Raw genomic sequence first — 97,659 nt, 5'->3', positions numbered from 1 at the left:
GGGGGGGGGGGGGGGGGGGGGGGGGGGGGGGGGGGGGGGGGGGGGGGGGGGGGGGGGGGGGGGGGGGGGGGGGGGGGGGGGGGGGGGGGGGGGGCCCCCCCACCGCCCCGGAACGGGATCGGGAACCGTACGTACACCGTCGGGGGCGACCTGCTCGACGTCCACGGCAACACGATCCACGGAGACTTCACCGGCATCCGCAAGACGGCGGGGGCGGGTGAGCCGGAGTGAGCGACCAGGACGACGGCGAGTCCCGGAACGAACCCCAGGACGCCGGCCGCGCCGCCGACGACCGGGCGGGCGGGCACGAACGGGGCTCCGACCGGGGCGCGGACCGGGGCGGGGGCAGGAGCGGCGACCGGGGAGCCGGCCGAGGGGCGGACCGGGGGGCCGGCCGGGGGGACCGGGACGGCGACCGGGCCGAACGGGGGGACGGGACCGGGGACCAGCCGCGCGAGCCCAGCGTCTTCGCGTCCGCCGACCGGGGTCCCCTCGGCGGCGAGAGCGGCACCGGCGGCGCCGCCACCGCACGCCGGGCCGTCCGCACCCTGACGGGCGGCCCCGGCGACCGGCACACCACCATCCACGGCGACGGCACCGTCTACGAGGGCCCCCAGGTCCTCGCCCTGTACGGCCCCGACCACGCGCCGCACTTCGTCCAGGGGCCCGTCCCGCCCGAGACGCTCGCCCACCTCGGCCGGGTGTACTGCGAGACCACCGGCTACCAGCGGATGAAGGACCGGCTCCGCGACCACCGGGTCCTCGTCCTGTGCGGCGAACCCGGCAGCGGCCGCCAGGCCACCGCACTCGCCCTCCTCGACGAACTCACCCACGGGAAGGTCTTCCGCCTCGACCCGCGCCACGGCGTCGACGAGATCACGGAAGAGGCCGTCGAGGACGGCGGCGGGCACCTCCTGGAGCTGCTCACCGAGGACCTCGGGACCGAGAGCGAGCACCGGCCCTCCCGCTCCGGCCCCGGCGACCGGACGGCCGGCGCGCCCCGGCCCGCCACCCGCCTCTCCGAACTGCACCTGGACCGCTTCGGCGACCTGCTGCGCGGCCGGAACGCGTACGGCGTCGTCCTCGTCGAGAACGGCGAGCTCGCCGACCGGCTCCTGCGCGGCCGCTACGGGGTCTACTGCGCCCCGCCGCCCGCCGACGAGGTCCTCCACCGCCACCTGCGGCTCCAACTGAACGGCGAGGCCCTCGACACCGCGCGCGCCCTCGCCCGGCGCCCCGACGTGGTCGACGCCCTCGGCCTGGAGGCGCTGCGGCCGCGCGAGGCCGCCCGGCTCGCCGACCACCTCGGCCGCCACTGGCGCGGCGAGCTCGACGACGATCAACTCCTCGCCGACTGCGCCACGTTCGTGACCGCGCAGGCCCGGGAGTGGTTCGCGGGCGCCGACCGGCCCGGCACCCTCCCCGAGGCCCTGCCGACCCTGAACGCCGGAGCCTTCCGCATCGCCGTCGCCGTCTTCGACGGCTCCGCCTACAGCCTTGCCGCCGAGGCCGCCGAGCTCCTCGCCTGGGAACTCGCCGTCACCCTCGACCCCGAACACGCCCCGGGCCGCAGGCTGTTCGGGACACACGCCGAACACCGGCCGGTGCTCGCCCGGGCGGTCCTCGAAGACGGCGAACTGGACCTGGGCCCGGCCAAGGTGCCGGTGCGGGCCGTCCGCTTCCAGGGCGGCGGGCTCGCGGGCGCCGTCCTCGGCGAGGTCTGGCACGGCTACCACAACGTCCGCGGCCCGGTGGCCCGCTGGCTGCGCTCGCTCTGCGACGACCCGCGGTCCGAGGTGTGGGTGCGGGCCTCCATCGCCGCGGGCGTGCTGTGTTCCTGGGACTGGATCCACGGCTTCCGCGAGCTGATCGCACCCCTTGCCGCGACGGACGAACCCGTCGCCCGCATGGCCGCCGCGACCGCCCTCGCCGAGTCCGCCCGCGACCCGCGCGTCCGCCCGGCCGTCGCCGACGTACTCAAGGAATGGGCGGCGTCCGACGAGGACACGCTCGTCGGGACCGCCCTGCTCGCCCACGGCTACGTCCTGGCCGCCGGGGACGTGCCCGGCTCGCTCGACGCCCTCGCCCGGGTCGTCAGGGCCCGCGAGGCGGGCGACACCGACGTCCTCGTGCACGCCGCCTTCAGCGCCGCCCGGCTGCTCGCCTCCGGCGAACCCGAACCCGTACTGCTGCGGCTGCGCCAGTGGCTCGACGACGGCCGGCTCGGCCTCGCCAACCTGGTCCTCCTCACCGTCATCCGCACGCTGAGCACCCGGACCACGCACCTGTGGGGCCTGCGGGACGTGCCCGAGCTCGACCCGCACGCGGCGCGGCCGCTGCTCGTCGCGCTCCTCGCCACCCGGCCCGGCCTCGCGCCCGACCTGGCGCGGCTGCTGCGGCACACCCTCGCCACGGCGCGCTCCGGCGAGGCGGCCCTCGAAGCGTTCGGCGGCCTGCTCCGGCGGGCCGCGAAGGACCCGGAGGCGCTCCGGCACGTCTGCGGCTTCCTCCCGCTCCTCGCGGTGGAACGCCGCGACCGCGACCGCCTCCGGGGACTGCTGAACGAACTCGTCAGGGACCGCGACCGGCCCCTGGACCGACGAGCGGCGCGGCGGATGTGGGACGCCGTCACGGAAGGAGCCAATCGATGACCGGGCCCGAGCAGAACGGGAACGCACGGCCGGACGACCGGGCGCGCCGGGACGAGCGGGACCCCGGCGGACACGGCCCGGACGGCCGGGGGCCGGACCGCCAGGGCCCCGACGGGCGGGCGCGGCAGCGGTACGACGGCGCCGCCGCACAGGACGGGGGGCAGGCCCGGCCCCAGGGCCGCGACCGGGAACCGTGGAACGCGGACGCGTCCGGACGGCCGCGCGGCCCGCTGCTGCGGGAGTACGCGCCCCCGTACCGCCGCCGCAGCGGCCGGATCGCCGCCGTGCTGCTCTACCGCAACGGCGGCCACCGCGTGGTCTGGCCGGACCGCAAGGAGGACGTCAACAAGCCCCTGATCGGCTCCCCGTACACCGTCTTCGAAGTGCAACTCGGGCGGAACCTCACGGAGTTCAGACTCCAGCTGCCCGCCTCGGGCGACGGCGTGTTCTTCGAGGCCGTCGCCCGCATCCAGTGGATGGTGACCGACCCGCACCTCGTCGTCCGGGAACAGGTCGAGGACGTCGCCGAACTGCTCCACGACGAACTGCTCGACGGGCTGCGCCGGCTGTCCCGGAGGTTCCGGATCACCGACGCGCAGCGCGCCGACGAGGCGGTGCGCGAGGCGCTGAGCACCGGCCGTCTCAGCTTCGGCAGGGACATCGGACTGCGGACCAGGGTCCACGTCTTCATCGACCTGGAGGAGTCGGTCAAGGCCGAGGTCCAGCGGCGGGACCGGATCGACATCACCATGGAGGCCGACGCGCGCGAGGCCGAGGCGGTGCGCCGCAAGGACGCTGCCGAGCGGGTGCTCATCGCCGACCGCGCCCGCGAGATCGAGGCCCTCTTCCGGCGCGGCGACCTGGCCCAGATCGCCCACCACATGGCGGTCCACCCCGACAAGCAGTGGGAGATCCGCAACCAGCTCCAGCAGGAGCGCCGCCAGGGCCAGGAGGACTACCTCGCCGTCTTCACCCAGCTCCTGGACACCGGGGTCCTCGAACGCCACGACATCGGCGAGCAGATGTACCAGGTGCTGATGTACCTGCGCTCCCAGACCGGCACCATCGTCGGCGGCATCACGGACCGCGTCCTCAACCCCTCCGGCACCGCAGGTCCGCGTTCCCCGCGCGCCATCGAGGAAGGGCACCCCGAACCCGGCCGCCCGGACTGGGACGACGACGCCCCGGGCGGGACGGGGCACCGCGAACGGCGGGACGCCCCTCCCGCGCCCCGGGTCTACGAGCCGACCCGCGTCGAGTCCGGCTCGGACCGGGAGCGCGACCGGCGCGACCGGAGGGGCGAGCGGGGGGAACCGGGCGAGTCGGGCGAGCGGGGTGAGTCGGGCGAGCCGGGTGAGCGGGAATGGAACCGCGGCCACGACCGGTACGAGCGCTACGACCGGTACGACCGCGACGACCCGTACGACCGCGAGCGCCCCGACCGGGAACGGGGCACCTCCCGGCCCACCCGCCCCACCCGGCCCAGCGCCGACTTCGACGACTGGGACGACGCGTGACGACCCCGTCCGGCGCCCCGGACCATACGCCGGTGTCGGACCATACGCCGGTGTCCGACGACATGCCGGTGCCGGACCGCGCGCTGGTGTCCGACGACATGCCGGTGCCGGACCACACGCCGGTGCCGCCCGGCGCCCGGGACCGTACCCCGACCACCCCTCCCGGACCCGCACCCGCACCCGCGCCCGCACCAGGACCCGCGCCCGGACCCGGACCCGAGACCGCCCCCACCCCGCCCGAAGAGCTCCGCTTCATGGCCGAGCGGCTGCTCGCCACCGTCCGTGAGGACATCGGACGGGCCGACACGAAGGCCGCGATCCTGCTCTCCGGGGCGCTCGCCTTCCTCGCGGTGGTGTTCTCGGGGGACCGGGGACCGCTGCCCGAGACCGGTGCGGGACTCGCGTTCCTGCTGGTGGCGGGGGTGCTGTGGACGGCGGGGGTGGTGATGCTCGTCTCGGTGGTGCTGCCCCGGACCCGGATCGGGGCGGACCGCACGCTGCTGCGCGAGCTGACGGCCGGCCCGTCGGAGCCGGTGCTGCGGGAGCGGCTCACCGCGTCGGGGGCGGACGCGACCGGCTGGCTCCTCGAACAGGCCAGCGTGCACGGGCTCGTGCTCGCGGCGAAGTACCGGTGGCTGCGCCTGGGCGTGTGCGCGCTCGCGCTCGGCGCCCTCCTGGCCCTCTTCAGCGAACTGTGGTGAGACAGAAGATGCAGTGGACCAACAAGGGGAGCGCCCTGCTCCTCGCCGGGGCGCTCCTCGCGCTCTCCCCGTTCACGGCGGTCCCCGCCTCGGGAACCGGCGCGGCCCCCGGCGCCCTCCGGGCGGCGCGGTCGGCCGCCGGGCCCTCCGACGGCCCCGAGCCGATCGACTTCGCCGTCGTCGTGGACCAGTCGGCGAGCCTGGCGGACAAGGACCTGGCCAGGGAGACCGAGGCGGCCGCGCTGTTGAGCCAGGGCGAGATATCGGAGCGCTCCCGGGCCGCGGTGATCGGCTTCGCCAGTTCGGAGAAGGCCGGCCAGTCGCCCGTCAGCGAGGTGTGCCCGCTCATCGTCGCCGATGCCGCCGGCCGCGAGCGGCTCAGCGACTGCGTGCAGCGACTGGGCCGCCGCGACGACAAGCGGATGGGCCCGGGCACCGACTTCCCGGCGGCGATCCGCCAGGCCGTCACCCGTCTGACGCAGGGCGGCGACGGGGCGGCCGGGGCGAAGACTCCGGCCGTCCCCAAGGTCGTGTTCCTGCTGACCGACGGCAAGCTGGACGTCGCGGACAGCCCCGAGTACGGCACCGACCGCGACAGCCGCCAGGCCAACGGGCAGCGGAGGCTCACCGAGGAGCTCGCCCGGGCGCGGGCCGCCGGCGTGCAGATCTGGCCGCTCGGCTTCGGCAGCGCCATCGACCGGGCCGCGCTCACCGCGATGGCCGACGGCGGCTACCGGGGAGCCTGCTCCGACGTCCCCGGCTCCGCCCCGCGCATGCGGGTCGTCGGCACGTCCGCCGAGATCGACACGGCGCTCCAGGAGACCTTCGCCGCCGCCCGCTGCGCCCGGATCGCGCACGGGACCGCCGGGAAGCCGCCCGCCGACCTGACCGTCACCATCCCGCCGATCGCGACCGACGGCTCCCTCACGGTCTCCAAGCACGACCCGAAGGTGCGGGTGACGTACTTCGACCCGGCGGGCCGCAAGGTGCCCGCCCGGGGCGAGTTCGACGGTTCGCTGTTCGAGGTCAGCGGGCAGGACGGCCCGGTCGAGGCGCTGCGCGTGAAGAACCCGCTGCCCGGCCGCTGGCGCGTGCACATCGAGGCGCCGGAGGGCCACCGCGACCGCGAGGTCGCCGTCCGCGCCATCTGGCAGGGTCGCCTCCGCTCCGACGTCACCCTCGACCCGGCCTCGCCCCGGGCCGGCGAGGAGATCACCGTGCAGGCCCGGATGCAGACCAGGCGCGGGGTCGTCATCTCCGACCCCCGGCAGCTGGCGGGGGTCGCCGTCACCGCCGAGATGAGCGGCGCGGGCTTCCCGCCCGTCACGTTCCGGCTCGCCGACGACGGCCGGGCGCCCGACCGCAAGGCCGGCGACGTCCGCTTCACCGGCCGCCTCACCGTCCCCGCCGGCGCGACCGGCGACCTGAAGTTCGTCACCCGCATGGCCGCCCCCGGCATCACCTCCGACCTGCGCCCGCTGTACGCCCGGGTCGCCGAGGGGCCGCGGCCCGTGATCGCGGGGCTCGCCGTCGATCAGGCCACCGTGTACCCCGGGGGCACCGTCCGCGGCACCCTCGACATCACCAACGAGGACTCCGCCCCGCACACCCTGCGCCTCGCCCTGAAGGACGTGACGCCCGGAGCCGAGCTCACCCTCGCCCCGACGACCGTCACGGCGCCGCCCGGCGGGAGCACCAGGGTCCCCTTCACGGTCGCCCTCGGCGGCTCCACGCCCCTCGGCGAACTGGGCGGTCAGGTCACGGTCGTGGACACCGACGGCGACGTCGCCCTCGACTCCGACTACCTGGACGCCCGGGTCGTGGCGCCGCCCACCTGGTGGGACCGCTGGTGGAAGGAGGCGGCCGGCGGCGCCGGCGTGCTGCTGCTGCTCGCCGCCTTCGCGGCCGTCCGGCTCGCCGCCCGGCGCCGCCGCCGCGACCTCACCGGTCTCACCCTCGAACTCGGCCGCGAGGGGAGGAACCTCTACTCGCTGCCGATCCGGCGCGGCCAGAGCCCCGGCGGCGTGTTCGCCTTCACCGTCGACGAGCCGTACGGAGCCCCGCCCACCCTCCGCCGGATCCGCGGCGGCACCGCCTCCGCCTCCCACGTCCTGCGCCGCACCGGCGGCGGCGAACTGCTCCTCCGCCCCCGCGGCGGCCCGCAGGTCCCCGTCAGGACGGGCGAGCCGATCTCCCTCGGCGACCACGAACTCGTCGTCCGCGGCGGCCGCGTGGAACCGCAGCGGACCCGTGACCTCCCGTGGTCCCGCCGCTCCGGGCGCCCCCGCGGGTCCGGCACGGGAGCGGGACCCGGCGGCACGGGACGGCGCAGGGGTACGGAGGCGGGCACGGGACCCGGCACCGGCGGCGGCACGGGAGCGGGCACCGGCTTCGACGCCGGCACGGGATCCGGCGAGGCCGCACCCGGCGCGGGCGCGTACGACGAGAACTTCTGAACGGGTCACCGAGGAGACGACATGAAGATCTACCAGCCCATGCTCTTCGTGGGACTCGGCGGCACCGGCGGACGCATCGGCAGCGAACTCGAACGCAGTCTGCGCCGGGAGCTGTGCGGGCCCGACGGCACCGACCTGGTCGACGGCGGCCGACGGCTGCCCTTCCAGCTGCCCGACTGCCTCCAGTTCGTCTACGCCGACTTCAGCGAGGGCGAGCTGCTGAGCCAGCCGCAGTTCCGGGCCAAGGGCGCCGAGGGCGCCGCCTTCGCCCGTACCTCCCGGATGGTGCGCGACCTGCTGCCCACCGACTTCGACTCCTCGCCCGAGGTGACCCGCATGCTGCGGGTCTCCGTCCACGAGGAGACCCGGCTGTGGCTGCCGCCGCAGGCCCGCCAGCCGCGGGTCGCCCCCCTGAACAGCGGCGCCGGGCAGCTGCCCACCGTCGGCCGCGCCGCGTTCTTCGCGACCGTCCGCTCCGGCCTCGAACCCGTCCTGCGGCAGCTCCGCGAGGCCATCGGGGCCATCGGGCAGGCCGCCGGCGACCTCAAGCGGGTCGGCGGCGGCCGCATCCGCGGCTGCGACGTCTTCGTCGCCTTCTCCGTCGCCGGCGGCACGGGCGCCGGCATCTTCTACGACTTCATCCACCTCATCGGGCACGAGTTCCGCAACGCCAAGGTGCCCGGCGTGAAGATCTACCCGCTCGTCGTCATGCCCTCCGCCTTCCCGCCCGAGGCGGGCGGCGGACGCGAGGCCGAACTCAACGCCGCCCGCGCCCTCGTGGACCTGTCGCGGCTCGTCGACGACCAGAACGTGCCCGACGCCCTCGACACCGTCGGCGACGTCGAGGAACACGGCCGGCTCAGCGTCACCTACCCCGGCGACGGGCTCGTCGCGCTGCGCCCCGCCACCATGCAGACCGCCTTCCTCTTCTCCAAGCCGGCCGTCATCGGCAGCGAGGACCTGCGCCGCTCCATCACCGCCATGGTGATGTCGCTGATCGGCACCGAACTCGGCGAGGACAGCGGCGGGGTGAACCGCGCCGAGGACGACTACCAGTCCTTCGCCGCCAGCTTCATCAACAAGAGCGTGGAACGCGCCACCCCCGCCCGTACCGGCATCGGCTACCGGGGCATGTCCACCAGCCTCGCCGCCTCCCTCACCGTCCCCGTCGACGACCTCGCCGAGATCGTCGCCGCCCGGCTCCTCGCCCAGGCCGTCCGCGGCATGTCCGAGCGCGCCCGGCGCCCCGCCCGGGAAGGACAGGACCACGTCCGCGACCTGTTCACCCGCTCCGGCGTCGGCCGGCTCTGGAGCCGCGAGGCACCCGACGTACCCCTGCCCGAGCAACTCCCCAGGGGCAGCAGGGACATCACCCAGGAACTGCGCCAGCGCCTGCAGGACATGGAGGAGTCCCTGCACCGCCTCGACATCCACCTCTCCCGCGAGATCCCGCGCCTCACCGAGGACTTCAGGCCCGGCACGGGCGCCCGCGAACTCCTCGGCACCATCGGCCCGTTCCAGCTCGAAACCGTCCTCGCCGGCCTGCCGGGCCACCCCGACCGGGTCGCCAGGGAAGGCTTCACCGGCATGCTCGACAACCGGCGCAACGAACCCGAACGGCCCCCGCACGTCCAGACGTCGGCCCCCGCCATCCCCCGGATCAGGGGCAGCGTCGGCGGGGTCGTTCCGGCCCGGTGGGCCGACCCCGACGTGCAGGACGCCCTCGCCGCGCAGGAGGCCTGGTACCAGTGGCGGGCCCGGGTCCTCTGGCACCGCGGCTGGCAGGCCGGGGAGGCCCAGTGGCGGCCGTCCCTCAACCGCGTCACCAGCGAGGTCGCCGAACTCGCCAAGGTGCTCCGCGCCCACGAACAGGACGAGCGCAAGGTCTTCGCCGACCGCCGCCGCGAGCTCTACCGCGACGACCGCGCCGGCATCGCCTACCTGCTGCCCCCGCAGAACACCCTGCGCGCCTTCTACGACGACGTCGTCGACCGGCTCGCCCAGAGCGAGGGCCTGCCCGAGACCACCGACGCCGCGACCCTCCTCGACCGGCTCGTCGGACCCGACGACTGGCGGCGCGCCCTGGACGCGGTCCGCCGCTCCTCGGGGGCGGCCGTCAAGGAGATCAAGCAGGTCGTCGAGCGGCGGGTCAAGCGCCTCTTCGGCGAGGCCAACGAGGACGTGTTCGCCCGCCCCCTGCTGCCCTCCATGGAGCTCCTGCTGCGGGCCGCCTCGGGCGACGAGACCGCCGAGGCGAAGGTCGACCCCCGCTGGCTCGACCAGTTCCGCTCCCGGCTCGCCGGACTGCTCCCCGTGGGGTTCATCCCGGACGGCAGCGGCCCGCTCAAGATCCTCATCGTGCATCCCGCCAGCGAGTCCGACGGCCGCGCCGCCGGCTTCCTCTCCCAGGAACTCAACCTCCCCTCACGGGTGTTCCCGGAGTGCCGGGCCGTCGACACCGACTCCATCACCGTCGTCCTCTTCCGCAGCGGCATGAACCTCACCGACATCTCCGAGGTCCGCAGCGTCCTCAGCCTCTGGTCCGAGGCCCGCGACTCGGGTGGCGAGGGCGACTTCCTGCACTGGCGCCAGCGCCTCGGCTACCAGGACGACTGGCTCGTCTCCACCGAGCAGGACCGCCAGCGCATCCTGCACCGCCTGCTCTGCGCGATGTGGAACGACCACATCGCCGCCGAGGGCCCGGCCGCCTCCCCCCACCTCGTCCGCATCCGGCTCCAGGAAGGCGAGTCCGCGACCATGTCGCTCCGCCTGGAGGGATTCGACGGCTCGCTCTCCAGCTGGGCGGGACTGCTCCGCGCGTACGAACGCTGGGCGCTGCTCGACGAGGGCCAGATCATCGAGCAGTTCTGCGAACGCCTCATGCGCACCCTGCCCAAGGGCCTCGCCCAGGTCCCCGCGCCCCCGTCGGCGCTCTTCACCCGATTCGTGGAGGACATCGCCCCGCGCCAGCTCGCCCTCATCGACCGACTCGCCGCCGAGTACGGCGAGTCGGACACCGAGTGGCTCGCCCCCCTGCGCCACTTCTGGGAGGTCACCTACCCCGGCGCCCTCGACATGCGCTTCCCCAGCGCCTCCCGCCCCACCCGCTCCAACCTCCGCACCCTGTACGAACGCCACGCACCGCGCCAGGGCCGCCGCCCGGCACCCCGGCGCGGTCCGGTCCCGCCCCCGGGCCGCGGCCGCCCCGAAGGCCGCGTCCCCCGGGACCGGTACGAGCCCCGACCGGGCGCCGGACACCAGAACGGACACCAGGAAGGACACCGGAACGGGGTCCAGAACGGGTTCCAGAACGGGGGCCGGTACGAGGACGAGGACGGGCACGGGAACGCGAACGCGAACGGGCACGCGTACGGGTACGGGAACGGCGGGTCCGTCTACGAAGGCGACTGGGAACTGGAGCCCGAGCCGGACTTCGGGCCGCTGTACGACGACGTCGACGCGGGCCTCGACGACGGCCCGGACGACGGCTCGGACGACGATCTCGACGACGAGGGCGGCTTCGGCGACCGCTACGAGGGCGGCTACGGGGACGGCCTCGACGACGGCTTCGACGACGGCTATGGGGACGGCTACGGGGACCAGCCGCGCCGCCGCGACCGGGCCGGTGAGGCGGAGTGAGCTCCCGTGTACTCACAGAACGGCCGATGCCCGGCCACGCCGTCTGCCTCGACCTGCGCACGGCGGAGGCGTACGACGCCGACGCCGCCGTGCGCGCGGCCCTGGACGCGCCCCAGCCGGGCGGTGAGCGCCGCTTCCTCGTCGTCGACGCGGCCGACCGGCTCGTGGCCCACCAGCTGCTGTACGAGCGCCTCTTCTCCTACGGGCCCGCCCACATCGTCTGTCTCGCCGTCGGCGCGCGGGGGGAGCGGAACCTCAGCCGCTCCCTCACGCTGCGCCCGCCGCAGGCCGGGGTCCTGTGGGTGTTCGACGGCGCCGAGGACGGTGTCCCGGGCGAGGCCGTGCTGCGGCCGCTGGTCGAGGTCCTGTCCACGCCCGAGGTGTTCGACGCGGTGCTCCGCGCGCTCGGCGAGGTGGTGCACGGCGTCGCCGTGCCCGCCGTCCGCGTCCTGGAGCACGACCTCACCGACGAGGCGCGGGCACGCGCCTGGCGGCAGGCGGTGGAGGGGCTGACCGGCCCGGACGTCCCGGCCGGGGGCGTCTCGGCCGACCAGGTGCCAGGGGCGCTCGCGCTGCTCCTCGACGAGGGCGTGCCGCGCTCGCTCTCCGGCCACCCCTGGCTCCCGCCCCAGGGCAGGGCGGGCGCGCGGCTCGCCGCCTGCGAGGAGGCGCTGGGCGACGCCGTCGACGGCTACGAGCGCGTACGGGGCGCGGCCGGGCTCCTCACCCGGGTGGGCCGGACCGTGGACCTGCCGGGTGACGTCGAGAAGGTGACGGAGGAGCTGACCCGGTTCCGTACCGCCGTCGCGGACGCGTTCGGCGCCGCGGGCGGCACCCGGCTCACCGCCGAGCACCGGGGCCTGCTCAGGGACCGCGGCATCGAACTCCCCGAGATGCCGCGGGAGATCTCGCGGACCGGCATCGTGCCCGCGCTGCGCGACCACACCCACGACCTGATCGGCAAGGGCCTGCCGCTGCGGTCCGTCGCGGCCCGGCTCTCCGCGCTCTCCGCGCGCACCGCCCCGGTGGGCAGCGCCGCCCGGCTCGCCCGCCTCGACGCGATCTGCGGTCCCGAGCGGCTGCGGCGGCTCGGCGGCCGCCACCCCTTCACCGGCGGCGGCTCCCGCCCGGCGGCCTTCGCCGTGACGGGACTCCTCGCCCTGCTCGCCGGGGTCTGGCCCGTCCTCGGCTGGGCGCTCGGCCCGGCCGTCGCCGTCCTCGCCGCCGGGCTCGCCCGCCTTTCGCTGCGGCACCGGCCGAACCGCTCGCCCGACGGCCGGATCGACGGCGGCGGCGCCACGGGCGCGGCGCCCCGCCTCGCCGGCGGGCTCGTCGGCGGCGTCGCCGGGGCGGTCCTCGGCCAGCTCGTCGGCCCGCCGGCCTGGGCGGGCGCCGTCGCGTTCACCGTGTCCGCGGCGGCGGTCGGCCTCCTCGCCCTGCGCGACTGGACCCGGGCCGTGGACGACTGGTGGGCGCGCGCCGACCCCGAGGAGGCCGGCCGGATCCTCCGGGAGATCCAGGCCCTGGTCGTGACGACCGCCGTGCACGACTGGCTCTTCGCCGAGGTGCGCCACCACTGCTCGGCCGGCGCGGGCGCCGTGGCCCACCTGCTCCGCGCCCTCGCGGCGACCGCCGACGCGCACGGCCGGCCGTACGCGCCCGAGCGGACCACCGGCAGGTCGCCGAGGCCGGCGACCGCACCGCCCCCGGCCCCGGCCGGCGGCGCGGCCTCCTGGAGCTGGGAGGACTGGGGCGACGGCGACGAGGCCGACGCCTGGTCCGACCTGGACGGCGAGCCCCCGACCGCGGCCCCGTACCGGTCTCCGTCGCCCGGCGACCCGTTCGACCTGCCTGATCCGCGCGATCCGGCCGATCCGTTCGGCCTGCCTGATCCGCGCGATCCGGCCGATCCGTTCGGCCTGCCTGATCCGCGCGATCCGGCTGATCCGTTCGGCCCGGCTGACCCGTTCGATCCCGCTGATCCGCGCGATCCGGCCGACCCGTTCGAGCCGGCCGGCCCGCACGACCGGACCGGCTCGGTCGACGGGTCCGGCGGATTCGAGACGTCCGGCTCCGAGGACCCCTACGGCTCATCCGACCGCTTCGACCCGGCGGACCGCTTCGACTCTTCCGGCCCCTACCGCCCATCCGACCCGTACCGCCCATCCGACCCGTACGGCTCGTCCTCCTCTTACGGCCGCCCGCACGGCAAGGTCTCCGGAGTCCCCGGCGGCGGGCCCCCGCCCCCCTTCCCGTCCGTGTCCGTGCCCGGGTCCGGGCCCGTGCCCGGCTGGTTGGAGCGGCGGTACGGGGACGGGGGCCCCGCACTCGTGGACACGCTCGTCGGCGACCTCGTCGGCGGCGCGGTGCTGATCCTCGACCGGTGCTGGGCGGGCATCGAGCGCGACCCCGGCGCGACCGCGACGGCGGTGTACGAGCAGCGGTTGGGGGAGCTGCTCGACGAGACGCGGCTGCGTCTGGAGCGCGATGTGGCGGCCTCGCCGCCGCCCGTCGACGACGGGCTGCGGGACCGCGAGGCACTCACCGCGCTCGCCGCGTTCACCGACCGTTCGGACCGGCCCGACGCCGCCCGGCTCACCGGGGTGGCCCCGGACGCGGTCGCCCGGCTGCTCCTGGCCGAGGACGACCCGGGCCGCACGGTCGCGCTGTGCGGCCCCGAGCACCTGCGGCTGCTCTCCCACGACCCGCTCGCGGCCCGGCAGGTGCGGTTCGTGCCCGAGGCGATGCGCCGCGGCGCGGCGGGCGACGACGTCTGGCGCGGCACCGCGGAGGACGTCGTGTGGACCGGGGCGGGGCGGCACGCCGGCATCCTCCGCCTCGTACCGCTGCGCGCGGACGTCGTGAACACCGTCCGCGCCGAGGAGGCGGGAGAACCGTGACCGACCCGAACCAACCGAGCCGACCGAACCAAGTGAACCAACCGAACCGCCAGGCCGACCCGTACCCCCCGATCGACCCCGACCACCCGGACCACCTCAGCGAACCCACCCCGCCGCCCCACCCCTACTACCAGGAGCTGGAGTTCCGCACGCACGAGGAGGTGCCGGTCCGCTTCGCCGTGCGGTACGGGGAGGACCACAGGCAGCCCGGCCGACCCGGTGTCGTCGCGCGCCGTGCGGTGCTCGGCGCGGGGTGGCCGGTCCTCCAGTACCGACTGACGGCGTCCGCGCACGGCGACCCGCACGCGTACGGGCTCCTCGAACGGGAGGTGTCGGCCGCCATCGCACTCGAACGGCGTTACGGGCAGCTGAAGTTCGGCGCGGTGTTCGCCAGGATCGTCGGGTTCGACCTGACGGCCGCCGAACCCTTCGTGCTGTACCGGCCGCCCGCCGGTCGGCCGCTCACCGAGTGGGCGGGGCGCCTCGGTGCCGACGACCAGGAACGGATCACCGGTCAACTCTCGATGGCCGTACGGCTCATGGCCGAGATCGACCTCGTGCACCGGGCCGTCGCGCCCGACACCGTGCGGTGGGACGGCGCACGCGTACGGCTCTGCGAACCGTACGCGGCACTGCGCGCGGGCGAGGCGCGCGAACCCTTCGGCGCCGCGCCCTGGGCCTCGCCCGAACAGCGCGCCGGAGCCGGGGCCGTCGACCCGCGCGACGACCTGTGGTCCGTCGCCGCACTCGCCTACTACCTGCTCTCCGGCCGCCCCGACCGGGGCGAGGGACCCCCGGCCGACCTCGCCGACTACCGCCGCCTCGCCGCCCTCGGCCAGAGCGGCCTCTACTCCCCGCGCGCCGCGGAACGGCCCCACCCCGCCGAACTCATGCGCCTCCTGCACGTGCCCGACCCGCTCGCGACCGGCGTCGGTGCGGCCGACCCGCTCTCCCGGTGGCGCACCGAGTACGACCTCCAACTCGCCCGCAAACGCGCCCTGCGCGACGGGACCGGCCCGGGCGCGGAGGAGCGCCGCGCGGCGGACCCCGCGGACGTGGACCGGGACAGCCCCGCGCCGCGCGCGCCGCGCACCTTCCTCGGCCGGATCTTCGGCGGCGGGGACGAGCCGCCCCGCGCCGCCGCCCCGTCGCTGCCGCCCGACGCCGTACCGGACCCGCCGTCGCGGAGCCGGATGTGCCCGCACTGCCTGCTGCCCGTCGCCTACGACGAACGGCTGCTCGTCACCATCGACGCCAAGGGCAACCGGATCCCCCTCGACCTCAGCGGCGAACGCCGCCCCGGCCACGTCGCCGACGCCCTGCGCAAGGCCTACCACCTGTGCCCGCACACGGCCGACGGCGACGAGGAGCACGAACTCCCCGTCCCCTACCTCACCACCGGCGAACCGCTGTCCGTCGCCCTCGTCGGCAGCTCCTCCGTCGGCAAGACCCACCTCCTCGCCGCGATGCTCGGCGAGGTCGAGCTCGGCGGCCTCGAACCGTACGGACTGAAATGCCGGCCCCTCAACCCCGAGGCGCACCGCGCCTATCTGCGCGAACGGGTGCAGAGCCTCAAGGAGGGGCGGCAGCTGGGCCGTACCGGACAGCAGACCTTCGCGCGGTTCGCCGACGGGCTGCTCGTCTCGGCCGGCGGGGCGACCCCCCGGCCCGTCGTCTTCTTCGACCTCGCGGGCGAGGACCTCGCGCAGGACGGCGAGGTCGGCCGCTTCCTGATGGGCGTCGACGCCTTCGTGTTCGTCCTCGACCCGCTCCGGGCACTCCGGCTGCCCTCCCTCGACCCGGTCCGCGAACAGAGCGGGCTGCGGCGCCGCGACCTCGGCGACGAGGCCTTCACCACCGTCCTCAACCGCATCCCGCGGCAGCGCGGCGGACTCGTCGCCGCACCGGCCGCGCTCGCCGTCAACAAGAGCGACCTGGTGCGCTTCGAACCGTCCGTCGACCGCTGGCTCGGCCGCGCCCTGCCCGGCCGCCACGACCCGGCGGCGCTCCGGGACGAGAGCCGGGACGCGTACGCCTTCCTCGCCCACCACGCCGGCGCCGCCTGGCTCAAGCCCTTCGACGACTGCGCGGACTGCACCCTGCACTTCGTCGCCGCGACCGGCGGACAGGCGCGCGGCGACCGATTTCCGCACGGGGCCCGGCCGCGCCGCGTCCTCGCACCACTGCTGTCGCTCTTCGCCATGTGCGGGCTGCTGCCCGGGGCGGAGTCCGGAGAGGGGATCGCCCGATGACACGGCCGGAGAACGAGGTCGACCAGATCGTCTTCCGCTGGGACAGCGAGAACCCGTCCGGCAGCACCGGCTTCGGACCGGTCGCCTGGTCGGGCCCCCGCGAGGAGGCGGAGAACCTCTTCCGCATCTCCGGGCCCGTCCTGCGGGCCAGTGGGGACGAGACCCGGCCCGCGCTGATCCGCCTCCAGCAGAACGCCGGCGTCATGCTGATCCGGCGCACCCCCTTCACCGACGCCGGCGGCGGCACCTCCGTCCTCTGCCACGCCCTCGTCGGCTCACCCGACCTCCTCGAACCCTCCACCTGCCTCGGGCTCCACGCCTGGGACTGGGAGGGCGCCGACGCCGTGAACGCCGCCGAGGCACGCGGCCGGCTGCCCGTGGTCCCCGAAGCGGCCCTCGTCCCGACCGCCGTCGGCCAGGGGCAGTGGGAGCTCGACCGGTCCCTCGCCGACGTCTCCCGTGAACTGGTCGGCACCGTCGCGGAGTTGCTGCGCCACCCCGACGAGCGGTTCACCGTCCTCGACGAGCGGGGCGACACCGCCCTCGGCGTCCTCTGGGGACTGCACAGCATGTTCGGCGCGGCCACCAACCGCCGGTGGACCTTCGCCACCCACGACACCGCCGAGGTCACCGCGCTCCGCTTCGTCTTCGTCGGCCGCTGGTCCGGCGCGGCGAGCCGCAACACCGAACGCCGCCGCGTCGACCCGCTCGACCGCTACGGAGACCGAGCGGAGGCGGTCGCGACCGGCCTCGTCCGCCACCACCTCCGCGGCGTCGTCGAGGGCGAAGGCCGCGAGTACGCCGTCGGCGGCGCCCTCCACGTCGCCGCCTCCGCCCGCCGCGCCTCCCTCCTCGACATCGCCGCCCGCGCCCTCGACACCCTCGACCGCCGCACCGCCGCCCCACCACCCCGGAAACCCACCCCCACGCCCCGTAAACCCTCACCCCCATCCGCCGCCCCTCCCACCCCGACCCCGCGCCCGACCCCCGGCGACCCCCGCACCCCCACCCCTCAGCCACCACACCCGCCCTCCCGCGACCCGCACGCTCCGCCCTCCCGCGACCTGCACTCGCCGTCCACCCGGGACCCGCACGCTCCGCCCTCCCGGGACCCGCACGCTCCGTCCACCCGGGATCCGCACCCGCCGGCCTTCGAGGCTCCGCCCTCCACTGCGCCCCCGCACCCGCGCCCGGCCCCGGGGGACCCCTACCTTCCGTCCAGCCGGGACCCGCGCACTCCGCCCTCCCGGGACCCGCATCCGCCTGCTTCTCGGGACCCGCACGTTCCGTCCTCCCGGGACTCGTACGCGCCGTCGTCCCGGGACTCGCACCCGCCTGCCTCTCGGGACCCGCACGCTCCGTCCTCCCTGGACCCGCACCCGCAGACCTCCCGCGACCCCTACCCCTCGCCCGCCCGGGACCCGTATCCCCCGACGCCGCGCGACCCCCGCGAGCCCGATCACCCCGAGATGCCGAACCGGCCGCCGGAACCTGCCCCGGGGGCCCCGTCCACCCCGACCGCCCCGACCACAACCTCCACCCCGACCGCCCCTTCCGCCCCTTCCACCTCCTCCGCCCCCGCGGGGCGTGACAGCTCTCCCGACCACGCGCCGCACGCCGACGCCGGTGACTGCGCCCGCCTCGTCCGGCCGCTCGTGACGGCGGAGTGGAGCGGGCCGGGGAAGGGGCGCGGACGGGCGTGGGGGCGGGGGAGGGGGAAGGAAAGGGAGGCGGAGACGGGGCTGGTGCACAAGCTGCCGACGGCGCGGGGGCCGGAGGAGGCGCGGGGGATGGTGGCGCGGGGCGGCAGCCGGGAGCTGCTCGACGTGCTGCGGCGCCCGCTGGACTACGCCGTGCTCACCGAGTTGCTGGGGGAGATCGCCCGGCGGCTGCCGTCCTGGGAGCACCCCTTGCGCCGCGAGCTGTGCGAGGTGGTGCTCGACCGGGAGCTGTGGGCCGTGGCGCGGCCCGGTGTGCGGCACCCCTCGGACCCGTCGGAGGAGCAGCGCGCGGCGAACGCGGCCGAGCTGTACCGCTGGGCGGTCCGGCCCGTGCTCGCCGGCGGGGACGCCCGGATCGCCACGGTCGCCGAGCTGCTGTCGCGCCTGCGGACGGACCCGGAACCGGCCGCCCGCCAGGCGTTCTGGCTGATCGTCGACGGAGACCGGCCCGGCCTGCCGGACGCGGTCTGGCTGACGCTCCTGAAGGAGGCGTACGGCATGCCCCGCACCCCGCCGAGGCCCGCATCACCGGTGTCCCCGGCCGCCGGTCACCCGGACGATCCCGGCAACGGCTACACCCGCCGCTTCCTGACCCGTGCCGGCGTGCTGCTCGGCGGCCTGGTGGTGGCGATCGCCCTGATCGGCCTGTGGGGCCTGCTGACCTGACCCCGTCCTCGCCCACCCCGGTGACGCGCCCCGGCCCGGCCTGCCGCGAAAGGCAGGCCGTGGCCGCCGGGCTCCGTCAGGATGGGCGCATGGGATTCCATGTCGATTCCGAGACCGGGCGGCTGCGCCGCGTCATCCTCCATCGGCCCGATCTGGAGCTGAAGCGGCTCACCCCGTCCAACAAGGACGCCCTCCTCTTCGACGACGTGCTCTGGGTGCGGCGGGCCCGGCAGGAGCACGACGGCTTCGCGGACGTGCTGCGCGACCGCGGGGTGGTGGTGCACCTCTTCGGGGAGCTGCTGAGCGAGGCCCTGGAGGTGCCGGCCGCCCGCGCCCTGGTCCTCGACCGGGTCTTCGACGAGAAGGAGTACGGGCCGCTGGCCGCCGATCACCTGCGGTCCGCGTTCGACTCGCTGGACGCGGTCGCGCTCGGCGAGGCGCTCGTCGGCGGGATGACGAAGCGGGAGTTCCTGGCGGCGCACCGGGAGCCGACGTCGGTCCGCTTCCACGCCCTCGACCTGGACGACTTCCTGCTCGGTCCGCTGCCGAACCACCTCTTCACCCGGGACACCTCGGCGTGGATCTACGACGGCGTGTCCATCAACGCGATGCGATGGCCGGCCCGGCAGCGCGAGACGGTGCACTTCGAGGCGATCTACAAGCACCATCCGCTCTTCACCGGCGCGGAGGCGGGTGCCTTCCACCACTGGTCGGAGGGGCAGTCCGACTACCCGTCGACGATCGAGGGCGGGGACGTCCTCGTCATCGGCAACGGCGCCGTCCTGATCGGGATGAGCGAGCGCACCACGCCGCAGGCGGTGGAGATGCTGGCCAGGGGGATGTTCGCGGCCGGTTCGGCGCGCACGATCGTCGCGCTCGACATGCCGAAGCGGCGGGCGTTCATGCACCTGGACACGGTGATGACGATGGTCGACCAGGACACGTTCACCCAGTACGCGGGGCTCGGCATGCTCCGCTCGTACACGATCGAGCCGGGCGACGAGGGCCGGTCCCTGCGGGTGACGGACCACCCGCCGGAGCAGATGCACAGCGCCATCGCGGCGGCCCTCGGGCTCCAGGACATCCGGGTCCTCACGGCGACCCAGGACGTCCACGCGGCCGAGCGCGAGCAGTGGGACGACGGGTGCAACGTGCTGGCGGTGGAGCCGGGCGTGGTCGTCGCGTACGAGCGGAACGTCACGACCAACACGCACCTGCGCAAGCAGGGGATCGAGGTCATCGAGATCCCCGGCAGCGAGCTGGGGCGGGGGAGGGGCGGCCCGCGCTGCATGAGCTGTCCGGTGGAGCGGGACGCCGCCTGAGCGCCGGGGAGGGGAGGCCGGGGAAGAGCCCATGGAGGGGAGCGGGGAGCTGGGCGAGAGGGGCCCGGGGAGGGGAGGCCCGGGGGCTGGGCGGGAGGAGCCCGCGGAGGGGGCTGTATATAAATGCCGAAGCTCGTATAGACTTCCAGAGTCCCCGTCCGTCGTCCCTCCGGCGACCCCCGACCCGTACCCCCAGGAGCGCGTCCCATGGCCACAGACCTCATCGGCCGCCACTTCCTCAAGGAGCTGGACTTCACCGCCGAGGAGTTCCGCGCCCTGATCGCGCTCTCCGCCGAGCTCAAGGCCGCCAAGAAGGCGGGCGCCGAGGTCCAGCGGCTGCGCGGCAGGAACATCGCGCTGATCTTCGAGAAGACCTCGACGCGCACCCGCTGCGCCTTCGAGGTCGCCGCCGCCGACCAGGGCGCCTCCACCACCTACCTGGACCCGTCGGGCTCCCAGATCGGCCACAAGGAGTCGGTCAGGGACACCGCGCGGGTCCTCGGCCGGATGTTCGACGGCATCGAGTACCGGGGTGACAGCCAGGTCGCCGTCGAGGAGCTCGCGGCCTACGCGGGCGTCCCCGTCTTCAACGGCCTCACCGACGACTGGCACCCCACCCAGATGCTCGCCGACGTGCTCACCATGACCGAGCACACGGACAAGCCGCTGGACGGGATCGCCTTCGCCTACCTCGGCGACGCACGCTTCAACATGGGCAACTCCTACCTGGTCACCGGCGCCCTGCTCGGCATGGACGTCCGCATCGTCGCCCCCGAGGCGTACTGGCCCGCCGCGGAGATCGTCGCCGCCGCCCGCGGGCTCGCCGAGACCAGCGGTGCCACGATCACCCTCACCGAGGACGTGGCGGAGGGTGTCCGCGGCGCCGACTTCGTCGCCACCGACGTCTGGGTCTCCATGGGCGAGCCCAAGGAGGTCTGGGACGAGCGGATCGCCGCCCTCGCCCCGTACGCCGTCACCATGGACGTGCTGCGCGCCACCGGGAACCCGGACGTCAAGTTCCTGCACTGCCTGCCCGCCTTCCACGACCTGGGCACGGCCGTCGGCCGGGACATCCACGCCCGGCACGGCCTGACCGAGCTGGAGGTCTCCGACGAGGTCTTCGAGTCGGCGCACTCGGTCGTCTTCGACGAGGCCGAGAACCGGATGCACACGATCAAGGCGGTCCTCGTCGCGACCCTGGCCGGCCCTGCCGCCTAGGGCCTGTCGTCGCATTCCCGTCCGCCCCGCGACGCCCCGACCGCCTGACGCGCGCGGTCCCCGCTCCTACGGCTCCCGGGGCCGGCCCTGCGCCGGTATCCCCGGGAGCGTGAACCAGACCGCCTTGCCCTGGGCGGTGGGCCGGTGGCCGCAGTCGCTGCTGAGCGCCCGGATCAGGAGGAGGCCGCGGCCGTGCTCCTGCCAGGGGTCGACCTCCGCGTCCGGGGCGGGGCAGCCGAGCCGGCCGGGCCGGACGGGTTCGGAGTCGTGGACCTCGATCTGGCAGCCGCCGGGCGCCGCGAGCAGTTCCACGACCAGTTCGATGGGGCCCCGCCCGGCGGTGTGCTCGACCGCGTTGGCGACGAGTTCGGCGGTGAGCAGCTCGGCCGTGTCGCTGTCGGGGCGGTCGGCGCCGTCTGGTTCGAGGCCGAGGTCGTCGAGCGTGGCGCGGATCAGGGCACGGGCGATCGGCACGGCGGCGGTCGTGTGCGGCAGCCGGATGCGCCAGAAGGCGGCGGGCCAGGCCGGGGCCGGTCCGGCGGGGTCGGGGTCGGCGGGGTCAGGGTCGGAGGGGCCGGGATCGGCGGGTCCGGCGGCTTCGGGCATGGGCGGGCTCCCTTCACCGAGAGGGCGAGTGGCCGAGCGGGGGTGGAGTTGTCCCTGGACGTACTGTTTTCAACCTTACGAGGCGCAAAATCCGCTTCCCAGGGCACCCCTGCCTCACTGTCGGGGACTTCGGTCACGGCGCCCCGGGGACCTTGTGAGGGCGGTGCCCACACCTCCTTTATCGCGTACTCGTGACGATAGTCACAGTAGGGTGATACCCTCCGAACGGAGGAAGGAGGCCGTTCCGTATGAGCCCCTTTACCGGCTCCGCGCCCCGCACGCCCCGCTGGCAGCACCTGCGCCTGGAGATCGACCGAGGCGTCGCCACCGTCACCCTCGCCCGCCCGGCCAAACTCAACGCCCTCACCTTCGGGGCCTACGCCGACCTGCGCGACCTCCTCGCCGAGCTCTCCCGCGAGCGGACCGTCCGCGCCCTCGTCCTCGGCGGCGAGGGGCGCGGCTTCTGCTCGGGCGGCGACGTCGACGAGATCATCGGCGCCACGCTCTCCCTCGACACCGCCGGACTCCTCGACTTCAACCGGATGACCGGGCAGGTCGTCCGGGCGCTCCGCGAGTGCCCCTTCCCGGTCGTCGCCGCCCTGCACGGCGTCGCCGCCGGCGCCGGCGCCGTCCTCGCCCTCGCCGCCGACTTCCGGATCGCCGACCCGACCACCCGCTTCGCCTTCCTCTTCACCCGGGTCGGCCTCTCCGGCGGGGACATGGGCGCGGCCTACCTGCTGCCCCGGGTCGTCGGCCTCGGCCACGCCACCCGGCTCCTCATGCTCGGCGAACCCGTGCACGCCGCCGAGGCCGAGCGCATCGGCCTGCTCAGCGAGCTGACCGAGGAGGGCGGCGCCGACGACCGCGCCGCCGCCCTCGCCCGCCGCCTCGCCGACGGCCCCGCGCTCGCCCTCGCCCAGACCAAGGCCCTCCTCACCGCCGAACTCGACATGCCGCTCGCCGCCTCCGTCGAACTGGACGCGGCCACCCAGGCCCTCCTCATGCACGGCGAGGACTACGCCGAGTTCCACGCCGCCTTCACCGCCAAGCGCCCCCCGAAATGGCAGGGCCGCTAGCGATGCGCCCCGCGCCCGGCACCGCCCCGACCCCCGCCCGTATCGCCGTCATCGGGGGCGGCCCCGGCGGGCTCTACGCCGCCGCCCTCCTCAAGCGGCTCGACCCGGCCCGCGAGGTCACCGTCTGGGAGCGGAACGACCCCTCGGACACCTTCGGCTTCGGCGTCGTCCTGTCCGACGAGACCCTCGGCGGCATCAGGGACGCGGACCCGGCCGTGTACGAGGCGCTGGGCCGGGAACTGGTCCGCTGGGACGACATCGACGTCGTCCACCGGGGCCACCGCACCACCTCCACCGGTCACGGCTTCGCCGCCCTCGGCCGCCGCAGGCTCCTGGAGCTGCTGCACGCCCGCTGCGCCGAGCTCGGCGTACGGCTCCGGTTCCGCACCGAGGCGCCGCCCGCCGCCGAGCTCGCCGCGACCCACGACCTGGTCGTCGCCGCCGACGGAGTCCACAGCCGCACCCGGGAGGCGCACGCCGCGCACTTCCGGCCGGGGATCACCACCCACCTCTGCCGCTACATCTGGCTCGCCGCCGACTTCCCCTTCGACGCCTTCCGCTTCGAGATCGCCGAGACCGAGCACGGCGTGATGCAACTCCACGCCTACCCCTACTCCACCGACTCGTCCACCGTCATCGTCGAGATGCGCGAGGAGGTCTGGCGGGCCGCCGGCTTCGACGAACTCGACGAGGCCGAATCCACCGCCCGCTGCGCCAAGATCTTCGCCGAGGCGCTCGGCGGCCGCGAACTGCGCGCGAACAACTCCGCCTGGACCGCCTTCCGCACCGTCGTCAACGCGCGCTGGTCGTACGGCAACACCGTGCTCATCGGCGACGCCGCCCACACCGCGCACTTCTCCATCGGATCCGGCACCAAACTGGCCGTCGAGGACGCCCTCGCCCTCGCCACGGCCATCGGCGAACACCCCGACCTCACCGAGGCGCTGCGGGCCTACGAGACCGTCCGCCGCCCCGTCGTCGAGTCCACCCAGCGCGCGGCGGCCGCCAGCCTCCGCTGGTTCGAGGAACTCGCCGACCACGTCGACCGGCCGACCCGCCGCTTCGCCTTCGACCTGCTCACCCGCAGCCGCCGCGTCACCCACGCCAACCTGCGGCTGCGCGACCCGGCCTTCACCGACACGGTCGAACGCGACTTCGGCTGCCCACCCGGCACACCGCCCATGTTCACCCCCTTCCGCCTGCGCGGACTCACCCTCCGCAACCGGATCGTCGTCTCGCCCATGGACCTGTACGTCGCCGAGGACGGCGTCCCCGGCGACTTCCACCTCGTCCACCTGGGCGCCAGGGCCCTCGGCGGCGCCGGACTCGTCATGACCGAGATGGTGTGCGTGAGCCCCGAAGGCCGCATCACCCCCGGCTGCTCCGGCCTCTGGACCGACGGACAGGCCGACGCCTGGAGCCGGATCACCGCCTTCGCGCACGCCCAGGCGCCCGGCACGGCGATCGGCGTCCAGCTCGGCCACTCCGGCCGCAAGGGCTCCACCCGCCGCATGTGGGAGGGCATCGACCAGCCGCTCCCCGACGGCAACTGGCCGCTCGTCGCCGCCTCCCCGCTCCCGTACCGGCCCGGCGTCAACCAGACGCCCCGCGCCCTCGACCGAGCCGGACTCGCCGCCGTACGCGAGGAGTTCGCCGCGGCGGCCCGCCGCGCCGCCCGCTGCGACTTCGACCTGCTCGAACTGCACTGCGCCCACGGCTACCTGCTCTCCGGCTTCCTCTCCCCGCTCACCAACCACCGGACCGACGCCTACGGCGGATCGCTCGATGCCCGGCTGCGCTTCCCGCTCGAAGTCTTCGACGCCGTACGGGAGACGTGGCCCGACGACCGCCCCATGACCGTCCGCGTCTCGGCCACCGACTGGGCCGAAGGCGGCACCACCGCCGAGGACGCCGTCGCGATCGCCCGCGCCTTCGCCGCCCACGGCGCCGACGCCATCGACGTCTCCACCGGTCAGGTCGTCCCCGACGAGGCCCCCGCCTACGGCCGCTCGTACCAGACCCCGTACGCCGACCTCATCCGCGCCGCCGTCGGCATCCCCGTCGTCGCCGTCGGCGCCATCTCGTCCTGGGACGACGTCAACTCCCTCCTCCTGGCAGGCCGCGCCGACCTCTGCGCCCTCGCCCGCCCCCACCTCTACGACCCGCACTGGACCCTCCACGCGGCCGCCGAGCAGGGCTACGAGGGCCCGGCCGCACCCTGGCCCGCCCCGTACCGCGCCGGCAGCCGCCGACCCCCCACGGGCCGCCGCGAGTAGCACCGGCGGCCGGTTCGCCTGGACGCCCGCGTATGCCGGTGCGACGCGAGAGCATGGCGCGGGCGCCACCGGACCTCTTGAATGAGGGCATGACAGAAAACAGGGGCGGGAAGGGTGCCGGGGCGGTCCTCGGCACGGCGACGGCGGCGACGGGACTCCTCGCGGGAGTGTGGTTCGCGTACGTCTGCTCGGTGATGCCGGCGCTGGCGCGGAGCGACGACAAGGTCTACGTCGAGGTGATGCGGAACATCAACGACGTCATCCAGAACCCGTTGTTCTTCACCCCGTTCTTCGGGGCCGTGATCCTCGCCGCGGTCGCCGCCTGGCAGCACCGCGCCGGCCGCGCCCGCGTCTGGACGCTCGCCGCCCTCGTCCTCGCCGTCGTCGTCTTCCTCGTCACCTCCGCCGCGAACGTCCCCCTCAACGACGCCCTCGCGGCCGCCCACGACCCCACCGCCGCCCGCGACGCCTTCGAAGGCCCCTGGGTGGCCTGGAACATCGTCCGCTTCGTCCTGACGACGGCCGGCTTCGCCTGCCTGCTCAAGGCCCTGGCCGTACGGAACCGGGTCTAGCGTCCCTCAGGGCTCAGGGCTCAGGGCTCAGGGCTCAGGGCGCCACCACGGGGCGGACGAACTCCGCGCCCCGGTCGCGCAGCAGCTCGTGCAGGGCGGCGAAGACCTCGGCCGAACGGCGGCCGGGCCAGTCGTCGGGCAGCAGCTCGGCCGGGAGGACCGGGTCGGCGTACGGCAGGCGGCGCCAGGAGTCCAGGGCGAGGAGGTAGGCCCGGTAGGCCTCCTCGGCGTCGCCCGGCTCCGTCCGCCAGGCCCGCAGCACCGGCTCGTGGGCGGCGAGGAACTCCTCGTGGAGGCCCGCGATGGCCGGCAGGTCCCACCAGCGGGCCACCGCCTCCGCCGTCGCCGCGTACCCGAGGTGGTCGCCGCGGAACAGGTCCACGTAGGGGGAGAGCTCGAGCCTCTCCAGGGCATTGCGGGTCTCGTCGTACAGCCGCGCGGGCGCGATCCAGACGCCCGGCGCGGCCGAGCCGAAGCCCAGCCGGGCGAGCCGGGAGCGCAGCAGGTGCCGCTTGTGCCGCTCGGCCTCGGGCACCGAGAAGACGGCCAGGACCCAGCCCTCGGACAGCTTCGGCTCCGTACGGGCGTAGATCCGGCGGTCGCCGTCGTCCAGGAGCCGCCGGGCGTCCTCCGACAGCGCGTACCCCGCCGCCCCGTCCGCCGTCCGGCCCGGCAGCAGCAGCCCGCGCCGTTTCAGCCGCGACACCGAGGAACGCACCGAGGGCGCGTCCACCCCGACCGCCGCGAGCAGCCGGATGAGCCCGGCCACCGGCATCGGCGAGCCGTCGGGCCCACGGCCGTACGCGCCGTAGAGGGAGACGATCAGGGAACGGGGGGTGTGCTGCTCGGCCACGTGATCACTCTAGGGGGTGTACCGCCGATCGGGCCGGGCTCGTGGCGCCCGGCACCCCTCACACCCCCCTCGCACGCCCTCACCCCCCCCGCACGGCCTCACGCCCCCCTCGCACGGCCTCACGCCTCCTCGCGCAGCCGGTAGCGCTGGAGCTTGCCCGTCGCCGTGCGGGGCAGCGCGTCGAGGAAGACGATCTCCCGGGGCGACTTGTACGGGGCGAGGCGGGCGCGGACGAAGGCCCGCAGGGCGGCGGCGGTGCCCGCGTCGCGCGGCACCCCGGCCCGTACCACCGTGTACGCCACGACGACCTGGCCGCGCAGGTCGTCCGGGCGGCCCACCACCGCCGTCTCCACCACGTCGGGGTGGTCGAGGAGGACCTCCTCGACCTGCGGCCCGGCGATGTTGTAGCCGGCCGAGATGATCATGTCGTCGGCGCGCGAGACGTAGCGGAAGTAGCCGTCGGGTTCGCGGACGTACGTGTCCCCCGTGACGTTCCAGCCGTCCCGTACGTACTCGCTCTGCCGCGCGTCGGCCAGATAGCGGCAGCCCACCGGGCCGCGCACCGCGAGCAGCCCCTCCGTGCCGTCCGGGACGCACCGGCCCTCCCGGTCCACGACCCTGGCCTGCCAGCCGGGCACCGGGCGGCCGGTGGTGCCGGGGCGGATGTCGCCGTCGGCGGCGGCGATGAAGATGTGCAGCAGCTCGGTCGCGCCGATGCCGTTGATCAGGCGCAGGCCCGTGCGTGCGTACCAGGACCGCCAGGTCGCCTCCGGCAGGTTCTCGCCCGCCGAGACGCAGCGGCGCAGCGAGCTCACGTCCGGGGCGGTGCCGTCGGACAGCTCGTCGAGCATCACCCGGTAGGCCGTCGGCGCGGTGAACAGCACCGAGACGCGGTGCCGTTCGATCGCGGCCATCAGCTGCTTGGGGCCGGCCTGGGGGAGCAGGACCGCGCTCGCCCCGGCGCGCAGCGGGAAGACCACGAGCCCGCCGAGGCCGAAGGTGAAGGCGAGCGGCGGCGAGCCGGCGAACACGTCGTCGGGCAGCGGGCGCAGGACGCGCGCGGAGAAGGTGTCGGCGACGGCGAGGACGTCCCGGTGGAAGTGGACGCAGCCCTTGGGCCGTCCGGTGGTGCCGGAGGTGAACGCGATGAGGGCGACGTCGTCGGCGGCCGTGGCCACCGCCTCGTACGGGCCGGAGCGGCGGGCCGCGAGGGCCAGCAGGTCGTCCGGGCCGTCGCCGCCGAACGGGGTGACGCGGAGGCCGGGGATCCGGGCCCGGAGGAGGTCGTCGAGGACGTGGGCGTCGCAGAGCGCGTGGGTGCAGCGGGCCGCGTCCGCCATCACGGCCAGTTCGGGCGCCCGCTGCTGGGCCAAGACGGTGACGGCGACCCCGCCGGCCTTCATCACGGCGAGCCAGCAGGCGGCCAGCCAGGGGGTCGTGGGGCCGCGCAGCAGGACCCGGTTGCCGGGTCTGACCCGCAGGTCGGAGGTGAGGACGTGGGCGATCCGGTCGACCCGGTCCCGCAGCTCCCCGTAGCTCCAGACGCCGCCCTCGCCGTCGTGGAAGGCGGGCCGGTCCGCGCCGAACCGTTCCACCGTGCGGTCGAGGAGCTCGGCCCCGCAGTTGAGCCGGTCGGGGTACGCGAGCTCCGGGAGGTCGAAGAGGAGGCGCGGCCAGCGGTCAGGCGGCGGCAGCCGGTCCCGGGCGAAGGTGTCGAGGTGGGCCGAGGGTGTCAGCTCCATGAGTCCGTCCCCCTGTCGTGGTGGGGTCGCTCAACGCCACACGAGCGTATCGTGTTGGTGACGACAGTCAACGGTCCGCGACAAGGAAGCCGTACGGCACAGGGACGAAGGCGCCCGAGGGCGTCAGAGAGGGCCCACATGCCCGCATTCTCGCTCGATCCGGAACAGACCACCTGGTGTGCGGAGCTCCGCGCCCTCGCCGCCGAACGCCTGAAGCCCCTCGCCGAGAAGGGCGAACCCGGCCGGGTCAACCGCCCCCTCGTCGCCGCCCTCGGCGACCTCGGCCTCCTCGCCCGCCTCTTCGACGCGGGCGCCCTCGAACTCTGCCTCCTGCGCGAATCCCTCGCCCGCACCTGCACCGAGGCCGAGACCGCCCTCGCCCTCCAGGGCCTCGGCAGCCACCCCGTCGCCGCCTTCGGCACGCCCGCCCAGCGCGCCCGCTGGCTCCCCGAGGCCACCTCGGGACGCGCCGTCGCCGCCTTCGCCCTCTCCGAGCCCGGCGCCGGCTCCGACGCCGCCGCCCTCGCCCTCGACGCCGTACCCGACGGACACGGCGGCTGGCACCTGCACGGCGAGAAACGATGGATCTCCAACGCCCCCGAGGCCGACTTCGCCACCGTCTTCGCCCGCACCACCCCCGGCGCCGGCGCCCGGGGCGTCACCGCCTTCCTCGTCCCCGCCGACCGCCCCGGACTCGGCGGCGAACCCCTCGACATGCTCGCCCCGCACGCCCTCGGCACCCTCACCTTCGACGGCGTCCCCGTCGGCCCCGACGACCTCCTCGGCGCACCGGACCAGGGCTTCCGGGTCGCCATGAACACCCTCAACCTCTTCCGGCCCAGCGTCGGCGCCTTCGCCGTCGGCATGGCCCAGGCCGCCCTCGACGCCGCCCTCGCCCACACCGCCGCCCGCCCCGCCTTCGGCGGCGTCCTCGCCGACCTCCAGGCCGTCTCGCACCGCATCGCCGACATGGCCACCCGCACCGAGGCCGCCCGCCTCCTCGTCTACGCCGCCGCCACCGCCTACGACACCGGCGACCCCGACGTGCCCCGCCGCTCCGCCATGGCCAAGCTCCTCGCCACCGAGACCGCCCAGTACGTCGTCGACTCCGCCGTCCAACTGCACGGCGCCGCCGCCCTCCAGCGCGGCCACCTCCTCGAACACCTCTACCGCGAGGTCCGCGCCCCCCGCATCTACGAAGGCGCCACCGAGGTCCAGCGCACGATCATCGCCAAGGAGCTGTACGCGTCCCGCCGGGAGGACCATGGGGACGGGGCACCCGGCGCCGCACCGCGCCGCGCCGCCGCTCCCCGCACCGAGGAGGTCACGTCCGCATGAGCCTGCACCGGCACAACCCCGCCGAACTCGCCCCGCCCGCCGGCTTCACCCACGCCGTCACCGCCACCGGCACCCGATTCGTCTTCCTCGCCGGGCAGACGGCCCTCGACACCGAGGGCAAGGTCGTGGGGGAGACGCTCCCCGAGCAGTTCACCACCGCCCTCGGCAACCTCCTCACCGCCCTGCGCCACGCCGGCGGCACCCCCGCCGACCTCGCCCGCGTCACCGTCTACACCACCGACGTCGACGACTACCGCGCCCACGCCCACGAACTCGGCCGCGTCTGGCGCAGATTGGCGGGCCGCGACTACCCCGCGATGGCGGTCATCGGAGTCGTACGCCTCTGGGACGAGCAGGCGCGCGTCGAACTCGACGGCTTCGCGGTCCTGGACGAGCCCGCCCACGCTTGATCAACTGGTGACCCGTACGGGCCGGGCTTAGTGTCGAAAGGTGGACTGACCGGCCCACGGCTCACTCACCAGGCGAGGCCCGAGGCGCCCAATGAGTACACCAAAGCCGACGACACCAGCGCAGACCGCCACCCCGCGCAAGGGCGGTGACGGCAAGGGCATCGCCCTGTTCGTGATCGCGTCCTGCCAGCTGATGGTGGTCCTCGACATCACGATCGTGAACATCGCGCTCCCGCACATCCAGAGCGCCCTGGACTTCTCCACGACCAGCCTGTCCTGGGTCGTCAACGCCTACACCCTCACCTTCGGCGGCCTGCTGCTCCTCGGCGGGCGCGCCGGCGACATCCTGGGCCGGCGACGCGTCTTCATCTTCGGCGTGCTGCTCTTCGGACTCGCCTCCCTCTTCTGCGGACTGGCCCAGAGCGAATGGCAACTCCTCGCGGCCCGTGCCCTCCAGGGCGTCGGCGGCGCGATAGCCTCGCCGACCTCCCTCTCCCTCATCACCACGACGTTCGACGAAGGCCCGGAGCGCAACCGGGCCTTCGGCGTCTTCGCCGGCGTCTCGGCCGGCGGCGGCGCCATCGGCCTGGTCGCCGGAGGCATGCTCGTCCAATGGCTCGACTGGCGCTGGATCTTCTTCGTCAACGTCCCGATCGCCCTGGTCATCGCGATCCTCACGCCCCGCCACGTCAAGGAGTCCGAGCGCCACCCCGGCCACTTCGACCTCGCCGGCGCGCTCACCTCGACGCTCGGCATGGTGGCGCTGGTGTACGGCTTCATCCGCGCCGCGCAGGAAGGCTGGAGCGACCCCTACACGATCGGCTCGTTCGTCGCCGCGGTCGTCCTCCTGGCCACCTTCATCCTGATCGAGCGCCGCTCCCAGCAGCCCATCACACCGCTGCACATGTTCGCCGACCGCAACCGCTCGGGCACCTACGTCATCATGCTGTGCCTGGCGGCCGCCATCTTCGGCATGTTCTTCTTCCTCACCCTGTTCGTCCAACAGGTGCTGGGCTTCAGCCCCCTGACGACGGGTCTGGCCTTCCTCCCGGTCAGCGCCATCATCGGCGTCGGCGCCGGCCTCACGTCCAACCTCCTGCCCCGGTTCGGCCCCAAGCCCTTCATGGTGACCGGCTCCATCCTCGCCGCGGCCGGCCTCTCCTGGCTCACGCTCACCGACGTGAACTCCACCTACCTGGGCAGCATCCTCGGCCCCATCCTCGTCTTCGGCCTCGGCATGGGCCTCATGTTCGTCTCCCTGACCATCATGGCCCTCTCCAACGTCGAACCCCAGGAATCCGGCGCCGCCTCCGGCCTCCTCAACGCCATGCAGCAGGTGGGCGGTTCCCTCGGCCTCTCCATCCTGGTCACCGTCTTCGGCACCGCCAGCCGCAACGAGGCCGACAAACAGGTCCCCGTCTTCCTCTCCCAAGCCGGCCCCCTCGAAAAGGCCCAGTTCGCCAAGACCGGCCAACTCCCGCCCCCCTACGCCGACCAGGTCCTCACCTCCGGCGTCTCCGCCGGCTTCGTCACCGCCGCCGTCTTCGCCGTCATCGGCGCCCTCGTCGCCCTCTTCGTCATCCAGGTCCGCCAGTCGGACATCGACCGCCTCAAGGGCGGCATGGGCCCACCCACCGCCTGAACGCAACCGGCCCCGCCGACCCCCGTGCACACGGGGTCGGCGGGGCCGTCGCATTTCCATGCCGGTATGGCCGTCATCCGGCATCGGCGTTCGGAAAGCTCTGTCGGGGACTCCCGCGCCGATTCCGGAGTGAGAGCACGGGGTGCGTGTCGGTGCCGCCTTCCGGGATGCCGACAACCTCGATCGTCACTCCCCGGGCCGCCAAGACCTTCGCGGTCTGCGCGATGGTGATCTGGGAGAAGCCGAAGATCGACTCCGGGGTCAGGCTGTCACGGTTCTTGAGCAGCATGGCAAGGATGATCCGCTTGGGCGTGAAGTCCGCGGGAAGCGCAAGCTTGCCCTTGCTGAGGCGGGCGACCTTCGCGGTGAACTGCGCACGGGCCTGGGCGGACTCCTGAAGGAGCTCTACCGCCACCCTGGCCTGACTGAACAGGTGACTCAACGGACCGGAACCGCCTGCGCGCTTGACCAGCACCAGCGTCCCGTCGGGCATGAGCAGGTCGCAGATCTCGATCTGGTCGGTGCTCCGGAGGGGATTGGTGATGTTCTTGGTGTCCAGGCAGAGCCAGCCCGGCCGTTCGTCTGCCACTCTGTTGTTGTAGGCGTTCTCGGACTCTCCGCTGTCCCAGGCCGGCATTGCGACGGAGGGCACACGAGGCAGAAGTGCCGCGACGGTGGCCCGGCTCTCTTCCACATAGGTCGATCCGACCTCGTACCACTCACCTTCCAGCAGGAAGAAGCGTCGGGGACCAAGGGAGACTTCTGCCTCCAGCCATGACAGTGCGTCAGTGACGGCGAGAGCGTCGACGGCCTTCGCGCGTCGGTCCCGGGCAAGGGTGACGGTTCCCTCGCGAAGTACTGCGAGGCGCCGGCCGGGCGGTGCCAGTCGGGCACGACCGAGGGCGTAGTTGAGGTCGAAGCTGTTGCTTCGCCGGGGATCTGTGCTGTTGATCCGGATGAGGTACGTGGTGGCTTCAGCGTATGCCTCATGGTGACCGGAGGGGACGGAGACGGTGATTCGTTCGTCGGCGGGGAAGCCGAGACGTTCGTCCAGTGCCCGATCGAGGGCCTCGGTAGTGGCGGAGTCGTCCACCGGCACGATGCGATCGACGAATTCCAGCTCTTGGTGAGGTACGTCCTCGCTGCAGATGGCGGCGACGGCCCGCAGATCGGAGATCAGCTCGCCGGGTTCGATACCCAAGGCGATCTTCAGTCCGCATCCACCCTGGGCGCTGACTGCCTTCCCCCTTGAGTAGCGCGAGCGAGTGAGCGGCACGCCATCGAGGTATCCGCCCAGGCTTCGCACGATGCGCGAGTGGTCGCGAATGCCGAGGAGAGGGACCGGCGCGCCACCGGGAACCAGGGAGATGTCCGTCCGCGCCTGCCCGAGCGTCTTCGAGACTGCGCCGCGCACCATGGCGGGATCCATCTGCCGGATGACGAAGGAGAGACCGAAGCGCTTGTCCTTGAGGTGATCGGGAACCAGCCTGTACCCCTGGTCGCAGCCGATGCCGTACACCGTGCCGTCGACGGCGAGGAGGAGTACCGCGGCGGTCCGGCGGACGCTCTGGGTGACCTCGATTCCGGTGGTGCGCGCCATGGGTGCACACCACGATGCTTCGGCGCTCTCCATCCCGCAGGTGATGTACACGGCGGGAACACCGATCAGCTCGGGGAAGTGGACGTCGGCTCCGCGCCTGTCGAGCGACGTCGCGTCGAAGACGTCCAGCATGGCCTCCAGCGTCGGAGTGACGCTGCTCAGCCGGTAGATGGTGCGCACTTCGGTGCTCGTGGTCATGGCGGGCTTCCTTGAGGCAAGGGAGAGGAGGGCGCAGCGGGCACGGACATGCCCTCGCAGCGTGATCGAACACCGCAGCCTGTACACGGTAAGGTTGTCAGGGTTGCGTGTACGATGTCAACGGATTAAGACTCTGGAGTGCTTGAGGCTTCGCGTGTACGCTGTGGCTATGACAGAGAATGCCGCTACATCGGTCGGCGCCCTGGTCACCGGAGCCGAGATCGCTCGGTTGGCCGGTGTCACCCGGGCGGCTGTCTCCAACTGGCGACGGCGCTACGAAGATTTCCCTGCACCGGCGGGAGGCGCTGCGAACAGTCCGCTCTTTGCACTCGCCGAGGTCCAGGCCTGGCTGGACAAGCAGCGCAAGGGTCAGGAGATCTCGCCTGAAGTCGAGCTGTGGCAAGCCCTTCGAGCCGTCTACGGAGAGCAGATGGTTGCGGGCCTGGCTGAGGTGGCCGCGGCCCTGGTCGGGGCGCCCTCGCCCGGCTTGCCTGACGAGGTGGTGGCCCACGTGCGGCGGCTCGTCGGGAGCGAGGCGCCTGTCGACCTTGTCAACGGACTGACTGAACGGTTCATGGACTCGGCGCGGCGGGCTGGATCGGATCAGGTGACCCCTGAACGTATCGTGCGTGCCGTACGCCACTTCGCCCCCGAACTGCTTCCGGATGCCACGGTCTTCGACCCCGCCTGTGGGACCGGAGTGCTGCTTCTTTCTGTTGCTTCGGGAGCGGACACTCGCTGTTGTGGCCAGGAAGTGGATGCCGACAGCGCTCGTTTCGCACAGCTCCGCGCCGAGGTCCTGGGGCGCGCACAGGTCTCCATCACGGCAGGCGATTCCCTGCGCGCGGACGCGTGGCCGGACCTCAGGGCTGATCTCGTCGTCTGTGATCCGCCGGCCGGTGTCACCGAATGGGGCAGGGAGGAGCTGTTGCTCGACTCCCGCTGGGAACTGGGTACACCGTCCAAGGCGGAAGGGGAGCTCGCGTGGCTCCAGCACGCCTACGCACACACCGGACCGGGTGGCCATGTCCTCATGGTCATGCCTGCCTCGGTCGCCTATCGCAAGGCAGGGCGTCGCATCCGCTCGGAGCTCGTACGCCGCGGAATCCTGCGTCAGGTGGTGGCCCTGCCGCCGGGAGCGGCCACCTCGCACTCCCTGCCTGTGCACGTATGGTGCCTCCAACGCCCTGAAGGCTCCGCGAAGGCGGAGACGAACCACACCGTGCGCATGGTCGACCTGACCGGCAACAGCCCTGACGGCGTCCTGGATCCGCGTCCCGATCAGGTCGCCGACGTACCGGTGATCGAACTTCTCGACGACACTGTCGATGTCACCCCGGGTACGCACCTGCGTTCCCGGCATCGCGACTATCCGGGCGAGTACGCCACCCTGCGCAAGCAAGTGGAGAAACGAATCCGCCGCCTTGCCGCGCTCCTGCCCGAGCTGGCCGAGGGCGATGGACCGGGCTCGCTGGACGCGGTGACCACGAGCGTCACGGACCTCGCTCGGGCCGGATTGGTCGGCTATGTGGAGTCGGAGCCCGTCTCGGCCAGCGATCAGCTCGACACGGACTACCTGCAGGGATTCCTGCGGAGCTCCGCGAACGTACGCAGGGCCACGAGCACCAGTGGGACCTACCGTCTCGACACGCGCGGCGCACGCATCCCCCGCATGGGTATCGACGACCAGCGTCGCTACGGCAGCGCCTTCCGAGCCCTGTCCACCTTCGAGCAGGACATGCGTGAGATCGGTGAACTGAGCAGACAGCTCGCCGAGCTCGCCCGGGACGGTTTGGCTACGGGAGCACTGGCACCCGAGGAATGAGGGGGGTGCGGAGCCGGGTGACGCCCGCACCAATCCGCACCGGGCCAGTCAGTCGGAGCGGGCCGACAGGGGCAGGAACGGGCTCGGGACGGAGCTCCATGTGACGGCCAGTGCTTCGCGGGCGCGCGTGCAGGCGACGAAGAGCAGGCAGCGTTCGCGGAGCAGGTCGGACTCGTGCTGCAGCGGATCCGATTCCCGCGCCGTGATCTCACGCGCGAACGGGACAGTTCCCTCACTGACCCCGAGGACGGAGACCGCTCGGAACTCGAGTCCCTTCATCGCGTGCATGGTCGCCAGCCGCACACCCTCCGTCCCGTGCGGGACCTGACCCTTGACCCGCACGGCCGGGATGCCGGCGGCCTTCAGCTTTTCCTCGGCCGTGTCCAGGGAGAGGTTGAATCGCGCGCAGACGCCGATCTCGTGTGGCGCGAGCCCTTCGGCGACCCATGATCGGACTCGGTCCACCAGGGCCTCGGTCTCCTCCGACCGCGTCGCGTATCCCTGCAGCCGGGGCCGGCTGCCGTGGAGAAGGGAGCGGTATCCCGTCAGCGAGTCCGTCCCCTCGCCCTCCAGGGCGTCGACGGTCACGGGGGCGAGCAGCCCTGCCGACCAGGTGAGGATCTCTTCGGTGGAGCGGTAGTTGACGCGCAACCGGAAGCTCCGTCCGGCTGTGGGGATGCCCAACGAGCCGAGCGACACCCGGGAGTCGTAGATTCGCTGATGCGGATCACCGGTGACGAAGAGGTCGTCGGGGCCAGGGCGTACGGCGGCGCGCAGCACCCGCCATTGCGCAGGGTGCAGGTCCTGCGCCTCGTCGACCACGACGTGCGCGTACGGCGCCGACTCGTCCGTGAGAATCTCCGCGGCTCGGGCGCAGACCCGCAGATGGGTGGTTTCGCCCCGGTCGCGCAGAAGGCGCTGGAAGTGTTCGACGCCGTTCCACACCTCGCGGCGGCGCGTGGGTCCGAGGCCGGTGCCTCGGCCGCGGCGGCTCGCGCCGAGGTACGCGTCGAGATCACGCAGATTCTGGCCGAGGACGACGTGACGGTACTCCTGTGCCAGGAACTGCGCCGAGAACGGCAGGTCGAGCTGCTTGACCGTCTTCTCCCACAGCTGTCGCTGTTCCCGGTCTCCTATCGGTCGGGGCGAAGCCGCCGACTTCGACCGTACGACTCCGTTGGCGAAGGCGTCGACCGTCGTCACGTCCACGCGTGCGAGCGCCTTCCCGTCCTCGTCGAGGAGCAGACCGAGCATGTCGCGCAGTCCGGCGGCGAGTGCGTTCGTGTAGGTGGTGAGCAGGATACGGCCGTCAGCGGACCTGGCGAGAAGGTGCCTCACCCGGTGCAGGGCGGCCACCGTCTTGCCCGTTCCGGGGCCGCCGGTGACCTGGACGGGCCCCCCGTAGGAAGCACGGTAGGCGACGCGCCGCTGGGAGGGATGGAGGAAGACCCTCCAGGCCTCGAACGGCTTCTCCAGGGCTTCCTCCAGCTCTTGAGGCCCCGTGACCAGCCGGATGCGTGCGGTGGTGTTGGCGATCACCGTGGCCAGGTCCTCGACCGGCTCGGTCGGTGCGTCCGCGGGCCGCCGGACGGCCACGACGTCCCGGTACACCTCCTCGGGGCTGAAGCCCTCGGCGAGGTACTGGAGAACCTCCAGCTGGTCCTCCGGCAGGAGCGTGGCGAAGGCATCCAGCTGCTGCTTGTCCGCCAGCGAGCGGGCGGCGCGCAGCACCTGGTCGTCGATGCCCAGCTCGCGGAGGGTTCCGTCGGACACCTTGGCGAACAACAACTGCGGAGCCTGGCGCGCCGCCGTCTCGTAGAGCGGCGTCAGCTCGTCCAGGGCCACGGCGTCGCGGACCTCCAGTGCCCGCGTTGCGGAGTTCGCGCTGTACAGACGCTTCGCCGCCCAGGTGTAGGCGTCGTCGTGCGGAAGTACCTTGACCAGGAGGAACACATCGCTGCCGTCATCGGGAGCGAGCACGACGCCCCGCCAGAAGTCGGTGATGCGAATGGTCCGCATCCGAGTGTCGCGGGCCTTCTCCACGGACTCCAGGTGCAGTCCCTTGTCCGCGTTGAGTCCTGCCACGCTCAGGGCCTGGAACTTCCCCATGGCCTTGCGCACTCCGGCGCGAACCGGCTTCTCCAAGGTCTCGTAACCGTCCCAGAAGCTCTGGGCGAAGGCGAGCCGGGGCATGAGGTCCTCCCATGTCTGAGGGGCGATGGTTCATGATCAAGGATGCGGCAGGGGTCCGGCCAACTGCCGGGCGATCCCCTCGAGGGCCGAGAGAAGCCCCTCGGGCGGGCGCGAGAGGTCGAGACTGTGCTGGAAGAGCCGGATGCCCGCTCCGTGCACCTCGTGGATGCGCACGGGCTCCCGGCCGGCCGCGTACACCAGATGTGCCTCGTCCAGGCCGAGGACGGTGGCGTACGCGAGCGCCTGGTAGAGGTCGGCGTTGAGGAGACCGTCGGCCTTCTCGACCTTGTACTTGGCGTCGACGACGGCGACCGGCGTGCGGCCGTCGCCGCTACGCACGACGAGATCGGGGCGCATCCCCACGCGCCCGGCGGTGTCGAGGTGGTGGGGGTCCTGCAGACGTGCCGTCAGGCCGTGCTCCCGTAGGGCCTCGCGCAGTCCGACGGTGACGAAGTCCTCGAACAGCTTGTTCATGTCGAGCAGAAAGCCGTCCACAGCGAGCGGAACCGTTCCGGCCGGCCGGTGCTCCGGAGAGCCGCCGCGCAGGACGGCCTCGGCCAGCCGGAGCGCCGGCTGGTAGCGGGAGTTGAGACGGGACGGCTGCCAGCGGGGCAGCGCGTGGCCCCGCACCAGGGGCAGCACGTCGGCGAGGCGGACGCGCTGCCGGGCCAGTCGCCGTCGGACGGGCGCGGCCACCCCGGGCAGACGGAGCAGCCGTTCGACGGCGGTGCACAGGATGCGGTTCTCGGCGGTGTCGGCCGTGTAGGCGTCGTAGCTGATCTCGACCGGCGGCGTCCTGCCGAAATGTCTGCGGACCTGATCGGCCTCGCGTATCCGACCGCGCACGAACAGCGCGGACTCCTCCACGGTGCTGTACCCCCGGAGGACACCCTGCCGCAGGGCCGCGTCGATCTGTCGCTCGACGGCGTGCGCGAGCGCGGGGACGAGGCCGTCGTACCCCCCGGTGTCGACGGTGCCCTCCCGGCTGTCCCGCCACGCCCTGGCCGGATCGAGGCTGAAGCCGAGCAGGAAGAACAGTCGGCTCACGGACGTCTTGGGCGTGATCCGCAGGACGGGACCGCCCGGGATCCGTACCGCACCGACGCTGCTCCCCGCACGCAGGAGCCAGTGGCCGACGCGGCCGGGGTCGGGAGTGGCGCTCCGCAGGATGCCGGCGGCGGCGAGCGCCCGGCCGGTCTCGGTGTCGAGGGGTACGGAGACGGCGGGGCCGTGCTCCCGCAGCGACACCTCCTCGCTGCCCGGCGGCGACACCTCCTCTTCGTTCACGGGAGGTGCTTCCTCAGCACGTCGAGACCGTAGCGGCCGGCGACGTCGATCCCTTCGCCGTAGTGGTGCTCTTCGAGCAGCGGCAGGATCTTCGTCCGCCACGTCCGGTCGAGTCCGCCTTCGCGGTACACCCCCGGCTTCATCAGGTATGAAGGGCCGATGGCGAAGTCCCGGTCGTCGATGAGCGCGTTGAGGGCGTCGAGGAGACGGGCGGGTTCACCGTCCTTGCCCTCGCGTTCGAGCCAGCGCTCGAGGAGGCCGGCGGTCGGCTCGGTGCGGGGGGACAGTTCCACGAATGCGAAGCGTCGCCGCATGGCCGCGTCCACCAGAGCGATGGACCGATCGGCGGTGTTCATGGTGCCGATGATGAAGAGGTTGGGCGGCAGGCCGAAGTCGTCTCCCGAGTAGGTGAGACGGACGGACCGCTTGCGGTACTCGAGTAGGAAGTAGAGCTCGCCGAAGACCTTCGCGAGGTTGGCGCGGTTCATCTCGTCGATGATCAGGAAGTGGGGGATGTGCCGGTTGCCCTCGCGGGAGGCGAGGTCGGCGAGCTCCCGGAGCGGCCCGGCCGTCAGCCGGAAGGCCACCTCTCGTGTCTCGGCATCCTCCACGGGCCGGAATCCCTCGAAGAAGTCCTCGTAGGCGTACGACGGGTGGAACTGCACGATCTTGACCTGCTCGGGGCCGCCGCCGAAGTACTCCGCCAGCTGCATGGCCAGATAGGTCTTGCCAGTCCCCGGCGGGCCGTAGAAGACCAACTGCCGTTCGTCCGTGAGGAGTTCCCGTACCTCGTCCAGCCAGGCCCGGTCGCGGACGAGGAGCTTGGCCGCCAGGTCGTCCGTGGCCTCCGGCAGGACCACCTCCCGCTGCGCCGGCCCTTCGGCGGTGGGCGACTGGATGGAGGCGCCGCCCTCGTCGGGCCCGACAGGCCCGATCAGTCCGTCCAGCGACTCCAGCACACCGGTCAGGTCGACGACGTCGTGCTGCACGGACAGCTTCTGCTGCACCTCCTCGGGAAGCTCCTCGTACGGAAGGCTCCCGGGCAGCCAGGACACGGCACGCCGCAAATTCGACAACCCGCCCTGGGACGCAGTCTGGACGGCTTCTCCCGCGATTCGCCCGGTGTGTAGCCGCCCGTTACTTATGGTCGCGACCGTGTCTCCCACCCGCATCTGGGTGAGGAAGGCGTGGAGTTCGTCAACGAGGCCGCGCTTCTGGTTGTACGAGGCCGCTCCCTCATACCCGTCCTCCACGAAGCGGCGCAACGCGCTCTTGGTCGGGTCGCTTTCCTCCAGCGGCGGCAGATGGGCCCCGGCGAGCGAGACGAGTCCTTCCTTCAACCACAGCTGCCGTACCAGGTTGTGCCCGGAGACGTTGGAACCGCGCACCAGCCAGGCCTTCCGGGGCGCTCGCCAGCCGGTGGAGAGGTAGTCGGCGAGCGGGTGGCCCTCCGTGGTCCGCCAGGATTCGGGGCCGGACGCGTCGTAGCCGTAGACCAACGCGGCTGCCGCGGAGGAGGAGTTGCAGACGATGTCCCGGGTCGCCACCCAGTGGGGTTGCGCGCCAGCCGAGTCGGTGAGCGCGCCGGCCGCACGGAGCTCCGCACGCGAACGGCGCGCATGGTCGCCGAGCCCGGGCCACTCTTGGGCGATGACAGGCGAGCCCTCGTGCAGAAGGAACTTGTGTGTCCCGTTGCCGCCGAACTCGGTGAGGAGATGTCCGTGTGCCGCTCCGCCGCCCTTGGGGAGCTTGATGTGGAACTCGGGCGTGCCGGGGAGGCGTTCGGGCTGCGACATGGACGACCTTCCGGGGCGGGCCTGTGTGATCACGCCCAGCCTACTTGTTGACAATGTCAATGGACCCCTACTGGCGAGTACACAAATCTAGAGATTGCGTTGGCGGTGTAAACGGATCTGGCTTAGGGTGATTATGTCGCCGGTACTTCCGTGAGGCACCGGCACATGGTCTCTGGGGTGGAGGCGAGATGTCTGGGGAATCGAAGATGTCCGAGGTCGAGCGGCGCACGATCGAGGTGGAACTGCCTGCCATGATCGAGCGGCTGAGGCGCCGTGCATCGCGAGGTGGGGTGGTCGGCCGGCGGGCCTTCGAGAAGGAGGCCGCAGGCCTCGGGCTCACCACCGACGAGCAGCGGCGAAGGCTTCGCGCGGGACTCGTGGCCGTCGGCCTCCATGTGAAGCTCCAGGCGCGGGCGACGGGCGGGCCGGAGCCCGCCTCCGGGCCGCCACTCGCTGCCGCCGGTCCCGAACCGCTCGCCTCTGAGGCTGCCTGGCGTCTGACTCAGGCGCGGAAGATGCTGAGGCGCTACGCCGACGCCGACGGCCGTGTCAGCAAACTCGCCCACGACGGAGTGGTACGGCTCCAAGGCCTTGGCCCCGCCGAAGCGCGGGAGCTGAGCGCACATTTCCCGATCAACAGGCCTCGGCCGGCCGGCGCAGCGACAGCCTGGCCGGAACCGGCAGCCGAGGTCAGGGCGAAGCGTGCTGGCCCCGGTATGTCCGCCGGGGACTCCTCGGTGTCGGAAGCCGTCCGTGCGGCCAGGGCGGTGCTGGAGGAGGACCGGTGGCGACGCGGCCGGGGTATGAGAGTGCTCAACGCGCAGGAGGAGGTGGGCCTCGCTGCCCTGCTCCGTGGGGGTGTCGGCAACCTTGCCCGGGACGTCCCGGAGGAGGAGATCGCTGCCCTGTCGCGTGGCAGCGAGCGACGACGTGCTCACGAATGCCTGGTCCTGCACAATCTGCGGCTCGCAGGGAAGATCGCGCAGGGCTATCAGGGGCGTGGGCTGGACATCGACGATCTGGTCCAGTGCGGAACCCTTGGCCTGATGCACGCGGTTGGTAAGTTCGATGCCAGCAAGGGCTACAAGTTCTCGACCTACGCGACGTGGTGGATCAAGCAGTCCATCGGTCGCGCCATAGCCGACGAAGGCAGCCTCATCAGGTTGCCCGTGCATGTGCACGAGAAGGTGAGCAAGGTCGCCAAGGCTGAGCGCAACCTCCTCAGCGAGGGGCAGCCCAGAACCGTGGAGAACGTCGCCTTCGCGACGGGCCTCACCTTCGAGGAGGTGGAGCGGTTGCGGAGGATCAGTCGGCCCACCGACTCGCTGGACCGGATCATCGGCGATGACACCGCCCTGGCCGACCTGGTCATCGGGCCGAGCAGGCTCCCCAGCCCTTGCACGGTGCTCCTGCGCAAGGAGTTCTTTGAAACGGTCGAGGCGGTGCTGGACTGCTTCACCGAGCGCGAGTTCCACATCCTCGCTCGACGGGCGGGGCTTGACGGTGGCGACCCCGCCACCCTGGAGGAACTCGGCGCGGTCTTCAAGGTGACGCGTGAGCGCATCCGGCAGATCGAGGCAAAGGCCAAGCCCGTTTTCAAGAAGCGGCTGATCCAGAGCGGCGTCGTCTCTCCCCGTTTCTGAAGCCGCGCCGTCTCCCACCGCACTGCGCATCCCGCACCCAGATCCAAAGGAACCCGCCCATGGACCCGCGCCAAGAGCTGGTCGACTACCTCACCCGCCAGCTCGTCGGACCTGCCGGCGGAGAGGACGAGGTGCTCGACGCTCCGCCCGACCGGCAGTACCTCATGGGGACGCTCTATCCGCAGCAGGCCGACCTCCAGCGGCAGCTCGCCCACGCCGCCGACGACCCCGAGGCGCCGGGGGTCGAGCAGAGCGCCCCGGACGCCGACCCGGCCACCGATCCCGTCCCCGAGACCAACAGCTGGCTGCCGGCGTCCCTCGGGCTCAGCTTCTACACGGCCGTCGCGCAGATCGAGGTGACCTGTGAGGCCGCCCGCTACGAGACGCAGCGGAACGACCCCGGGCGCGGACGCCGCTGGCAGCGGATGCCCATCCCGTCCGAGACGCACACCATCGGCCCCGACCGGGAGGCCGTGACCGTCCTCGACGGCCGTGCGGAGCTCCGCCTGCGCCGGCGCTCGTACGGTGACGGCACGCTCGTCACCGTGGCCCTGGTGAACAAGGCGCGCCACGACGGCTCCGACGGCAAGACGCCCAGCTGGGACGACATGCTCTTCCAGTGCAGTCTCGCGGTCCGCCCCGTGGACGGGCCCGTGCTGCCCTACCCCAGCGTCCGGCTGGCCAGCCGTGACCCCGAGGAGCGCGAACTTCGCCTGCAGTACCGGGACGTGGTCACCCATGCCGTCGGTCACGGCTGCGCCGTCCGGGAGGAGGCCGTGGACCGCGAGGGCGTCGACCGCCTGGTCTGCGAGGCTCTGCCGCACGCCGAAGTGCCCGCCGTCCGGGCAGGGGGTCCGCTCGACGCGCCGGTCCTCACGATCTCCCACCTTGCGGATCCCACCGTGAGCGCGGACCAACTGCGGGAGGAACTCGCCGAGTTCGCCGCCGCCTACCACGCCTGGTACGTGGGCCAGCGCTCCGTCAAGGTGCCGGCCTGGGGGCAGGAGGCCGCGGAGCGGGTCCTCGGTCGGGTGCGCCAAGCCGTCACTCGGATCGAAGCGGGAGTACGCACCCTGTGCGACCCGGCCAGGCCCGAACTCCTCGACGCCTTCCGCATCGCCCAGCGTGCCATGCTGCTGCAGATGCGGCACTCCGCCCCCGACCAGGCGGGACAGCGGCGCCCCCGGTCCGAGTCCGTCGCCGTCGACCCGCCCGTCGACGCCACGGCGGCCTGGCGGCCGTTCCAGCTCGCTTTCTTCCTCCTCGCGCTCGACGGTGTCGCCGATCCGGGCCACCGGGACCGAGAGACCACGGACCTGATCTGGTTCCCGACCGGCGGTGGCAAGACGGAGGCGTACCTGCTCCTGGCCGCGTTCACCGTCGCGCTGCGCCGGATCCGGGCCGAGGGCGGCGGAACCACCGTGCTCAGCCGCTACACCCTCAGCCTGCTGACCACCCAGCAGTTCCAGCGGGCCGCGACCACGGTCTGCGCCCTCGAGTACCTCCGGCGCCGCGAACCGGGACTCGGGCTCGGCGACGAACCGATCACCGTCGGCCTGTGGGTGGGCGACACCACCACCCCCAACAGCTTCCAGAAGGCCAAGGACTGCTTCGACGAGCAGCGCGTGGCCAGTCACCCCGAGGACGTGTTCATCCTCGATCGCTGCCCCTGGTGCGGCACGCGCATCCTGCCGCCGAACCGCTCCACCGTTCGCTCCGACTACGGGATCAAGGCCGAAACGGACGCCTTCGCTTTCAACTGCACCCGGGACGAGTGCGCCTTCCACGACGCCTTGCCCGTCGCCGTGGTCGACCAGCACCTGTACGAGCAGCCGCCCACCTTCGTCCTCGGCACGGTCGACAAGTTCGCCCGGCTCGCCTGGGAGCCGCTCTCCGGCCGGCTCTTCGGGGCGGGCACCGGGAACCCGCCCCCGTCGCTGATCATCCAGGACGAGCTGCACCTGCTCACCGGGCCGCTCGGCACCACCGTGGGTCTGTACGAGGCGGCCGTACTCGAACTGTGCACCGGCCCCGACGGCCGCCCGCCCAAGATCGTCGCCGCGACGGCCACCATCCGGCGCTCGGCCGAACAGGTCCGCGCTCTCCACCACCAGGACGTCCAGCTGTTCCCGCCGCCCGGACTCGACGCCGACGACAGCTTCTTCGCCGTCCCCGACGCCGGCCGCCCCGGCCGGCTCTACCTCGGCGTGATGGCGCAGGGCCACACCGCGGGCCGTGGCGCCGTCGCCACCACGGCCGCCATGCTGCAGGGCGTCCACCAGCTCCCCGAGGAGCACCGCGACGACTACTGGACGCTCGTCGCGTACCACCACAGCCTGCGCGAACTCGGCCGGACCGTCACCGCGGCGGGCGACGACATCCCCGCCCAGCTCCGGGGACTCGACGAGGGCATGGGCACCCGCTCGCTCGGCGGCGGCGACGTGCAGCAGCTGGACAGCACGGTGGCGCGCGCCGATCAGCCGATCCTCCTCGACCGCCTGGAGAAGCCCTGGACGGACCCCCAGGCCGTCTCCTTCCTGCCCTGCACCAACATGCTCTCCGTCGGCGTCGACGTGAAGCGGCTCGCCTATCTGCTCATGCAGGGCCAGCCCAAGACCACCGCCGAGTACATCCAGGCCACCAGTCGCGTCGGCCGTCACCACGTGCCCGGCCTGGTCGTCACCTACTTCAACGCCACCCGTCCGCGCGACCGCTCCCACTACGAGACCTTCAACGACTACCACCGGGCCCTGTACCGGTACGTCGAGCCCGCCAGCGTCACCCCCTGGTCCGTCCCGGCCCGACGCCGGGCCCTGCACGCCACGCTCGTCATCCTGGTCCGCCACCGCCTCGGCCTGGCGGCCGAGAACCGGGCCGGACGGATCACCGGCCACCGGGCGGAGGCGGGCCGGATCGCCGACGCGCTCGCGGAGCGGGCGGCGATCGCCGAGAGCGGTGCCACCGGACGCGACGGCGACAAGGTCCGCGCCGAGGTCCGCGCCGAACTCGGCTACCTCCTGGACGACTGGTACGAACAGGCCACCAGGGCCGAGGCGGAGGGCAAGGACCTCTACTACCGCAGCCAGGGCAAGGGCCAGCACAACCTGCTCAAGGCCTTCGAGCAGCGTTACGGCCTGTGGGAGACCCTCAACTCGATGCGCAGCGTCGACCGGGAGTGCCAGATCACCGTGACAGGAGCGGGAAAGTGAAGCGTAAACTCCGGGTCCGCCAGGCGCAGACCGTGCTGCCGTTCGGCGTCGGGGCCGTACTCGATGTCCAGGGCGAGTCCTTCGTGGCCGCCGGAATCGGCAACTGGCCGCATAACAAGACCCCCGTGGCTTCGGAGCGGCTCGCCGAACGCCTCGGAGTCACCGGGTTCTTCGCGGCCCCCCACACCCTCAACGACCGGTACGACGACCACGACCGCCCCGGCGTCCCCTACGTCCGCTTCCCCGGCTGGCTGTTCTGCGGCGCCTGCCGGACCATGGTGCGCTTCCTGCGCGAGCAGGAGAAGCCCGGTGAACCGCCGGTCTGCGCCTCGTGTGCCGCCGCGCCCCGCCTCACCCCGATGCGCTTCGTCCGCATCTGCCCGGACGGGCACCTCGACGACATCGACTGGTGGTACTGGGCACATTCCCGTCTCACTCCCGAACAGCGGGCCGCCTGCTCTGAGGAGAAGCGGGCATGGCAGGCCCGCCGTCTCAGCTTCCGCGTCGCCGACCGGGCCTCCGGCCTCGAAGCGCTCTCGGTCCGCTGCGGAGCGATCGGAGAGGCCGGCAGGACATGCGGCGCGGAGCGCGACCTCCTCGACGTCCTCGGCCCGCAGGCGGGCCGCTGCTCCGGCCGTAACCCCTGGCAGCGCTGGGACGAACGGGCCACGTGCGGCCAGCAGGTCCACAACGTGCAGCGCACCGCCGGCAATGTCTACTACCCGATCGTCTACTCGGCGCTCGACATCCCGCAGACCGCCGAGGCCCCGCGTGCGGAGCGGGACGCGGCGGAGTCCGTCCTGGCGCATCCGTACTGGACGAATCTGCTCGGCGCCCTCGGCACGTCCCGAGCCGACCTCTTCCGCGGTCTCATCAAGGAGGACACTCAGGCCCCCGACAGCCTCATCGACCAGCTCGTCGGGGAGGCCACAGGCACGTCCACGGCATCGCCCGCCGCACGCCCGAACGCGGGAAAGCTCGATCTGAGCCGCGACGAGTGGTACGCCTTCGACGCCGAGCACCTCCCGGAAGCCACCCCGGAGTTCGCGGTCCGCCGGGGCGGCCTCGGCCTTGACGGAGAGACCGAGGAGCCGTGGGCCTCCCTCGATGCCCACATCGGCGGAGTGGTCCTCGTCGACAGGCTCCGCGAGGTACGGGCACTCACCGGATTCCGCCGCCAGTCGGTGAGCGGCACCCTCGTCCCCGCCGACACCAGCGCCCGGCTGCGCTGGCTGCCGGCCACCGAGGTCTACGGCGAGGGCATCGTCGTCACCCTCGACGAGCAGCGCCTGACTGCCTGGGAGAACGACCCGCGCGTCCAGACCCACGTTCACGGGGTCCGCGCGGACCTCGACGCGTCGTTCCGCGACGAACAGCTCGCCGAGACCGTCGGCGCGGAACTCTCCCCTCGCTTCCTCCTCCTGCACACCCTCGCGCATCTGCTCATCCGCCAGCTCTCCTTCGACTCCGGCTACACCACCGCGAGCCTCCGTGAGCGCGTCTACGGCCGCCCCGAGTACGACCAGCGCGGGCTGCTGATCTACACCGCGGCCGGCGACGCCGAAGGCACCCTGGGCGGACTGGTTCGGCAGGGCGAGAAGCCGCACTTCTCGGAGACGCTCATCCGGATGCTGGAGGCGGCGGCTTGGTGCTCCGCCGACCCGCTGTGCGCCGAGCACACGGGCCAGGGCTTCGGAAACCTCAACCGGGCCGCCTGCCACGCCTGCACCTTGCTGCCGGAGACGAGCTGCCAGACTGGCAACACCCTCCTCGACCGTGCCCTGATCGTCGGCTCGGCACGTGTCCCCGGCTACTTCGCCGACGTCCTTACAGCGAGCCGGGAGTACGCGGCCGCCACGGCAGTGGGAGGACGCCCGTGAACTCCGCGAACGCCCCCGTCCTTCACCCCGGTCTCAGCCAGGCCCAGCGTGACTGCCTGGACACCCTTCCGCTGACGGGTCACCACGTGGTGAGCGGACCGCCCGGGAGCGGCAAGAGCCTTCTTGCCGCGCACCGCACGGTCCACCTCGCCCTCACCGGTCGCCCGACACTCCTGCTGTCCTATTCCAACCTTCTGCGCCAGCTCCTGGACGGCACGCTCCAGGGCCTCACGGTCCGCGGCGCCCCTGCGGTCGCCTCCACCGTCCACAGCTGGGTCCACAGCCATTTCGGACGCGACGCCCGGAGCACTGACGACGGCTGGTTCGACTGGCCGGTCCTCATCAACCGGGCAGCCGCCTCGTATGGCAACGACGATCCGGCCACACCGCATCTCGTCGTCGACGAGGGGCAGGATCTGCCGCCCGGCTTCTACCAGCTGGCCCGCCTCCTCGGCACCACGGTCACCGTCTTCGCCGACGAGTGCCAGCGCCTCACCGAGACGAACTCCACGCTCACCGAAATCACCACCGCCCTCGGACGGTCCGCGCGGCACATCGAGATCGCCGGCAACCACCGCAACACCCGCGAGATCGCCGCGCTGGCCGAGCACTTCCGGACAGGAGGCCCCCGCCCCGAGACACCGGGGCGCGGCGGACGGCTTCCGCTCGTCCGCCACTACACCGGCCAGGCCGAACTCGTCGACCACATCGTCACCCTGGCCGCCCAGCGGCCGCGCCACCGCATCGGCGTCATCATCGGCTCCTCACGCACCACCGCCGACCTCATGCCGCGACTGGAGCGGGCCGGTTTCGCCCAGGAGCCGCAGATGTACAGCTCGGCGGCGACTTCTGGACGCTACCGGGACCTGGACCTGGCCCGCCCAGGAGTCGTCCTCCTCCACCGGGCCAGCGTCAAGGGTCAGGACTTCGACACCGTCGTCATCGCCGACGCCGAGACCGACGCGGCCTGCGACCCGACGGCGGCGGACCTCCGCATGGCTTACTACGTGATGATCACCCGTGCGCGGGAGGAGCTGGTCCTGGGTTGGCGGGGCAGCCGGCAGCCCCGCCATCTGGAAGGGCTGCACGGGCTGGTCAGGACGACCTGAGGACCTGCTGCCGCCTTCCTCTCACCGTCGGGAGGGCAGGATGATCTCCGAGTTCGCGAGAGCGTCGCGTGTCGCGGACTGTTCGCGGCCCTGCTTGCCGAGTCGTCCGAGGCGGACGAGCTGGGTGTCCCGGGCGTTCCGGTCGTCTCGGGTCACGGCGCCGTGCAGGGCGTCCCGGGCGGCGATGACCTCGGTGTGCAGAGTCGCCGGGTAGGCGCCCTGTTCGGCGAGGCGGATGGTGTAGAGCGCGGTGCGGATCGCCGGGTCGACGCCGGTCGAGAGGTCCTCCACCCGTTCTGCGGCCGCCCGCATCGCGGCGGTGTCCATGGCATCGCGCGCGTCCTTGACGGCCTCGGCCGCGTTCCGCAGGTCCGTCAGGAGCGTCGAAGGCAGCAGCCCACGTCCGCCGTGGGCGAAGATACCCGCCGTGGCCTGGGCGATCCGGGCCCGCGTGCACAGGTCCAGGGTGGCGCGGGCGGATTCGAGGAATCCGTCGAGGGAGCGGCTCATGGGCTCCCCGCGGCCGAGGGCCGCGAGGTCGTCCGCGATCTCGGTGAGGGCGTCGAGCTCGGCGTGGGTGAGCTCCCGCTTCCACTCCTTCAGAAACGTCGCGTACTCGGCCCTGAGGGCGCTGGCCTTCCGGCCGGCGGAGGAGGAGACCTGGTTGCGCCGGAGCCCGGCGCCGTGCTCGTCGCCGGAGCCGATGCGGTACCGCAGAGCGATGGTCCGGTCGCCGTCGAGCTTCACGTGGAGGGTGAGCGGCAGATCGCCTCCGAGCCCGTCGGGCTGTTCGTGGAGGTAGCCGCCGCAGAACTCGTTGCGTCGAGCCGAGCGCAGGTGTGGCCCCTCCCAGACGCTGAACTGCACGGACGCGCCGTTGTCGCCGCGGATCGCGAGGTGGTCCACCCGGTGCCATTCGGTCGGGTAGGGGGTGCCGGCGGGGAAGACGACCTCCACGGTGCCGTCCTCCAGCTCGACGCCGATGTGCTGGGCCGTCACCTGTTGGGGGGCTGCCGTGCCGAAGTCGCCGCCGCAGAACGAACAGGCTTGGAGACCGGCGGCGTTGACCATGGAGCAGCCGGGGCACTTCAGGCCGCCGGTGTCCAGGGGCGCGTCGCAGTCGCCGCACACGGTCGTGCCGGCGGGGTTGTCGTCCCGGCCGCATGCCGGGCACTCGGCGAGGACGGCGGTCGGAGCGGCGGCGCGCAGCCCGGACAGGCTCGTGGCACACACGGGGCAGGTGGCGGTGAGCTCGGGGGCGGGGACGTGGCAGCCGGGGCAGTCGACCGTGGCCGTGCCGAGCAGTGGGGTGGCGCAGGCCGGACAGGCGTCGCGGTCGACGGGGATCTTCTCGGTGGTGCAGGTCTCGGACGGGCAGTCGAGCGTGTCGAGGAGACCGGCATCGACGGCGGCACCGTGGGCGACGGCCGTCATGGGGTCCACCGCGTCGGACACCGTGTCCTCGCCGAAGAGGTCTTGGAGGGCGCGCCGGACGGCCGGGACCAGGGTGGAGCCGCCGACCAGCAGGACCCGCTGGATGTCCTCCGGCGTCGCGCTGTACTCCGTCAGCACCGTGTCGACCGTCTCCCGCATCCTGGCCAGGTGGTCGGCGAGGAGCTCCTCGAAGTCGGCGCGTCGCGCCGCTCCGGACCAGGAGCCACCCTGCCGTCCGAGCGGGGCGAGGACCACCTCGGAGGTGTCCTGGGTGGACAGTTCGATCTTCGCCCGCTCGGCGGCGGCCCGGATGCGGGAGGCATCGCCGTTCCCGTCGTGGTCGCGCTCGCCGAGCCGCTCCCGCAGGTGTCCGTCGAGCAGCGCGTCGAAGTCGGCACCGCCGAGGAGGTTGTCCCCGCCCAGCGCGGCCACCGAGAAGTGGCCGGGGCCGAGGGTCAGGAGCGACACGTCGAAGGTGCCGCCGCCCAGGTCGAAGACGAGCACGGTGGCGTAGTCCTTGAGACCGTCCTCGCCCGGCCGGACCCCGAAGGCGTGCGCGGCGGCGGTCGGTTCCTGCACGATCCGCGCCACGTGGAACCCGGCGAGCCGCCCCGCCTCGCGCACCGCCGCGAACTGCGGCTCGGCGAAGTACGCGGGTACGGTGATCACCGCGCGGCGGAACGGCACTCCCGCCGCGTCCTCGGCGTCCTTCCTGAGCCGGCGGAGCAGGACGGCGGAGACCTGCAAGGGGGAGAGCCAGTGCGCGCCGAGCCGGATCTCCACCGAGCCGTCGGGGCTCTCCCGGACGGGCGGGGCGTCGTCGGGCCGGGTCTGCAGGGCCCGCTGGACGAGCTCGTCGTCCCAGCGCCGTCCGATCAGCCGCTTCACCTCGGTGATCACGGAACCGGGTTCGCCGTCCCGCCAGTTGAGGGCCTCCTGCCCGACGAGCAGGGCGCCGAGGGGGTCGACCCCGACGGCCGATGGGGTCGCCTGGCCGCCGTCCCGGTTGCGCAGGACGACGGGGACGCCGTCGCGCATCCAGGCCGTGACGGAGTTGGTGGTGCCGAGATCGATGCCGAGAGTCCGGTGCATGAAGGAGTGCTTCCTGATCGTCGTGGTACGGGGGAGGCGGGGCGTGGGGTCAGGCGCGGCGGGACCGGTGCCCCCGCCCGGCCGATCGCTTGCGGAGCAGCCGCCGCTGGGAGCGGGTGGTGCGCCGCGGCTGAGCCCGTACGGGTTCGGATACGGGGTCGGGTTCCCGGACGGGATCGGGTACGGGCTCCGGCGCGGGCCCCGGCACCGTGACGACCACGTGGGCGTGCCGCAGGGCGGTGGAGCCCCGCCGGAAGCCGGTGACCTTCTCCCGCAGCACGGTGCCGTCCGGCAGGCTCGGGTGCGGCTCCGTGCCGACGACACGCATCTCCGCCGGGTCGACGGCCCTGCCCACGACGTCCATCGGACTGACGTCGTGCCGCTCGAACTCGACGCGCAGCATCAGGTGCGCCGCCTCGATCTGCTCGCCCAGCGCGAGCGATGCCGAGGCCGTCTCGTGGGCGGACCGCGCCTCGTGGAGGACACCGGCCCGTCGGCGGGTGTCGGCGAGCACGTCGTCAAGCGACAGCAGCGAGCCCAGCAGGGCATGCAGCCGGGCCTCGGCCTCCTCGCGCTTCTCGGACAGGGCGGCGACCCTGCGCCGCAGCTTGTCGAGCTCGGACGGCGGGCCGCCGGCGTCGGCGGTGAACGGGCCAGGACCGGTCAAGGGCGTTCCTCGGTGTCGGGGCGGGGCAGGGGCGGGGTGAGCATCTCGGCGACGAGGGCGGCGACGGGGGTGTGGGAGCTCTGGTCGGCCCGGTGGACGAGCGCCTGCCTGGCTGAGTCCTTCCGAGCGCGAGCTGCGTTCAGTTCCCGGGCCGCCTGCATTCGGAGCTTCACGGGCCGGGTGCCGAGCGGGGTGTCGGGCAGGAGCTCGTGGAGGGTGGGACCGAACCAGGGGAGCGGGGGCGGTTCGGCGTCGGAGGGCTGCGGGGAGGGAGTGCCGGTGCTCAAAAGAGGGAGTCCTGTCCGGAGTCGGTGCGGCCGGGATCGTGAAGACCAGGGCCGAGGAGAGGGACCAGCGACGGCAGTCCGAGGCTGACCGCTTCCGCGCATGCGAAGTCGTGCAGAGCCCCACCTGGGTCGCCCGCCTGCTCGCGTGCCCGGGCGCGGCTCACGAAGGCGTCCTCCACGATCCCGTCGAAGCGCGCGCTGGCCCCGATCCGCATCAGACCCCGGCGAAACAGTTCGATGACGTCGGACGGGGACGCGGAGGCCTCCAGGAGCTCGGCGAGCTGGAGGAGAGCCATGTCGAGTTCCGCTTCGACACGGCTCTGGGTGCGGCCCGGGACCGTCGTGGCGATCGTCGCGGCCTTGTGCAGAAGTTCGACGCGGCGCTCCAAGCCGGCGCGGGTGCCCTCGATACCGGTGCTCCCGGCCGCCGTGACCAGGAGATCGACGAGTGTCAGGCTGACCCGGGTCGGGCCGGTCGGCACCCCCGGACGGTCGTACTGGAGCATCCGATGGACGGCGTTCCGTGCCGCGTCCGTACGTCCTTGGACGGCGACGGCCACCGCCCGCTTCGTGTAGTGGCCGACCAGCCACTGCCGGGCCGCGGCGCAGGCGGGATCGCGGGCGAGCAGGCCCTGCACCTCGCCGACCAGGATCCTGTCTCCCGTGTACGTCCCCGTGAGCGCCCTCTCCAGATCCGCCCGCAGATGATCGTCGAGCTCCGCCCGGGCGGCCGGGTCCCCGGGCGTCACGGCCCGGGCGCGTGCGAAGCGCTTCCGGCTCTCCCTGGGGTCGGTGTGGGCGACCGCCCTGCCCCGCCGTACCAGTTCAGCGGTCAGCTCGGCGGCCAGTTCGGCGTCGTGGGGCAGGAGCACGCGGGCCTGCTCGAGTCCGTCGATCCGGACGACGGGGGAGTTGTCGCGCCCGGTCCAGCTCCGCCCGACGTTCCGCCACGCGCGGCCGACGGCTTCCTTCTCGTCGGCGTCGAGGGTGTGCCCGAGGCGTACCGACGTACCGAAGTCGGCGAGTGCCTCGCTCCACTGGCCGCCTTGCGCCCGGTCCCGCCCCCGGCCCGCGAGGGCTCGGGCCAGCGGGGCGGCGCAGGCACGGTGCTCGGATGCATCGGCGGACCAGGTGTCGGGATCGGGGTGGCGGACGGTGTAGGCGGCGAGGAGCTTGTCGCGCTGCCCGTGGTGGACGAGGTGCCAGGCGGCGTCGACGAGAGGGATCAGGGAGTGCGGTCCGGCGTCCGCGGGAATGTCGGAGAGGAAGACGGCGCGGAACTCCCACTCGGCCTCCCAGGCCGTGTGCCAGGCGGAGAGGGCGTCCCGCCCGGCCCGGGCGTCCAGGGCGTGCAGCAGGTCGGCGACGCGCCCGCGCAGCTGACCGAGGGCCTGCTCCCAGAGTGCGTCGGGCATGGGCGCGCCCCGCCGCTCGGTGAGCAACGCGCGGAAGTCGCCCAGGTCCTCCTCGTCCAGGAGATACGCCCACAGCGCGATCGCGACCGCCGCGGTGCCGGCGTCGGTGTGCCGGCCTTCACGAGCCAGCTCGCGGAGGGCGCTGACGGCGAGGGCGTGGAGGACGCCGGTCTCCACGAGGTCCAGGTCTTCGGTGTCGGGGCAGCGGCGGACCGCCTCCGGCCAGTTCCCCGCCCGCGCGGCGAGCGCGCCGAGGAGAGCGTCGTACCGCAGGGCGGCCGGGTCGGTGCCGGGAGCTCCGAACTCGCTCCGGAGCCGCTGCAGAAGCGGTCGCACGATGTCGAACTCGGCGTGTAGGAAGGCCTGTACGGCTGCTTCCAGCAGAGACTCCACCGTGATGTCCCGGCCAGGTCCACCGGCCTCGTCCACCTGCACGCGCGTCGCCCCCTTGCTCCCCCATGCAACGGGAACCACGGTAAGGAGACGTGTTGGCAACGTCAACGCGCTCCCTTTGAGGCGGTCAATCTTGGCGTGATTTCGCCTTGGAGGGGCTTTGGCGGGCGCGATGGCCGGCCGGGGCTGACGCCGTCAGGACGACTCGGACGGTCTTGCCGCTGGGCGGGTAGCAGACCGTCTCCCAGTGGTCGGCGAGCGCGGAGACGAGCGCGAGGCCGTAACCGCCGGTGGGGAGTTCCCCGGTCGAGCCGTCCCCCCGGGGAAGTCGGGGAAGTCGGGGGAACCGGGGAAGCCGCTCCCCGCGGGCATCGATCACCTCCGCGCGCAGCAGGTCGGCCACCGGGTCGAAGTGAAGCGTGAGCCGGAAGTCCCGACCGGGCACGTGCCCGTGCACGACAGCGTTGGCTGCCAGCTCCGCGACCACCAGCTCGGCACGCTCCGTGAGGTCCTGCGGCGCACCCCAGGACTGCAGCGCGGAGGCGGTGAGCAGTCGGGCGAGCCGGGCGCCACGGCGGGTGGACGACAGGAGCTGGGTCAAGCTGCATGCAGGTGGGTCGAGTTGGGAAACGAGTTGGTTCATGGCGCCAGAGTGGCGGCCGGGTGTGACCGGAGGCGAGCGCCAAACCCCGTACGCGGAGTCAGCGTACGGGCACGTGCGGTAGACGGTACGTGGGGCGGGCCGTCACGCTGAGTCGTGACGGCGAGCGGCGCGCGAGCCGTCATGGACGCGGCACGGAGGAGAGGGGCGGCGGATGAGCATCGCCGAAGAGGAGCCGACGGCGGAGGCCGCCGAGACCCGGACGTCACCGGCGGGGGAGTGGGAGCGGGAACCCCACCCGTCGGACAGTCTGCGCACGTTCGGTGCCGTCGTCCAGGCCTTACGCGAACACGCGGGCCTGAGCCGGGCGGAGTTCGCCGCCCTCGTCCGGTACTCCAAGCACACCGTGGAGTCGGTGGAACTGGGCCGCCGTATGCCGGACGAGGTGTTCGTCGAGCGCGCCGAGGAAGCCCTCGGCAACACGGGCGCTCTGAGGAGGGCCGCCCGCTTCCTCAGTCGGGGTGAGGTCGGCCTGGCGGCGTGGTTCCGACGTTGGGCCCGCCTGGAGCGGGAGGCGGTGAGCTTGTGTACGTACGAGTGCCGGCTGGTGCCGGGGCTGTTGCAGTCGGAGGCGTATGCGCGGGCGGTGTTCGACAACAGCATCCCGCTGCTGACCGACGAGCAGACCGAGGACCAGCTCACGGCGCGGATGGAGCGGCAGCGGATGGTGCGGGAACGGCCGACGGTGCCGTTCAGCTTCATCGTGGAGGAGCACGTGTTCCGGCGCAGGCTGGGTGGGGCGGAGGTGCACGCGAGCATGCTGGACCACGTCCTGGAGCTCACAGCTCCGCGCAACGTGACACTCCAGGTGGTGCCGATGGAGTTGGAGTTCCACGGGTGCCTGGACGGGCCGGTGCGAATCCTGGAGACCAAGGAGGGGCGTCGCATCGGCTACTCCGAGGGACAGCAGAACGGGCGGCTGATCTCCGACACGAAAGAGACGAGTCTGCTCTGCCGTCGCTATGAAACACTGCGCTCGCAGGCCCTGAATCCCAAGGAATCCCGGGACCTGCTGGAGCGACTGCGAGGAGAGCTATGAACAGCGATACGACGGAACTCGCCTGGTTCAAGTCCAGCTACAGCGGCACCCAGGGTGACGACTGCGTGGAGATTGCGGTCGCCGAAGACGCTGTTCACGTACGGGACTCCAAGGACCTGGCCCGCCCGGCCTTCGCTGTGGGGCGCGCGGAGTGGGCGCCCTTCGTGCGGTTCGTGTCGGGTAACTGAACGACCGGTGTGCCGCTGCGACAGCGGCACACCGTCTCTTGCTCAGGTGAGAGTGTTGCGCAGGTGCGGGCCCAGGTAGCCGACGTAGACCTTGCCGGACCGGGGGCCGTCCTCGTAGAAGTGGAGGCGCGGGGCGATCGTGTTGCCTCCGCCGATCTTCAAGTGGGCCTGCATGTAGACCACGCCGTCCGAATCGACCGTCCTCGGGACGGGAAGCATGCGTTCGCCGCTCAGCTTCGGCTTCTTGGTGACGGTGTCGGACTCGCGCATGGCCACCTTGGCGGCGGGGAAGGGGAAGTCGCCGGACGCCTCGGACTTGCACCAGTTCAGGAAGTCGCCAGAGGTTTTGCCGTTCGCTGATGCCTCAGCGAAATGGTTGAGGGCCAGGAGGCCGTCCCAGGCGACGTTCAGCCAGTTGTCGACCGACTGGCTGTCGAGCTTCTGGGTGGTCTTGGCGTTGCCCGTGAAGGAGAGGAAGGGAAGCTCGTCCAGCCGGTCGAGCAGGTCGGCGAAGGTCTCCGGGTAGGTGATGGTCGGGTTGTCGGCCGCACTGTAGGCCGTGGTGAAGTCGCCCGTGGCTTCGAGACGTTCCCTCAGGAAGCGGATGAGGCGCTGGGACTCCTGGAACTTGTCGTACAGCTCCTCGTTCTCGCCCCGAAGCTCGTCGCTTCCCCGTTCCGTCTTGGCGAGTTCCGCGTACAGGTCGTTGATCTCGTTGACACGCACCGCCTCCGCCTGTTCCGCCTCGTTCAGCAGTGAGGTCAGGGCGGCGTTGTCGTCCCGGAGTTGGGCGACGTTCGCGCCGTCCGAGCTCGGCCGAGGCCGCGTCCGCTGCTGCGGAACGTTCAGCAGAGCGGCGGGCAGCGCGTGACGGGAGGCGAGCCGCTGAGGAAGCGCGGCGAGTGTCTTCGCGGCGCGACGCACATCGGCCTCGATGGTCCGGCGGGACATCACGGGGTGCCGCTGCGCGTCCGGCTTCCACGCGGGATCGAGACCGGGCACGTACGTGCGGACACCGCCGCCGAACACGGGGTGGTACTCCAGTGCGATGTTGAACTTGGCCTGCGCGGCCGGCATGAGGACGTACAGCACGGCCAGCCCGTGTAGGTTCCGGAACAGTGGTTCCACGACCGTACGCGACCAGTCGTCGGGGTTCTTCCCGTACGGGACGGTGGCGATGACCACGGGCATTCTGCGGTTGACGTCGCACAGTTCTTCGAGCAAGTCGTCGACGTCCCCGTCGTCCTCGACGAAGGACGGCGCGGTGGTGACGTCGGCCTGACCGTCCCGCGCCTCCAGCGCGTCGAGGAGGGACCGGGCGATGCCCGGCGTGTTGGCGGGGGTGGGGAACTCGCTCGCGTTGGCCGGCTGGTGCTCGACGTCGACCTGCACCCAGGTGCGACCCTTGTCCTCGGGAAGCCCGGAGCGCACGACCAGCGTCGACTGCCAGGTGCCCGAGGTGGCGGAGGGCGTCTCGCGCATGCGCCAACGGCTGTGCGCGCCGTTCATACCGGACTCGGAGTCGCGGTCGAGGGTCGCGTGGTCGGCGATCTCGGTCCGCCCCTCGTCAAGCCCGGAGGTGTCGTACCTCTTGAACTTGAGCCACTCGATCAACTCCCGCTCGGCTATGGCACAGGTGTCCACGTAGTCCGAGTCGGTCGACACCACCATGCGATACCCGCGTGGTTCCATCGGCGGTCTCCTCTCGTAAGGCTGTGAGACGTGAGGTGCGTTTCATGACTCCTCGGCAGGGCCGTAGCCGAGTGAGGCACGGTTGAGGAACCGGCGGCCGAGATCGGGCGCCGGTTGCGGTGTGGCCTTCTTGGGCGTTGCCTTCAGGGCCGGCTTCTTCTGCGCGGACTTGTTGGCAGCAGACCTCACGGCTGCCTTCTTCTGAACGGCCTGCTTGGCGGCCGGCGTGTCGCGCGCCGCGAACTTCTTCCGCAACAGCGACAGCTGGTCGCGCTCCTGGAGGGCCTGGTCAGCGGGCAGTGCGTTGACCAGCGCCCGGGCCTGGCTGAGCCCGTAGCGCGCCTGGGCCCAGCGCTTGGCGTTGATCGCCGTACGCACGACCCCGAGGCACTGCTGCAACTTCTTGACCTTCGCCGCCTGCTTCCGGGGCATCGGGGCCTCCGCCCCACTGCCCCGGCGCTGCTTCGCGGCACGCAGCCTCCAGTCCGTGCCTGCCGTCAGGACGACGGCCGAGCGCGGATTGCTGGACTGGCTTCGACGTACCACGCGATCAGGCCGTGTGGCGGGGGCCGTGGCCGGGGGGCGGGGTGAGGGTGGACCGGTAGTCGGTCAGGCCGTCGGCCGCCATCCGGTCGTACTCGGCGAGGATGAGGTTCTTGGTGCGGTACTCGCTGTGGGCCTTGATGTCGTTGTCGCGGACGCCGTTGAAGCTATCCAGGATGTAGGCAGTGTCCTCGCGTGTGATGCCGTAAAAGTGGAAGAAGAACGCATCCAGCTCGGCACGGATCACGGCACGACGGTCGGCGTCCCAAAGGAAGGGAGTGCCAGTATCGCTGAGGTCGCGAGCGAAGGGGGTCATATCGCTTGCGGTGTAGGTGAGTTCGAGGATACGAGCTTGGATGAACTTTGCGTGAGGTGCGAGCTGGTCGGGGGCCGGGACCGGTACCTGCTGGACGTAGCCGTAGGTGAGGTGCGTTCCGCCGATCTTCTGGCGGACGGAGTAGTCGCAGACCATGGAAGACCAGACAGCGGAAAGCAGTGGGGCATGGTCTGGTGAGGCGAGGAGGGCCAAGGGGTAGGGGTGGCCGAAGCCGTGGGCCGGAGCGATTGCAGTGATCAGCGTACGTTCATCGCTCGCCCGGCAGATGTCACGCCAGCCGAAGACCCACTCCCGGTCCCAGCCCTTGGCAGCCAGGCGGCTGTGGACACCCGGCACCATGACGGGCTTGCCGTTCTTGTCGACTTCGTCAGTCGGAATGTCCTGCTCCGGCACCCAGTAGCGAGGCAACGCTATGGCGGAGGCGTCCTGGTGCTGTTCCACGGTGAAGCGTGGGAGGGTGCGCTCATTGAGCTGCTTGTCTGTGGCGTTCTCGTACGTGGAGAAGCGGTGGTCGTAGTGGTGCAGCATCTTCGCTTCGTACAGCGGGAGTAGACGTTCCTCGCCACGGGTGAGCACGTTGCCGTCGAGGACCCATTCGGTCTTAAGGAGATCCTCGAAAGTCTCGTTGTTCTGGGCGGCGGGACGGAACAGGTGAGAGTCGTTCGACATGTGGAACATGGTCATGAACGAGATGCCCCAAGGGTTCCCTCCTACCTCCTTCGTCTCGTCGATGAGGACGGGTACGCGGCGGTATATGCCAAGGGTGATGTCCGCATCGCGCCGGGTGGAGAAGATAGGGCACGTACCCGTGTTCGGGTTGACGCGAAGGATGTCGCGCGCAGTCAGAGTGAACGAGCGGTCGGCGATCTGGGCAACTTGCCGGACCCTGGCGACCATGGAGATAGGCGCTTCAGGGTTGCCCTCGCCACACATCGTGAGGATAACGAAGCGCACGTAGTCCTTAACTGCCGCGAAGAGCTTGTCCTCGTTCCCGAACTCGAACAAGCTGGCCAGGGCCCCTCGCTCGACCAGGTCCTTGAAGAAGAACTGCGTTGTCGCGTCCGTAGCGATCCCCGTCGGCACGATTACGCCCGTCCGCCCTCGCGGCCCTGTCAAGGTCCGGTCCGTCTCCGTGAACACGGCGTACGTGTTGATGTCACCGCGCCCCGTCAGCGGGAACCGATCGCTGGTGCGCAGGAAGTGGCTCTCGCCCTCCGCGCGCCGCTTGGCCGCTTCGAACTCGGCGTACAGCCGCTCCCCGTCGCGGTCATCGCGCAGCTCAGCAATGAGCCGCTTCCGCGCCGCCGCGTTCTTGGCCTCGGCGATGCGCGGGTCCCGCTGAGCGAAGAACTCCTGCTCTTGCAGCTTCACGCGCTCCCATGGCGGATTTCCCACCACCGCGTCGAACCCGCCGGCCCACCCCGTCCCCGCCTGCACACCCGCCCCCGACTCCGGGACGGCGAACACCTCCGGGAACTCCAGGTGCCAGTGGAAGAACCGGTACTGGTCCCGCAGCTCCAGAATCTGCTGATGCGTGGGGTCCGGCACCGACGCCTGGTCCCGCCCCCGCAGTGCCCGGAACACCTGGTCCGTCGGCGCCTCCGGCGCCCCCGTGTGCTTGGGCCACACGAACGCGGCGCACCACGCATCCGCAGCATGCAGGTCCTGCACATACGCCGACGACTCCACGTACACCCGGTAGGCGGACTCTTGGGCGTGCACCTCCTCCAGCGAATCCGCAGGCGCAGCAGTGATGCGGGCAAGCTCGACGGCGTACCGCTCGTTCCCTGGCAGCGGCTCCGCGTCGAACAGCAGCTCGTCTTGGCCGCCGCGCTGGGCCTTGTTGCGCTTCACGAGCGAGGACGCGTGCTTCCGGTCGTCGCCCTCGATCGGCTTGAAAGCTTCGTCAGGGATACCCTCCCCCAAAAGCTTCGGCGTCGCGCCGATCAGGCCATTCCCCCACTTCACATGCGCGTCGAGGAAGCTCAGCGCCTTGCCCGGCTCCATGGCCTCCAGCCACAGCGACACCTTCGCCAGCTCCACGGCCATCAGGTTGAGGTCGACGCCGTAGATGCAGCGCGCGGTGACCTCGCGCAGCGCGTGGCGCATGGCGCCGTCCGTCGGCTCCGGGTTGTGCTCACGCACGGAGGCGACCCGCTTGGCGATACGCCGTGCCGACGCGACAAGGAAATGACCTGACCCACAAGCAGGGTCGCAGACCGTCAGGGACAGCAGCTCGTCGACGATGTCGTCGGCCGGGTCGGGGTGGCCGGCAGCAGTGGCGCGCTGCTCACCCCGCTTCACGGCATCGTCTATCACCGGGTCCAACGTCGTGTCGAGAAGGCACTCGATCAGCGACGACGGGGTGTAATAACTGCCCGTCGTCTTACGACTGTTGCCCGCCACCTCCACCAGCTCGAAGCTTCGATCCGTCGCGGAGTGCTTCGGCTCCAACTCAAGCAGGGACTCGTACACCGAGCCCAGCTCCTCGGCATCCAGGTGCCGGTAGTCAACGGGGCGCCACCGCCGCGCACCCGGGTCGCGGACCTGGGCGAGGTGGCGTACGGCGGAGAGCAGCGACTCGTTGGACAGCTTCAGGCCGTCGAGCGGGCGGTCCGTGTCGGAGGGGGAGAACAGGCCGCCGAGGCCCGGCAGCGCCAGCTCGGGGCGGCCGCCCTCCGTACCGAGGGCTTCGAGGACGATGCGCAGGGCCTCGTACTGGTCGCCGTGGGCCGTGCCCTGGCGGCGGCGGGCGCGTTCGCGCAGCCGGGCGGAGGAGAAGTACCGCTCGTACGCCTCCCGGCCCCGCTCGCCAGCATCCGGGTCAAGGAGCGCGCCCCGGTCTTCGGCGACGAAGACGAACAACAAGCGGTAGACCAGCCGCAGCAAAGCATCCCGGAGGGCCTTCGGGTCGGTGTCCTCCCGCAGCGCGGCGTTGTCCGGGTGGCGCAGGAAGCCGGTGCCGAGGACGGTCAGGGCGTTCTGCACGCCCAGGCGCAGCTGGTCCAGGGCGCGGGTGCCGGAGGTGACGGCTTCGGCGCGCCACTTCTCCAGCCAGCAGCCAGACGCCGACGTACCCGCCGTGACGGTGAACCGGGAAGCGTGGAGGAGGCTGTACAGCAGCACGAACTCGCTGAACAGTTCGCCGTCAAAAAGGGCTTCCAGGTCGAAGTCGACATAGGCCGCCGTGGAGAAGGACGACGAGTCGCGCAGCAGCCGCAGCCGGCGGCCGTTGGTGACGATCGCCCACAGGTGGGCCTCGGTGCGGTTCAGGCAGTCCTGGACCATCGACTGGGGCGGGACCTGGCCGGGCGCCGGGCGCTTGTCCAGCTCCTGGTTCCAGGGGACCTGGTGGATGAGGGCCGGGCCGTGGCGGTGGGAGACCGGGAAGCGCTTCTCCGGGTCGGAGTCCGCCGGGATGCCCGCCGCGCCGACCTCCGTCAGCGCGCCGAAGTCCAGCTTGCGGAAGAGCTGCGCGAGCCAGTCCGTGCCGGCACGACCCGTCGGGTCGGTGGCGGGCGCGCCGGTCGCCGGGTCCGAGGGCAGCGCGGCGCGCAGGTCGCGCCAGAGGGGCTTGAGGTACTCCCAGGCGCGCTCGGCCTCATTGCGTACCGGCGCCGAGGTCGGCAGGCCGTAGTCGGCGGGCTTGGTGCCCGGGAGGTTCCGCGCCTCGGCGATGCGGAGCAGCATGTCGGAGGGGAGCAGGCCGCCGACCGGGGTGACGGCGGTGAAGGCCAGGGCGGTGCGGGTGGCGGCGGACATCAGGCTTCGGCTCCGGACACGGTAGAGGCGGACGCGACGGGGGGCAGGTACAGGTACACGCCGAGCACGTCGGCGGGGTCCTGCGGGACGACCTTCAGACCGCGGACGATCTCCTCGTTGGCTTTGCGGACCCGGCGGTGCGAGGCGTCGAGCTCGGCGGCCAGACGAGTGCCGTACTCCGTGAGGTGCGCGGCCAGGTCCGGCAGGCCGGCGAGGTCCTTGGAGATGTGGTTGCGGGCGGCCTGCTCGTGTGTACTGGCCGTCGCCCGGGCGGCGAGGAGCGCGGCTGCCGCGTCGTCGTCCAGCCAGCGGGCGCGCGCCGGCACGCCCTCGTACGCGAGGAGCCGCGCGTCCTCGGCGACCAGCTGCCGCTCGCCCGTGCGGGACGGCAGAGTCAGGTGGAAGCGGTAACGGACCAGGAGGAGCGTGGTGCGGACCGACACCGCGTCCGTGGTGACCACGCCGCAGCGGCGGGCCGGGCGGGGGCCGGGGGTGTTCGCATCGAGGGCCGAGTCCAGGACGTACGCGGCGACGGCGCCGATCGCCGGGTCCGTACGGACCAGGGCGGCCTCGCCGCGGGCGATCGCCGGAGTCGTACGGAACGGGATCTCCCGGTCCTCCTCGACGATCCGCCCGCCGAGCGTGGCGGCCAGCGCGTCCCGCAGACCGGCCGGAGTGCCGCCTGTCTGGGCGGTGAAGTCGCCGGAGCCGTCGCGTGGGTCGCGGACCAGCGCGTCCAGGTCGCCCAATGCTTCTAGGGCGAAGCCGCGGACCTCATCGGCACCGCCGAGCGCGGCCCGTACGGCGGCGACCTCGCGGGCCACTTCCTCCGGGTGGATCGCGCGCTGGGCGTACTTGGACCGGGACGTCTTCTCCCGCTCGGCCGCCGAGTTCCACTCGCGTTCGATCCGGTCGAACGAGTCCTGATGGCCGTCCAGGTCGAACAGGCTCTCCTGGCTGCCCTGCCGGCCGTGCAGCAGCAGCCACTCCACCACCGCGTCGGTGACGCCGGAGGCGGTCTCGTCGGGGACGGAGACGGAGATTCCCAGGTCCTTCAGGATCTGCCGGTGCTTCTTGAACAGCACCTCCAGGACCTTGCCGTCGATGCCGTTGTCGTCACCGAACATCGTGATGACGCGGACCTGGTCGCGCTTCTGCCCGTACCGGTCGACACGGCCCTCCCGCTGGTCGTGGCGGGTCGGGTTCCATGCCAGGTCGTAGTGGACGACAGCGTCGAAGTAGTGCTGGAGGTTCACGCCCTCGGAGAGGCAGTCGGTGGCGATCAGGACCCGGCGGACGGCCGGGTCGGCGGCGTCCTCGGCGGACCCGGTGGCGAGCTGCTCGATCCGCTCCAGACGCTGCTGCGGGGAAAGGGTGCCGGTCACCGCGGCGATGCGCGTCTTCTTGCCGAGCTTCCCCTCCAGCTGCGTGGCAAGGTACTCGGCGGTGGGGATGTAGCGGCAGAAGACGATCGGGTGGTAGCCGTCGGCGATCAGGCCCTTCAGGTGCCGGATGAGCGCCTTCAGCTTCGCGTCCTCGGCAGGTCCGACCAACTCGGCGGCGCGACCGGACAGTTCGAGGAGGCGAGCACCCGCCTCCTCCGACTCGGCGGCGCCCGGGGCGACGTCCATCCCCTCCAGGCGGTCGTTCTCGGCGGAGTCGGAGGACACCGGGGCGCCCAGGAGGTCCGCCTCCTGGGCGGTGCGGGCGGCCGCGGACTCGGAGCGGGTCTTCAGGGTCTGTGCGGCTGCCGCCGGCGAGGACACCATCGAACGCAGCAGAGCGATCACCGACCACCAGGCGATTCGCGCCTCCCGCTTGCCCTGCTCTCCGGCCGCCGTCACCCGGTCCCGGGCGTAGGCGATGGCGTCGTCGAGGAGCGCCCGGTAGGCGGGCGTCAGCTTGTACGGCTCGTCCTTCGTCCAGCGGTCGGACGGGAAGGCGGTCCGCTCTGCCAGGGAGTCGTCGGCGAGACCGTCCTCCTTGGTGAGGTACTCACGGACGTCGGCGCGCTTGCGGGCCACGAAGTGCTCGGCGAGCCTCGCCCGCCCCGCCGGGGATTCCAGGTCGAGCGTGGCCAGTTCGGGCCGTACCAGGCCGAGCAGGTTGCGGAACGCGGACTCCTTGCCGGAGTGAGGGGTCGCCGTGAGCAGCAGCAGGTGCCGGTCCTCCTTGGCCGACACCCGGCGCAGCAGCTCGTATCGGAGCTGGCTGGCCGCCGTCGACGTACCGCCGTTCGTGGTGTCGTCGGCGGCCACGCAGGAGTGGGCCTCGTCGACGATCACCAGGTCGGGGCAGTGCTTGACGAAGTCCTCACGGTGCCGGGTCGACTTGATGAAGTCCGTCGAGATGATCGTGTACGGGTGCTTGTCGAACAGCGACTGGCCCAGTTCCAGGCCGCGTTCGAGGCGCGACACCGTGGACGCAAGGACCAGCTCGGCGTCGATGCCGAACTTCTCCCGCAGCTCCGCCTGCCACTGCTCGGCAAGAGCCGGGGCACACAACACCGCGAGGCGGGTCGCCTCGCCCTGCGCGAGCAGCTCCTTCGCGATCAGCCCCGCCTCGACCGTCTTGCCGATGCCGACGTCGTCCGAGATCAGCAGCCGCACCGTGCGCTGCCGCAGCGCCATGAGGAGCGGGACCAGCTGGTAGGCGCGGGGCTCCACGGCGATCGACGCGAGCGAGCGGAACGGGCCGGCGCCCGAACGGAACCCGATGCGCAGGGCCGTCCGCAGCAGCCCGGCGGCCCGCTGGTCGCCCAGGTCGGTCGCGCTCGGCGCCGCGAACTCCGCCGGCCGCACCTCCTCGAAGGCGGGGAACACGGCCGCGACGTCGTCCTCGCTCCCGCCGAGGGGGCGCAGCACCAGCATGTCGGGGGCGCTCTCCGGCAGTACCACCCATTCCCGGCCACGGGCGGCGACCAGGGAGCCGGCGGTGTAGGTGAGGCTCATGAGTTGTCCCAGTTCCTAGAAGTCGAGCGAGGAGAAGAGGAGGCGGGGGAGGTCAACGCAGATGGAAATAGGCGGCGTTGTGCCCGGTGATGGCGTCCCAGTCCGCGTCCGCGGGGAAGCGCAGGACGTCCCAGCCTGCATCCTCCAGGCGGTAGCCGGCCTCGATGTCGCGCGTCGAGTCGGCCGTGCGTCCGGGGCCGTCGACGAACACGGCGAGGCTGGCGCCGTCCAGACGGAAGACGAGGTCCGGGCGCGCCGCCGCCTCAGGGACGAGGACGTCGACCTCGTCCGGCAGCCGGTAGCCCTTCGCCCGGAGCCAGCCGAGCAGGTCGCCCTGCTTGACCAGCGCCCCCAGATCCATCTCCAGAGGTGTCGGGGCGGGGGACGGATCGGGCTCGCGGACCGGCTCCGCCGACGGGGCCAGCCTGCGGAACTGCTCGCTGCGGGACTCGCCCCGGTCCTCCCGCTCGGTACGGGCACCGGCGAGCCGCAGGAGCAGCGGCCGGGCGCTGTGCCGGCTCAGCCGGCGGTGGTGCGTCTGGTTTCCGTAGCTCAGCAGACAGACGTAGCAACCGCGGGCGCACTCCTCGTCGGCCGAAGGCCCGCCCAGGTCCTCGCCGGTCTCCGGGTCGAAGTGGCAGATCTCCAGGGCGGTCCTGGCCGCCTCGGCGAGGGCGTCCTTGTCGTGCTGGATGCGCCGCAGCACACCCGCGCCGCCCTCGGCCGCCTCCATGAAGAGGATGCGCCGCCGCGGACCGTCGTCCGGCGGCAGCAGCTCCGCCGTCAGCTCGGAGTCCTCCAGCTCGAACGCCGCCTCGATGCCCCGCTCGAGGGCGTACAGGAACGACAGGGCGATCGGCTCGGGCTGCGGCTCGTCCAGAGTGACCACGAGGATGTTACGGCGGTCCTCCACGTAGGGGAGGACACGCTTCTTCCGGCGCTTCTCGTTGCCGTCCTCGTCGACCACCGGCATGCCGGTGCCCTCGATGGCGTCCGCGGCGGCCCGGTCGTTGAGCCAGCGTCCGTCGCCCAGATCGAGCCAGTAGCCGTCCGGCTCGCCCTCCTTGTCGCGGACCCGGCCCAGGTTGGTGATGCGGACCGTCGCCGAATCGCCGTAGTCCACGTCGAGGACGGGCGTGCCCTCGGTGTCGATGACGTGCGAGGTGAGACGCCCCTTGCGGGCGCCGTGGTCCTGGAAGGCGTACGAGGTCTCCAGCCGGAAACCGGCCCTGCGGCGCTCCTCCTCGTCGGAGGAGATCCGCTCGCGCGGCGTCGTGTACACCGTGTGCAGATGCAGCAGCCCGGTGCGCTTGCCCCGCAGCGACTCGCCGCACATGCCGCAGACGTCCGCACCGACCTTGACGGCGTAGTGGTAGCCGCAGCCGTCGCAGCGCCGTGCCTCCGCCGTCGCCAGATCGCCCGAGGCGTCCGGCGGCAGCTGGACACGGGTGACCTGGTAGCGGGCGCCCTCGTGGTAGATCAGCGCGCCCGGGCCGAACTCGCGGATCGCGAGGAAGCGGGGACGCTGCAGATAGTCGCCGTCGGCGTTGCGGCGGTTGCCGGAGCGGGGGATGTACGCGGCCAGCGGCAGCCGCGGGAAGCTGTAGCCGGGCAGGAATCCCTCGGACGCCAGGTACCGGTACGGGTTGAAGTCGCTCATCACCGACTTGCTGTCGGACGACCGGTTCAGCAGCAGGTTCGTCTGCGTCTCGGCCTCGCGGCGGCGGGTGCGTGCCCGGCTCTGCTCGCCCGGCGAGAGCGTGTGGTCGACGACCCGCTTGTTCTGCTCGTACTGGTCGATGACGGCCGCCCGGAACAGCTGGCGCCACCGGTCGAAAGCGTCGTCGAACCGCTGCGGGGCCCGCTCGATACGGTCCTCGACCCACTCGTCGTACCACCAGGTGGTGGCCGCCAGGTCCGCGGACAGCGGCGCGAGGACGGTACGGGCGGCGGCGACCGCGCGCCGGCGCGCCCCCTCGTCCAGGGACAGGTCGCGGATCCGGTCGACGAGCGGCAGCGACATCTGCGGATCGGGCCGGTCGTCGCCGTCGGGATCGTAGGCGACGTCGACGACGTCCGGGATCGCGGTGCCCAGCTTCATCGCGGTCTCCGCCAGCCAGATGCCCTGGAGGTGGGAGCGGACCAGGTCCTCGTTGGCGAGGTCCAGTCGCGGCGGCGCCACCTGCCCGGCCACCATGTCCTGCGAGCGGCGGAAGTAATACTGGTCGTGGCTGTTGCCCGTGGCGCAATACGTGGCCACGAGGGCGGGCTGACCGGAACGGCCGGCCCGGCCCGAACGCTGCGCGTAGTTCGCCGGCGTCGGCGGCACGTTGCGCATCAGAACGGCGTTGAGCGAGGAGATGTCCACGCCCAGCTCCATCGTCGGAGAGCAGTACAGCAAAGGAAGTTCGGCGGTGCGGAACTGCTGCTCGCGCTCCAGACGGTCCTCCGGCGGGACCTGAGCCGTGTGCTCCCGGGCGTACAGGCCGGCCAGCTCGGCCGCCGCCGTCCGGTACAGGTCACGGAAGAACGGGTTGACCCGGGGGCCCTCGCCCTGGCTGTACGTGCGGGCCAGCGGGTCAACCGCGCCACGCTCGCCACCCCCGGCGTGCCACACGAGCGCGGCCGCGGACACGCGGTAGCCGGTCCGCTTCTGCCCCACCGGGCGACGGAAGGCCGGCCCGGAACGCTCGGGCGTCGCGTCCACCTCACGGACGAGCTCTGCTTGGAGCAGCACCTTCAGCAGATCCTCGATGACGACCTGGACGTCGTCGAGAGGGAGGTCGCGCAGCTCGGGCATGTTCCGCCGGAGGTACTTGCCGAACTTGCCGCGGGCGGACAGGAACAGCGCGGAGCGCTCCATGCCCGGCTTCGAGCCGTACGGGTAGGCGGTGCCGACGGTGGGCCGGTCGCTCTCGCTCAGCACCCACGCACCGGTCAGACGCTCCTCGCTCGCCCCCAGCAGCGCGTCGAAGTCGTCGCGGAAGTACTGCACGTCGATGGCGAGGGCCCGCCGCATGTGGTCGAGCAGTGTCCGGGCGACCTCCTCGCGCAGCGCGGGGTCGGCGTCGCGCAGTACGGCGTGCACGGACTCCCAGCGTTCCGGCTGGTCGGCGACCCAGGCCAGGTCCTCGTAGTCGATGCGGAGCAGCCCCGTCTGCTCGAGGTTCGGCATCGTGATGCGCCAGCCGCGCTCCAGGTCGCGGTAGAGCCGGTATCCCACGACGTCGCGGAACGCCTTCGTCGCCCGGCGCTCCAGCGACGGCGGCAGCGACGCGGACCCTGTGTACTCGTGCGGAGAGAGGCCCATCACGGAGGTCACCGCCTCGGCGAGGTCGTCGTGGTGCAGCCCTTCCTCACCCGCCCGCACCGCGGCCTGGTAGAGGGCGCCCCGCAACTGGGTCACTTGCGCGAAGTCGTTGAAGTGCCCGGCCTGCAGAGAGGCGTCCTGCCGGTTGTCGACGAAGGTGAGGAGCTTGCGCGCCTCCTTGCCCAGACTGTTCTCGGGCACGGCCCGCAGGGACTTCACGATCGACGCGGAGATCAGGGAGGTGGCCGAGGACCGCCCCTCCTGGTCCAGCGTGGCCAGCTTGGCGAAGTCCCGGCCGCGGGTCTGCTCGTACGAGACCTGGCAGTGCACGCAGAACAGGAAAGGAGCCGGAACGAACGCCGCTACCAGCCCGTCCCCCGACTCGTTCCCGAGCGGGTCCACGACGACGCGCTTGGGCACCCGGGGACGGTAGGACTTCTTGACGACGGTCACGCCCTGCGCGTCGGACTCCAGCCACGACTCCGGCAGCCGCCGGTCGTCCACCGCCGTCTGCGGGTCCACCGGCCACTCGTAGTCCTGGCCGGGCATGCCGACGTAGAGGTAGCCCTCGCCGGCTCGGCCACCCGAGGCGGACGTGTCCCGGCGCGGCTCGTACCGGAACGAACCGTTCTCCTCGGTACGCCACACGGTCAGGTACTCCTGCCCGCACTCGCGGCAGAACGACAGGGGGAACAGCGGCATCCCACCGCTGTTCGGCTGTTCCAGCTGGTACGTGCGGGTGAGCGGCCGACTGAGCGGATCCTGCAGCGTCGTGTAGACGGTGTCGCCCTTGGAGAGGAACTGGTGCAGCCGGAAAGCGAACAAAGGCCGCTCCGTCACCGGGTGCTTCGCCCGCGCACCGGCCTCCAGCGTGGTGCGGATCGCCTCGGCTACCTGCTCCTCGGGTACCTCGGACTCCGCGTGCAGTTCGGCTGCCGCGGTCTCCACCGTCTCCGGGGCGCAGCGGCGCAGCCGCCCCGTGCCCTCCTCACGCTCCAGACCGAACCGCGACTCCAGCCAGCGGGCCAGCGAGTCCTTCGTCAGCGCCTCGTACGAGAGCGGCGCCGCCGGCACACGCAGCCGTTCGGCGGGCACGGCCGCCGGCGGCTCCTCGGTCGCCCGGATGAGGGTCTCGCCGATGACGCGCTTCGGCAGCACCGTCGTACCGAACAGCCGGCCGGCGACCTTGGCGACCTCGCGCCGCTGCTCCTCCCAGGAGCCCTCGGTGGACATGGTCGCGGAGGTGCCGATGCACTGCAGGGTGGCGGAGGCACGGCAGGCCTCGCGGACCCGGCGGATCAGGAACGCCACGTCGGCGCCCTGCCGTCCCCGGTAGGTGTGCAGCTCGTCGAAGACGAGGAACTGCAGCCCCTCGGCGTTGCGGATCAGGCTCGCCCGGTCGTCCGGCCGGGTCAGCATCAGCTCCAGCATCACGTAGTTCGTCAGCAGGATGTCCGGCGGGTCCTTGCGCAGGGCCTTCCGCTGCTCGTCGGACTCCTGGCCGGTGTAGCGGGCGAAGGTGACCGGCTCGTGCCCCGCCCCGAAGCCGTGGCGCAGGTACTTCTCCAACTCCATGAGCTGGGAGTTGGCCAGGGCGTTCATCGGGTACACGACGATCGCGCGCACCCGGCGCTCGGCTTGCGGGCCCGCCGCCTCGCGCTCTTTCAGGACGCGGTCCACGATCGGCACGATGTACGACAGGGACTTGCCGGAGCCGGTACCCGTGGTCAGCACGTAGGAGTCGCCGGCCTGGGCGGCCTCGATCGCCTGTCGCTGGTGCAGGTGGAAGGTGAGCGGCCGTCCGTCGGGACGCCGCGCGCCCTCCTTCTTGCCCGCCTGGAAGATCTCCGCGCACTTGGGGTGCAGCACACCGTCCCGGACGAGATCGGTGACCTGGCCGCCGTCCGCGAAGAACGGGTTCAGCGACAGCCACGGGTCGGGCCACTGCGACTTCGCCGCCAGATCGTCCTTGACGAATCCCTCGACGCGCGGGTCCCGTATCACCGTCGCGCTCTTGGTGAAGTTCTCGTACTCGCTGATCAGGTCGGCATGGATACCGAAGACGTCCATCGTCTCGGGCAGCCGCGGCGCCTTGCGGGGCACGGGCACGGGCGCGGCGGCGGCACGCCGGGGAAGCAGCGCGCGCAGCCGCTCGACGGGGTCCATCGCCTGCCAGTGCGGGGCCAGCAACGCTGCGGTGTCGTCCGGCGCGAGCGCGAGCGGGACCAGCACGTCATGGACCAGGGCGGCGTTCTCGGGCCGCAGCTCGGCGTCCTTCTCAAGGAGGCGGTTCACCAGGCGGACCAACTCGGCGGGCAGGTCCGGGCGCACCAGGGTCAGCCGCGGGGGCTGCTGATGAGTGTGCTGTTCGCAGAGTTCGTAGGGGGTTCTGGCGGAGAACGGCGGCTGCCCGATCAGCAGTTCGTACAGGATGCAGCCCAGCGCGTAGAGATCGGCGAGGCCGGAGACCCGCTCGGCCCGGAACTGCTCGGGCGCCATGTACCGGGCGGTTCCCACGCTGACACCGGTGCTGGTCAGCCGCGTCTGATCCGGATCGTCGACGATCGAGCCCATGCCGAAGTCGAGCACTTTGACGGTTCCGTCGCCCGTCAGCATCACATTGGCCGGCTTCAGGTCGCGGTGGACCACACCAGCCGTGTGTGCGGCGCCGAGACCGGAGGCGATCTGCGCTCCGATGGCGGCTGCCCAGGAGACCGGAAGCTGGGGCTCCTCGTCGATGAGATCGGCGAGAGGGTGGCCGTCGAGCAGCTCCATGGCCAGATAGGGCAGTCCGTCACCTCGGCCGGTGAGGTCCACCCCGCCATCGATGAGCAGGGTGAGGTTCGGGTGGCCCTGGGAGAGCATGCGCATGATCCGCACCTCACGGCGGAAGCGGCCGACCTCCTCGCTGGTGCCCGACGTGTCGACGGCGATCCCGGTCCGGCCACGCAGGATGGTCTTGACCGCGACCTCCCTGTACGGGGAGTCCGGTGCGGCCTGGAGGTCCTCGGCGCGGTGGACCTCGCCCATGTTGCCGCGCCCGACGGAACCCGTGATCCGGAATCGTCCGTCGATCATCTCCAGGCTCACTCGCCACTCCCCGTTTCACCCGATCGCGCGCAAGGCAGGTCAACCCCGGGCCAACCCGCTGGGAGCGTATATCTTCACCTGCCGACGCCGACGACGTCAATCTGTTGACGCCGTCAACGGGTAGTACCCATAGTCATAGTGGAATGCACGAGGTTCGTGCCGTTCTTGTCGGACGCCGGCCGTAGGCTGTCGTCGGGAAGCAGGGGGAGACGATGACTGACGACCGCAAGGCACTCGTTCCGGTGTGGACGCTGGCGACCGCTGACGTCCGAGTGTCAGGGCTGACAGCGGGCGAGTCGATGACGGCTGAGCGCCTGGCCGAACTGCGCGGAGTACTGGCCGTCATGGCCGACGAGCCGATCGTCACGCTCGAGGTGCATCCGCTGCCGGACAGGATCGACCGCGGCCGTGGCATCCCGCTCGACGCCGCGAGTCCCCTGGCCCAGCACCTGTCACAGTTCGTCACGCAATCGGCGCGAAGTTCCCTCACGGTGGCCAGGGCGACTGCTTCCGGCGAGAGCTTGTATCGCATGGTGGTCCCGGCGAAGGTCGCCGCCCAGTTCGGGCAGGGCCTCGTTCGCCCGATGGTGCCGAAGGGGGCAGCCGGTGGCATCCACGGTGCGCTCGTGAACTCGACGGGCAGGATCGCCGCCCAAGCGAAGTTCGTGCCAGTCGGAGGAGCGGCAGCAGCGGGCACGGCTGGCGGGGCCGGTGCCACCGTGGGTGTCGCAGCCGCCGGTGGTACGGCACTCACCGTGGCCGCTCCGCTCGTGCTCATGGCCGTGGCGGTGGGGGTGAGCGCGCACGCCGACCGCAAGCGCCAGCAGGCCATCGAACACATTACGGAACTGCTGGAGCAACTTCAGGAGGACAAGCTCGACGACGAGCACAGCGCACTCGACGCCTGCCGCAATGCCATCGACAAAGCCACCGCCATTCTGCTCGACCAGGGCAGGCTCGGCGTCTCGCTGGGACTCGACTCGGCAGTGCATGCCATCGACACGGCGCTGAGCAAAGCCGGCCGCCGCCTTGCCCGCTGGCAGAGCGCACTCGACGGACTGCCCGAGGGCGAGGCTGTCGAACTCGACACGTTGACCAAGTCGTTCCCCGGCGTCGACGACCATGGTGGCACGTTCCGTACCCACCTCGAACTCGCAGCCCTGGCCATCGCGCTGATGCGGCGGGTGATCGTCCTCCAGGCCGTCGAGCACGCCCAGAGCGAGCCCGGCAATCCGTTCGAGCACTTCACCCGCGCACTCAAGCGCGATCAGCAGCGCCTCGACGAAATGGAGTTGGGTATCGGCCGTGTCCTCGTACGCCTGTCGGCGCTGGAGCTGGCACGCCCGAACGGTTTGCGCCCCGTCTTCACGACCGGCGAAGTCGACCGCCTGATGCGCGCGGCATTCCGGATTCACCAGCTGGGCGGCGGGGTCATGGTCGACAGCCGCACGACAGACGTGGCGATCGAGATCGCCCGGGACAAGGACGGCTCGGTGGTCGTGTTCCCCGCGCTGCCCGCGTCGGCGTAGACGCGCTCGCACTCGCTCGGTTGCAACAAAGAGACCGCTGCACGAAGAGACCAACGCCCTGCCACCCTGAGTGAAGGGTGACAGGGCGTTGGTCTCTAGATGTCCCGGAAGATCTCGATCTGGGCGCCGATCGAGTTGAGGCGCTCCGCCAGGTCCTCGTAACCCCGGTTGATGACGTACACGTTCCGGAGGACCGACGTGCCCTCCGCGGCCATCATCGCGAGGAGGACGACCACGGCCGGGCGGAGGGCCGGGGGGCACATCATTTCGGCGGCGCGCCAGCGGGTGGGGCCTTCGACGAGGACGCGGTGGGGGTCGAGGAGTTGGAGGCGGCCGCCGAGGCGGTTGAGGTCGGTGAGGTAGATGGCGCGGTTGTCGTAGACCCAGTCGTGGATGAGGGTCTTGCCCTGGGCCGTGGCGGCGATGGCCGCGAAGAAGGGGACGTTGTCGATGTTGAGGCCCGGGAAGGGCATGGGGTGGATCTTGTCGATCGGCGCCTCCAGTTTGGAGGGGCGGACCGTGAGGTCGACGAGGCGGGTGCGGCCGTTGTCCGCCGCGTACTCCGGCGAGCGGTCGTGGTCGAGGCCCATCTCCTCCAGGACGGCGAGCTCGATCTCCATGAACTCGATGGGGACCCGGCGGATGGTCAGCTCCGACTCCGTCACCACGGCCGCGGCGACCAGGCTCATCGCCTCGACCGGGTCCTCGGAGGGGGAGTAGTCGACGTCGACGTCGATCTGGGGGATGCCGTGGACGGTCAGGGTGGTGGTGCCGATGCCGTCGACCCGGACGCCGAGGGCCTCCAGGAAGAAGCAGAGGTCCTGGACCATGTAGTTGGAGGAGGCGTTGCGGATGACGGTGACGCCGTCGTGTCGGGCGGCCGCGAGCAGCGCGTTCTCGGTGACCGTGTCGCCGCGCTCGGTCAGGACGATCGGGCGGTCGGGGGAGACGGACCGCTCGACCTGCGCGTGGTACAGGTTGTCGGTCGCGGTGACTTCCAGGCCGAAGCGGCGCAGGGCGATCATGTGCGGTTCGATCGTGCGCGTACCGAGGTCGCAGCCGCCGGCGTACGGCAGATTGAAGCGGTCCATGCGGTGCAGCAGCGGGCCGAGGAACATGATGATCGAGCGGGTGCGGATCGCGGCCTCGGCGTCGATGGACTCCATGTCCAGTTCGGCGGGCGGCACGATCTCCAGGTCGACGCCGTCGTTGATCCAGCGGGTGCGGACGCCGATGGAGTTGAGGACCTCCAGGAGTCGGAAGACCTCCTCGATGCGGGCGACGCGGCGCAGGACCGTGCGGCCCTTGTTGAGGAGCGAGGCGCAGAGCAGCGCGACACAGGCGTTCTTGCTCGTCTTGACGTCGATGGCGCCGGAGAGCCGGCGCCGGCCGACGACGCGGAGGTGCATGGGGCCCGCGTAGCCCAGGGACACGATCTCGCTGTCGAGGGCCTCGCCGATCCGGGCGATCATCTCAAGGCTGATGTTCTGGTTGCCGCGCTCGATCCGGTTGACGGCGCTCTGGCTTGTGGCCAGCGCTTCGGCGAGCTGCGTCTGCGTCCAGCCGCGGTGCTGCCGGGCGTCACGGATGAGCTTGCCGATGCGTACGAGGTAGTCGTCTGCCATGGCGTCACGCTATCTCAGATATGAGATGCACCCCGTCATCGGGGTGGGCCGTCAGGGTGAATTGCCGTGAGCGGTGGGGTGGCGCGGTTCGTACAGGGGGAGTTCGGTGCCGCTCGGCAGCCGGATGGCGGCGAGCAGTCCCCAGCCCTCGTCGCTGACGGCCCGTGAGATCTCCACGCCCTTTTCATCCAGGGCCGTCAGGGTTTGGGTCAAGTTGTCACACATGAGGTACATCTCGTGCCTCGGCTCGCCCGTCGTCGGGTGCGCCGCGACCTCGGCCGGCGGCAGCTTGAAGATGAGCCAGCCGCCTCCCGCGTCCACGTGCTCGAAGCCGAGTACGTCCCTGAGGAACGCGCGGTCCGCCTCGGCGTCCCGGCTGTAGAGGATCACGTGTGCGCCACTGAACATGCTCCGATCGTCGGCCGCCCGGTCCGGTCCGGCAATCGGGCCGCGGCCGTACGGGGTGGCCCGGATGCCGGACCCCGGCAGCGCGGGGCGGCGGCCCGGCCATCGGACCGCGGCCGTCCGGGGAGGCCCGGCGGGAAGTCCGGACCGGATCCGGGGCATGCCAGGCATGACCGCGCGGCGGTGATGTACTAGAGTTATCTCGACATCGAGATATCTGCCGAGGCGCACCGCTGCCACGACCCCGGTAAGGGTTACCTAACTTAGCCTTACCTTAGCGGATCGACGACGTGTACGTGGCGGCAGGATGTGGTGGAACGCGCACACATATGAAGGAGACTGTCGTGTCGGCGAACAGCTTCGACGCCCGCAGCACGCTGCGCGTGGGCGACGAGTCGTACGAGATCTTCAAGCTGGACAAGGTCGAGGGCTCCGCGCGCCTCCCTTACAGCCTGAAGGTCCTCCTGGAGAACCTGCTCCGCACCGAGGACGGCGCGAACATCACCGCCGATCACATCCGGGCCCTCGGCAACTGGGACTCCCAGGCCCAGCCGAGCCAGGAGATCCAGTTCACGCCGGCGCGCGTGATCATGCAGGACTTCACCGGTGTCCCCTGTGTCGTCGACCTCGCCACCATGCGCGAGGCCGTGGCGGCGCTCGGCGGCGACCCGGCGAAGATCAACCCGCTCTCCCCGGCCGAGATGGTCATCGACCACTCCGTCATCGCCGACAAGTTCGGCACCAACGACGCCTTCGCGCAGAACGTCGAGCTGGAGTACGGCCGCAACAAGGAGCGCTACCAGTTCCTGCGCTGGGGCCAGACCGCGTTCGACGACTTCAAGGTCGTCCCGCCGGGCACCGGCATCGTCCACCAGGTGAACATCGAGCACCTGGCCCGTACGGTCATGGTCCGCAACGGCCAGGCGTACCCCGACACCCTCGTCGGCACCGACTCGCACACCACCATGGTCAACGGCCTGGGCGTGCTGGGCTGGGGCGTCGGCGGCATCGAGGCCGAGGCCGCGATGCTCGGCCAGCCGGTCTCCATGCTCATCCCGCGCGTCGTCGGCTTCAAGCTGACCGGCGAGCTCCCGGCCGGCACCACCGCCACCGACCTGGTCCTCACGATCACCGAGATGCTGCGCAAGCACGGCGTCGTCGGCAAGTTCGTCGAGTTCTACGGCGAGGGCGTCGCCGCCACCTCGCTGGCCAACCGCGCCACCATCGGCAACATGTCGCCGGAGTTCGGTTCCACCGCCGCGGTCTTCCCGATCGACGGCGAGACCCTGAACTACCTCAAGCTCACCGGCCGCTCCGCGCAGCAGGTCGCGCTCGTCGAGGCGTACGCCAAGGAGCAGGGCCTCTGGCTCGACCCGGCCGCCGAGCCCGACTTCTCCGAGAAGCTGGAGCTCGACCTCTCCACGGTCGTCCCGTCCATCGCCGGCCCGAAGCGCCCGCAGGACCGCATCGTCCTCGCGAACGCCGCCGCGCAGTTCGCCCAGGACGTCCGCAACTACGTCGACGACACGGACGAGGCGGGCAAGGAGTCCTTCCCGGCCTCCGACGCCCCGGCGAACCACCCGAACGGCGCCCCGTCGAAGCCGGTCACCGTCACGGCCCCCGACGGCTCGACCTACGAGATCGACCACGGCGCCGTCACCGTCGCCGCGATCACCTCCTGCACCAACACGTCGAACCCGTACGTGATGGTCGCAGCCGCGCTCGTCGCGAAGAAGGCCACCGAGAAGGGCCTGACCCGCAAGCCGTGGGTCAAGACCACCCTCGCCCCGGGCTCGAAGGTCGTCACCGACTACTTCGACAAGGCGGGCCTCACCCCGTACCTCGACAAGGTCGGCTTCAACCTCGTCGGCTACGGCTGCACCACCTGCATCGGCAACTCCGGCCCGCTGCCGGAGGAGGTCTCCAAGGCCGTCAACGAGCACGACCTGGCCGTGACCTCGGTGCTCTCGGGCAACCGCAACTTCGAGGGTCGCATCAACCCCGACGTCAAGATGAACTACCTGGCCTCCCCGCCGCTGGTCGTCGCGTACGCCATCGCGGGCTCCATGAAGGTGGACATCACCAAGGACGCCCTCGGCGTCGACCAGGACGGCAAGCCCGTCTACCTGGCCGACATCTGGCCGACGGAGGCCGAGGTCAACGACGTCGTCGCCAACGCCATCGGCGAGGACATGTTCAACAAGTCCTACCAGGACGTCTTCGCGGGCGACGCCCAGTGGCAGGCGCTGGAGATCCCGACCGGCAACACCTTCGAGTGGGACACCGAGTCCACCTACGTGCGGAAGCCCCCGTACTTCGAGGGCATGACGATGGAGACCACCCCGGTCACCGACATCGTCGGCGCCCGCGTCCTGGCCAAGCTGGGCGACTCGGTCACCACCGACCACATCTCCCCGGCCGGTGCCATCAAGGCCGACACCCCGGCCGGCAAGTACCTCACCGAGCACGGTGTGGAGCGTCGTGACTTCAACTCCTACGGCTCGCGCCGAGGCAACCACGAGGTCATGATCCGCGGCACGTTCGCCAACATCCGCCTGCGCAACCAGATCGCGCCGGGCACCGAGGGCGGCTTCACCCGCGACTTCACCCAGGCCGACGCGCCGGTGTCGTTCATCTACGACGCCTCGCAGAACTACCAGGCCGCCGGCACCCCGCTGGTCATCCTGGGCGGCAAGGAGTACGGCTCCGGTTCGTCCCGCGACTGGGCCGCCAAGGGCACCGCGCTCCTCGGCGTCAAGGCCGTCATCACCGAGTCGTACGAGCGCATCCACCGCTCGAACCTCATCGGCATGGGCGTCCTGCCGCTCCAGTTCCCGGCCGGCCAGTCGGCCGACTCGCTCGGCCTGACCGGTGAGGAGACCTTCTCCATCGCCGGCGTCACCGAGCTGAACGAGGGCACCACCCCCAGCACGGTCAAGGTCACCACCGACACCGGTGTCGAGTTCGACGCGGTCGTCCGCATCGACACCCCCGGCGAGGCGGACTACTACCGCAACGGCGGCATCATGCAGTACGTGCTCCGCAACCTCATTCGTGGATAAGCACCGTCGCGGCTGACCCCACGGCCTCAGGCAGCACGAAGCGGGCCCCGCTCCTCGGAAGAGGAGCGGGGCCCGTTCGGCTTTCCGCTGACCGCGCCGCTAGGGCGCGTGGCGTCAGGAGAAGAGCAGGCGGTACGTGTTGAAGCCGGTGCCGATCTTCGTACGCGGCTTGAACGCCGGGTAGGAGACGCCCGAGCCCGGGTACAGGTACAGCGCGCCCTGCGAGTCACGGGCGACCACGTCGGGGATGCCGTCGAAGTTGACGTCACCGGGGGAGACGAAGGTGTTCAGGCCGTTCCAGCCGTTGCCGGCCTTGACGCGGGGGCCGAGCGGCTTGCGGTAGTCGCCCGTGCCCGGGTACAGCCAGAGGTAGCCGGAGGAGTCGCGGGCGATGACGTCGTCCTTGCCGTCGCCGTTCATGTCGCCCTTGCCGGTGATCTGGTTGAAGATGTTCCAACCGGTACCGATCTGCACACGCGGGGCGAGCTTGCCGTTGCCGTACCCGAGGTACAGGAACAGCTTGCCCGAGCTGTCGCGCGCCAGCAGGTCCGGAGCAGCGGCGCCACCCAGGTTGCCGGTCGAGACGACCTTGTTGAAGACGCCCCAGCCGGAGCCGAGGGAGACGCCGTCCTGGCCCCACGCGGTGTAGGACAGACGGCCGCCGGTGACGTCCCAGGCGCCGTCGGTCTCGCCGTCGCCGTTCTGGTCGGCCATGGTGAGCTGGTTGGTGTACTGCCAGCCGCTGCCGACGTACTGTCGGCCGCTGAAACCACCGGTGCCGTTCGGCAGGTACGCGTACATGAAGCCGTTGCCGTCCACACCGCGCAGCTCGCCGTCGGCGACGGTGGAGGCGGAGGAAGCGGCGAGGGTGCCCGCCTTCGGCGCCGCCTTCTGGACGGCCGAGGCCGAACGGGCGGGCTGGGGGGCGTCGGCCGCGACGGCGGCCGTGGTGGTGCCGACGAGGGCCGCGGTTATCGCCGCGACCGTGACACGGGACAGGACGCCCGTGCGGTTCAGGCCAGAAGACTTGGCCACGTAGTACTCCAGTTCCGAGTGGAATAAGGCAGGTCCGGCGCGCGTGTGCCCGAAGGGCGTAGGCGGCGGAACCTCTATGATCCAGGATCCTTCTCACGAGATCTTCACCGGGCAACCGGTTTGTGACACGACTGTTTCGATCCAAGACCCTATGTCCGGATTGTCGGTTAGTGTCCCACCGCTATCCGGGCCGGCCTCACCGGTGACGGCGCGAGGAGGCTTCAGTACGGGCAACTCCGGCGCGGTGTCAAGGGTGTTGGTTGACGAATGGTTGGACGAAACGCCGCAGATCCGGGGTGCTTATCCCGCAGGTCTCAACTCGGGAAAGATGGCCGTGAAAACCTGCTTTCGATCTTGCTCCGGTGAAGGGAAGTGGACTATACCTGTCGGCGTCCCGCCAGTCGTTTCCATCGGACGACGGCCCGACGCCTGCACGACCCGGCTGCAAATGACCGCGGTGGCGGGGCCCTTCGCCTGTGGCGAGCGAGTAGTACGGGCGACCGGTACACCGCCTGAGTCCTGAATGAAGGCGAGGACTTGAGCATGGGATCCACCCCCGCACAGACCAATGAGGGCGGCCTCGGCCGTCGCGATCTGATCAAGCGTTCCGCCGCTATCGGTCTGATCTCGGTGCCGACGATGAGCTTCCTGTCCGCCTGTGCGAGCAGTGACAGCGGTGGCAACGGGAAGGTCGAGAAGGGCACGAAGTCCGAAAAGAACCCGCTCGGGGTGAACGAGGGGGCCCCGCTCGATTTCGTCCTCTTCGACGGTGGATTCGGACAGGAGTACGCCAAGGACGCGGTCAAGATCTACGAGACCAATTTCCCCAAGGCGAAGGTCAAGTTCACCCCCACCCAGAAGATCACCACCACGCTCCAGCCCCGCTTCAACGGCGGCAACCCGCCGGACCTCATCGACAACTCCGGCGCCGAGCAGATGGACATGGGTGTCCTGGTCGGCCAGAAGCAGCTCGCGGACCTCACCCCGCTGCTCGACGCGCCCTCCATCGACGACCCGAGCAAGACGGTCCGCGACACCCTGCGCCCGGGCATCGTCGAGATGGGCCAGTTCGACGGCGAGCCGTGCTGGATCCTGAACTACGCCTACACGGTCTACGGCGTCTGGTACTCGCAGAAGCTCCTCGACTCGCTCGACGCGAAGTACCCCGAGACCTGGGACGAGATGCTGGCCGTCTGCGAGAAGGCCAAGAAGAAGGGCATCGCGGGCTGGACGTACGCCGGCAAGCACCCGTACTACGTCCCCTTCTCGCTGTACCCGATGATCGCCAAGGTCGGCGGCCGCGAGGTCCTGGACGCCATCGACAACCTGGAGCCGAAGGCCTGGGAGCACCCCGCGGTCAAGGCGTGTTTCGAGGCGTACTACGAGCTCGTGAAGAAGGGGTACATCCTCAAGGGCACCCCCGGCCTGGACCACATCCAGTCGCAGACCGCCTGGACCGAGGGCAAGGCGCTGTTCATCCCCAACGGCTCCTGGGTCGAGAACGAGGCCGCGAAGACCATGCCGGCCGACTTCGGCCTGGCCGTCTCGGCCCCGACCGGCATCGACTCCTCGGACAAGATGCCGTTCGGCACCATCTGGGCCGCCGGCGGCGAGCCCTTCGTCGTCCCGGCCAAGGCGGCGAACGCCGAGGGCGGCATGGAGCAGCTGCGCATCATGCTCAGCGAGGCCTCGTCCAAGAACTTCACCCAGTCGGTGAAGTCCCTGACCGCCCTCAACGGCGGCACCGACGGCATCGAGCTCTCCCCGGGTCTGAAGTCCGGCGTCGCCGCCCTGGAGAAGGCCGGCCAGAACGTCGTCAACCCGCGCCTCCAGGACTGGTACGTCGCCCTCCAGAAGGAGAAGATCGGTGTCGCCGGCATCGGCGAGATGATGGCCGGCCGCGCGACGCCGGCCGAGACGATCAAGAAGATCCAGAAGTACGCCGACGAGGCGGCCCAGGACTCGTCGATCAAGCACTACAAGCACCAGTGAGCAGTGCCGGGGCCCCTTCCCGCCGACCGGGAGCGGGCCCCGGCCCCCTCGCGCGCAGCACCAGCGGCGCGCCTCCGCGGGAAGATCGGGGTCGGTAGGAATGCAACACGGCAAGTACCGTTTCATCGTGGGGTTCCTGGCGGCCCCCCTCGCGCTCTACGTGCTCTTCGTCATCTGGCCGTTCATCCAGTCCATCTACTACTCCTTCACGGACTGGACCGGACTGAGTCCCGAATTCGGGATGGTCGGATTCGACAACTACAGCAGAATGCTGGACGACGAGATCTTCTGGAAATCGCTCCAGCACAGTCTGACCTTCGCGGTGGTGCTGCCGCTGGTGACCGTCGGTCTCGCGCTGTTCTTCGCCTTCATGCTCAATGTCGGCGGTCGGCGCCGCAGGGGGGCGGCCATCGCGGGCGTGCGTGGTTCGTCCTTCTACAAAATCGTGTACTTCTTCCCGCAGGTGCTGTCGATCGCGATCGTGGCGCTGCTCTTCCAGTTCGCGTACAACCCGAATAGCGGAGCGATCAATTCCGTACTGAAGGGGGTCGGACTCGGAAGCGTCCAGCCGGACTGGCTCGGCGATCCGGATCTCGCCCTCATCTGCGTCATGGTGGTTCTCGTCTGGTCCACCGTCGGATTCTTCGTCGTCCTCTTCTCGGCCGGCATGGCGTCCATTCCGAGGGATTTCTACGAGGCCGCGCTGCTCGACGGGGCGAACCGCTTCACCACGTTCTTCAAGATCACCCTGCCGCTGCTCTGGGACACCGTGCAGTCCGGCTGGATCTACATGGGCATCCTCGCGCTGGGCGCGGAGTCCTTCGCCGTCGTCCAGATCATGACCGTCGGCCCCAACGGCGGCGGGCCCGACTACTCCACCATCGTCATGCCGCTGTACGTGTACCAGAAGGCATTCCGGGACGGTCAGGCCGCCTACGCAACGACCATCGGTGTCGCGCTCCTCCTCGTCACGCTCGCCTTCGCGGCCGTCGTGATGAAGCTGGGCCGGCGCGAGCGGCTGGAGTTCTGATGAAGACGACCGACACTGCCTCCGCCGGCGTCGAGGACCCGTCCGGCTCCCCGGCCGGCCCGGGCCTGACGCTCGGCAAGACCTCGGCCCCGGCCTCCGCCGAGCGCTCCGGGGGAGCCAAGGCTTCGAAGGGCGACGGCGCGACCCTCAACGTCTTCTCGCACGGGATGCTGATCGTCTGGGCGATCATGGTCGTCATGCCGCTGCTGTGGGCGGTCATGACCTCCTTCAAGACCGACCGGGCGATCTTCACCTCGCCGTGGTCGCTCCCGGACAAGCTGCACTTCGAGAACTGGTCGCGCGCCTGGACCGAGGCGCACATGGGCGACTACTTCCTGAACACCGTCCTGGTGGTCGCCGGATCGCTGGTCGGCACGCTCCTGCTCGGCTCGATGGCGGCCTACGTGCTGGCCCGCTTCGACTTCCCGGGCAACCGCTTCATCTACTTCCTCTTCATCGGCGGGATGAGCTTCCCGATCATCCTCGCCCTGGTGCCGCTGTTCTACGTGATGCAGAACATGGCCCTGCTGAACACGCTGCACGGCCTGATCCTCGTCTACATCGCGTACTCGCTGCCGTTCACCGTCTTCTTCCTCACCGCCTTCTTCCGCACGCTGCCGACCTCGGTCGCGGAAGCGGCCTTCGTGGACGGCGCCTCGCACACCCGGACCTTCTTCCAGGTGATGCTGCCGATGGCCAAGCCCGGCCTCATCAGCGTCGGCATCTTCAACTTCCTCGGCCAGTGGAACCAGTACCTGCTGCCGACCGTGCTCAACACCGAGCCGGAGAAGAAGGTGCTCTCCCAGGGCCTCGTCCAGCTGGCCGTCAGCCAGGGCTACAAGGGCGACTGGTCAGGGCTCTTCGCCGGCCTGGTGATGGCGATGCTCCCCGTCCTCGCGGCCTACATCGTCTTCCAGCGGCAGGTGGTGGCCGGTCTGACGGCCGGCGCCGTGAAGTAAGTCGTGAAGTAACCCGTATCGCGGTCCCCAGGGCCCCCGGCGCACCCCGCGCCGGGGGCCCTTCGCGTCGTGTGACCCGTACCGTCGGCAACTCAAGGTCTTGACGGGGAGCAAGCCGAAAGCGTCCCCTTAGAGTTCACATGTTGGAGAAAACGGTGGGAGTGAGTGAGTCGATGGAGACTCCGGGGTCGCAGACGTCTCTGCACAGGGCCAATCTCGAACGGGTCGTCCGGGCGGTGCGCATGGCCGGCTCGCTCACCCAGGCGGAGATCGCCAGGGCGACGGGCCTCTCGGCCGCCACGGTCTCCAACATCGTGCGGGAGCTGAAGGACGGCGGGACCGTCGAGGTCACGCCCACCTCCGCGGGGGGCCGCCGGGCCCGCAGCGTCTCGCTCTCCGGTGACGCCGGCATCGTCATCGGCGTCGACTTCGGCCACACCCACCTCCGGGTCGCGGTGGGCAACCTCGCCCACCAGGTCCTCGCCGAGGAGTCCGAGCCGCTCGACGTCGACGCCTCCGCCGCCGAGGGCTTCGACCGGGCGGAACAGCTGGTCAACCGGCTGATCCAGGCCACCGGCATCGGCCGGGACAAGGTCATCGGCGTGGGTCTCGGCGTGCCGGGCCCCATCGACGTGTCCTCCGGGACCCTCGGCTCGACGTCGATCCTGCCGGGGTGGAGCGGCATCAATCCGGCCGAGGAGCTGTCCGGCCGGCTCGGCGTGCCCGTGCACGTCGACAACGACGCCAACCTCGGCGCGCTGGGCGAGCTGGTCTGGGGGAGCGGCCGGGGCGTCAAGGACCTGGCGTACATCAAGGTGGCCAGCGGCGTCGGCGCCGGCCTGGTGATCGACGGCCGGGTCTACCGGGGTCCGGGCGGCACCGCGGGCGAGATCGGGCACATCACGCTGGACGAGTCGGGGCCGGTCTGCCGCTGCGGCAACCGGGGCTGCCTGGAGACCTTCACGGCCGCCCGCTACGTCCTGCCGCTGCTCCAGCCGAGCCACGGCCCCGATCTGACCATGGAGCGGGTGGTCCAGCTGGCCCGGGAGGGCGACCCCGGCTGCCGCCGCGTGATCGCCGACGTCGGCCGGCACATCGGCAGCGGCATCGCCAACCTCTGCAATCTCCTGAACCCGAGCCGCGTGGTGCTCGGCGGCGACCTCGCGGAGGCCGGTGAGCTGGTCCTGGCGCCCATCAGGGACTCCGTCTCGCGGTACGCGATCCCCAGTGCCGCCCGTCAGCTCTCGCTGGCCCAGGGGGCCTTGGGCGGCCGCGCCGAAGTGCTCGGCGCGCTGGCCCTCGTCCTGAGCGAGATGGGTGATTCGTCCCTGTTGGAGAGTGCGCTGCCCACGGCCGCTCCGGTCTCCCGGCTTGCCTTCACTTAGATAACGAACACCACCGTTGTCATCTCGTTAAGAATTTACTTCTTGACGACAACGTTGCGGCCGAGTTGACTTCGGGACACCTCGGCCGCAACGTCGCGGCCTCGTCAGGGAGGCAACCTCACATGAACGCAGTGACGCGTCGTGCCGTCATAGCAACGGCCGCGGTCTCGATGGCTCTCACGCTCGGCGCCTGTGGCAAGGCCGGCGGCGACGACAGCGGGGACAAGGGCAGCTCGACCAAGATCGGTCTGCTCCTCCCCGAGAACAAGACCTCGCGCTACGAGGCGCTGGACAAGCCGCAGTTCGAGAAGGCCGTCAAGGCCGCCTGCGGCGACTGCGAGATCGTGTACAACAACGCGGTCTCCGACGTCGTGAAGCAGAAGCAGCAGTTCGACCAGCTGATCGCCGACGGCGTCAAGGTCATCGCCCTCGACCCGGTGGACGCCGAGAAGGCCGCGGGCTGGGTCAAGGACGCGAAGGCCAAGGGCGTCAAGGTCGTCGCGTACGACCGTGCCGTCGCGGGCGCCGACGCCTACGTCAGCCACGACAACAACAAGGTCGGCGAGCTCCAGGGCCAGGCCCTGCTGACCGCCCTCGGCGCCAAGGCGGCCTCCGCCAACGTCGTGATGATCAACGGCGACGAGAAGGACCCGAACGCCGGTCTCTTCAAGAAGGGCGCCCACACCGCGCTCGACGGCAAGGTCGGCAAGATCGCCTACGAGGCCTCCGGCGAGTGGGACCCGAAGATCGCCGGCGAGAAGATGGCCGCCGCCATCTCCTCGGTCGGCAAGGACAAGATCGGCGCGGTCTACTCCGCCAACGACGGCATGGCCGGCGGCATCATCACCTCCCTCGAGAACGCCGGCATCAAGGGCATCCCGGTGGGTGGCCAGGACGCCGAGGTCGCGGGCATCCAGCGCATCATCGCCGGTACGCAGACCTTCACCATCTACAAGTCGCCGCTCCAGCTGGCCCCCGAGGCCGCCAAGTTCGCGGTGAACCTGCTCCAGGGCAAGGACCTCGGTGCCCAGGGCGCCACCGACGGCGTGCCGTCGACGCTCTTCGCCCCGGTCGTGGTCGACAAGACCAACATCCAGTCCACGGTGGTCCAGGACGGCATCTACAAGGCCGCCGACCTCTGCACGGCGGACCTCGCCGCCAAGTGCACCGAGCTGGGCATCAAGTAGTCCCTGCCCCACCCCGCCGGGCCCCCGAAGGTCCGGCCCCCGGATCCCGCCGACGGGCGCGCGGAGAGCGCTCTCGGGAGCGAGTCGCCACCGGCCGCGTGCACAGGGTGAACACCCCGTGATCACCCGGCGTACGGCCGGCCGGCGCCGCTCGGCGAACGGATCCGTCCCCCAAGCCCGTCCGGTCCCCGGCCGACCCAGACCCCGCTGTCGGTCCGGGGGCCGGACGAGCCCAGCCCCCCTCGAAACTTCGGCGCTGCACCGGCGGCGCGACATGCCGCCGCCCGCGGGCGGCGAAGGAGTTGGTTCACGTGTCCCAGACGCCCGTGCTGGCGTTGCGCGGGATCTTCAAGCGGTTCGGAGCGGTTCAGGTCCTCTCCGGTGTCGATCTCGAAGTCCACGCAGGAGAGGTCGTCGCGCTCGTCGGCGACAACGGAGCGGGAAAGTCCACGCTGGTCAAGACCATCGCGGGCGTGCACCCCATCGACGAGGGCGTCATCGAGTGGGAGGGCGAGCAGGTCGAGATCCAGCGGCCGCACGACTCCCAGAACCTCGGTGTCGCGACCGTCTACCAGGACCTCGCGCTCTGCGACAACCTCGACGTCGTCGCCAACCTGTTCCTCGGCCGCGAGATCAAGAAGGGCGGCGTCCTCGACGAGGTCGCCATGGAGAAGCGGGCCAAGGACCTCCTCTCCACGCTCTCCATCCGCATCCCCAGCGTCCGCATCCCCGTCGCCGCCCTCTCCGGCGGCCAGCGGCAGGTCGTCGCCATCGCCCGCGCCCTGGTCGGCAACCCCAAGATCGTGATCCTGGACGAGCCGACCGCCGCCCTCGGCGTCGAGCAGACCGCCCAGGTCCTCGACCTGGTCGAGCGGCTGCGCGAGCAGGGCCTCGGCGTCATCCTCATCAGCCACAACATGGCCGACGTCAAGGCCGTCGCCGACACCGTCGCGGTGCTCCGCCTGGGCCGCAACAACGGCACCTTCCCGGTCGCCACCACCACGCACGAAGAGATCATCGCCGCGATCACCGGTGCCACGGACAACGCCGTGACCCGCCGTCAGGCCCGCAACGCGGAGGCAGCGAAGTGAGCAACCCCCCTTCCACCGCGAGCGACCAGGCCGCCGTGCCCGACCCCCGCACCGGCGACGAGGCCCCGGCCGCCGCCGCGATCCCCGCCGTCGACCCCCGCCTCCTCGTCCGCGAGCAGGGCTTCAAGGGATACGTCGACGAGTTCAAGCGCAAGATCCGCTCCGGCGAGATCGGCTCGCTGCCGGTCGTCATCGGCCTGATCGTCATCGGCGTCGTCTTCCAGGCGCTCACCGGCAACTTCATCACCTCGTACAACCTCGACCAGATCACGCTGTACGCGGTCGGCCCCGGCATCATGGCCGTCGGCATCGTCTTCGTCCTGCTGCTCGGCGAGATCGACCTCGCCGTCGGCTCCGTGGCGGGTCTGGCCGGCTCGGTCTGGGGCGTCCTCGGCACGGACATGCCGGACGGCCTCGCGATCCTCCTCGGCATCCTCTCCGGCACCCTCCTCGGCGCCTTCCACGGCCTGGTCTTCGCCAAGATCGGCGTGCCCGCCTTCGTGGTCACCCTCGCCGGCTTCCTCGGCTGGGCCGGTCTGCAGACCTGGGTGATGGGCGACAAGTCCACCATCCCGACGCCGATCGGCAGCTTCGTCGGCGACCTCACCAAGTACTACTTCGCCGACGTCGCCGCCGCCTACGGCCTCGCCGTGGTCGTCGTCGCCGCCTTCTACCTGGCCCAGCTGCGCGACTCCCGCCGCCGCAAGGCCGCCGAGCTGCCGCACCGCCCGCAGAGCGAGATCGTCCTGCGCACCGCCGTCCTCGCGGTCCTGGTCCTCGTCGCCGCCTACGGCTTCAACCAGGAGCAGGGCCTCCCGCTCTCCCTGGTGATCTTCCTGCTGATCCTGCTCGTCACCGACTTCGTGCTCCGCCGCACCACCTACGGCCGCCAGGTCTTCGCGGTCGGCGGCGGCATCGAGGCCGCGCGCCGCGCCGGCATCAACGTGTCGTGGATCCGCATCTCGGTGTTCATGATCTCCGGCACCATGGGCGCCATCGGCGGTCTGTTCCTCGCCTCCGCGACCGGCGGCGCCGACCGCTCCCTCGGCGGCGGCAACCAGCTCATGATGTGCATCGCCGCCGCCGTCATCGGCGGTACGTCCCTGTTCGGCGGACGCGGCAAGGTCTGGTCGGCGCTCCTGGGCATCCTGGTCATCCAGTCGATCGTCCAGGGCCTCAACCAGATGAACCTGTCCTCGAACGCGATCCAGTACATGATCACCGGCGCGGTCCTGCTCATCGCCGTCATCATCGACTCGGTCTCCCGCAAGACGCAGAAGACGGCGGGACGCGCCTAGGGACCCCGTCCCGCGCGCGTAACGCTCGCCACACCGCCCGGCGCCGCGAAACCGGCGCCGGGCACTGCTGCGTCCGGAGCAGTGCCCGGACGCGCACGGAGCCGTACAGATCAGCGGGATGTCGGCCGTGAGGGTGACGCCTGACCCCCCGGCCCGATGCCCACGATCCAAGACGGAACATTAGACTCGACAAATCGGCAAGCTCGACCAGCTCAAACGCAAGGAGGCACGGGTGGCTCTGCTGACCCGTATCAGGGGACCGCGAGATCTGGACCGGCTCTCCCCGGAACAGCTGGACCAGCTGGCCGACGAGATCAGGACGTTCCTCGTGGACGCCGTCTCCAAGACCGGCGGGCACCTCGGCCCCAACCTCGGCGTGGTCGAGCTGACCATCGCCCTGCACCGGGTGTTCGACTCCCCGAAGGACCGGGTCCTCTGGGACACCGGCCACCAGAGCTACGTCCACAAGCTCCTCACCGGACGCCAGGACTTCTCGAAGCTCAAGATGAAGGGCGGCCTCTCCGGCTACCCGTCGCAGGCAGAGTCCGACCACGACGTGATCGAGAACTCGCACGCCTCGACCGTCCTCGGCTGGGCCGACGGCCTCGCCAAGGCGAACGAGGTCCTGAAGAAGGACGACCACGTCGTCGCCGTCATCGGCGACGGCGCGCTCACCGGCGGCATGGCCTGGGAGGCGCTGAACAACATCGCCGCCGCCAAGGACCGCCCGCTCGTCATCGTCGTCAACGACAACGAGCGCTCCTACGCGCCCACCATCGGGGGCCTCGCCAACCACCTGGCCACCCTGCGCACCACCGACGGCTACGAGCGCTTCCTCGCCCGCGGCAAGGACATCCTGGAGCGCACCCCGGTCGTCGGGAAGCCGCTCTACGAGACCCTGCACGGCGCCAAGAAGGGCCTCAAGGACTTCATCGCCCCGCAGGGCATGTTCGAAGACCTCGGCCTCAAGTACGTCGGCCCCATCGACGGCCACGACATCGAGGCCCTGGAGTCCGCCCTCACGCGCGCCAAGCGCTTCGGCGGCCCGGTCATCGTCCACTGCCTCACCGAGAAGGGCCGCGGCTACCAGCCCGCCCTCCAGGACGAGGCCGACCGCTTCCACGCCGTCGGCAAGATCCACCCCGACACCGGCCTGCCCATCGCCTCCTCCGGCGCCGACTGGACCTCGGTCTTCGGCGAGGAGATGGTGCAGCTCGGCAAGGAGCGCGCGGACATCGTCGCCATCACCGCGGCCATGCTCCAGCCCGTCGGCCTCGACAAGTTCGCCAAGGCCTTCCCCGAGCGGGTCTTCGACGTCGGCATCGCCGAGCAGCACGCGGCCGTCTCCGCGGCGGGCCTGGCCACCGGCGGCCTCCACCCGGTCTTCGCGGTCTACGCGACCTTCCTCAACCGCGCGTTCGACCAGGTCCTGATGGACGTGGCCCTGCACAAGTGCGGCGTCACCTTCGTCCTGGACCGGGCCGGCGTCACCGGCACCGACGGCGCCTCCCACAACGGCATGTGGGACATGTCGATCCTCCAGGTCGTGCCCGGCCTGCGGCTCGCCGCGCCGCGCGACGCCGACCAGGTCCGCGCCCAGCTGCGCGAGGCCGTCGAGGTCACCGACGCCCCCACCGTGGTCCGCTTCTCCAAGGGCGCGGTCGGCCCGGCGGTCCCCGCCCTGCGCCGCGTCGGCGGCATGGACGTGCTCCGCGAGCCCGGCAGCGACAGGCCGGACGTCCTCCTGGTCTCCGTGGGCGCCCTGGCCCCCATGTGCCTGGAGATCGCCGACCTCCTCGACCGGCACGGCATCTCCACCACGGTGGTCGACCCCCGCTGGGTCAAGCCCGTCGACGAGGCCCTCGCCCCGCTCGCCGAGCAGCACCGCGTGGTCGTCACCGTCGAGGACAACAGCCGCGTCGGCGGCGTCGGCTCGGCCGTCGCCCAGGCGTTGCGCGACGCCGGCGTCGACGTACCGCTGCGTGACTTCGGCATCCCGCCGCGCTTCCTCGACCACGCCTCCCGCGGCGAGGTCATGGCCGAGATCGGGCTGACCGCCCCGGACATCGCCCGCCAGGTCACCGGTCTGGTCTCCCGGCTCGACGGACGGTTCGAGAGCAGCGCGCAGGCCGTGGAGCCCGCCCGCGACTGACGTCCGCCGTCACCCCGCGTCACCCTTGGGCCGGTCGGATCACTCTTCGGAGTGCCGACCGGCCCTTTCGCGTGCATTCTGACCACAGGGCGGGCAGCCCCATGGCAGGAGGTACGACGGTGAGTACGGACCAGCAGCCACGCGCGAACAGCGGCGTGTTCCGGACCAAGTCGGTCGAGCAGTCCATCCGCGACACGGAGGAGCCGGAGCACGCGCTCCGGAAATCCCTGTCCGCCTGGGACCTGACCGTCTTCGGCGTCGGCGTCATCATCGGCACCGGCATCTTCGTGCTCACGGGCAAGGTCGCCAAGGAGAACGCGGGCCCGGCCACCGCGCTCGCCTTCGTCGCGGCCGGCATCGTGTGCGCCCTCGCCGCCCTCTGCTACGCCGAGTTCGCCTCGACGGTGCCGGTGGCGGGATCCGCGTACACCTTCGCGTACGCCTCCATCGGCGAGCTGCCGGCCTGGATCATCGGCTGGGACCTCGTCCTGGAGTTCGCCCTGGGCACGGCGGTGGTCGCCGTCGGCTGGTCCGGCTACGTGCGCTCGCTGATGGACAACATCGGCTGGCACCTACCCGCCGCGCTGGAAGGCCCCGACGCGAGCGGCGGCACCTTCGACATCCTGGCGTTCCTGCTCGTCCTCGTGCTGACCGTGGTCCTCGTCCTGGGCATGAAGCTGTCCGCCCGGATCACCGCGGTCGTCGTGGCGATCAAGGTCACCGTCGTCATGATCGTGATCGTCGCCGGCCTGTTCTTCATCGTCGGCGACAACTACAAGCCGTTCATCCCGCCGGCCGTGACCCCGGAGGGCGGCGGCGACAACTGGAACTCGCCGCTCGTCCAGCTGATCTTCGGCTACGAGCCGACGAACTTCGGCGTCATGGGCATCTTCACCGCCGCCTCGGTCGTCTTCTTCGCCTTCATCGGCTTCGACGTCGTCGCCACGGCCGCCGAGGAGACCAAGCTGCCGCAGCGGGACATGCCCCGGGGCATCCTCGGCTCGCTCCTCATCTGCACCGTGCTCTACGTGGCCGTGGCCCTCGTCGTCACCGGCATGCAGCACTACACCGAGCTCTCGGTGAGCGCCCCGCTCGCCGACGCCTTCAAGGCGGCCGGGCATCCCTTCTACGCGGGCGTGATCAGCTTCGGCGCCGCCGTCGGCCTCACCACGGTCTGTCTGATCCTGCTCCTCGGCCAGACCCGCGTCTTCTTCGCGATGAGCCGCGACGGACTGCTGCCCCGCTTCTTCTCCGTCACGCACCCGCGCTTCAGGACGCCGTACCGGCCGACGATCCTGCTCGGCGGGATCATCGCGATCGTCGCCGGCTTCACCAGCATCAACGAGCTCGCGACCCTGGTGAACATCGGCACGCTCTTCGCCTTCGTCGTGGTCGCCGTCGGCGTCATGGTGCTCCGCCGCACCCGCCCCGACCTCCCGCGCGCCTTCCGCACCCCGTGGGTGCCGGTGCTGCCGATCATCTCCATCGCGGCCTCGTTCTGGCTGATGCTCAACCTGCCGGGCGAGACCTGGTTCCGGTTCGCCGTGTGGATGCTGATCGGCTTCGTCGTGTACTTCCTGTACGGGCGCAGTCACAGCCGGCTCGGACGCATGGGCAAGGACGCGATGTACTGAGCGGAAGACACCGAAGGCGCGGAAGGGGGCGTTCGGGAGGGCGACTACAGTCGGCTCGTACCCCCGAACTCCTTCCGACGACCGGAGTGCTGGATCCCCTCATGGCGAATCGATCCCAGGTCCCCGCAGCCCGTTCCCACGGCGCCTCCACCGCCCCCCTGCTCCAGGGCTCCTGGCTGACCAGGGGGGAGGAGGGGCGGTTCAGCGCCTATCTGCCCCGGGACGGGGAAGTGGTGCGCTGGACCGAGGAGCCCGGTGGCCGCTGGAGCGGCCCCGTCTCGCTCGGCGGCGACGGACTGACCCCGTTCCTCGCGGTCGGCCAGGGACCGGACCGCTACGTCCACCTCGTCGGCCTGCGGCCCACCGCCGGCGGCGAGGGGCACGTCGAGCTGGTGCACTGCGTCCAGTTCCAGACGGGCCGCCCGGCGGCCCCCTGGCGCCCGATCGGGCACTCGAACGGCAAGGGGCCCTGGACGGGCAACCCGGCCGTCGCCGTGGACGCCCAGGGCCGCGCGTACGCCTTCGTCCGCAACGGGGGCGGCGGACTCAGCGTGCGGGCCCAGAAGGACGCCGGCGGCTGGCACCCCTGGTGGGACCTGCACGGCTGGGGCACCGACCCCTCCCCGGTCGCCGTCCGCAACGGCGAGGGGCGCGTCGAGCTCCTCACGGCGACCGACAAGGGCCTGCTCCGCTACGTCCAGGAGGAGTCCGGCGGCCGCCCCGTCCGCAAGGACGTCCTGCCCGCCGACGTCACCTTCGGCACCCTCGCGGCGGTCACCGGCCCCTCCGGCCACGCGACGCTGTTCTACGTCGACCGGGCCGGCCAGGTCCGTGCCTGGTCGGCCGGGCGCGACCTGGAGCCGACGGTCATCGGCGAGGCGGTCGGCACCGGCCGGCTCGCCGCCGCCACCTGCCTCGTCGACGGCGTCGAGACCACGGTCCTCGCCCGGCAGTCCGCCGGCGGCCGGCTCGCCGTCGCCTCCTACCCGAGCGAGCGCGAACCCGAGGCGCTCACCTGGTCGGAGCACGGGGACCCGCAGGCCTCCCTCGACACCGTCCTCACCCGCGGCGCCGACGGACGCCTGGTCGCGATGGCCCTGGCCGGCGGCGGTGCGCCGATCGCCACCCGCCAGAAGGAGGCGGCGGGGCTGCACCTGGAGGGCTGGCGCTCCATAGGGTGACCACCCCCCCCCGAACGAACGGGAACGGCCCCGGCACCTGGAGAAGGTGCCGGGGCCGTACGCGTACGTCCTGAGGTGTTACGCCGGGACGCTCGCCACGCCCTGGGCGAGGAAACGCTTGCCGTTGACGCGCTCGGAGACGCCCTCGCGGTCCAGGTACGGCGTGATGCCGCCCAGGTGGAAGGGCCAGCCCGCGCCGGTGATCAGGCAGAGGTCGATGTCCTGCGCCTCGGCGACGACACCCTCCTCCAGCATCAGGCCGATCTCCTGCGCCACCGCGTCCAGGACGCGGTCGCGGACCTGCTCCTCGGTCAGGACGGAGTCGCCCTGGACGAGGAGGGCGGCGACCTCCGGGTCGAGCTCCGGCTTGAAGCCGTTCTCGGCGTTGTAGACGTAGAAGCCGCGCTTGCCGGCCTCGACGACGCGCTTGAGGTTCGGCGAGACGGTGAAGCGCTCCGGGAAGGAGCGGTTCAGGGTCTCGGAGACGTGCAGGCCGATGGCCGGGCCCACGAGCTCCAGGAGCACCAGCGGGGACATCGGCAGACCGAGCGGCTCGATGGCCTTCTCGGCCGTCTCGACCGAGGTGCCCTCGTCGATGACGTTCTGGATCTCGCCCATGAAGCGGGTCAGGATGCGGTTCACGACGAACGCCGGGGCGTCCTTGGTGAGGACCGCGGTCTTCTTCAGCTTCTTGGCGACACCGAACGCGGTGGCCAGCGAGGCGTCGTCCGTCTTCTCGCCGCGGACGATCTCCAGGAGCGGGAGGATCGCGACCGGGTTGAAGAAGTGGAAGCCGACCACGCGCTCCGGGTGCCGGAGCTGGGAGGCCATCTCCGAGACGGACAGCGAGGAGGTGTTGGTGGCGAGGATCGCGTGCGCCGGGGCGACCGCCTCGACCTCCGCGAACACCTTCTGCTTGACGGACATCTCCTCGAACACGGCCTCGATGATGAAGTCCGCGTCCGCGAAGCCCGCGGCCTTGTCCAGGACGCCGGAGACCAGGCCCTTGAGGCGGTTGGCCTTGTCCTGGTTGATGCGGCCCTTGCCGAGCAGCTTCTCGATCTCGGCGTGGACGTAGCCCACGCCCTTGTCGACGCGCTCCTGGTCGATGTCGGTCAGGACGACCGGCACCTCCAGGCGGCGCAGGAAGAGCAGGGCGAGCTGGGAGGCCATCAGACCGGCGCCGACGACACCGACCTTGGTGACCGGGCGGGCCAGCGACTTGTCCGGCGCGCCGGCGGGGCGCTTGCCGCGCTTCTGCACCAGGTTGAAGGCGTAGATGCCGGAGCGGAGCTCGCCGCCCATGATCAGGTCCGCGAGGGCCTGGTCCTCGGCGTCGAAGCCCTTCTGCAGGTCCCCGTCCTTGGCGGCCTCGATGATGTCGAGGGCGCGGTAGGCGGCCGGGGCGGCGCCGTGCACCTTGGAGTCGGCGACGAGGCGGCCCTTGGCGACGGCCTGGTCCCAGGCCTCGCCGCGGTCGACCTCGGGGCGCTCGACGGTCACGGAGCCGTTCAGGACGGAGGCCGTCCAGATCAGCGACTGCTCCAGGAAGTCCGCGCCCTCGAACAGCGCGTCGGCGATGCCGAGCTCGAAGACCTGCTTGCCCTTGAGCTGGCGGTTCTGGTTCAGCGAGTTCTCGATGATGACCGAGACGGCCTTCTCCGCGCCGATCAGGTTCGGCAGGATGGCGCAGCCGCCCCAGCCGGGCACCAGGCCGAGGAAGACCTCGGGCAGCGAGAAGGCCGGCAGGGCCTTCGACACGGTGCGGTAGGTGCAGTGCAGACCGACCTCGACGCCGCCGCCCATGGCCGCGCCGTTGTAGTACGCGAAGGTCGGCACGGCGAGCGCGGACAGACGCTTGAAGACGTCGTGGCCGCCCTTGCCGATGGCGAGCGCCTCGTCGTGCTTCTTCAGCAGCTCGACGCCCTTGAGGTCGGCGCCGACGGCGAAGATGAACGGCTTGCCGGTGAGGCCGACGCCGGTGATCTCACCGTTCGCGGCCTCGGCCTCGACCTGGTCGATCGCCGCGTTCAGGTTGGCGAGCGACTGCGGGCCGAAGGTGGTCGGCTTGGTGTGGTCGAAGCCGTTGTCCAGCGTGATCAGGGCGAACCGGCCCGCACCCGCGGGCAGTTCGAAGTGCCGTACGTGGGCGCTGGTGACGACCTCGTCGGGGAAGAGCTCCGCGGCGCCCTTCAGAAGCTCGGCGGTGGTGCTCACTTGCCCTCCCAGTGGGGGTTTTCCCAGATGACCGTGGCGCCCATGCCGAAGCCGACGCACATCGTGTTGAGGCCGTAGCGGACCTGCGGGTTCTCCTCGAACTGGCGGGCCAGCTGCGTCATGAGCCGGACGCCGGAGGAGGCCAGCGGGTGACCGTAGGCGATGGCGCCGCCGTACTGGTTGACGCGGGCGTCGTCGTCGGCGATGCCGTAGTGCTCCAGGAACGCGAGGACCTGGACCGCGAAGGCCTCGTTGATCTCGAAGAGGTCGATGTCCTCGATCGACAGACCGGCCTTGGCGAGGGCCTTCTCGGTCGCCGGGATCGGGCCGTAGCCCATGACCTCGGGCTCGACGCCGGCGAAGGCGTACGAGACGAGGCGCATCTTCACCGGGAGGTCGTGCTCGCGGGCGAAGTCCTCGGAGGCGATGATCGAGGCGGTGGCGCCGTCGTTCAGGCCGGCCGCGTTGCCCGCGGTGACGTTGCCGTGGACGCGGAACGGCGTCTTCAGGTTGGCCAGCGACTCCAGGGTGGTGCCCGGGCGCATCGGCTCGTCGGCGGTGACCAGGCCCCAGCCGGTCTCGCCGGTGGAAGCGTCGGTGCGGCGCACCGAGATCGGCACCAGGTCCTGCTGGATCTTGCCGTCGGCGTACGCCTTGGCGGCCTTCTCCTGCGAGCGCACGGCGTACTCGTCGGCGCGCTGCTTGGTGATGCTCGGGTAGCGGTCGTGCAGGTTCTCGGCGGTCATGCCCATGAACAGGGCGGACTCGTCGACCAGCTTCTCGCTGACGAACCGCGGGTTCGGGTCGACGCCCTCGCCCATGGGGTGGCGGCCCATGTGCTCGACGCCACCGGCGATGACGGCGTCGTACGCGCCGAAGGCGATCGAACCGGCGACGCTGGTCACGGCGGTGAGGGCACCGGCGCACATGCGGTCGATGGAGTAGCCCGGCACCGACTGCGGCAGCCCGGCGAGGATGCCCGCCGTGCGGCCGAGGGTCAGACCCTGGTCACCGATCTGCGTGGTCGCGGCGATGGCGACCTCGTCGATCTTCGCGGGGTCGAGGCCGGGGTTGCGGCGCAGCAGCTCCCGGATGGCCTTGACGACGAGGTCGTCGGCGCGGGTCTCGTGGTAGATGCCCTTCGGGCCCGCCTTGCCGAACGGGGTGCGGACGCCGTCGACGAAGACGACGTCCCTGACGGTACGAGGCACGATGGCTCTCCTCCAGGGTGCGGGATGGCACTGCTGCGGCACACGCCTAAGCGTGCGCTTGCTCCACCCATGCTACTTGTGGGTAACCAAGCTGCCCAGCCCCTGGGCCCCAAGCGGTGAAGGTCACACCCCGAGGATGCCACCGGGCCGACCGCACGCCCCCCGCGTACGCCCGTCTGTTCGGACGGTCCCGCAACCCGATGGGCCCAGCGCGGCGGCCGTGTCGCGGCGCGGACGCCCGTCGGCGGGCGGAGTCTGGCACCGGCCCGGGGCACGAGGCTCCGGCCCCGCCCATGGAAAGGACTCCTATGGCGATCGTCACCACCGACCACGCAGTCCCCCACACGTCCACCGTCCCCGCGAACGCCGGCCTGCCGGTCGAGCTCTTCGTACGGGAGCGGCGCAACACGTCCGACACCGGGCCGCGCGTTCCGGTCCTCATGCTCCACGGCCGGAGCGTCCCGGTGCTGGCCGGCTTCGACCTCCAGCACGAGTCGTACAGCTGGGCCGAGGCGCTGGCGAAAGCCGGCTACGACGTCTTCATGATGGATCTCCAGGGGTCGGGTCGCTCCCCGCGCCCCAAGATGGACGACCCCCACAACGTCAACCCGGCCCAGCAGCCCCTGCTGACGCCGAGGCCGCCGGGATTCACGCCGGGCCCGCCGACCTATCCGTTCCAGCTGACCAACTCGAACAGCGACCGGGACGAACTGAACACCGTCGTGGAGTTCATCCGCGCCGAGTGCGGTGTGGACAAGGTCGCCTTCATCGGCTGGTCCGCCGCCGCGTTCACCATGGGACCGTACGCGGTCAACAACCCCGACAAGGTGTCGAGCCTGTTCCTGCTCGCGCCGATCTTCCCGCCCCTGGGAACGTCGAACCCGCCGACCACGCTGCCGGTGCCGGGCTTTCCGACCTTCATCGGCGGCAAGGCCGGATTCGACTCGGGCTGGTCCGCGGAGGCGCCCTGCGAGGGGCAGCGCGCACCCGGGATCGTCGACGTGGCCTGGGACGCGATCATGGCGAACGACCCGATCGGCAGCACGTGGGGACCCCCGACGGGGTTCAACCGGATCCGGAACTTCGTCCGGTGGGGATGGAACAACGCCACCGCGGCGCAGGGCGGGGTGCTCGGCGGCAGCGTGCCCGTGCTGATGGCGTACGGGGAGTACGACAAGCAGGTCAACACGTCGCCGCCCAACTCGAACCCGGAACTCAACTTCTCGGTCCCCGCGCTCTACGACGCCGTCGCGGGCCAGCACAAGCTGATGGTCAAGCTGGCGTGCGCGGGGCATTCGCTGGTGTGGGAGATGCAGCACAAGAACGTGCACAACCTCTCGAAGCACTGGCTCAAGCACCTCAAGGTCGACGGCAAGACCCAGGGCGTCTTCGACATGGACGTCAAGGGCACCATCAGCCCGGCCCCGTAGGCCGACAGGTCCCGTGAGCCGGTCCCGCGGGTCCGGACCCGCGGGGACGACGGAGCCCCCGGCCGCGCGCGCGGCCG

The 97,659-nt window shown here is 71.5% G+C and carries 58 protein-coding genes; 36 read left to right on the top strand and 22 right to left on the bottom strand.

Features of this window, described 5'->3' with window-relative positions:
• Positions 1 to 227: 227 nt before the first annotated feature.
• The 10 genes from ACFCY7_RS06810 (at position 228) to argF (ending at position 21,043) form a co-directional block, all read left to right on the top strand.
• A complete protein-coding gene (locus ACFCY7_RS06810; protein WP_376481977.1) occupies positions 228 to 2,651 on the top strand; it encodes a hypothetical protein in 2,424 nt (807 codons plus the stop codon).
• Entirely contained in the window at positions 2,648 to 4,168 is a 1,521-nt protein-coding gene (locus ACFCY7_RS06805) for a hypothetical protein (RefSeq protein WP_376481975.1), read from the top strand. Before ACFCY7_RS06810 ends, ACFCY7_RS06805 begins: the two co-directional genes overlap by 4 nt.
• Before the next feature lie 50 nt (positions 4,169 to 4,218).
• Positions 4,219 to 4,869 carry a Pycsar system effector family protein gene (locus ACFCY7_RS06800; protein WP_376481974.1) on the top strand — a complete coding sequence of 217 codons (651 nt, stop codon included), beginning with the start codon at positions 4,219 to 4,221 and terminating at the stop codon, positions 4,867 to 4,869.
• On the top strand, positions 4,866 to 7,325 hold the full coding sequence (locus tag ACFCY7_RS06795; protein ID WP_376481972.1) for a VWA domain-containing protein: 2,460 nt from the start codon (positions 4,866 to 4,868) through the stop codon (positions 7,323 to 7,325). The genes ACFCY7_RS06800 and ACFCY7_RS06795 overlap by 4 nt, the downstream gene beginning before the upstream one ends.
• A gap of 21 nt (positions 7,326 to 7,346) precedes the next feature.
• Positions 7,347 to 10,964 (top strand): tubulin-like doman-containing protein, encoded by a 3,618-nt coding sequence (locus ACFCY7_RS06790; protein ID WP_376481970.1) that lies wholly within the window; start codon positions 7,347 to 7,349, stop codon positions 10,962 to 10,964.
• A 26-nt stretch (positions 10,965 to 10,990) separates the two neighbouring features.
• The gene (locus ACFCY7_RS06785; RefSeq protein WP_376481969.1) at positions 10,991 to 13,864 is read left to right on the top strand and encodes a hypothetical protein; all 2,874 of its coding nucleotides are present in this window, start codon (positions 10,991 to 10,993) and stop codon (positions 13,862 to 13,864) included.
• 32 nt (positions 13,865 to 13,896) lie between these two features.
• Positions 13,897 to 16,116: a hypothetical protein gene (locus ACFCY7_RS06780; RefSeq protein ID WP_376481967.1), complete on the top strand. Its 2,220-nt coding sequence runs from the start codon at positions 13,897 to 13,899 to the stop codon at positions 16,114 to 16,116.
• The gene (locus tag ACFCY7_RS06775) at positions 16,113 to 18,503 is read left to right on the top strand and encodes a hypothetical protein (RefSeq protein ID WP_376481965.1); all 2,391 of its coding nucleotides are present in this window, start codon (positions 16,113 to 16,115) and stop codon (positions 18,501 to 18,503) included. The genes ACFCY7_RS06780 and ACFCY7_RS06775 overlap by 4 nt, the downstream gene beginning before the upstream one ends.
• 89 nt (positions 18,504 to 18,592) lie before the next feature.
• Complete coding sequence (locus ACFCY7_RS06770; protein ID WP_376481964.1) at positions 18,593 to 19,825, top strand: arginine deiminase; 1,233 nt, start codon at positions 18,593 to 18,595, stop codon at positions 19,823 to 19,825.
• Positions 19,826 to 20,032: 207 nt separating this feature from the next.
• Positions 20,033 to 21,043, top strand: a complete 1,011-nt coding sequence (gene argF, locus ACFCY7_RS06765; protein ID WP_376481962.1) for an ornithine carbamoyltransferase — start codon at positions 20,033 to 20,035, stop codon at positions 21,041 to 21,043.
• Positions 21,044 to 21,109: 66 nt separating this feature from the next.
• On the opposite strand, the gene ACFCY7_RS06760 is transcribed toward argF, so the two are convergent.
• The gene (locus ACFCY7_RS06760) at positions 21,110 to 21,649 is read right to left on the bottom strand and encodes an ATP-binding protein (RefSeq protein WP_376481961.1); all 540 of its coding nucleotides are present in this window, start codon (positions 21,647 to 21,649) and stop codon (positions 21,110 to 21,112) included.
• Positions 21,650 to 21,897: 248 nt separating this feature from the next.
• On the opposite strand from ACFCY7_RS06760, the gene ACFCY7_RS06755 reads away from it, so the two are divergent.
• From ACFCY7_RS06755 to ACFCY7_RS06745, 3 genes are all read left to right on the top strand, one after another.
• Entirely contained in the window at positions 21,898 to 22,725 is an 828-nt protein-coding gene (locus tag ACFCY7_RS06755) for an enoyl-CoA hydratase family protein (protein ID WP_367821282.1), read from the top strand.
• A 2-nt stretch (positions 22,726 to 22,727) separates the two neighbouring features.
• Positions 22,728 to 25,001, top strand: a complete 2,274-nt coding sequence (locus tag ACFCY7_RS06750; protein WP_376481959.1) for a bifunctional salicylyl-CoA 5-hydroxylase/oxidoreductase — start codon at positions 22,728 to 22,730, stop codon at positions 24,999 to 25,001.
• Between the two features lie 89 nt (positions 25,002 to 25,090).
• Positions 25,091 to 25,573, top strand: a complete 483-nt coding sequence (locus ACFCY7_RS06745) for a DUF1772 domain-containing protein (protein ID WP_376481957.1) — start codon at positions 25,091 to 25,093, stop codon at positions 25,571 to 25,573.
• Positions 25,574 to 25,607: 34 nt separating this feature from the next.
• Here ACFCY7_RS06745 and ACFCY7_RS06740 read toward each other — a convergent pair whose 3' ends face one another.
• Together ACFCY7_RS06740 and ACFCY7_RS06735 are read right to left on the bottom strand one after the other, a co-directional pair.
• On the bottom strand, positions 25,608 to 26,426 hold the full coding sequence (locus ACFCY7_RS06740) for a PaaX family transcriptional regulator C-terminal domain-containing protein (RefSeq protein WP_376481955.1): 819 nt from the start codon (positions 26,424 to 26,426) through the stop codon (positions 25,608 to 25,610).
• A gap of 119 nt (positions 26,427 to 26,545) precedes the next feature.
• Complete coding sequence (locus ACFCY7_RS06735) at positions 26,546 to 28,168, bottom strand: AMP-binding protein (RefSeq protein WP_376481954.1); 1,623 nt, start codon at positions 28,166 to 28,168, stop codon at positions 26,546 to 26,548.
• Positions 28,169 to 28,306: 138 nt separating this feature from the next.
• Between ACFCY7_RS06735 and ACFCY7_RS06730 the strand changes: the two genes are divergently transcribed.
• From ACFCY7_RS06730 to ACFCY7_RS06720, 3 genes are all read left to right on the top strand, one after another.
• Positions 28,307 to 29,506 carry an acyl-CoA dehydrogenase family protein gene (locus ACFCY7_RS06730; protein WP_376481953.1) on the top strand — a complete coding sequence of 400 codons (1,200 nt, stop codon included), beginning with the start codon at positions 28,307 to 28,309 and terminating at the stop codon, positions 29,504 to 29,506.
• Complete coding sequence (locus ACFCY7_RS06725; RefSeq protein WP_376481951.1) at positions 29,503 to 29,916, top strand: RidA family protein; 414 nt, start codon at positions 29,503 to 29,505, stop codon at positions 29,914 to 29,916. The genes ACFCY7_RS06730 and ACFCY7_RS06725 overlap by 4 nt, the downstream gene beginning before the upstream one ends.
• A gap of 91 nt (positions 29,917 to 30,007) precedes the next feature.
• A complete protein-coding gene (locus tag ACFCY7_RS06720) occupies positions 30,008 to 31,558 on the top strand; it encodes an MFS transporter (RefSeq protein ID WP_376481949.1) in 1,551 nt (516 codons plus the stop codon).
• A 73-nt stretch (positions 31,559 to 31,631) separates the two neighbouring features.
• Here the strand turns inward: ACFCY7_RS06720 and ACFCY7_RS06715 are convergent, their stop codons facing one another.
• Entirely contained in the window at positions 31,632 to 33,356 is a 1,725-nt protein-coding gene (locus tag ACFCY7_RS06715) for a TIGR04141 family sporadically distributed protein (RefSeq protein ID WP_376481947.1), read from the bottom strand.
• A gap of 169 nt (positions 33,357 to 33,525) precedes the next feature.
• Between ACFCY7_RS06715 and ACFCY7_RS06710 the strand changes: the two genes are divergently transcribed.
• Positions 33,526 to 35,181, top strand: a complete 1,656-nt coding sequence (locus ACFCY7_RS06710; protein ID WP_376481946.1) for an N-6 DNA methylase — start codon at positions 33,526 to 33,528, stop codon at positions 35,179 to 35,181.
• Positions 35,182 to 35,229: 48 nt separating this feature from the next.
• On the opposite strand, the gene ACFCY7_RS06705 is transcribed toward ACFCY7_RS06710, so the two are convergent.
• The 3 genes from ACFCY7_RS06705 to ACFCY7_RS06695 are packed head-to-tail and all read right to left on the bottom strand — an operon-like array spanning position 35,230 to position 40,457.
• Entirely contained in the window at positions 35,230 to 37,374 is a 2,145-nt protein-coding gene (locus ACFCY7_RS06705) for a UvrD-helicase domain-containing protein (protein ID WP_376481945.1), read from the bottom strand.
• A 36-nt stretch (positions 37,375 to 37,410) separates the two neighbouring features.
• Positions 37,411 to 38,661 (bottom strand): McrC family protein, encoded by a 1,251-nt coding sequence (locus ACFCY7_RS06700; RefSeq protein WP_376481943.1) that lies wholly within the window; start codon positions 38,659 to 38,661, stop codon positions 37,411 to 37,413.
• On the bottom strand, positions 38,658 to 40,457 hold the full coding sequence (locus ACFCY7_RS06695; RefSeq protein WP_376481941.1) for a DUF4357 domain-containing protein: 1,800 nt from the start codon (positions 40,455 to 40,457) through the stop codon (positions 38,658 to 38,660). Before ACFCY7_RS06695 ends, ACFCY7_RS06700 begins: the two co-directional genes overlap by 4 nt.
• 206 nt (positions 40,458 to 40,663) lie before the next feature.
• Here ACFCY7_RS06695 and ACFCY7_RS06690 point away from each other — a divergent pair, with 206 nt between their 5' ends.
• From ACFCY7_RS06690 to ACFCY7_RS06675, 4 genes are read left to right on the top strand one after another with little or no spacing between them, the layout of a single operon-like run.
• Positions 40,664 to 42,100: an RNA polymerase sigma factor RpoD/SigA gene (locus tag ACFCY7_RS06690; RefSeq protein ID WP_376481939.1), complete on the top strand. Its 1,437-nt coding sequence runs from the start codon at positions 40,664 to 40,666 to the stop codon at positions 42,098 to 42,100.
• Between the two features lie 59 nt (positions 42,101 to 42,159).
• On the top strand, positions 42,160 to 45,309 hold the full coding sequence (locus ACFCY7_RS06685; protein WP_376481938.1) for a helicase-related protein: 3,150 nt from the start codon (positions 42,160 to 42,162) through the stop codon (positions 45,307 to 45,309).
• On the top strand, positions 45,306 to 47,189 hold the full coding sequence (drmB, locus tag ACFCY7_RS06680) for a DrmB family protein (RefSeq protein WP_376481936.1): 1,884 nt from the start codon (positions 45,306 to 45,308) through the stop codon (positions 47,187 to 47,189). Before ACFCY7_RS06685 ends, drmB begins: the two co-directional genes overlap by 4 nt.
• Positions 47,186 to 48,298: a hypothetical protein gene (locus ACFCY7_RS06675; protein ID WP_376481935.1), complete on the top strand. Its 1,113-nt coding sequence runs from the start codon at positions 47,186 to 47,188 to the stop codon at positions 48,296 to 48,298. Before drmB ends, ACFCY7_RS06675 begins: the two co-directional genes overlap by 4 nt.
• A gap of 21 nt (positions 48,299 to 48,319) precedes the next feature.
• Here the strand turns inward: ACFCY7_RS06675 and ACFCY7_RS06670 are convergent, their stop codons facing one another.
• The 5 genes from ACFCY7_RS06670 to ACFCY7_RS06650 form a co-directional block, all read right to left on the bottom strand.
• Positions 48,320 to 50,824, bottom strand: a complete 2,505-nt coding sequence (locus ACFCY7_RS06670) for an Hsp70 family protein (protein ID WP_376481933.1) — start codon at positions 50,822 to 50,824, stop codon at positions 48,320 to 48,322.
• A 49-nt stretch (positions 50,825 to 50,873) separates the two neighbouring features.
• Positions 50,874 to 51,491, bottom strand: a complete 618-nt coding sequence (gene grpE / locus ACFCY7_RS06665; protein ID WP_376481931.1) for a nucleotide exchange factor GrpE — start codon at positions 51,489 to 51,491, stop codon at positions 50,874 to 50,876.
• A complete protein-coding gene (locus tag ACFCY7_RS06660) occupies positions 51,488 to 51,778 on the bottom strand; it encodes a hypothetical protein (protein WP_376481928.1) in 291 nt (96 codons plus the stop codon). The genes grpE and ACFCY7_RS06660 overlap by 4 nt, the downstream gene beginning before the upstream one ends.
• Positions 51,775 to 53,586, bottom strand: coding sequence for a hypothetical protein (locus tag ACFCY7_RS06655; RefSeq protein WP_376481925.1), 1,812 nt, complete (start codon positions 53,584 to 53,586; stop codon positions 51,775 to 51,777). Before ACFCY7_RS06655 ends, ACFCY7_RS06660 begins: the two co-directional genes overlap by 4 nt.
• 127 nt (positions 53,587 to 53,713) lie before the next feature.
• Positions 53,714 to 54,187 carry an ATP-binding protein gene (locus tag ACFCY7_RS06650; RefSeq protein WP_376481923.1) on the bottom strand — a complete coding sequence of 158 codons (474 nt, stop codon included), beginning with the start codon at positions 54,185 to 54,187 and terminating at the stop codon, positions 53,714 to 53,716.
• Between the two features lie 214 nt (positions 54,188 to 54,401).
• Here ACFCY7_RS06650 and ACFCY7_RS06645 point away from each other — a divergent pair, with 214 nt between their 5' ends.
• The gene (locus tag ACFCY7_RS06645) at positions 54,402 to 55,286 is read left to right on the top strand and encodes a Scr1 family TA system antitoxin-like transcriptional regulator (protein WP_376481920.1); all 885 of its coding nucleotides are present in this window, start codon (positions 54,402 to 54,404) and stop codon (positions 55,284 to 55,286) included.
• A complete protein-coding gene (locus ACFCY7_RS06640; RefSeq protein ID WP_376481919.1) occupies positions 55,283 to 55,474 on the top strand; it encodes a DUF397 domain-containing protein in 192 nt (63 codons plus the stop codon). Before ACFCY7_RS06645 ends, ACFCY7_RS06640 begins: the two co-directional genes overlap by 4 nt.
• A 42-nt stretch (positions 55,475 to 55,516) precedes the next feature.
• Here the strand turns inward: ACFCY7_RS06640 and ACFCY7_RS06635 are convergent, their stop codons facing one another.
• From ACFCY7_RS06635 to ACFCY7_RS06615, 5 genes are all read right to left on the bottom strand, one after another.
• Entirely contained in the window at positions 55,517 to 57,166 is a 1,650-nt protein-coding gene (locus tag ACFCY7_RS06635; protein WP_376481917.1) for a hypothetical protein, read from the bottom strand.
• Positions 57,167 to 57,208: 42 nt separating this feature from the next.
• A complete protein-coding gene (locus ACFCY7_RS06630; RefSeq protein ID WP_376481915.1) occupies positions 57,209 to 57,598 on the bottom strand; it encodes a hypothetical protein in 390 nt (129 codons plus the stop codon).
• Positions 57,599 to 57,716: 118 nt separating this feature from the next.
• Positions 57,717 to 61,808, bottom strand: a complete 4,092-nt coding sequence (locus tag ACFCY7_RS06625; RefSeq protein ID WP_376481914.1) for an Eco57I restriction-modification methylase domain-containing protein — start codon at positions 61,806 to 61,808, stop codon at positions 57,717 to 57,719.
• Positions 61,808 to 64,759: a DEAD/DEAH box helicase gene (locus ACFCY7_RS06620; RefSeq protein ID WP_376481911.1), complete on the bottom strand. Its 2,952-nt coding sequence runs from the start codon at positions 64,757 to 64,759 to the stop codon at positions 61,808 to 61,810. The genes ACFCY7_RS06625 and ACFCY7_RS06620 overlap by 1 nt, the downstream gene beginning before the upstream one ends.
• 52 nt (positions 64,760 to 64,811) lie before the next feature.
• Positions 64,812 to 71,147: a protein kinase gene (locus ACFCY7_RS06615; protein WP_376481910.1), complete on the bottom strand. Its 6,336-nt coding sequence runs from the start codon at positions 71,145 to 71,147 to the stop codon at positions 64,812 to 64,814.
• A gap of 224 nt (positions 71,148 to 71,371) precedes the next feature.
• Between ACFCY7_RS06615 and ACFCY7_RS06610 the strand changes: the two genes are divergently transcribed.
• Positions 71,372 to 72,688 carry a hypothetical protein gene (locus ACFCY7_RS06610; protein WP_376481907.1) on the top strand — a complete coding sequence of 439 codons (1,317 nt, stop codon included), beginning with the start codon at positions 71,372 to 71,374 and terminating at the stop codon, positions 72,686 to 72,688.
• A gap of 95 nt (positions 72,689 to 72,783) precedes the next feature.
• On the opposite strand, the gene ACFCY7_RS06605 is transcribed toward ACFCY7_RS06610, so the two are convergent.
• Together ACFCY7_RS06605 and ACFCY7_RS06600 are read right to left on the bottom strand one after the other, a co-directional pair.
• Positions 72,784 to 74,313: a helix-turn-helix domain-containing protein gene (locus ACFCY7_RS06605; RefSeq protein ID WP_376481906.1), complete on the bottom strand. Its 1,530-nt coding sequence runs from the start codon at positions 74,311 to 74,313 to the stop codon at positions 72,784 to 72,786.
• 51 nt (positions 74,314 to 74,364) lie between these two features.
• On the bottom strand, positions 74,365 to 74,721 hold the full coding sequence (locus tag ACFCY7_RS06600; protein WP_376481903.1) for a VOC family protein: 357 nt from the start codon (positions 74,719 to 74,721) through the stop codon (positions 74,365 to 74,367).
• 341 nt (positions 74,722 to 75,062) lie between these two features.
• Between ACFCY7_RS06600 and acnA the strand changes: the two genes are divergently transcribed.
• The gene (gene acnA / locus ACFCY7_RS06595) at positions 75,063 to 77,780 is read left to right on the top strand and encodes an aconitate hydratase AcnA (RefSeq protein ID WP_376481901.1); all 2,718 of its coding nucleotides are present in this window, start codon (positions 75,063 to 75,065) and stop codon (positions 77,778 to 77,780) included.
• A 114-nt stretch (positions 77,781 to 77,894) separates the two neighbouring features.
• On the opposite strand, the gene ACFCY7_RS06590 is transcribed toward acnA, so the two are convergent.
• Positions 77,895 to 78,815: an FG-GAP repeat domain-containing protein gene (locus tag ACFCY7_RS06590; RefSeq protein WP_376481899.1), complete on the bottom strand. Its 921-nt coding sequence runs from the start codon at positions 78,813 to 78,815 to the stop codon at positions 77,895 to 77,897.
• Positions 78,816 to 79,358: 543 nt separating this feature from the next.
• On the opposite strand from ACFCY7_RS06590, the gene ngcE reads away from it, so the two are divergent.
• From ngcE to ACFCY7_RS06540, 10 genes are all read left to right on the top strand, one after another.
• The gene (ngcE, locus tag ACFCY7_RS06585; RefSeq protein WP_376481898.1) at positions 79,359 to 80,807 is read left to right on the top strand and encodes an N-acetylglucosamine/diacetylchitobiose ABC transporter substrate-binding protein; all 1,449 of its coding nucleotides are present in this window, start codon (positions 79,359 to 79,361) and stop codon (positions 80,805 to 80,807) included.
• Positions 80,808 to 80,907: 100 nt separating this feature from the next.
• The gene (locus ACFCY7_RS06580; protein WP_367821257.1) at positions 80,908 to 81,837 is read left to right on the top strand and encodes a carbohydrate ABC transporter permease; all 930 of its coding nucleotides are present in this window, start codon (positions 80,908 to 80,910) and stop codon (positions 81,835 to 81,837) included.
• Positions 81,837 to 82,796, top strand: a complete 960-nt coding sequence (locus tag ACFCY7_RS06575) for a carbohydrate ABC transporter permease (RefSeq protein ID WP_376481897.1) — start codon at positions 81,837 to 81,839, stop codon at positions 82,794 to 82,796. Before ACFCY7_RS06580 ends, ACFCY7_RS06575 begins: the two co-directional genes overlap by 1 nt.
• A gap of 173 nt (positions 82,797 to 82,969) precedes the next feature.
• Positions 82,970 to 84,181, top strand: coding sequence for an ROK family protein (locus ACFCY7_RS06570; protein WP_376481895.1), 1,212 nt, complete (start codon positions 82,970 to 82,972; stop codon positions 84,179 to 84,181).
• Positions 84,182 to 84,303: 122 nt separating this feature from the next.
• Positions 84,304 to 85,368 (top strand): sugar ABC transporter substrate-binding protein, encoded by a 1,065-nt coding sequence (locus ACFCY7_RS06565; RefSeq protein ID WP_376481893.1) that lies wholly within the window; start codon positions 84,304 to 84,306, stop codon positions 85,366 to 85,368.
• Between the two features lie 302 nt (positions 85,369 to 85,670).
• Positions 85,671 to 86,459 (top strand): ATP-binding cassette domain-containing protein, encoded by a 789-nt coding sequence (locus ACFCY7_RS06560; RefSeq protein ID WP_376481891.1) that lies wholly within the window; start codon positions 85,671 to 85,673, stop codon positions 86,457 to 86,459.
• A complete protein-coding gene (locus ACFCY7_RS06555) occupies positions 86,456 to 87,757 on the top strand; it encodes a sugar ABC transporter permease (protein ID WP_376481890.1) in 1,302 nt (433 codons plus the stop codon). Before ACFCY7_RS06560 ends, ACFCY7_RS06555 begins: the two co-directional genes overlap by 4 nt.
• Positions 87,758 to 87,989: 232 nt before the next feature.
• Positions 87,990 to 89,909, top strand: coding sequence for a 1-deoxy-D-xylulose-5-phosphate synthase (dxs, locus tag ACFCY7_RS06550; RefSeq protein WP_376481888.1), 1,920 nt, complete (start codon positions 87,990 to 87,992; stop codon positions 89,907 to 89,909).
• A 119-nt stretch (positions 89,910 to 90,028) separates the two neighbouring features.
• On the top strand, positions 90,029 to 91,543 hold the full coding sequence (locus ACFCY7_RS06545; protein ID WP_376481887.1) for an amino acid permease: 1,515 nt from the start codon (positions 90,029 to 90,031) through the stop codon (positions 91,541 to 91,543).
• Between the two features lie 101 nt (positions 91,544 to 91,644).
• The gene (locus ACFCY7_RS06540; protein ID WP_376481886.1) at positions 91,645 to 92,724 is read left to right on the top strand and encodes a hypothetical protein; all 1,080 of its coding nucleotides are present in this window, start codon (positions 91,645 to 91,647) and stop codon (positions 92,722 to 92,724) included.
• 78 nt (positions 92,725 to 92,802) lie between these two features.
• On the opposite strand, the gene ACFCY7_RS06535 is transcribed toward ACFCY7_RS06540, so the two are convergent.
• Together ACFCY7_RS06535 and ACFCY7_RS06530 are read right to left on the bottom strand one after the other, a co-directional pair.
• A complete protein-coding gene (locus ACFCY7_RS06535; protein WP_376481885.1) occupies positions 92,803 to 94,941 on the bottom strand; it encodes a 3-hydroxyacyl-CoA dehydrogenase NAD-binding domain-containing protein in 2,139 nt (712 codons plus the stop codon).
• Positions 94,938 to 96,152: an acetyl-CoA C-acyltransferase gene (locus tag ACFCY7_RS06530; RefSeq protein WP_367821244.1), complete on the bottom strand. Its 1,215-nt coding sequence runs from the start codon at positions 96,150 to 96,152 to the stop codon at positions 94,938 to 94,940. Before ACFCY7_RS06530 ends, ACFCY7_RS06535 begins: the two co-directional genes overlap by 4 nt.
• Before the next feature lie 308 nt (positions 96,153 to 96,460).
• Between ACFCY7_RS06530 and ACFCY7_RS06525 the strand changes: the two genes are divergently transcribed.
• Positions 96,461 to 97,582: an alpha/beta fold hydrolase gene (locus ACFCY7_RS06525; protein ID WP_376481884.1), complete on the top strand. Its 1,122-nt coding sequence runs from the start codon at positions 96,461 to 96,463 to the stop codon at positions 97,580 to 97,582.
• The last annotated feature ends 77 nt before the right edge of the window (positions 97,583 to 97,659 follow it).

Source organism: Streptomyces sp. NPDC056361 (genome assembly GCF_042262805.1).
Taxonomy (GTDB): Bacteria; Actinomycetota; Actinomycetes; order Streptomycetales; family Streptomycetaceae; genus Streptomyces.
This window is presented reverse-complemented; position numbering and strand designations above follow the sequence as displayed.

Excerpts from the sequence above, each read along its gene's own strand:
- ACFCY7_RS06785 (WP_376481969.1), top strand. The coding sequence starts at position 10,991 with ATGCCCGGCCACGCCGTCTGCCTCGACCTGCGCACGGCGGAGGCGTAC.
- ACFCY7_RS06575 (WP_376481897.1), top strand. The coding sequence starts at position 81,837 with ATGAAGACGACCGACACTGCCTCCGCCGGCGTCGAGGACCCGTCCGGC.
- ACFCY7_RS06755 (WP_367821282.1), top strand. The coding sequence starts at position 21,898 with ATGAGCCCCTTTACCGGCTCCGCGCCCCGCACGCCCCGCTGGCAGCAC.
- ACFCY7_RS06775 (WP_376481965.1), top strand. The coding sequence starts at position 16,113 with ATGACACGGCCGGAGAACGAGGTCGACCAGATCGTCTTCCGCTGGGAC.
- ACFCY7_RS06600 (WP_376481903.1), bottom strand. The coding sequence starts at position 74,721 with ATGTTCAGTGGCGCACACGTGATCCTCTACAGCCGGGACGCCGAGGCG.
- ACFCY7_RS06605 (WP_376481906.1), bottom strand. The coding sequence starts at position 74,313 with ATGGCAGACGACTACCTCGTACGCATCGGCAAGCTCATCCGTGACGCC.
- ACFCY7_RS06685 (WP_376481938.1), top strand. The coding sequence starts at position 42,160 with ATGGACCCGCGCCAAGAGCTGGTCGACTACCTCACCCGCCAGCTCGTC.
- ACFCY7_RS06540 (WP_376481886.1), top strand. The coding sequence starts at position 91,645 with ATGGCGAATCGATCCCAGGTCCCCGCAGCCCGTTCCCACGGCGCCTCC.
- ACFCY7_RS06565 (WP_376481893.1), top strand. The coding sequence starts at position 84,304 with ATGAACGCAGTGACGCGTCGTGCCGTCATAGCAACGGCCGCGGTCTCG.
- ACFCY7_RS06805 (WP_376481975.1), top strand. The coding sequence starts at position 2,648 with ATGACCGGGCCCGAGCAGAACGGGAACGCACGGCCGGACGACCGGGCG.
- argF (WP_376481962.1), top strand. The coding sequence starts at position 20,033 with ATGGCCACAGACCTCATCGGCCGCCACTTCCTCAAGGAGCTGGACTTC.
- ACFCY7_RS06720 (WP_376481949.1), top strand. The coding sequence starts at position 30,008 with ATGAGTACACCAAAGCCGACGACACCAGCGCAGACCGCCACCCCGCGC.
- ACFCY7_RS06750 (WP_376481959.1), top strand. The coding sequence starts at position 22,728 with ATGCGCCCCGCGCCCGGCACCGCCCCGACCCCCGCCCGTATCGCCGTC.
- ACFCY7_RS06705 (WP_376481945.1), bottom strand. The coding sequence starts at position 37,374 with ATGCCCCGGCTCGCCTTCGCCCAGAGCTTCTGGGACGGTTACGAGACC.
- ACFCY7_RS06670 (WP_376481933.1), bottom strand. The coding sequence starts at position 50,824 with ATGCACCGGACTCTCGGCATCGATCTCGGCACCACCAACTCCGTCACG.
- ACFCY7_RS06645 (WP_376481920.1), top strand. The coding sequence starts at position 54,402 with ATGAGCATCGCCGAAGAGGAGCCGACGGCGGAGGCCGCCGAGACCCGG.
- ACFCY7_RS06625 (WP_376481914.1), bottom strand. The coding sequence starts at position 61,808 with ATGTCCGCCGCCACCCGCACCGCCCTGGCCTTCACCGCCGTCACCCCG.
- ACFCY7_RS06760 (WP_376481961.1), bottom strand. The coding sequence starts at position 21,649 with ATGCCCGAAGCCGCCGGACCCGCCGATCCCGGCCCCTCCGACCCTGAC.
- ACFCY7_RS06710 (WP_376481946.1), top strand. The coding sequence starts at position 33,526 with ATGACAGAGAATGCCGCTACATCGGTCGGCGCCCTGGTCACCGGAGCC.
- ACFCY7_RS06730 (WP_376481953.1), top strand. The coding sequence starts at position 28,307 with ATGCCCGCATTCTCGCTCGATCCGGAACAGACCACCTGGTGTGCGGAG.
- ACFCY7_RS06580 (WP_367821257.1), top strand. The coding sequence starts at position 80,908 with ATGCAACACGGCAAGTACCGTTTCATCGTGGGGTTCCTGGCGGCCCCC.
- ACFCY7_RS06570 (WP_376481895.1), top strand. The coding sequence starts at position 82,970 with ATGGAGACTCCGGGGTCGCAGACGTCTCTGCACAGGGCCAATCTCGAA.
- ACFCY7_RS06770 (WP_376481964.1), top strand. The coding sequence starts at position 18,593 with ATGGGATTCCATGTCGATTCCGAGACCGGGCGGCTGCGCCGCGTCATC.
- ACFCY7_RS06615 (WP_376481910.1), bottom strand. The coding sequence starts at position 71,147 with ATGATCGACGGACGATTCCGGATCACGGGTTCCGTCGGGCGCGGCAAC.
- ACFCY7_RS06610 (WP_376481907.1), top strand. The coding sequence starts at position 71,372 with ATGACTGACGACCGCAAGGCACTCGTTCCGGTGTGGACGCTGGCGACC.
- ACFCY7_RS06745 (WP_376481957.1), top strand. The coding sequence starts at position 25,091 with ATGACAGAAAACAGGGGCGGGAAGGGTGCCGGGGCGGTCCTCGGCACG.
- ACFCY7_RS06630 (WP_376481915.1), bottom strand. The coding sequence starts at position 57,598 with ATGCCCCGGAAGCAGGCGGCGAAGGTCAAGAAGTTGCAGCAGTGCCTC.
- ACFCY7_RS06620 (WP_376481911.1), bottom strand. The coding sequence starts at position 64,759 with ATGAGCCTCACCTACACCGCCGGCTCCCTGGTCGCCGCCCGTGGCCGG.
- ACFCY7_RS06525 (WP_376481884.1), top strand. The coding sequence starts at position 96,461 with ATGGCGATCGTCACCACCGACCACGCAGTCCCCCACACGTCCACCGTC.
- ACFCY7_RS06640 (WP_376481919.1), top strand. The coding sequence starts at position 55,283 with ATGAACAGCGATACGACGGAACTCGCCTGGTTCAAGTCCAGCTACAGC.
- ACFCY7_RS06715 (WP_376481947.1), bottom strand. The coding sequence starts at position 33,356 with ATGACCACGAGCACCGAAGTGCGCACCATCTACCGGCTGAGCAGCGTC.
- ACFCY7_RS06635 (WP_376481917.1), bottom strand. The coding sequence starts at position 57,166 with ATGGAACCACGCGGGTATCGCATGGTGGTGTCGACCGACTCGGACTAC.
- ACFCY7_RS06690 (WP_376481939.1), top strand. The coding sequence starts at position 40,664 with ATGTCCGAGGTCGAGCGGCGCACGATCGAGGTGGAACTGCCTGCCATG.
- ACFCY7_RS06735 (WP_376481954.1), bottom strand. The coding sequence starts at position 28,168 with ATGGAGCTGACACCCTCGGCCCACCTCGACACCTTCGCCCGGGACCGG.
- ACFCY7_RS06725 (WP_376481951.1), top strand. The coding sequence starts at position 29,503 with ATGAGCCTGCACCGGCACAACCCCGCCGAACTCGCCCCGCCCGCCGGC.
- ngcE (WP_376481898.1), top strand. The coding sequence starts at position 79,359 with ATGGGATCCACCCCCGCACAGACCAATGAGGGCGGCCTCGGCCGTCGC.
- ACFCY7_RS06790 (WP_376481970.1), top strand. The coding sequence starts at position 7,347 with ATGAAGATCTACCAGCCCATGCTCTTCGTGGGACTCGGCGGCACCGGC.
- ACFCY7_RS06695 (WP_376481941.1), bottom strand. The coding sequence starts at position 40,457 with ATGTCGCAGCCCGAACGCCTCCCCGGCACGCCCGAGTTCCACATCAAG.